Genomic DNA, 115,343 nt, shown 5'->3' on the forward strand with positions numbered 1-115,343 from the left:
ACGAAGCATTCTTTATCGGCGCTTTGGTGGAAGGGGTGGGGCGATGTCTCCCACGGTCTGTACTGCGGCTAACAGTCAGAAGCCAGCTTGAGGTCCCACCCACCCCTTCGAGTCCTACCATACAAGCGAGCCTGATCGCGAAGGGGTCAGTCCAGTCGATACATCTCTGTGATCAGACAGCGCGGATCACATGCTTGATCTCCTGAAACGCCGCCAACCCCCACGGCCCCAACTCGCGGCCGACACTGCTCTGCTTGTAACCGCCCCACGCCGTCTGCGGGAAGATCACTTGCGGCGCGTTGAGCCACACCAGCCCGGCCTGCAAAGCGTTGGCCACCCGTTCGGCGGCCTCGGCGTTACGCGTCACCACACTGGCGACCAGGCCGAATTGACTGTCGTTGGCCAAGGCGATCGCCTCGGCTTCGCTGCTGAAACTGCGCACGCACAACACCGGGCCGAAAATCTCTTCGCACCACAGCGCACTGTCGAGGGGCACTTCGGTGAACACCGTCGGCTGCAAAAAAAAGCCGCGCGGCAGGTGCGCCGGACGATTGCCACCGCATACCAGTTTGGCTCCGGCGCTGAGGCCGCGATCAATGTGTCCGAGCACGCGCTGGTATTGCGCCTGATTGACCAGCGCGCCCATTTCCACATCCGCCTCGAACGGGTCGGCTACGCGAATCGCTTGCGCACGCTGTTGCAAACGCTCGAGGAATTCATCGGCCAGTTCATCGGCGACCAGCACGCGGCTGGTGGCCGAGCACATCTGCCCGGCATTGAAGAAACCGCCGCCACAGGCCAGCTCGACGGCCAGTTCCAGATCAGCGTCGTCGAGCACCAGCAGCGAAGACTTGCCGCCCAGCTCAAGGCTTACACCCTTGACCGTTTCCGCCGCGCGCTGCATGACCTGCACGCCGACGGCGTTGCTGCCGGTGAAGGAGATCTTGGCGATGCGCGGGTCCGCCGACAGCGGCGCGCCCACGGCCAGGCCGGTGCCGCAGACCAGATTGAACACACCCTCGGGCAGGCCGGATTCGGCGATGATCGCCGCCAGTTCCAGCTCCGGCAACGGCGTGACTTCCGAGGGTTTGAGCACCACGCAGCAGCCGGCCGCCAGCGCCGGGGCGAGTTTCCAGGCCGTGGTGACCATGGGGAAATTCCACGGCACGATCAGCCCGACCACACCGCACGGCTCGCGGCGCAGACGCGCGCGGAAGTCGTCGCTGGGCAGCGGCACATTCGTGTCGAGCTGTGCGTCGAGGCCTTCGGCAAGTTCGGCGTAATACTCGAAGGTCGCGATGACATCGTCGACGTCGATCGCCGCTTCGAACAGCGGTTTGCCGTTGTTGCTCGATTGCAGGTTCATCAGGTGCTCGCGACCGTTGCGCACGCCGTTGGCGATGTTGCGCAGGACCACAGCGCGCTCGGCACCCGTGGTTTTCGACCAGTCCTTGAATGCCGCAGCCGCTGCGGTCACCGCGTGCTCGACCGCCAGTTCATCACCGCCGTTGACCGTGGTCAGCAGCGCTTCGGTGGCCGGGTTGATCACCCGTAAATGCTCGCGGCCGGCCGACCACCGGCCGTTGATGTAGAGGCCGTCGAGTGTGGTTGGGAAATTGATCATTGGGCCACCGCCTGCATCCACTGGTTCTGGTCGATTACGATGACGGTCGGACCTTGGCGGTCGGTAGCGGCACGCAGCGCACTGCGCAATTGCGCTATCGAGCTGATCGCTTCGGCGGCGCAACCGAGGGCTTTGGCCACACCGATGAAGTCCGGGGTGTAGATGTCGACACCGACCGGCTCGATGGCGCGGTTGACCATGTATTTCTTGATCTCTTCGTAGCCCTGGTTATTCCACAGCAGCACGATCACCGGCGTGCGTGCTTCGACGGCGCTGGCCAGTTCCGGCAGAGTGAATTGCAGGCCGCCGTCGCCGATCAGGCAGACCACTGGCGGGCGGACGCCTTTCTCTAACGGCCCACCGAGCCAGGCGCCAATGGCCGCCGGCAAGGCGTAACCGAGGGTGCCGTATCCGGTCGACGAGTTGAACCAGCGTCGCGGGCGCTCGGGATTGAAGGTGAGGTTGCCGGTGTACACCGGTTGCGTCGAATCGCCGACGAACACCGCGTCAGGCAACTCCTGCAGCACGGTTTCAAGGAAACGCGTCTGCGCCAGGGTCGCGGTGTCCCAGCTCGCCGCCAGCTCATCACGCAGACGCGCTGCGCGTACTTGCCCCCAATCGTTGCGGCGCTCGGCCAACGCTTTGTGCGACAAGGCGCTGAGCAGGGCCTGCGCGGCGTTGCGCGAGTCGGCAACCAGCGCGACGTGCGGCGGATAGTTGCGCACGGTCTGATCGGCGTCGATGTCGATACGCAGCAACTTGCCAGGAATCTCGAAACCGCCAGCGAAGGTCACGTCGTAATCGGTCTCGGCCAGTTCGGTGCCGATCGCCAGCACCACATCGGCATCGGCGACCAGTGCGCGGGTGGCGACCAGGCTTTGCGTCGAGCCGATCAACAGTGGATGCGTGGAAGGCAGCAGGCCTTTGGCATTGATGGTCAGCGCCACCGGTGCATCGAGCAGTTCGGCCAGCTCGCTGAGTTCGGCAGCGGCGTCGATGGCGCCGCCACCGGCAAGGATCAATGGCCGTTGCGCAGTCGCGAGCAGCTCGGTCATGCGGCTGACGGCGGCCGGCGCGGCACCGGCGCGGTCGATGCGCACCGGCAGGCTGGCGAGCAGTTCGTCGGCGTCCTCGACCAGCACGTCCAGCGGGATTTCGATGTGTACCGGACGCGGCCGGCCGGCCTGGAACAAGGCGAATGCGCGGGCCAGCACGCCGGGCAATTCCGACGCCGACATCAAGGTGTGAGAGAACGCAGCAACGCCAGCGACCAGTGCGCTCTGGTTCGGCAATTCGTGCAGCTTGCCGCGCCCGCCGCCCAACTGACTGCGGCTCTGCACGCTGGAGATCACCAGCATCGGGATCGAGTCGGCGTAGGCCTGGCCCATCGCCGTGGTGATGTTGGTCATGCCTGGGCCGGTGATGATGAAACACACACCCGGTTGGCCGCTGGTGCGTGCATAACCGTCGGCCATGAAACCGGCGCCCTGCTCATGCCGAGGCGTGACATGGTTGATGCTCGAGCGGGCCAGCCCGCGATACAGCTCCACGGTATGCACCCCGGGAATGCCGAACACCTGCTCGACCCCGTAACCTTCGAGTAACTTGACCAATACTTCGCCACACGTCGCCATGTCGATTGCCCTTCTGTCAGCTAAAAATACAGATCCCCTGTGGGAGCGAGCCTGCTCGCGAAAGCGCTGGATCAGCCAACATCAATGCTGAATGCGAAACAGCTTTCGCGAGCAGGCTCGCTCCCACATGGCCTGAACATGGGCTCATTGAACGGTCGGCCCGCTGGCGGCAACAATCGATTAAAAGTCATACTAGCCATGTCCTTACGTCATACCTTGGATCCCCATGAAACGACTGCCTCCCCTGCCCGCGCTGCATACGTTTCTGATCACGGCGCAGTGCTGCAACTTCACCCGCGCCGCCGAGCAGTTGCACATCACTCAGGGGGCGGTGAGCCGGCAGATCGCCGGGCTGGAAGATCATCTGGGGTATGAGTTGTTCATCCGTCTGGCCCGAGGGCTGGAGTTGACGGCTGAAGGGCGCGAGTGGCTGCCACGGGTTGAAAAGGTTTTCGCCATGATTAGCGAAGCCAACGAACAGATCGGCCTCAAGCGCGAGACCCTGCAACTGAAAGCGCCGAGTTGCGTAATGCGCTGGCTGGTACCGCGCTTGTTGCAGTGGCAAAAGGAACGCCCGGACGTGCCGGTGAAACTCACCACCACGCTAGCCCATGGCGTGGATTTTCAGCGTGAGCCTTTTGATGCCGCGGTGATCTACGGAGCACCGCCGGACAACTCGGCGACCGCTCTGCACCTGTTCGATGAACAACTGACACCGGTGTGCTCGCCAACGCTGTTGAAAGGCCCGCCGGCACTGTCGACGCCTGCGGATCTGCAGCAGCATTTATTACTGCACCCGACTCCCGACACCCATGACTGGACGGTGTGGCTGACGGCGGCGCAGCTTGCGTTGAACAACGTCAACGACGGGCAGCATTTCGAGACGCTGGATCAGGCGATGTCGATGGCCTCGCACGGCACGGGAGTGGCGATCGGCGACTGGTCGCTGATTGGTGATGACTTGCGTGCCGGGCGATTGGTGATGCCGTTCGAGTTGAAGGTCAAGACGGGGCTGGCGTATTACGTGGTGCTGCCTGCCGCAGCGGTGCCGTCGCCGCCGTTGGAAGAGCTGATGCTTTGGCTGGTTGAGCAGGCGCATTTGCGGTGAAGCCTTTTCCCTCACCCTAACCCTCTCCCAGAGGGAGAGGGGACTGACCGTGTTGTTTGATCCACCTGCGCCGACCTGCAACAGCGAGTCGAACTCAGGCCTGGAAAAGCATGAAGATCGCCTCCCTTCCCCCTCGCCCCCTCTGGGGGAGAGGGCTGGGGTGAGGGGGAAAAGATCTGAAGCCAGACCAGTCTCTCAGCGTCACCTCAGTCAATAACCCACAGTAAACCGCTGACGCACATGCTTCGGCGTTTCCACTTCATCGATCAACGCAATCGCATAATCGGCAAAGCTGATCCAGCTGCGCCCTTCGCTGCTCACCAGCAAATGATCCTTGCCGACACGAAATGTCCCCGTGCGCTCCCCTTCAACAAACTCCGCCGATGGCGACAGGAACGTCCAGTCCAGATCGTGCTCCTCACGCAATGCTTCAAGAAACGCCGCCCCGGCGCTGGCTTCAGCTTTGTACTCAGCCGGAAATCCCTCGCTGTCGATCACCCGCGTGTCATCCGGCAATAACAGCGAACCAGCACCGCCGACTACCAGCAAGCGTTTCACCCCAGCGTTTTTCACCGGCCCGACAATCGCCGCCGCTGGGACCGTGGCGAAGTGCGCGGCAGTGATCACCGCATCGTGACCGGCCACTGCGTCCTGCAGCGCCGCCGTATCGAGCACATCAACATTCTTGCTTACCACACCGGCACGGCTGCCGATCTTCGAAGTATCGCGGGCGATGGCGGTAACGCTGTGCCCACGACGCAGGGCTTCTTCCAGCAATTGGCTACCGGCACGGCCGGTGGCACCGATGATTGCGATCTTGCTCATGATGTTCTCCAGTTGGCTTGAGAGTGCTGCGTATGCGGATCCGGCTTACCAGGCCATTTCGCCTTTGGCGACTTTGGCGCTGAGCTCCAGCGAGCTTTCTTCGCCGAGCGACGGGTAGCGTTTCTTCATCGCCGCGATCAGTGCTGCGGAATCCTTGGCCTTGGCGGTTTCGGCATCGAATGCCTTGATGTAGTCGGCGGTGAACTTGACGCTGGCCAGCGAACGGCTGCTGTCGCCCAGGTAGTGGCCCGGTATTACCGTGGCCGGTTTCAGGCTTTCGATCGCATGCAGCGTGTCGAGCCAGTCGGCGTGGGATTGCGCGGTCTGGGTGTCGGCCATCCACACATGAATGTTCTCGGCGACCACTACGCCGCCGACCACCGCTTTCAACGATGGAATCCAGACGAAGCTGCGATCCGGTTGTTTGCCTTGCAGGCCGATCACCTGCAACTTCTGCCCTTCGAGCATCAGACCGTCACCCTTGAGCACGTCCGGCACGATGGTTTTCGCTGGAACATCGGCGCCCATTTTCGGCCCCCAGAAAGCCAGTTTGCCGGCGACGGTCTGGTTGATGTGATCGACAGTCGGCTGCGAGGCCAGCACCTTGGCATTCGGGAAGGCCTGGGTCAGGGTGTCGAGGCCGAAGTAGTAATCCGGGTCGCCATGGCTGATGTAGATCGTGGTCAGTTGCTTGCCACTGGTGCGGATCTTGTCCACCACCTGTTGCGCCTGGGATTTACCGAACTGTGCGTCGACGAGAATCGCTTCTTTCTCGCCGCTGACCAGCACCGAGGTCACCGGGAAAATCGCCTCGGTGCCGGGATTGTAGACATCGAGGGTCAGGTTGGCTGCCGCTGCATGCGCGGCGAAACCGAGGGCTGCGGCGGCGAGTACAACGCGTTTGAGTGTGGTGAAGCCGATCATCTGTTGCTCCGCTGTGCGAATGCCGTTGCTGGCGATGGAACAGAGCTTAGTTGCCTGACTCAGTGCAAAAAATGCGATGCTGGGACATAGTTTGTTTCTGAAAGCGGGCAAATCATGGATCGGCTACAAGCAATGCGGGTGTTCGTCAGTGTGGTCGACCTGGGCAGCCAGTCGGCGGCGGCCGATCACCTGGACCTGTCGCGGCCGGTGGTGTCGCGTTACCTGGCGGAGCTGGAAGACTGGGTCGGCGCGCGCCTGATGCACCGCACCACACGCAAGTTGAGCCTGACCGCCGCCGGCAACGAGATCTTGCCGCGTTGCCGGCAAATGCTTGAACTGTCGAGCGACATGCAGGCCGCCGTCAGCGAACCCGACGCCGCGCCGCGCGGGCTGTTGCGGATCAGCGTCAGCACCTCGTTTGGTCAGGCGCAACTGGCCGACGCGATGGCCGTGTACGTCAAACGTTATCCGGGGGTGAGCATTGATCTGCAAATGCTCGATCGCACGGTGAATCTGGTGGATGAGCGCATCGACCTGGCGATTCGCACCAGCAACGATCTCGATCCCAACCTGATCGCCCGCCGCCTGACCGTGTGTCGTTCGGTGGTCTGCGCAGCGCCAGCTTATCTGCAGGAGCACCTGGCGCCTGTGCGGGTTGAAGAGCTGAGCCGGCACAACTGCCTGACCCATTCGTATTTCGGCAAAAGCCTGTGGCATTTCGAAGAGGATGGCGAAGCGGTTTCGGTGCCGGTGCAGGGCAACATCAGCGCCAACGAGGCCAGCACCCTGTTGCGCGCGACACTGGCTGGCGCCGGGGTGGCGATGCTGCCGACCTATCAGGCCGGGGTGCATATCCACAGCGGCGAACTGGTGCGCCTGCTGCCCGATGCCGAACCACGACAAATGAACATCTATGCCGTGTATGCCTCACGCAAGCACATGCCAGCGGCACTGCGCAGCCTGCTGGATTTTCTCGTGGAACGCTTCCCCGAAAATCCGCAATGGGACATTGGCTTGTAAAACCCGATTGCCTGTGTGGGAGCGAGCCTGCTCGCGAAAAGGCCGGTTGTTTCAACATCGATGTTGCCTATACCACCGCTTTCGCGAGCAGGCCCGCTCCCACGGGTGTTCATCAGTGCTCTGAATGACAAGGTACAAACCCAGGCGCACTCGCTGGCAACTCCGCGCCGCTGACCTATGCTGAAACTAGTACCGCAGGGTATGTCGTTCAGAGGTCGTCGCCATGAACATCAAAACAAGAAGATATTTCGCGATTTTCATCACCTGCGCCGCCACGCTGGCGCTGTACGGCACCGCGGCCTGGCGGGTCGAGCAGTTGCGTCAGTTGCCGCGCGAGTACGCAAGCTGCAATTACGAGCGCTGTATTCCGCATAATGCGACGCTCAATGCATTGCGCTGATTAGAGCGCTGAAATTCGCCCCTTGTGGGAGCGAGCCGGCTCGCGAAAGCGGTGTGTCAGTCATCGAAAATGGTGACTGATGTACCGTTTTCGCGAGCAGGCTCGCTCCCACAGTGTATTTGGGGGTGTCAGTAGGATTACTGCTCGGCCTTCAGCCGATCACGGAAGGCTTTCGGGGATATCCCCACCCGGCGCCGGAACAGGCGTGTGAAGTTGGTCGGGTCGGAAAAACCCAACAGTTCCGACATTTCGTAAATGGTCATGCTGGTGTAGGTCAGCAAGCGCTTGGCCTCGAGCAACTGGCGCTCGTGCATGATCTGCAACGCCGGCTGCCCCGCGAGTTCGCGACAAGTGCCGTTAAGGTGCGAGACGGAAATGCCCAGGCGATGGGCCAGGTCCTCGACCTTCACGTGCTGGCGATAGGTTTCCTCGACCAACTGAATAAAGCCATTGAGGTATTCGCGCTGACGCTGCGGCCGTTGACTGGCTTTGTGGCGCACGATCGCCTGGCGACTGACCCAGACCATGATCACGCTGACCAGCGAATGCATGAGCATTTCCCGCGCCGGTTGATGGCCGTTGTACTCGGCCTGCAATGCACTGAACAGACTGTTGAGATAATCGCCGTCTGCGCCCGCCGGGTAATGCTCGGCGCTGGCCAGCGCATGCACCGAATCGCCCAGTTGCGCCTGCAAGTGGTTGATCAGCGGTGTGGCGAGGGTAACGATGAAGCCCTCGACGTCCTCGGAAAACCGAAAGCCATGCACCGACAGTGGTGGCAGGACCTGGATCGCCGGGGTTTGCAATTGCGTGCGCTGGCCTTCGATTTCAAGCTCTGCCTGACCTTTGAAAACGAACAGCAACTGGCACAGATCGGCATGGCGATGGGGTTTGATTTCCCATTCGTGTTCGCGACTGCGTGAGGAAATGGTTTCACAGTGCAGCAAGTCAGGGGTCGGCCAGTCCAGGCTTTCACCGTAGAGCTTGAACACGGGAATCGAAGGCAGCTCAGGCTTGTTCATCACTTCAATCCAGGCCTCGGGGTAGTGGGCGATAATCGCACCGATTGGCAGAATGTACAGGTATCGGCTCAGTTTTCACCTTCAATTGACGGACCCGCAAGGGAAAAATGCAAGCACTCGATCCATAAAAAACCCTCACCGGCGTTTGCCGCGTGACGCTTGCGAGCCATAAAAACAATGAAAACGCTAAAAACCCAAATCGCGATCATCGGCGCCGGCCCGTCCGGTTTGCTCCTCGGCCAGTTGCTGCACAACGCTGGCATCGACACCCTTATCCTCGAACGGCAGACGCCCGATTATGTGCTCGGGCGTATCCGCGCCGGCGTGCTTGAACAAGGCATGGTAGAGCTGTTGCGCCAAGCCGGCGTGAGTCAGCGCATGGATGCCGAGGGGCTGGTCCATGGCGGTTTCGAACTGGCTCTCGACGGACGCCAGGTGCACATCGACCTGCACGCTTTGACTGGCGGCAAGACCGTGATGATCTACGGCCAGACCGAAGTCACTCGCGACCTGATGGCCGCTCGTCGGGAGGCCGGCGCGCCGACGATTTATCAGGCGAGCAATGTCGTTCCGCACGGCATGAAAAGCGACGAAGCGTTCGTCACTTTTGAAAAGGATGGCGAAACCTGGCGGGTCGATTGCGATTACATCGCCGGTTGCGACGGTTTCCACGGTGTCGCCCGTCAGTCGATTCCGGCCGATTGCCTGAAGATCTTCGAGCGGGTTTATCCGTTCGGCTGGCTGGGTATTCTTGCCGATACCCCGCCGGTGCACGACGAGCTGGTTTACGCCCGTCACGAACGTGGTTTTGCTTTGTGCAGCATGCGTTCGCAAACCCGCACACGCTATTACGTGCAGGTACCGGCTGATGACAACGTCGAGGACTGGAGCGACGAGCGCTTCTGGGACGAATTGAAAAGCCGCTTGCCCAGCGCACTGGCGGAGAAACTGGTCACCGGGCCGTCGATCGAAAAAAGCATCGCGCCGCTGCGCAGTTTTGTCGTCGAACCGATGCAGTACGGGCGCATGTTCCTCGTCGGCGATGCTGCACACATCGTCCCGCCCACCGGCGCCAAGGGTTTGAACCTGGCGGCCAGCGATGTCAGCACGCTGTTCAATATTTTGCTGAAGGTTTACCGCGACGGGCGCACCGACTTGCTGGAGAAGTACTCAGAAGTCTGCCTGCGCAGGGTGTGGAAGGCCGAGCGTTTTTCCTGGTGGATGACTTCGATGCTGCACCGCTTCGACGATCACGACGCGTTCAACCAGCGCATCAGCGCCGCGGAACTGGACTACTTCGTCGACTCGGAAGCCGGGCGCAAAACCATTGCAGAAAATTACGTCGGGCTTGCGTACGAGGCTATCGAATAGCTTCCTACCGACTTACACTGGCGAGCATTCCCGCTCGCCATGTCCTTGCGGGTCCATCACTGCCCGCAGGTTTTCCGTGACCACTCTGAACCCGCCTGAAATACCCAAACCGGCCATTCGCAGCGTGCTGGTCGCCTTGATGATGGCGATCTTCCTCGGTGCGCTCGACCAGACCATCGTCGCCGTGTCGATGCCGGCCATCTCCGCGCAATTCAAGGACGTCAGCCTGCTGGCCTGGGTGATTTCCGGTTACATGGTGGCGATGACCGTGGCGGTGCCGATCTACGGCAAGCTCGGCGATCTGTACGGGCGGCGCAAACTGATGCTGTTCGGCATGGGCCTGTTCACCCTGGCTTCGCTATTCTGCGGCATGGCACAGAGCATGGAGCAACTGGTGCTGGCGCGCATTCTTCAGGGCATTGGCGCCGGCGGGATGATTTCGGTGAGTCAGGCGATCATCGGCGACATCGTGCCGCCGCGTGAACGGGGTCGTTATCAGGGCTATTTCAGCAGCATGTATGCGGTGGCCAGCGTTGCCGGTCCGGTGCTCGGTGGCTACATGACCGAATACCTGTCATGGCGCTGGGTGTTTCTGATCAACCTGCCGCTGGGCCTCGGCGCCTGGTGGGTCGCCCGGCGCAATCTGCGCGGTTTGCCTATCCCACAGCGCAAACCGGTGATCGACTACCTCGGTACGGTGCTGATGATCATCGGTCTGACCGCCCTGCTGCTCGGGATCACCGAGGTCGGCCAGGGGCATTCGTGGCGCAGCAGCGAAGTGCTCGGTCTGCTCGCTTGTGCGGTGCTGGTGCTGGCCGCGTTTGTCTGGCATGAACGGCGCGCGCGTGAGCCGTTGCTGCCGATGCACCTGTTCGCCAACCGCAGCGCCCTGCTGTGCTGGTGCACGATTTTCTTTACGAGCTTCCAGGCCATTTCGCTGATCGTGCTGATGCCGCTGCGTTTTCAAACTGTCACCGGTGCGGGCGCCGACAGCGCCGCGCTGCACTTGCTGCCGCTGGCGATGGGGCTGCCGATCGGCGCGTATTTCGCCGGCCGCCGCACCTCGATCACCGGCCGCTACAAACCGCAGATCCTCACCGGAGCGATATTGATGCCGATCTCGATTCTCGGCATGGCGTTCAGCCCACCGGAAGCGACGCTGCTCAGCGGCGTGTTCATGTTGCTCAGCGGCATTGCCGGTGGCATGCAGTTTCCGACCTCGCTGGTCGGCACGCAGAATTCGGTGGAACAACGCGACATCGGCGTGGCCACCAGCACCACCAACCTGTTCCGCTCCCTCGGCGGCGCGGTGGGGGTGGCGTTGATGTCGGCGTTGCTGCTGGCGCTGTTGCAGCACTCGAGTTTCGCCCACCTGGCAAGCAGTTCACTGCTCAGCGAGGGGCATTCGGGCAACGTCCTGCTCGATGGCCTCAACGCTGCGCCGGGGGATGCGCAGCATGCCTTGCGCGCAGAGCTGTTGGTGACGTTCCGGCATTTGCTGTGGGTGAGTACCGCAGTGTCGTTGCTTGGGCTCGCGGCAGCGATTGCCATGCCGAACAACCTGTTGCGCGGCCGGGAGCACGGCGCAAAATAACCGCCTGCCCTACCAAACCTGTGGGAGCGAGCCTGCTCGCGAAGACGTCGTGTCAGGCGACATCAGAGTGAATGACACACCGCTTTCGCGAGCAGGCTCGCTCCCACAAGGGGGGCCGGTGTTTCGGTCAGGGGCTGTAGTAACCCACCGCGACGAGGAAATGCCCGACCTTTTTCAGATAGGCGTGTTTGTCCTCGATCTTGCCGGTTACCGGGTTTTTCCAGCGATATTCGTATTCGCCCTCATCCTGCTTGCCGATCAGCGCCAGAATAGGTTCACCCACCGGTTTGCCTTCCGGATCCTTGACCTTGGCGAAATCGGTGTTGATCAGCCGCAGGTTGGTGCCATGCGCCACGTAGCGCCGGGTCTTGAGGTCAACCACGAACACATACAGGTCATCCTGCAGGTAGCCGCCCTTGAGCGAATTGACGGCGGTGAGCGTACCCTTCTCGTCCTTACCAAGGTCCGTCGCGGCTTTATCCAGCAGTGCCTTGGCCTGCTCCGCCGAAGCGCGCGGCAGGTAATACCCGACCGCGAGAATTCGCTGACCGACGCGCTGGTAAAACACGTGCTTGCGCTCGACCTTGCCGTCGGCCCAGTTCTGCCAACGGTATTCGGCCTGCTGGATGCCGTTGCCTTCCGGTACTTTCAGAGCGTCCTTGAAGGCTTTCTGCAAATCCGGACCAAGCACTTCGCTGACATCGCGCCCGATCAGTGCCGCAGAGGGTCCGCCGCTGGCCAGCATCACGCCCTTGGTATCGACCACGAAGACGTAGCGATCCTTGTCGACGAACTCACCCTGCCGGCTGAAGGCGGCGAACGCCTTGTCGCCGTTGTCGTGGTAATAAGCCAGGGCTTTTTCCAGCAGCGCGACGGCGGCCTGACTGTCATCCTTGCCATCGGTCGCGGCGCTGGCCTGGCCGAAACCGGCCAATAGCATCACGCCAAGCCAGGCTACTTTGTGCAAAAAACCCATAGCGCATCCCTCGTTCTTGTTGGTGTTTCAAGAGCGTAGACGGCCTGGGCTGATGTAGGGACATTCAGAGGGTTTCTGAACATTACGCAGTCGCTGTGGCGAGGCATGCCCCGCCACAGTGAACCGACCGTCAAGGTCGCGCGTTGATCTGCTGTTGCAGGTTCTGGATCTGCGCCTGCAGGGTGTTGAGGTTGCGCGTCATCTGCGCGCGGAAGGCGTCGAACTCCGCGGTGTTGCCGCCCCCCTGCGGCGCTGTCGGGCGGTTGTCCTGCTCGCTTTTGAGCACGACGATTTCCTGCTCGAGCCGATCGATGGCGGCGCTCGGGTTGCCCTGCTTCTTCAGCGCCACGATATCGGCGCCGAGGCTCTTGAACTGCGCATCGAACGCTTTCAATTCCGCGTCGAGCTTGCTGGTGTCAGCCGGTGTGCTTTTCAGCGTGGACAGTTCCGTGCTCAAGGTTTTCACCTGCGCCTGCAACTGGCTGTTGGCGTTCTGCAGTTCGCTGGTCTGCGCGGTCATCTGCGCCAGACGCTTGTCCAGATCGCTGGCCTGCCCGGCGACGCCTTGCTGCTGTTTGCTCTGATCGAGCAACTTGCCTTCCAGTTGCTTGATCTGCAGCTTCAGCGCTTCGCTGTCGCTGCTGACGTTGGACTGGCTGGCCACCACCTTGCCGGAAATGTCCTGCAGGCGCCCGGCCGCTTCTTCGCTGATCCGCGCAAAACTTTCCTGGGTTGCGACCAGTTGCTGCTCCATCAACGAGATTTGCTGAAAGCTCCACCAGGCCAGACCGATAAAGGCAAAGAACAATGCGCCGACCAAGGCCCACAAAGGCCCGGTGCTGGCTGCCTTGACCTTGACCACCGGCGGCGTGCGCGAGTGCACGGAGGTGCGCGCGGTGGTCGGGATGTCATCGTCATCGAAAGGGTCGGCGCGCAGGCTGGGCACGTTATCGAAATCGTCGTCGTGAGCATCGTTACGCATGGACATTGAGGCAACCTTTGAGAAACGCGGTGATGGCTAAATGCTGCGAAGTATAACCGCCGCAGCCGCAGGCATTGACCCCCATCCGGGGGCGCGGTTCATTGCCGGCCGACCGAATGGTTTCAGCGAATGTCCTGAGCCTTCCACCAGGCGCAGAACTCGTCGAGGGCCGACCACAGGCTGACTTTCGGATCGTAGTCCAGATAATGCCGGGCGCGGCTGATGTCGAGGGTGAAATTTTTGTTCATCACTTGCATGCCCAGCCGCGACAGCGTCGGCTCCGGACGCCCCGGCCAGAGTTTGCAGGCGCCTTCGTTGAGCGCGGCAACGCTGTAGGCCAGTGCGTAGGAGCGATACTTGCGCACCTGCGGCACGTCCATGTTGCGCATCACATAATTGACCACGTCCCACAGCGGCACTGGCGCGCCGTTGCTGATGTTGTAGGCCTTGCCCAGCGCCGAACCCGCGGCCAGCAAACTGCTGAGCATGGCTTCGTTGAGGTTGTGCACGCTGGTGAAATCGACCTTGTTCAGGCCATTGCCGATGATCGCCAGACGGCCCTTGCGCTGCATGTTGAGCAGGCGCGGAAAGATGCTCATGTCACCGGCCCCGGTGACGAAGCGCGGGCGCAACGCGATGGTTTCCAAGCCGAATTCCTGAGCGCCGAAGACCTTCTGCTCGGCCAGGTATTTGGTCGCCGCGTAAGGATGCCGAAAGCGCTTGGGCACTTGTTCTTCGGTCAGACCGAGATGATCGCGGCCATCGAAATAGATGGATGGCGACGACAGGTGCACCAAGCGTCGCACGCGCTGCTTGAGGCAGGCCTCGACGATATTTTCGGTGACCTGCACGTTGCCCTGATGGAAATCCTGATAACGCCCCCACACCCCGACCGCACCGGCGCAATGCACCACCGCTTCGACATCCGCACACAGCTCGCGGGCCACTTCGGCATCGGTCAGATCGCCGGGCACGAACTCGGCGCCACGGCGCACCAGATGCTCGACGCTCTCGGCCCGGCGCCCGTTGACGCGCACCTCAAGGCCTTGCTCCAGGGCGAAACGCGCAAAGCGTCCGCCAATGAAGCCGCTCGCGCCGGTAACCAAAATCTTCATCAAAAACTCCACGAATACAGCTGCAAGCTACAAGCCATTAGCTGCAAGTTAAAACGCTGCGCTTGTCGCTTGCAGCTTGACGCTCGCAGCTGCTGTTAAGCCACTAGCCATTGCTTTGACGAGCGCAGTAATTGCTCGGTGAGCAGGTTGAGCAATTGCCCGCCATTGCGCCAATGATGCCAGTACAACGGCACGTCGATCGGTTTATCTGGCAACAACTCGCGCAATACGCCGCTGCGCAACTGTTCGCGCACCTGTAACTCCGGCACCAGCCCCCAGCCGATTCCGGCCTCGGCCAAGCGAATGAAACCTTCCGAAGACGGACACAAATGGTGTTCGAAACCGCCATCGACGCCCAGCGATGCGAGATAGCGATGCTGCAGAAAATCGTCCGGGCCGAACACCAGTGCCGGCGTACGTGGCAGTTGTTCGGCGCGCACACCCTGAGGAAAATGCCGTTCGATGAACGCCGGGCTGGCCAACGCGCGATAACGCATCGCCCCGAGCAAAACACTGCGCGCGCCGGCCACCGGTCGCTCGCTGGCGCAAAGGCACGCCGCCACTTCGCCGGCGCGCATGCGTTTGAGGCCGACCGTCTGGTCTTCAACGATCAGGTCGAGCAGCAACTGCTGTTCAGCGCAGAAATCGCCCACCGCTTGACCCCACCAGGTGGCGAGACTGTCGGCGTTCAGCGCGATGCGCAGACGATCCGGCAGCCCCTCTTCGTCCAGCGCCGGGACGACGCTCTGCAAGTCGCGCTCCAGCAAACGCACCTGCTGCACATGGTTGAGCAGGCGTCGGCCGATCTCTGTCGGCGCCGGCGGTGTGCCACGAATCAGCACCGGCTGACCGACGCGCGCTTCGAGCAGTTTGATCCGCTGCGAAATCGCCGATTGCGACAAACCCAGCACCTGCGCGGCCCGTTCGAAGCCGGCCTGTTCCACCACCGCGGCCAAGGCAGACAGCAATTTATAGTCGAACATCAGTTTTCCTAATGAGCGATCAGCAATATTGGTTTTTCTTATACAACGCCCCACCGGAGAATAGCCAGCAAGCACTTTATGACGCGGAGTAAACGTTATGTGGCAAAGCTATGTGAACGGCCTGCTGGTGGCCCTCGGCCTGATCATGGCGATCGGTACGCAGAACGCCTTCGTATTGGCGCAGAGCCTGCGCCGTGAACATCATTTGCCGGTCGCCGCGCTGTGCGTGGCCTGCGATGCGCTGTTGGTGGCGGCCGGAGTGTTCGGCCTGGCGACGATTCTGGCGCAGAACCCGACGCTGTTGGCGATCGCCCGGTGGGGCGGCGCGACGTTTCTGATCTGGTATGGCAGCCAGGCGTTGCGCCGGGCCTGCTCCAAGCAAAGCCTGGATCAAGGCGCAAACCAGACCGTGCGTTCGTTGCGCGCCGTGATGCTCAGTGCGCTGGCGGTGACCCTGCTCAATCCGCATGTTTATCTGGATACGGTTCTGTTGATCGGCTCACTCGGCGCCCAGCAATCGGTGCCGGGGGCTTATGTGGTGGGTGCGGCGAGCGCTTCGCTGCTGTGGTTTTTCACCCTGGCGCTTGGCGCGGCGTGGCTGGCACCGTGGCTGGCTCGGCCGAGTACCTGGCGGATTCTCGATCTGGTGGTAGCGCTGATGATGTTCACCGTGGCCGGGCAACTCATCCTGGCTTCCTGAATATTCGAAAACGCTCTGGAACCTCTATCCCACACAGTTGTTGCGTGGTTATGCCGCAACCCCGGTGCTATGATCCAGACCCTGCGCCGCAAAGAGTAAAAACTCGCCGGTGCATTTCTGGCCGCCCGTGATCGGCCTTGCGCTCACCGCAACAGACCTGATTAGGAGAATCATCATGGCTTTCGAATTGCCGCCGCTGCCTTACCCACACGATGCCCTGCAGCCGCACATTTCCAAGGAAACCCTGGAATACCACCACGACAAGCACCACAACACCTATGTCGTGAACCTGAACAACCTGGTGCCAGGCACCGAGTTCGAAGGCAAGACCCTGGAAGAAATCGTCAAGACTTCCTCGGGCGGTATCTTCAACAACGCCGCTCAGGTCTGGAACCACACTTTCTACTGGAACTGCCTGGCACCTAACGCTGGCGGTCAACCAACCGGCGCGCTGGCTGAAGCCATCAACGCAGCCTTCGGTTCGTTCGACAAGTTCAAGGAAGAGTTCAGCAAAACCTCGATCGGCACCTTCGGTTCCGGCTGGGGCTGGCTGGTGAAAAAGGCTGACGGTTCCCTGGCCCTGGCCAGCACCATCGGCGCCGGCAACCCGATCACCAGCGGCGACACCCCGCTGCTGACCTGCGACGTTTGGGAACACGCTTACTACATCGACTACCGCAACCTGCGTCCGAAGTACGTTGAAGCGTTCTGGAACCTGGTCAACTGGAAGTTCGTGGCCGAGCAGTTCGAAGGCAAAACCTTCACCGCTTAAGCTGCACGCCAGACAAGAAACCCGGCTATTGCCGGGTTTTTTTATGCCCGCCCATAGCGCTTTTCTCACACTCAAAGCAGCTTTGCGCCGTTGGTCGGCAGCGCACGGGCGGCTACCCTTGCACAGCGCAAAAAATATCGCGCGCAGGCTCAAGTTGAGGGCTGCCGCTACCGACACAGTTAATTCAGAGCTAATACTCCAAATGGCAGCATTCTGGTCAAGGCACGGGTGAATCTTCCTGAGCCCGATTGTCCCTTTGACTGCCACCCCGGTATTGCCAATACTCATGGCAACTTGACGCTACCCGCACGGAACAAGGAATACCCCTTTGAAGCTGGAACTCAAGAACAGCTTGTCGGTGAAGTTGCTCCGGGTCGTGCTCCTGTCGGCATTGATCGTCGGTGTGGTCTTGAGCTGTGCGCAAATCGTCTTCGATGCCTACAAGACTCGTCAGGCGGTGGCCGGCGACGCCGAGCGCATCCTCGACATGTTCCGCGACCCGTCGACTCAGGCTGTCTACAGCCTGGACCGGGAAATGGGCATGCAGGTGATCGAAGGCCTGTTCCAGGACGATGCGGTGCGCCAAGCGTCGATCGGCCATCCCAATGAAGCCATGCTCGCGCAGAAATCCCGCGAGTTGCAGCACTCCAACAGCCGCTGGCTGACCGACCTGATCCTCGGCCAGGAACGTACTTTCACCACCCAACTGGTCGGACGCGGGCCTTACAGCGAGTATTACGGTGACCTGAGCATTACCCTCGACACCGCCACCTACGGCGAAGGTTTCATCGTCAGCTCGGTGATCATCTTCATTTCCGGAGTCCTGCGGGCGCTGGCCATGGGCCTGGTGCTGTACCTGGTCTATCACTGGCTGCTGACCAAGCCGCTGTCGCGAATCATCGAGCACCTCACCGAGATCAACCCGGATCGCCCCAGCGAACATAAAATCCCGCTGCTCAAAGGTCACGAGAAAAACGAGCTGGGCATCTGGATCAACACCGCCAACCAGTTGCTGGAATCAATCGAACGCAACACCCACCTGCGTCACGAAGCGGAAAACAGCCTGCTGCGCATGGCTCAGTACGATTTCCTTACCGGCCTGCCGAATCGCCAGCAATTGCAGCAGCAGCTCGACAAGATTCTGGTCGACGCCGGCAAGCTGCAACGCCGGGTCGCGGTGTTGTGCGTGGGGCTGGATGACTTCAAAGGCATCAACGAGCAGTTCAGCTACCAGACCGGCGACCAGTTGCTGCTGGCCCTGGCCGACCGCTTGCGCGCCCACAGCGGTCGCCTCGGCGCCCTCGCCCGCCTTGGCGGTGACCAGTTCGCGCTGGTCCAGGCCGATATCGAACAGCCCTACGAAGCGGCGGAGCTGGCGCAAAGCATCCTCGACGATCTGGAGGCGCCGTTCGCCCTTGATCACCAGGAGATCCGCCTGCGCGCGACCATCGGCATCACCCTGTTCCCGGAGGATGGCGACAGCACCGAGAAGCTGTTGCAGAAAGCCGAGCAGACCATGACCCTGGCCAAGACTCGCTCGCGCAACCGCTACCAGTTCTACATCGCCAGCGTCGACAGCGAGATGCGTCGCCGTCGCGAGCTGGAAAAAGACCTGCGCGATGCGCTGATCCGCGATCAGTTCTACCTCGTCTATCAGCCGCAGATCAGCTATCGCGATCATCGCGTGGTTGGTGTTGAAGCATTGATTCGCTGGCAACATCCCGAACACGGTCTGGTGCCGCCGGACCTGTTCATTCCGCTGGCCGAGCAGAACGGTACGATCATCGCCATTGGCGAGTGGGTGCTGGATCAGGCCTGCAAGCAGCTGCGCGACTGGCACGATCAGGGTTTTGCCGATCTGCGCATGGCGGTCAATCTGTCGACAGTGCAGTTGCACCACGCCGAGCTGCCGCGGGTGGTGAACAACCTGCTGCAGATGTACCGCTTGCCGCCGCGCAGCCTGGAGCTGGAAGTCACCGAAACCGGCCTGATGGAAGACATCAGCACCGCCGCCCAGCATCTACTTAGCCTGCGCCGCTCCGGAGCGTTGATCGCCATTGACGACTTCGGCACCGGTTATTCATCGCTGAGTTATCTGAAAAGCCTGCCGCTGGACAAGATCAAGATCGACAAGAGCTTCGTCCAGGACCTGCTTGATGACGACGACGATGCGACCATCGTTCGCGCGATCATCCAGTTGGGCAAGAGTCTCGGCATGCAGGTGATCGCCGAGGGAGTGGAAACCGCCGAGCAGGAGACCTACATCATCTCCGAAGGCTGCCACGAAGGTCAGGGTTATCACTACAGCAAACCGCTGCCGGCCCGCGAGTTGAGCGCTTACCTCAAGCAGGCGCAACGCAGCAACGCCGCCATTCTGTGAAATGCCGTGAACGCGGCGCCTCTCGCCGATCAGGATCGTGCGCTTGATCCAGCGCACCCATGTTGTAAATAAGAAATATTTCCAGCCACAACCCTTTACACATAATGCGAAAGATTTGCATTATGTCGCAGTTTTGCGCGCCTCCGGCGCCAGTCCACTCAACTACCGAAGCAGGATGTTCGCCATGATTCGTATGCCTCTGGCTACCGCCAGTCTGCTGGCCATCGCTATTTCCCTCGCCGGTTGCGGCGAAGGCAAGGACAAAGAAAAAGCCTCCGAAATGACGCCGGCTTCCAGCAGCGCTGCTCCAGCCCCTGCCGCTACGCCTGCGCCTGCTGCCGGTAAAGTCGACGATGCTGCCGCCAAGGCTGTGGTCGCGCACTACGCCGACATGGTCTTCGCCGTCTACAGCGATGCCGAATCCACCGCGAAAACCTTGCAGAGCGCAGTCGACGCGTTCCTCGCCAAGCCGAACGCCGACACCCTGAAAGCCGCCAAGGCTGCCTGGGTCGCCGCACGCGTTCCGTACCTGCAAAGTGAAGTGTTCCGCTTCGGCAACACCATCATCGACGATTGGGAAGGTCAGGTTAACGCCTGGCCGCTGGACGAAGGTCTGATCGACTACGTCGACAAATCCTACGAGCACGCCTTGGGTAACCCGGGCGCCACCGCCAACATCATCGCCAATACCGAAGTTCAGGTTGGCGAAGACAAGGTCGACGTCAAGGACATCACCGCCGAGAAACTCGCCAGCCTCAACGAGCTGGGCGGTTCCGAGGCCAACGTCGCCACCGGCTACCACGCCATCGAATTCCTGCTGTGGGGCCAGGACCTCAACGGCACCGGCCCGGGTGCTGGCAACCGTCCGGCCTCCGATTATCTGGAAGGCGCCGGCGCCACTGGCGGTCACAACGACCGTCGCCGTGCCTACCTGAAAGCCGTCACCGAGCTGCTAGTCAACGATCTGGAAGAAATGGTCGGCAACTGGAAGCCAAACGTGGCCGACAACTACCGCGCCACACTGGAAGCCGAGCCGGGTGAATCGGGTCTGCGCAAAATGTTGTTCGGTATGGGCAGCCTGTCCCTCGGCGAACTGGCCGGCGAGCGCATGAAAGTTTCCCTGGAAGCCAACTCCCCGGAAGACGAGCAGGATTGCTTCAGCGACAACACCCACTACTCGCATTTCTACGATGCCAAAGGCGTGCGTAACGTTTACCTGGGCGAGTACACCCGCGTTGACGGCACCAAGCTGACCGGCGCCAGCCTGTCGTCGCTGGTGGCCAAGGCTGATCCGGCTGCCGACACCGCACTGAAAGCCGATCTGGCCGCAACCGAAGCGAAGATCCAGGTCATGGTCGACCACGCCAACAAGGGTGAGCACTACGACCAGTTGATCGCCGCTGGCAATACCGCAGGCAACCAGATCGTTCGTGACGCCATTGCCGCGCTGGTCAAGCAGACCGGTTCGATCGAAGCGGCTGCCGGCAAACTGGGCATCAGCGACCTGAACCCGGACAACGCCGATCACGAGTTCTGATCAACGCGTGTGCTTCAAAAAAAGGCGACCTTCGGGGTCGCCTTTTTCATGCCTGCTTCACACAAAACCTGCTCTCGATATCAAGTGCACCACAACCTGTGGGAGCGAGCCTGCTCGCGAAGGCATCATCCGGCGCAACATTTTCAGCGCGTCGGGCGCAGCTTTCGCGAGCAGGCTCGCTCCCACAGGGTTTTGCATCGGCTTTCCGGCTTGTGCTGTATCAAGCAAACGATAATTCCTCTTATTCAAACTCCCCGGCCCTGTTAGACTTTGCGCCTTTGTTTTCGCCCGTCTGCAGGATGTCTGATGCCCTCGCTGCCTCTTCGCTTGTCCGCACTGTTGCTGGCCCTGGGCCTGAGTGCCTGCGATGACGCCCCGCGTTTCACCCAGGCCGAGCCCGGTGAGGCGCGTTCGGGTGGCGCGGCGACGGTGCGCAAGAGCGATCAGAACGCGTTTTCCCTGCCGTCGGCCAACCTGCCGCCGTCGCGCCGGGTGGATTTCAGCGTCGGCAACAGCTTCTTTCGCAGCCCGTGGGTGATTGCACCGTCGACCACCACCGCGCGCGACGGCCTCGGCCCGTTGTTCAATACCAACGCCTGCCAGAACTGCCACATCAAGGACGGTCGCGGCCATCCACCGGCGCCGGACGCAACCAATGCCGTGTCGATGCTGGTCAGGCTGTCGATTGCCGATGCGCCGCAATACGCCAAAGTCATCGAACAGCTTGGCGTGGTGCCGGAACCGGTCTACGGAGGCCAGTTTCAGGACATGGCCGTGCCCGGCGTCGCGCCGGAAGGCAAGGTGCGCGTCGACTACACACCGGTGCCGGTGCGGTTCGCGGATGGCACTGAGGTCGAGCTGCGCAAACCAATCCTGCAGATTACCCAACTGGGCTACGGTCCGATGCACCCGGACACACGGTTTTCTGCGCGGGTGGCGCCGCCGATGATTGGCCTGGGTCTGCTGGAAGCGATCCCCGAAGAGGCGATTCTCGCCAACGCCGCCGCACAAGCCAAAGACAACCAGGGCATCAACGGCCGGCCGAACCGGGTCTGGGACGATGAACTGCAGAAAACCGTCATCGGCCGTTTCGGCTGGAAAGCCGGGCAACCGAACCTCAATCAACAGAATGTTCACGCGTTTTCCGGTGACATGGGCCTGACCACCAGCCTGCGTCCCTTCGATGACTGCACCGAGGCGCAAACCACCTGCAAGCAGGCACCTAACGGCAACGGCCCGGATGGCGAACCGGAAGTCAGCGACAACATTCTGCGCCTGGTGCTGTTCTATAGCCGCAACCTCGCGGTGCCGGCGCGACGCGGCGTCAACGACGCCGAGGTGCTGGCGGGCAAGAATCTGTTTTTCCAGGCCGGTTGCCAGTCGTGCCATACGTCCAAATACACCACCGCCGCCAACGCCGCCGAACCGGAACTGGCCAGTCAGGTGATTCGGCCGTACAGCGATCTGCTGCTGCACGACATGGGCGATGGTCTGGCGGACAATCGCAGCGAATTCCAGGCCTCCGGCCGCGACTGGCGCACTCCGCCGTTGTGGGGCATCGGCCTGACGCAAGCGGTCAGCGGCCACACCCAGTTTTTGCATGACGGTCGCGCGCGCAATCTGCTTGAAGCCGTGCTCTGGCACGGCGGCGAAGCGCAAGCCGCGCAGCAACAGGTTTTGTCTTTCAATGCCGAGCAGCGTGCTGCGTTGCTAGCATTTTTGAACTCACTTTAAATACTGAAAAAAGAATCGGGAGCCCGACATGTTCCGTCCCAAGCTACTGTTCACCAGCCTCGCCGCGCTCGCCCTCGGCGCCTGCTCACCGCAGGACCCGCAAGCGGTCACGTCGGCAGCCATTGCCAAATCGGTGATCCTGCCGACCTATACCCGCTGGGTCGAAGCCGACAAGCAACTGGCGGTCAGCGCCCTCGCCTACTGCCAGGGCAAAGAAACCCTGGAAACCGCACGCGCCGATTTCCTTCATGCGCAAAAGGCCTGGGCCGAGCTGCAACCATTGCTGATCGGCCCGCTGGCCGAGGGCAACCGTTCGTGGCAGGTGCAGTTCTGGCCGGACAAGAAGAACCTCGTGGGCCGTCAGGTCGAGCAACTGGTCGTTGCCCAGCCGCAGATCGACGCCGCGGCACTGGCCAAATCGAGTGTGGTGGTTCAAGGCCTGTCGGCCTACGAATACATCCTCTTCGATGCCAAGCCTGATGTCGCCAATGCCGAGCAGAAAGCCAAATACTGCCCGCTCCTGATTGCTATCGGCGAACGCCAGAAGCAACTGGCCGAAGAGATTCTGCAAGGCTGGAACACCACCGACGGCATGCTCGCGCAGATGAGCAAATTCCCGAATCAGCGTTATGCCGACTCCCACGAAGCGATCGCCGATCTGCTGCGCGTGCAGGTCACCGCACTGGACACGCTGAAGAAAAAGCTCGGCACGCCGATGGGCCGCCAGAGCAAGGGCGTGCCACAGCCGTTCCAGGCTGATGCGTGGCGCAGCCAGTCATCGATGACCGCACTGCAAGCCAGCCTTGCAGCGGCCAAAACCGTCTGGGAAGGCGTCGACAACAAAGGCCTGCGCGGTCTGTTGCCAGCCGAGCAGAAGCCGTTGGCCGACAAGATCGACGCCGCCTACGCCGCCTCGCTGAAACTGTTCGACAGCACCCAGCGCTCGCTCGGCGAAATGCTTGAAGACGACGCCGGTCGCCAGCAACTGAACGACATCTACGACAGCCTCAACGTCGTCCATCGCCTGCACGAAGGCGAGCTGGCCAAGGCGCTGGGCATTCAACTGGGCTTCAACGCCAACGACGGTGACTGATGAGGGCAAGTGCCATGCTGCGACGCCAGGCTCTGACTTTAGGTAGTGTGCTGCTGGGAGCAGTGACGCTGGGCGGCTGGACGCTGTTCAAACGCAAGGATCAGAGCCCGCTGCTGTTGTCGGCGCGCGATGACACCGACGGCAGGCATTACGCCGTCGGTTATCGGCTCGACGGTACGCGGGTGTTCGCCACGCAGGTCGGCCAGCGCTGCCATGACATCATCAACCACCCGACGCAGCCGATCGCGCTGTTCGTGGCCCGGCGCCCGGGCACCGAAAGTTACCTGATCGACCTGCGCGACGGTAGCTTGCTGCAAACCGTGGCGTCACAGCCGAACCGGCATTTCTACGGGCATGCCGTGGTGCACAAGGATGGCGAGTATCTGTACGCCACCGAGAACGACACCACCGACCCGGGTCGTGGCTTGCTCGGTGTGTACAAGTTCGAAGGCGCGCGGCTGGTGCATAGCGGCGAGATTTCCACGCATGGCCTCGGCCCGCATCAGGTGTCATGGATGCCCGACGGTGAGACCCTGGTGGTGGCCAACGGCGGGATTCGCACCGAGGCGGAAAGCCGCGTCGAGATGAACCTCAACGCCATGGAGCCGAGCCTGGTGCTGATGCAGCGCGACGGTACTTTGCTGAGCAAGGAAACCCTCGCCCAGCAGATGAACAGCGTGCGTCACCTGGGCATCGCCAGTGACGGCACCATCGTCGCCGGTCAGCAGTTCATGGGCGCCTCCCATGAGCGCTCGGAGCTGTTGGCGATCAAGCGTCCGGGGCAGCCGTTCGTCGCATTCCCGGTGCCGGAACACCAGCTGCAAGCGATGGGGCATTACACCGCCAGCGTCGCGGTGCACAGCGAATTACGGCTGGTCGCGCTGACCGCGCCTCGGGGCAATCGTTTTTTCATCTGGGATCTGGACAGCGGCGAAGTGCGCCTCGACGCGCCGTTGCCCGATTGCGCCGGCGTCGGTGCGGTGCAGGACGGTTTTGTCGTGACCTCAGGTCAAGGCCGTTGCCGTTACTACGATTGCCGTCAGGCTGAGCTGCTGGCCAAACCGCTGGAATTGCCCGCAGGGCTCTGGGACAACCATCTGCATCTGATGGCATAAGCCGCGCGCGGTAGTGCCTGACAGCACCCCGAGGGCGAGCGTCATTTCATGGCGCTCGCCCTTTTCATCACCTGTAATAACTGCCAGTTGGAATACCCCTTGTACTCGGAGTAATGTGCCCGCCTGTCTCACCTGATTTATCCAAGGAACTGGAAATATGCTGCGTCGCCGCATGCTGATCATGTTGGGTGTTGTTTTGCTGATCGTCCTGGTGCTGGGCGGCTACAAAGCCTTTTCGATCTACACGATGATCCAGGGCTTCTCCAAGCCGAAACCGCCGATCAGCGTCGCCGTGGCCAGGGCCAGCGAACAGCCATGGCAGATGCGTCTGCCGACGGTCGGCACGCTCAAGGCGCTGCAAGGTGTCGAGCTGAGCCTGGAAGTCGCCGGCACGGTGACCGAACTCAAGTTCGAATCGGGGCAGAAGGTCAAGGCCGGGCAGCCGCTGCTGCAACTCGACAGCGCCGTCGAAACCGCGCTGCTGGAAACCGCCAAGGCCGATCTCGGCCTGGCACAACTGGATTTCGGCCGCGGCAGCCAACTGGTCGACAGCCGCGCCATCTCCAAAGGCGAGTACGACCGGCTCTCGGCCGTGCTGCAAAAGAACAAGGCCACGGTCAATCAACTCAACGCTTCGCTGGCGAAGAAACGCATTCTCGCGCCGTTCAGCGGCACCATCGGCATCCGTCAGGTCGACGTCGGTGACTACCTCGCCAGCGGCACAAAAATCGCAACATTGCAGAATCTGAGCAGCCTCTACGCCGACTTCTATCTGCCTGAGCAATCGGTGCCGAAACTGGCCATCGGTCAGCCGGTCCAGATCACCGTCGCTGCCTATCCGAAGCAGAACTTCGCCGGCAAGATCAGCGCGATCAACCCGATCGTCGAAAGCAGCACGCGCAACATTCTGGTCCGCGCGACCCTGGCCAATCCCGACGGCAAGTTGCTGCCGGGCATGTTCGCCAGCCTCGACGTGCTGCTGCCGGAGCCGCAGAAACATATCGTGGTGCCGGAAAGTGCGATCACTTACACCCTCTACGGCAACTCGGTGTACGTGGTCGGGCAGAAGAAAGCCGAGGACGGCAGCGTCGAAAAAGACGACCAAGGCCAACCAGTGCTGATCGCCGAACGCCGTTTCATCGAAACCGGTGAGCGCCGCGATGGCCTGGTGATGATCAACAAGGGCGTGCAGAGCGGCGAACAAGTGGTGACGGCCGGCCAGATCAAACTGGACAACGGTGCACACATCGCCATCAGCGACGACAAGACCCTCGGCGAGCAGAACAGTCCGCCTCGCGCCGACTGATCAAGGAATCCCCATGGCTTTTACCGACCCGTTCATCCGCCGCCCGGTGCTCGCCACCGTGGTCAGCCTGTTGATTGTGCTGCTCGGCTTCCAGGCCTGGAGCAAGCTGCCGCTGCGCCAGTACCCGCAAATGGAAAACGCGCTGATCACCGTGACCACCGCCTACCCCGGGGCCAACGCCGAAACCATTCAGGGCTACATTACCCAGCCGATGCAGCAAAGCCTGGCGAGTGCCGAGGGCATCGACTACATGACCTCGGTCAGTCGGCAGAACTTCTCGGTGATTTCCATCTATGCGCGGATCGGCGCCAACACCGACCGCCTGTTCACCGAGTTGCTGGCCAAGGCCAACGAGGTGAAAAACAAGCTGCCGCAGGACGCCGAAGACCCGGTGCTGAGCAAGGAATCCGCCGATGCCTCGGCGCTGATGTACATCAGCTTCTTCAGCAAGGACCTGAGCAACCCGCAGATCACCGACTACCTGTCACGGGTGATCCAGCCAAAACTGGCGACGCTGCCGGGCATGGCCGAAGCAGAGATTCTCGGCAACCAGGTGTTCGCCATGCGCCTGTGGCTCGACCCGGTGAAACTCGCCGGTTTCGGTCTCAGCGCCGCTGACGTGACCAACGCGGTGCGCCAGTACAACTTTCTCTCCGCCGCCGGCGAAGTGAAAGGCGAGTACACCGTGACCAGCATCAACGCCAACACCGAGCTGAAGTCCGCCGAAGCCTTTGCGGCGATTCCGCTCAAGGTCGACGGCGACAGCCGCGTATTGCTTAGCGATGTCGCACGGGTGGAGATGGGCGCGGAAAACTACGACTCGATCAGCTCGTTCGGCGGCACGCCATCGGTGTACATCGGCATCAAGGCCACACCGGGCGCCAACCCGCTGGACGTGATCAAGGAAGTACGCAAGCTGATGCCGGAACTCGAAGCCCAGCTGCCGCCGAACCTGAAAAGCGAAATCGCCTACGACGCCACGCTGTTCATTCAGGCCTCGATCGACGAAGTGGTGAAAACCCTGTTCGAAGCGGTGCTGATCGTCATCGTCGTGGTGTTCCTGTTCCTCGGTGCGCTGCGCTCGGTGGTGATCCCGGTGGTGACCATTCCGCTGTCGATGATCGGCGTGATGTTCTTCATGCAGATGATGGGTTATTCGATGAACCTGCTGACGCTGCTGGCGATGGTCCTCGCCATCGGCCTGGTGGTGGACGATGCGATTGTCGTGGTGGAAAACATCCATCGCCACATCGAGGAAGGCAAGACACCGTTCGATGCTGCACTGGAGGGCGCCCGCGAAATCGCCATGCCGGTGGTGTCGATGACCATCACCCTGGCGGCGGTGTATGCACCGATTGGCTTTCTCACCGGCCTGACCGGCGCGCTGTTCAAGGAGTTCGCCCTGACGCTGGCCGGTGCAGTGGTGATTTCCGGGGTCGTGGCTCTGACGCTGTCGCCGATGATGTGCGCGTTCCTGCTGCGACATGACCAGAACCCCAGCGGCCTCGCCCATCGTCTCGACCGGGTCTTCGACAGCCTCAAACGTCGCTATCAGAGCATGCTGCATGGCACGCTGAACACGCGGCCAGTGGTGCTGGTGTTTGCGGTGATCGTGCTGTGCCTGATTCCGGTATTCCTCAAGTTCACCAAGTCGGAACTGGCCCCGGATGAGGACCAGGGCATCATTTTCATGATGGCCAGCGCGCCGCAGCCGACCAACCTCGATTACCTGAGCACCTACACCGACGAATTCATCACGATCTTCAAGGAATTCCCCGAGTACTACTCTTCGTTCCAGATTAACGGCTACAACGGTGTGCAGGCGGGGATCGGCGGTTTCCTGCTAAAGCCGTGGAACGAGCGCAGCCGCACGCAGATGGAAATCCTGCCGGAAGTGCAAGGCAAACTCGAAAGCATTCCGGGTTTGCAGATCTTCGGTTTCAACCTGCCCTCCCTGCCCGGCACCGGCGAAGGGTTGCCGTTCGAATTCGTGGTCAACACCGCCAACGATTACGAGCTGCTGCTGCAAGTCGCCGACCGGATCAAGAAACGTGCGATGGAGTCGGGCAAGTTCGCCTTTGTCGATCTCGATCTGGCCTTCGACAAACCGGAAGTGGTGGTCGATATCGACCGCGCCAAGGCGGCGCAGATGGGCGTGTCGATGCAGGACCTCGGCGGCACGCTGGCAACGTTGCTAGGCGAGGCGGAAATCAACCGTTTCACCATCGAGGGCCGCAGCTACAAAGTGATCGCGCAGGTCGAACGGCCCTACCGCGACAACCCGGACTGGTTGAACAACTACTACGTGAAAAATACCCAGGGCGAACTGTTGCCACTGTCGACCCTGATCAAGGTCAGCGATCGCGCGCGGCCGCGCCAGCTCAACCAGTTCCAGCAACTCAATGCGGCGAAGATTTCCGGTTTCCCGCTGGTGAGCATGGGTGAAGCCATCGACACCGTGTTGCAGATTGCGCGCGAGGAAGCACCCGCCGGGTTTGCCTTTGACTATGGCGGCGCCTCCCGGCAATTCGTCCAGGAAGGCAGCGCCTTGTGGGTCACCTTTGCCCTGGCGCTGGCGATCATCTTTCTGGTGCTGGCGGCGCAATTCGAAAGCTTCCGCGATCCGTTGGTGATTCTGGTAACGGTGCCGCTGTCGATCTGCGGGGCGCTGATCCCGCTGTTCCTCGGCTGGTCAAGCATGAACATCTACACCCAGGTCGGGCTGGTGACGCTGATCGGCCTGATCAGCAAACACGGGATCCTGATCGTCGAGTTCGCCAACCAGCTGCGCAAGGACAAAGGCCTGACCGCCCGCGAAGCGGTCGAAGAAGCCGCGGCGATTCGCTTGCGCCCGGTATTGATGACCACGGCGGCGATGGTGTTCGGCATGGTGCCGCTGATTTTCGCAACGGGAGCGGGAGCAGTCAGCCGCTTCGATATCGGCATGGTGATTGCCACGGGCATGTCCATCGGCACACTGTTCACGTTGTTTGTGTTGCCGTGCGTTTATACCCTGCTGGCGAAACCCGATCCCAAGTAGTACACATCTCCCCTGTGGGAGCGAGCCTGCTCGCGAAGGTGTGTCAGTCGCCATCAATGCGACTGAGCCACCGCATTCGCGAGCAGGCTCGCTCCTACAGGGGTCCGCATTGATCGTTCCCACGCGCAGCAAAGGAATGCAGCCCGGGACGCTCTGCGTCCCATTGGAACGCGGAGCATCCCTTGAGGCACTCCCACGCAGAGCGCGAGAATGATTAACGTGTGAACCGATCAAGCCGGGCAAAAAAAAGGCCCCGCATCTGCGAGGCCTTTTACGTGGGCATCAATTTCAACTGGCTGGCCTCATTCCTTGAGAAAGCCCGAACATGAACAACAGCAAATCATGATCCGGCTGGGTCGCCACGGAGGCTTTCGCCACCCGTGGCAGTGTGCAATGAGCGTCCGTCGTGGACGCTCCGATGACCTGCATGCGTGGCTGCTCCCAGGCAGCCACCGCTAATGAAGCGACTGCCAAGGCTCCGACCAGAAACAAACCTCGTGCAATTTCGAGTTTCATCGCTATAAACCTTTGATAGCGCTGCCAAACGCCGTCTCATAAAAATAGACGAGTTTTTTCCAGTCAGCATCGCGGAACGACGAATGGCGACGCAGTTGCTTCATGTCGTGCTGTGCGGCGCGATAGGCGGTCAGGCGCTGGCGACATTTTTCCAGATCGATCAGTGCCACTTCGACCTTGGCCGACTCGCCTTCACCGGTCACCCGCACGAATACGTGCTTGATGTAGATGCAGCTGTGCTGCCAACGGCCCTTGTGCATGCGCGCGAGGTTTTCCGCCAGATCCTTGAGCACGCGATCAAAGACCACATCGCCACATTGATCACGACCGCCGGCAGCGGCCAGCCAGTGTTCCAGTTCCTGGAAACCGTCCAGGGACTTGGTCACCAACAGCGCGCGCCATTTGTGCTGCGGATCAGGCTGGGCGCCACAGAAAACGATTTGCGGCACACGTACACCGAGCTTGCTCACGCCAGTCAGCGCATCGAGCTCGCGCAATACGGTCGGGCGACCGAACGGGTGCAACCAGCTGCGATAGATGTGTCCGGTCTGGCGCTTGGCGTACAGCAACTGGCCGTCACGACCGACGATGCGCTGCACACCACTTTCACCACCGCGGCGCACGTTGGGTTCTTCAACCCATTCGCCACGCTGGGCCCAGTAATAATCGAAACCATCTTGCGAATCGACGTTCGCTTCAACTGCTGCTTGCACTGCCATCCCTTACCTCTTGCGTAATACGTAAACCCGCCACATCGCATAGAGCGGTATAAAGTCCAGTTGTTCCTGAATGCGGAAACCGGCCTGTTCAAATTCTTTCTCGATCGTCGCCGCCGGAATCAGAAAACGATTCTGGTAATCACGATTCGGCCGGTCCAGCTCGGCGCGCTTGCGCTTCCAGGCCTTGAAATTGCCGTCTACCCACAATGAAACAATCACGCTGTCGCGGCTCACGCGCTCGAATTCGCGCAGAATCACCTGACGATGCTCGGACTCACCGATGTGGTGCAGCAGACGCATGCAGAAGATGCTGTCGACCGAGTTGTCCGGCAAGGCAATGTCGAACGCCGAGGTGTGCAGCGGTTGTACACGCTTGACCACGTCGGCCGGCTGCCCTTGCATTGCCGTCTTGATCATCGACTCGGAGTTGTCCGCGCCGATGATCACCCGGTTGGGTTTTTCCGCGAGCATGGGCCAGAAACGCCCGGCGCCGCAGGGCAAATCCAGCACCAGACCGGGATCGCCCGCCAGCGACAAGGCCTTGCGCGCCAACTGCTCATCGCGCCAATGCGACAGGCGGCGGCCTAAGCTTTCCTTGTGCTTGCGAAGATATCTCTGCGCGTGCTGGTCGTCATACTTCTCGGAAAAATCGAGCTTGATCGGGTCGGCCATGATCTGGACTCCTGAATGTCTGATGACGCCACCTTAGTCAGCGGCGTGTCAGCGTCAGGTCGTCCAATTGTGAAAAAAATGTCAGGTAAACCGGCAAAGTATTACAACGTTATACAGGAATCAGACAGGTTGGCGGGAGTACTCTGTCGCGACTATTTGCCTGCGTTAACGCCAAGATCTACCTCGAATCGGCAGCCATTGGGTTCCATCGTGCTCAAGCTGACGGTCCAGCCCTGGTTTTCACAGATGCGCTGCACCAGCGACAAGCCAAGCCCGAGGCCATCGCCGCGTTTTTCACTGCCGCGCACGAACGGTTCGAACATGGCTTCGCGTTTTTCCTCGGGGATACCTACGCCCGAATCCTCGACGATAAAGCCGTGGGCGGTCAGGGTCAGGCGAATGAAACCTTCCTCGGTGTAATGCAGGGCATTGCGCAGCAAATTGCCCATCACCGCGTTGAGTAACGTCGCGTTGTACCGGGTCTCCGCCGGGTTGCCCGGCTCGAACATCAGCGTCAGGCCCTTGCGCTCGATCGGCTCGCGCCACAGGCACAACAGGCTTTGCGCCACTTGCATGAGATCATGCTGCGGCGCTGCTCCGCTCTCTTCGTTTTGCGCGCGTGCGAGCATCAGGAACGTTTGCACCAGCTCGCGCATTTCCTCGCTGGCCCGGGCAATGCGCTCGACTTGCGAGCGACCGCGCTGATCGATGCCCGGATTCTCCAGCAGCAGCTCGCAGGAACTGGCCAGCACCATCAACGGCGTGCGCAATTCATGACTGACGTCGCTGGTGAACAAGCGTTCGCGGGTCAATGCCTGACGCAAGCGTCCCAGCGTGGCATCGAACGCCACCGCCAGTTCACCGACTTCATCCGCCGCATAATCCGGTGCCAGCGGCGGTGCCAACCCGAGCAACTGATCGCGATGACGGACCTGCCTCGCCAGCCGTACCACCGGCGCCATCACCTTGCGCGCAAGGACCCAGCCGAGGAACACCGCCAGTGCCAGGCTGAGCACAAAGCCCACCAGCACCACCGCAAACAGCACGCGCTCGCGCTCTTCGAAATCACTTTGATCCTGCAGCAGTACATAGCGGCGACCGTCGACGATTTCGACCATCGCGTGATACGACAGCTGCTCGCGGAACACTTCATGAAAACCGGCATCGAGATGGCGCAGATCCTTGGGCAGATCGAAATCGCCCGGCCCGCCACTGAAATAGAACAGTTGATCCGGTTCAGGACGGTGGCTCCAGTCGGAAACGTTGTCCATCAACAGCAAACGTTGGAGGTCGCCGCCGAGTCCCGCCGAAATCAGTTTTTCCTCGACCAGATGCACGGTCGCGACAATGCCCATGGCAAACGCGCCGGCCACCAGTGCGCTCATCAAGGCAAAGGCAATGATGATCCGCTGCGAAAGGCTTTGCTTGAACTCCATTACACGTCGGCCAAGCGGTAACCCACCCCGTGCACGGTGTGCAGCAGTGGCTTGGCGAACGGCTTGTCGATCACCTGACGCAACTGGTGCACGTGGCTGCGCAGACTGTCGCTGTCTGGGCAGTCATCGCCCCACAGCGCTTCTTCGAGAATTTCCCGGCGCAACACATGCGGGCTTTTCTGCATCAGCACCGCCAGCAGCTTCAGGCCGACCGGGTTGAGTTTGAGCAGTTTGCCGTCGCGGGTCACTTCCAGGGTGTCGAGGTCATAGCTCAGATCGGCGACCTGCAAGGCGCGGCGGCCACCACCCTGAGCGCGACGCATCACGGCTTCGACCCGTGCCGCGAGTTCGGACAGGGCAAACGGTTTGATCAGGTAATCGTCGGCACCCGACTTGAAGCCCTGCAAGCGGTCGTCCAGTTGGTCACGCGCGGTAAGCATGATCACCGGCGTGTCGCGCCGCGCATCTTCGCGCAGGCGTTTGCACAGGGTGTATCCATCGATCCCCGGCAACATGATATCGAGGACGATCAGGTCGTAATGCTCGGTGGCAGCCAGATGCAGGCCCGACAGACCGTCCTGCGCGCAATCGACGGTGTAGCCCTTGAGGCCCAGGTAATCGGCCAGATTGGCCAGGATGTCGCGGTTGTCTTCGACCAGCAGAATTCGCATGGGCACCTCCTCCGAACGGGGTTACGGCCGTCTTGGCCCGCGCAGCTTACGGCCAAGTGTGGCTCACGGCTAGGCATGTGTCGGGTTGTTTGGCGATAAAAATGCTGATGCTGCCCGCCAACGTTTTTTTCACTTTCGATTTACGAATCGGCAACGCCCGTGCGCGCAGACTCCGCGCGATTACGCTTGCCCGAACACTCTTGCCGACCAAGGAATTGCCCATGGCGTTGACTTCTGCCCGTCCCGTTTCGCGGCCGCTGAACTTGTGGTTATGCCTGGGCATACCCGCCGTTGCAGCGATCATTCTGGTGTTGCTCGAACTGACCGACCTGGACATGGATCTGGCCCGATTGTTCTATGACCCGGTCGCCGGCGACTTCATCGGACGGCACAGCTACTTTCTCGAAGACATCCTGCACGACCGCGCCAAACAGGTGGTCATCGCCTTCTCGGTGTTCGCGATCCTCGGTTTCATCGGCGCGTTTTTCCTCGCCCGACTCAAACCGTTCAAACGTGAGCTGGGCTGCCTGGTGCTGTCGCTGGGCCTGGCCACTTCATTCGTCACCCCGGTCAAAGCCGTGACGGCGGTGCAATGCCCGTGGAGCCTGGAACAATTCGGTGGGCACGAAACGTACAGCAAACTGATGGAACACCGCCCACCGACCGACAAGCCGGGCCGTTGCTGGCCGGGCGGGCATGCGGCGACAGGTTTTACCTTGTTCGCGCTGTTCTTTGTCCTGCGTGATCGTCGCCCACGGCTGGCGCGGCAGGCATTTATCTTCGCCTTTGCGCTGGGTTCGGTGTTTTCGATCAGCCGGATGATGCAGGGCGCGCACTTCTTCTCGCACAACGTGTGGACGGCAATATTCTGCTGGCTGATTTGCCTGGGGGCTTATTACTGGGTGCTGTATCGCCCGGCGGGCAAGGCTGCGGCGGTTGCAAACCCACACCCGATCAACGCCTGAAACAAGGAACCCGTGGGAGCGAGCCTGCTCGCGAATGGTCGGGTCAACTGGTTTCCATGTCGGATGACAAACCGCTTTCGCGAGCAGGCTCGCTCCCACAATGGGTTTCAGTGAACTTCGAGATTTTGGCAATAAAAAACCCCGCCTGCTTTCACAGGCGGGGTTTTTCGTTACGGGGGTAAGGCTGGCTTACATCATGCCGCCCATGCCGCCCATGCCGCCCATGTCTGGCATACCGCCGCCAGCCGAGCCTTCTTTCTTCGGTGCGTCAGCAACAGCTGCTTCGGTGGTCAGGATCAGACCGCCGATCGAGGCTGCGGCTTGCAGAGCCGAACGGGTTACCTTGGTTGGGTCCAGGATGCCCATTTCGATCATGTCGCCGTATTCGCCGGAAGCAGCGTTGTAACCGAAGTTACCCTTGCCGTTCTTCACTTCGTTGACGACGACGCTTGGCTCGTCACCGGAGTTGGCAGCGATCTGACGCAGCGGCGCTTCAACAGCGCGACGCAGCACAGCGATACCGACGTTCTGGTCAGCGTTGTCGCCGGTCAGTTCGGTCAGGGCTTCCAGAGCACGGATCAGCGCTACGCCACCGCCAGGTACCACGCCTTCTTCAACGGCTGCACGGGTTGCGTGCAGGGCGTCTTCAACGCGGGCCTTCTTCTCTTTCATTTCGACTTCGGAACCAGCGCCAACCTTGATCACTGCAACGCCGCCGGACAGCTTGGCGAGACGCTCTTGCAGTTTTTCACGGTCGTAGTCCGAGGAAGTTTCGGCAACCTGGGCACGGATCTGAGCGATACGGCCTTCGATGTCTGCCTGCACGCCAGCACCGTCAACGATGATGGTGTTTTCTTTGGACAGGGTCACACGCTTGGCGTTACCCAGGTGCTCCAGGGTGGTGCTTTCCAGGCTCAGACCGATCTCTTCGGAGATCACGGTACCGCCGGTCAGAACAGCGATGTCCTGCAGCATGGCCTTGCGACGATCGCCGAAGCCTGGTGCCTTGACGGCAGCGACTTTAACGATACCGCGCATGTTGTTCACCACCAGAGTCGCCAGGGCTTCGCCTTCAACGTCTTCGGCAACGATCAGCAGCGGACGGCCGGCTTTTGCCACAGCTTCCAGCACTGGCAGCATTTCGCGGATGTTCGAGATCTTTTTGTCGACCAGCAGGATCAGCGGGCCGTCGAGCTCGGCAACCATGGTGTCCGGCTTGTTGACGAAGTACGGCGACAGGTAGCCACGGTCGAACTGCATGCCTTCTACAACCGACAGTTCGTTTTCCAGGCCCGAGCCTTCTTCAACGGTGATCACACCTTCTTTTCCGACTTTTTCCATGGCTTCGGCAATGATGTCGCCGATGGAGTTGTCGGAGTTGGCGGAGATGGTGCCGACCTGAGCGATGGCTTTGAAATCAGCGCATGGCTTGGACAGGGCCTTCAGCTCTTTGACAATGGCGATGGTCGCCTTGTCGATGCCGCGTTTCAGGTCCATCGGGTTCATGCCGGCAGCGACGGCTTTCAGGCCTTCGTTGACGATCGACTGAGCCAGAACGGTCGCAGTGGTAGTACCGTCACCGGCGTCATCGTTGGCACGGGAGGCAACGTCTTTGACCAGCTGCGCGCCCATGTTTTCGAAGCGATCTTCGAGTTCGATTTCTTTGGCGACGGACACGCCGTCCTTGGTGATGGTCGGAGCGCCGAAGCTCTTCTCGAGGATCACGTTACGGCCTTTCGGGCCCAGGGTCGCTTTTACCGCGTCAGCCAGAACGTTGACGCCTTTGAGCATCTTGGAGCGGGCGGCATCGCCGAACTTAACTTCTTTAGCAGCCATGATCGATATTCCTTAAATACTTTGTAGTAACGGGAAAATGAACGGGAGTATCAGCCTTCGATAACCGCGAGGATTTCGTTCTCGCTCATTACCAGCAGGTCTTCGCCATCGACTTTCACAGTGTTGCTGCCGGAGTAAGGACCGAACACAACCTTGTCGCCTTCCTTCACGGACAGTGCACGCACTTCGCCGTTTTCCAGAGCTTTGCCCGGGCCTACAGCGAGAATCACACCGTGGTTGGCTTTTTCAGCAGCCGAACCTGGCAGGACGATACCGCCAGCGGTTTTCTTTTCTTCTTCGCTGCGACGGATGACGACGCGGTCATGCAGAGGACGAAGCTTCATTGTCGATCTCTCCTAATTGTGGTTTTCATCGGCCGGTGTAGTCCCGGCGGGTTTAACAAATCCGGCCTGTGCCGGGTGCGGCTCGTCGAGCGAACCGCGCAAGTCTGTCCGGTGTAATCACCGGAAACCTTTCGGTGACCGATACATAGGGGCGTACAAGCTGATTACAAGGGCTGGGGTAAAAAAAATTTTGACGCCGTCCAGCGATTTGGCCCCAAAACGAGCACGGCACCCGAAGGTGCCGTGTCGATGCTGAGGTTACTTGTGGTCGCGATGCTCGAACTCGCCTTCGATCACGTTTGGCTCGCGGCCCAACGGCTCGCGCGGTGCCGGACCGCCACGGGGTTGCAGGTCATCGGCGAAGGCGCGCTGGCGCATGGCCTGGTCTTCGGCACGCTGACGCATTTTGTTCGCCAGCAGACGCCGGGTGAACGGCAGCAACATGACCAGACCGACCACGTCGCTGATAAAGCCTGGAATGATCAACAGACCGCCGGCCAGCGCCAGCATCAAACCTTCGAGCATGGTCTGCGCTGGCAGTTCGCCGCGGTTCAGACTTTCACGGGCACGCAGGGCCGTGGCGAGGCCGGCGATGCGCAGCACGAACACGCCGAACATCGAGCCGACGATAATCAGCAGCAGGGCCGGGAAGAACCCGATCGCCCCTGCCACTTTGACGAATACGAACAGCTCCAGCACTGGAAACAGCAGAAAGAGCAACAGAAAAGGGCGCATCAAATTGTCCTCAACGCAAGAAATGCCTTGCAGTAAGCCTTAGATGACGTCGCCCTTGCGTGAATTCAACCTTAACAATCCGCTTTTTTTGCCCAGACCTCGGCGTGAGCCAATGAAACCAGGGCTTCGCGTACTTGTGTCGGCGTATTGCAAGGGCTTGGAAAGCCTAGCCAGTACAACGCCTGACCGATGCGCAGGTGCATGCCCTCGCTGTCGATCCCGGCCAGTTGCGCCGGCACGCTGTTCGGCAAACCGGCGAGCTCGACGTAATGGGCGATGGCCTTGGCGTGGTCGCTGTTCATGTGCTCGACCATGCTGATTTCAGCCTTGCCGGCGAACGGATTGGCCAGGGTCAACTGATCGATCCAGTGAATCGCACCGAAACCGCCGATATAGCGGTGACGCACCGGGTTGAGCACCCAGAAGTCGAAATCGTGAGCCTTGTGATAATTCTGCGAATCCGGGAAGTAGCGGTAGTAACGCTCAGCGGCGGCTTCGATGGCGACAGCGTCTTCGAGCTTTTGCGCTTCGGCCAGATAAGTAAGACGCCCCACCGCTTGTACGTCATCGGCCTCGCGCTCGCCGACCAGCATCGAGCACTTCGGGTCTTTTTGCAGGTTGTGGGTGTGCTGGGCGATGCGGCTGATCAGGATCAGCGGTCGGCCCTGCTCGTCCAGGCAATACGGGACCACGGAGCCGAACGGAAAACCGGGCATCGACTTGGAGTGGGTCGAGAGCACTCCACGGTATTCCTTGAGAAGCAATTCTCGGGCATTCTTCGCCACTTCAACGCTCAATTTATGACTCCTTGAATAGAATCCGTCGAAAAAACGGACAGGCGCGCGAAAACAGGTTTCGGCCACGCCATCGGGCAATGCTCCTGCGCAACCCGGTCACGGCCGGGGCGAAACGGGAGCCGCCAAGAATAAAAACCATCAGACCAGCAATCGGGGCACGCGCATGCAACTCAACGACAAAGTAATCATTATCACCGGCGGTTGCCAGGGTTTGGGCCGCTCCATGGCCGAGTACCTCGCCGGCAAAGGCGCGAAGCTCGCGCTGGTCGACCTGAATCAGGAAAAACTCGACGACGCCGTCGCCGCGTGCAAAGCCAAGGGCGTCGAGGCGCGCAGCTACCTGTGCAACGTCGCCAATGAAGAACAGGTCGAGCACATGGTCGCTCAGGTTGCCGCTGATTTTGGCGCGATTCACGGCCTGATCAACAACGCCGGAATACTGCGTGACGGCCTGTTGCTGAAGGTCAAGGACGGCGAAATGAGCAAAATGAGCCTGGCGCAGTGGCAGGCAGTGATCGATGTCAACCTGACCGGCGTGTTCCTCTGCACTCGTGAGGTAGCGGCGAAAATGGTCGAGCTGAAGAACAGCGGCGCGATCATCAATATTTCGTCGATCTCCCGCGCCGGCAACGTCGGCCAGACCAACTATTCCGCGGCCAAGGCCGGTGTTGCGGCGGCGACGGTGACCTGGGCCAAGGAGCTGGCGCGCTACGGCATTCGCGTGGCCGGCATTGCGCCGGGCTTCATCGAAACTGAAATGACCTTGGGCATGAAACCCGAAGCGCTGGAGAAAATGACCTCGGGCATCCCGCTCAAGCGCATGGGCAAACCGGAGGAGATTGCCCATTCGGCGGCGTACATCTTCGAGAACGACTACTACACCGGACGGATTCTGGAGATGGATGGCGGGTTGCGGATCTGATTGCCAACACAACACAACACAACTGTGGGAGCGAGCCTGCTCGCGAAAGCGGTGGGTCAGCCAACATCTTCGTTGACTGACACTCCCTCTTCGCGAGCAGGCTCGCTCCCACATTTTCATCCAGCGTTTATTCAATCGTCGCTGATGGTGATATTCGGCATCGCCGGCGTCGCCGCTTCCTGCAACACGATCCGCGCGCCGACGTGGCGGGCCAGTTCCTGGTAGACCATGGCGATCTGGCTGTCCGGTTCGGCGATCACTGTCGGCTTGCCGCCATCGGCCTGTTCGCGAATCAGCATCGACAGCGGCAGCGAGGCCAGCAGTTCCACGCCGTACTGGGTGGCAAGCTTCTCGCCACCGCCCTCACCGAACAGATGCTCGGCATGCCCGCAGTTCGAGCAGATGTGCACGGCCATGTTTTCCACCACGCCCAGTACCGGAATGTTGACCTTACGGAACATTTCCACGCCTTTGCGCGCGTCGAGCAGGGCCAGGTCCTGTGGCGTGGTGACGATCACTGCGCCCGCCACCGGGACTTTCTGCGCCAGGGTCAGTTGGATGTCGCCAGTGCCTGGCGGCATGTCGATGACCAGATAATCCAGATCGCCCCACGCAGTTTGCGTGACCAGTTGCAGCAGCGCGCCGGAGACCATCGGCCCGCGCCAGACCATCGGCGTGTTGTCATCGGTGAGGAACGCCATCGACATGACTTCGACACCGTGGGCCTTGAGCGGCACGAACCATTTCTGGTCCTTGACCTCCGGGCGGGTACGCTCGGGAATGCCGAACATGATGCCCTGGCTCGGGCCGTAGATATCGGCGTCGAGAATCCCCACTTTGGCGCCTTCGCGAGCCAGTGCGAGAGCGAGGTTGGCAGCGGTGGTCGACTTGCCCACGCCGCCCTTGCCCGAAGCCACGGCGACCACGTTCTTGACGTTGGCCAGCCCCGGAATCTGCGCCTGGGCCTTGTGCGCGGCGATCACGCTGTTGACCTCGACGCGAGCGGTGACTACGCCGTCGAGATTTTCGATGGCCAGTTGCAGCAATTGCGCCCAACCACTTTTGAACAGACCGGCGGCGTAGCCGATTTCCAGCTGCACGTTGACGCGGTCACCGATGATCTCGATGTTTTTTACGCAACCGGCGCTGACCGGATCCTGGTTCAGGTAAGGGTCGGTGTATTGGCTGAGGACGGCTTCCACCGCTGCGCGAGTGACGGCGCTCATGGGCAACTCCGATAACAAGACTGGAAAAGATGGCGGCTATCCTACCCCTTCTATCCTCCGGACGGCATGCCCGGCAACGATTTGCAGGGGTGAAATATCTTGTCCGGCGCTTTATAGTGGCCGACCTCCGTTTCATCAAGTAGCGAAGCCCTACATGTCCGAGCCACGCAAGATCCTCGTCACCAGCGCCCTGCCCTACGCCAATGGTTCGATCCACCTTGGCCACATGCTGGAATACATCCAGACCGATATGTGGGTGCGCTTCCAGAAGCATCGCGGCAACCAATGCATCTATGTCTGCGCCGACGACGCCCACGGTTCGGCGATCATGCTGCGCGCGGAAAAGGAAGGCATCACCCCGGAACAACTGATCGCCAACGTGCAGGCTGAACACAGCGCCGACTTTGCCGATTTCCTGGTTGATTTCGACAACTTCCACTCCACTCACGCCGAAGAAAACCGTGAGCTGTCGAGCCAGATCTACCTCAAGCTGCGTGACGCCGGGCATATCGCCCAGCGCTCGATCACCCAGTATTTCGACCCGGAAAAGAAAATGTTCCTGGCCGACCGCTTCATCAAGGGCACCTGCCCGAAATGCGGCACCGAAGACCAGTACGGCGACAACTGCGAAAAATGCGGCGCGACCTACGCCCCGACCGACCTGAAGGATCCGAAGTCGGCAATCTCCGGCGCCACCCCGGTGCTCAAGGATTCCCAGCATTTCTTCTTCAAGCTGCCGGACTTCCAGGACATGCTGCAGGCCTGGACCCGCAGCGGCACCCTGCAGGACGCTGTCGCCAACAAGCTTTCCGAATGGCTCGACGCCGGCCTGCAACAGTGGGACATCTCCCGCGATGCGCCGTACTTCGGCTTCGAGATTCCGGGCGAGCCGGGCAAGTATTTCTACGTGTGGCTGGATGCGCCGATCGGCTACATGGCCAGCTTCAAGAACCTTTGCAACCGTACGCCGGAGCTGGACTTCGACGCGTTCTGGGGCAAGGATTCGACCGCCGAGCTGTACCATTTCATCGGCAAGGACATCGTCAATTTCCACGCGCTGTTCTGGCCAGCGATGCTCGAAGGCGCGGGTTTCCGCAAGCCGACCGCGATCAACGTACACGGTTACCTGACCGTCAACGGCCAGAAGATGTCCAAGTCGCGCGGCACCTTCATCAAGGCGCGTACGTATCTGGATCACCTGTCGCCGGAATACCTGCGCTACTACTACGCGGCGAAACTGGGCCGTGGCGTCGACGACCTCGACCTCAACCTCGAAGACTTCGTGCAGAAGGTCAACTCCGATCTGGTCGGCAAAGTAGTCAACATCGCCAGCCGTTGCGCCGGTTTTATCCACAAGGGCAACGCCGGTCTGCTGGTCGACAACAATGCCGCGCCGGAGCTGACCGAGGCCTTTCTCGCTGCCGCGCCGAGCATTGCCGACGCCTATGAAGCGCGCGACTTTGCCCGTGCCATGCGCGAAACCATGGCCCTGGCCGACCGCGCCAACGCGTGGATCGCTGACAAGGCACCGTGGTCGCTGAACAAGCAGGAAGGCAAGCAGGATGAAGTCCAGGCGATCTGCGCCACCGGCATCAACCTGTTCCGCCAACTGGTGATCTTCCTCAAACCGGTGCTGCCGCTGCTGGCCGCCGATGCCGAGGCGTTCCTCAACGTCGCGCCGCTGACCTGGAACGACCACACCACGCTGCTGGCCAACCATCAGCTCAACGAATTCAAACCGTTGATGACGCGTATCGACCCGGTAAAAGTGCAAGCCATGACCGATGCCTCCAAAGAAGACCTCACCGCCAGCCAGACCGACACGGGCGCAGCCGCGCCGGCCGGCAATGGCGAACTGGCCAAGGATCCGCTGTCGCCGGAAATCGATTTCGACGCGTTCGCCGCCATCGATCTGCGCGTGGCGCTGATCGTCAAGGCTGAGCACGTTGAGGGCGCCGACAAGCTGCTGCGCCTGACCCTCGATATCGGCGACGAGCAACGTAACGTGTTCTCCGGCATCAAGAGCGCTTACCCGGACCCGTCGAAACTCGACGGTCGCCTGACCATGATGATCGCCAACCTCAAGCCGCGGAAAATGAAGTTCGGCATCTCCGAGGGCATGGTGATGGCGGCAGGTCCCGGTGGTGAAGAGATCTACCTGCTGAGCCCGGACAGCGGCGCCAAGCCGGGTCAACGTATCAAGTAAGACAGTGCGGTAAATCGATCCCACCGGCGTGCGCTGCATGCCGGTGGGATTTTTCATATACGGCCGGATAAGGCCTAACCTAAACAGACACCCGCCCGTTTCGCTGGCAGAACCATGACTGAATTCGTGCTAACGCTGATCAGTGCCGCGCTGCTCAACAACTTCGTGTTGCACTGGCCGCTGGGCGTCGATCCGCTGTTGGCGGGCAGCCGTCGCCAAGTGCATGCGTTGGGGCTGGCGACGCTGTGTCTGATGGTGATCGTTGGCGTTATCGGCTACGCAATCTGGCATTGGCTGCTGGTGCCGCTGCAACTTCAGGCCCTGCGTCTGTTCGTGTTTCTGCCGATGAGCGTTTTGCTGATTGCACCGCTGCTCAAAGGCCTGGCGCGTGGGTTGCCGAACCTTCCCTTCGACGGTTTATGGCCGCTGTTGCTGGGCAATGCCGGCGTTCTCGGCCTCGCGCTGATCAACGCGCAAAACGATCAGGGCCTGCTTCACGCAATGGCGCTGAGCCTGGGCGCCGGGTTGGGATTCTGGCTGGTGCTGAGCCTGTTCAGCGACCTGCGTGAACGCACGGCTGACAACGACATTCCCCTGCCCTTTCGCGGCTTGCCGATCGATCTGCTCGGCGCCGGACTGATCGCAGTGATTTTTCTCGGATTCAGTGGACTGATCAAAACATGAGTCTGATTCAACGCATCGATGCCCTCCTTCCGCAGACCCAGTGCGGCAAGTGCGGTCATCCCGGATGCAAACCTTATGCGCAAGGCATCGCCGCGGGCGAGCCGATCAACAAGTGCCCGCCGGGTGGCGAGGAAACCATCGCCGCGCTGGCCGAGCTGTTGAAAGTGCCGGTGCTGGAACTGGACGTCAGCCGCGGCTCGGCGCCGGCGCAGGTAGCGTTCATTCGCGAAGCCGAGTGCATCGGCTGCACCAAGTGCATTCAGGCTTGTCCAGTCGACGCGATTGTCGGCGCGGCGAAACTGATGCACACCGTCCTGATCGACGAGTGCACCGGTTGCGACCTGTGCGTCGCGCCGTGCCCGGTGGACTGCATCGAAATGCACCCGCTGCCGCCCGAGACGTTGCCGGTGGTGGGCGGGCTGGCCTTCAGCCTCGACGAGCAACGCGCACGCGCCGCCAAACGCGATCACGCACGGCAACGCTTCGAGCGGCGCAACGAACGCCTGCGCCGCGAAGAACAGCAGAAACAGGCTGAACGTGAGGCTCGGGCAAAGCGACCGGCACAAGCGCAAGTGAGCACCACTGACCCGGTGCAGGCCGCCCTTGAACGGGTGCGAGCGCAAAAAGCGGCGAACGCAGACGCGGCCGTGAAGAAAGCCAAAGTCGATGTCGCGATGAGCCGCGCGCAACTGCACAAATCGCTGAAAGCCTTCGGCCATCCACCAACCTTCGAGCAGCAGGCGCAATTGACCGTTTTGCAGCGCCAGTTCGAAGCGGCTGAACAGGTGCTGGCGCATCTGGAGAATAGCGCCGTCCCCGCAGCGCCCCCACCGCCCCCCGCAACAGACGCCGACCTGAAGCGGGCCAAGATCCAGCTGGCGATGTGTCGTGCCGAATACGGCAAGCTCGAACGTAACGCCGACACGCCCGCCGAGATTCTTGAAGAGGCTCGCGCGCGACTGCAAGCTGCCGAGCGCCAGGTAAACGAACATGCCGCCCCTTGAGGCAGCCGACGATCGCCTGCAACAGGCGATGAGAACCGTGCTGCTGGCCACGGTGCCAGGGCTGCTGACACTGTTCTGGTTTTATGGCTGGGGCATGTTGATCAACCTGATGCTGGCGGTTGGCACCGCGCTGACTGTCGAAGCGGGCGTTGCGCAACTGCGCCGGCAGCCCCTGCGGCCAGCGCTGCGCGACGCCAGCGCGCTGGTCAGCGCAATATTGCTGGCGGCGGCATTGCCTGCCTATGGCCCTTGGTGGCTGACGGTGATCGCAATGGGCGCGGGCTTGCTGTTCGGCAAGCACGTGTATGGCGGCACAGGAAAAAACCCGTTCAATCCGGCGATGCTCGGCTTTGCATTGGTGATGATCATGTTCCCGCGCGCGATGACGCAGTGGCCGGCACATGGTCTGGAGCTGGCGGCAACCTTGCAACAGATATCTGGCTCGGGTCAGGCGCCGGACGCCTGGGCACAGGCGACCGCGCTGGACACGCTACGCACCAACACCAGCCTGACCATGGACGAACTGTTCGCCAGCCATACGGCGTTCGGGCACTTTGGTGGTCGCGCTGCCGAGTGGGTGAATCTGGCGTTTCTGGCCGGTGGCGTGTTTTTGCTGCAACGGCGGGTGTTTAGCTGGCACGCACCGTTGGGCATGCTCGCCAGTCTGTTGGTGATCAGCCTGCTGTGCTGGAACGGCTCGGGATCGGATTCGCAGGGTTCACCGCTGTTTCATCTGCTCAGCGGCGCGACCATGCTCGGCGCGTTCTTCATTGTCACTGAGCCAGTCTCCGGCGCCAAAAGCGCACTGGCCCGTTTGCTCTTCGGCGCTGGGGTCGGGTTGCTGACATACGTGATCCGCACGTGGGGCGGCTACCCGGACGGGCTGGCCTTTGCGGTGTTGCTGATGAACCTCTGCGTGCCAGCGCTTGAGCGAATCGATGCGCGTCGACAGATCAAGGTGAACCCGTGAATCGCCGGGTGAGCGCAATGATCGTGCTGCTGGTGGCCATCAGCGGTATCGCCGCGACTTACCTGCTGGCGCGAGCGAGCGCGCCGGAGATCGCCGCCGCCCAGCACTTGCTCGACAGCCGCAAATGGCTCGATATGCTGGCGCCCGAGAGCTACGACAATCAGCCGCTGCGGCAACCACTGAGCTTGATCGATACCCGACTGGAACACAGCCAGTTGAGCGCAGGTTATCGCGCGACGCTGAATGGCAAGTCCGCGGCGATACTGTTGCGCAGTCAGACTCAGGGCTATGTGGGCGTGATCGAATTATTGATCGTCATCGAGCCGAATGGCAGATTGCTCGCGGTGAAAACCCTGGAACAGCGCGAAACACCGGGACTTGGCGGGCATCTGGCGGACCGGCCGAATGCCTGGCTGCAGGCGTTTGCCGGCAAATCGAGCGATGCCGGTTGGGCGCTGAAGAGGGATGCAGGACAGTTCGATCAGATCGCCGGAGCGACCATTACGTCTCGCGCAGTGATCAATGCGGTGCATGACGCCCTGCGTTACTTTGATGAACACCGCGCCGCACTATTGGGGAGCGGAACATGAAACCGTCGTCAGACCTCGCTCATTGCATGATGCTGACATTGCTGCTGGGCAGCAGCGGTTCACTGGCTGGCGCGATCGGCATTCTGCTGATGTTCAGCGTTGTCGTGGGCCTGTACGGCCTGTGCATGCGCGCGTTACGCCCGCAATTGACGGAGACTGGCAGACTGTTTGCGAGTGTATTGCTAGCGGCAACGCTCAGCAGCTGCGCCGACCTGTTTACGCAACGCTGGTTTCTGTCGTGGCAGCACGCTTTCGGCCTGTATGCCAGCGTGATCGCCTTGCAATGTGTAGTGCTCGAATACCATGGTTTCTGGCGCATGGCGCTGGCCGAGCGCGGCAGACTCTGCGCTCTGTCAGGCGGATTGCTGTTGCTGCTGGGCATCCTGCGCGAAGTTGCGGGGAGCGGCGGTCTCGGCCGCAGCCCCTCGGACACCTGGCAAGGTATCGTCCTGTTCAGCGGGGGACTGCCACTGATCAGTCTGGTTCCAGGCGCTTTTATTATGTTGGCGCTGCTGCTGGCGGCGCGTCAGGCACTGGTTCGCCCGAAATTGAATTCAAAGGAAATGCATCGACCATGAATGCCGCAAAACGTCTGGAGATTTTCCGCCGTCTGCACGAAGACAATCCCGAGCCAAAAACCGAATTGGCCTATTCATCGCCATTCGAGCTGTTGATCGCAGTGATTCTATCGGCACAGTCGACGGACGTTGGCGTCAACAAGGCCACGGCAAAGCTGTTCCCGGTGGCGAATACACCGGCCGCGATCCATGCCTTGGGCGTTGAAGGCCTGTCCGAATACATCAAGACCATCGGCCTCTACAACAGCAAGGCGAAAAACGTTATCGAAACCTGCCGCCTGCTGGTCGAACGCCACGGCGGCGAGGTACCGCAAACCCGTGAAGAACTGGAAGCCTTGCCCGGCGTGGGCCGCAAAACCGCCAACGTGGTGCTAAACACGGCATTCAGGCAACTGACCATGGCGGTCGACACGCATATTTTTCGGGTCAGCAACCGCACCGGCATTGCGCCGGGCAAGAACGTGGTTGAAGTAGAAATGAAACTGATGAAGTTTGTGCCCAAGGAGTTTTTGCTCGACTCCCACCATTGGCTGATTCTGCACGGACGTTATGTGTGTCTGTCGCGCAAGCCGCGCTGCGGCAGTTGCCGGATAGAGGACCTGTGTGAGTACAAGGCGAAAACTTCGGACGATTGAGCGGCTATTGGGAAAATTGATAAGCCGATTGAAAAAAACTTTTTTACCCGCCACCGGAATATCGATATAAGGAGCGCCAAAGGCAATCTTGGCCGGGAGCTAACCTTATGAGCGACGACAAAGTACCCGTGGATGAAGACGACGATTTTATTCCCGTTGAGTCCGACGATAGTGAGCCCGTGGTCGAAGTTGCAAAGACCAACCTGAGCAAGCGCCGCACCATCGATAACCTGCTTGAGGAGCGCCGACTGCAAAGGCAGTTGGCTGATTACGATTTTGATCTTTGATACCTGAAAGCCTCCCGAACCGGAGGCTTTTTACTGTCTGCCATTCACTGAATCCGGCCAGCCCATGACCTGTCAGCTTTCGAAATGTCAGACCAGACCATTTCTCTGCGCCAGTTCGATCAGATCGACCAGCGAGCGCGCATTGAGCTTCAATAACAAGCGCGTCTTGTAGGTGCTCACGGTCTTGTTGCTCAAGAACATGCCGTCGGCAATTTCCTTGTTGGTCTTGCCGCGCGCCAACTGCTGCAACACCATCATTTCCCGGCCGGACAGACGATCCACCATGTCCGCTTCGCTGGCATTGCCCAGACTGGTACGCACGGTATGCAATGCCTGATTGGGGAAATAGCTGTAGCCGGACAACACGGCCTTGATTGCACTGAGCAATTCGGTCAGGTCCTGCTGTTTGCAGACGTAACCGGCTGCACCCGACTGCATGCAGCGCATCGAAAAATGCCCGGGCGCCTGGGAAGTCAGCACCAGTACTTTGATCGGCATCGCCGTTGAAGTCAGGCGAGCGATAACTTCCAGACCGTCAAGTTTGGGTATTCCGATATCCAGAATGACAATATCCGGCATTTGTTCTCGAGCAAGTTGTAACGCATCCACACCGTTATCGGTCTCTGCGATGACTTCGTAGCCATGACGTTCCATCAGCATACGCACCGCAAGACGAATGACAGGATGATCATCCACGATCAGCACTTTATTCATGGGCAAGTCCAGTTTCGCTGTTCGAATTTTTAGAGCACGCACAATATCCCAGTCACTTGCTCCATGGCATGCCAAGGTTGACATGCACTTGCATCGAGAGACATACCCTACAGTCATCGCGGATTAATCCTACAAAAAATCGCCTACCTCCTGAACGTCCGACGCTTTCCACTGTTCCGCTGACGGCTACGTTTGATCTTCAACCTTGTTGCAGGGTACTTCCAGCACTGTCGAGCGCTGCGGCAATAGCAAAAATGCCTGCGCCCCAACGGTGCTTGCAGGCGTTGAACCGAAAACTGCGAACTCACGGTTCAATGATTGGAAACACTGGGAAATACCTGTCGCCCTGCCAGGCAGGAAACCTTGAACACCCTAAACACTTGAAACAAGATATTTATACCCAAGCTAGTGGATTTTCTATAAATATAAGTACTCGCCGCGCAACTAAAACAACTTAGCCAATCAATCACGACCATGACAAAAATCAAATCAAAGAGTACAAAGATGATTAAACTCAAGAATAAAATTGCCAACCCGATGACAGTAATAGCCATATTCGCCGCAATATCCGAAACATCGGCAGCCGTATCACTGCCATTCCTGGACAACAAAGACAGGGAAATATATGTATGGTTTCTAATAAGCTTTCCATTCTACTTGCTGTTTCTATTCTTTATCACCTTGAACTTCAATTATCGCTCCCTCTATTCACCTTCAGACTTTGATAAAGACAAGAACTTTCTTAAAGTCATAGAAACCAACGAACGCGACAACAAGCGAAACGCACCGCCCCCCGAAGCTTGTGATCAAGGTGCATTCGGTCTATCGAGTTGTGTCCTGCCCGGCGAGTCGGGCGGTGTCGAGCGTAAAGACTCGTGCAAAGTCCACAATGCAGCCGATCCGCCAACGGATAGCGTTCCGAAACCCAGTCAGATCGTTCAGCACAATATCCAGTTGCCGGCGTGGGTCAGTCATCTGCATCTGATCGATGCGCGGGATGTCGATGCGACGAAGGAACTGGCGACGATTGTGCACAACATACGCAACCTTGATCGCAAAACGGCGCGAGTGATCGTGTTCCTTTCCAATCACGTGTCGGATGTGTTGCTGACGCAACATGCGCTGTTGTCAGCCAGGCAAGTGAAGAAAGGTTCCGGCAAAACGCCATGCATCGTCTACAACCTCTGCTCACAAGCAGTGACGCTGTTGGGAAGAGTCTGAACATGAGGCATTGCCAAGCGCGAGGATCCGGAACATTGCCCGGCCCAAGCAGACAACCATTGATGCAAAAAAGGGCGACCCTGTCTCAAAGACAAGGCCGCCCTTTTCATTGCGCGTCAGAGTGCAAGACTCAGAACAGCTTGCGACCCTTGTTGGCAGCAATGCGCATGCGCAGCGCGTTGAGCTTGATGAAGCCCGCCGCGTCGGCCTGGTTGTAAGCGCCGCCGTCTTCTTCGAAGGTCGCGATGTTGGAATCGAACAGCGAATCGTCGGACTTGCGGCCAGTGACAATCACGTTGCCTTTGTACAACTTCAGGCGCACAACGCCGTTCACATTGACCTGCGACGCGTCGATCATCTGCTGCAGCATCAGACGCTCCGGGCTCCACCAGTAACCGGTGTAGATCAGGCTGGCGTATTTCGGCATCAACTCGTCTTTGAGGTGAGCGACTTCGCGGTCCAGGGTAATTGACTCGATGGCGCGGTGCGCGCGCAGCATGATGGTGCCGCCCGGGGTTTCATAGCAGCCACGGGACTTCATGCCGACATAACGGTTTTCGACAATGTCGAGACGGCCGATACCGTGAGCACCACCGATCTTGTTCAGCGTCGCCAGCACGGTGGCCGGAGTCATTTCAACGCCGTCCAGCGCAACGATGTCGCCGTTACGGTAGGTCAGTTCCAGGTATTGCGCTTTGTCAGGAGCGTTCTCCGGGGAGACGGTCCATTTCCACATGTCTTCTTCGTGCTCGGTCCAGGTGTCTTCCAGCACGCCGCCTTCATAGGAGATGTGCAGCAGGTTGGCGTCCATCGAGTACGGGGATTTTTTCTTGCCGTGACGCTCGATCGGGATCGCGTGCTTCTCGGCGTAGTCCATCAGTTTCTCGCGCGACAGCAAGTCCCACTCGCGCCAAGGGGCAATCACTTTCACGCCTGGCTTGAGTGCGTAGGCGCCCAGTTCGAAACGCACCTGGTCGTTGCCCTTGCCGGTCGCACCATGGGAAATGGCGTCAGCGCCGGTTTCGTTGGCGATTTCGATCAGACGCTTGGCGATCAGCGGACGTGCGATGGAAGTACCCAGCAGGTACTCGCCTTCGTAAACGGTGTTGGCGCGGAACATCGGAAAGACGAAATCGCGCACGAACTCTTCGCGCAGGTCGTCGATGTAGATTTCTTTGACGCCCATGGCCTGGGCCTTGGCGCGGGCCGGCTCGACCTCTTCGCCTTGACCGAGATCGGCGGTGAAGGTCACCACTTCACAGTTATAAGTATCCTGCAGCCACTTGAGGATCACCGAAGTGTCCAGGCCGCCGGAATACGCCAGAACGACCTTGTTTACGTCCGCCATGCCATCACTCCACGGGGTTCTACGGAAAGCCGGGGAGTCTACCGCTCAAACGCGATAATTTACAGAGGCGCGACAGCTTAAGACGACAAAGCGACAGAATCTGTCGAGAGCGCGACGATGACCGGCGAGTCAGGAAGTCGCTGCAGCCGCGGCTGGCGTACTCGCTTGCGGCGCTGGAGCGGGGGCCGTCGTGGGTGCGACGCGCGCCAGTTTTACGTTGACGCGACGGTTCTTCGCACGGTTGGCTTTGTTGGTGTTCGGCACGATCGGATACTGCTCGCCGTGGAAACGCACCGTGATCTGCGACTCCTGAATGCCATTGGCCTTGAAGAAGTCGACCACCGCCAGCGCTCGGCGGCGCGACAGCTCACGATTGGTCAGGCGATTGCCGCTGTTGTCCGAGTGCCCGTCGAGTTCGATGTGGTTCACCGTCGGATCAGCCTTCATGTATTCGAGCATCACTTGCAGTTTGGCTTTGGCCGCCGGGTCGAGGTCAACGCCTTCGCCCGGGAAGCCGATCTGCGATTGCTTGATCTGGTCAAAATTCTGCGGCAGCAACTTCGCCACACAGGTCTGGTAATCGTTGAAGGCCTTGCTGAACTTGACCGGCAGCAGGCGCACTTCCGAGACCCGGCCATCACCCGATGCGCGGCGCACGACCGGACTGCGACCGTCCAGCAGCCCGCTGATCAGCCCGCCAGCCTGCGACTGCGAACTGTTGAACAGGACATTGCCGCTGCCCAGCCGCACGCTGCCCAGATTGATGTCGCCACGTCCCGGCTGCCAGGGTGCAGCGGCCGCCAGCAAGGTCGCTGAACCGCCGCCGAGCATGGCGTTGTAGGCGTTGAGGCGAAAAATCGCCTGCTCGCCGGCCTTGCGCACGAACTCGCCCGAGCCGAAATCGGTGATCGGCTGGGTCAGACGACACTCGAACTTGTCGCCGGCGACCGTCCACTCAATGTTCTCCAGACGGGTCTGGTAGGTCAGCGCCATCGCGGGAAGGCTGGCAAACACACTGAGCAAGGCTAAATAACGCTGGCGCACGGGAGGCTCCATTGGCTTGTGAAACACAAACACCGATTCACACAATGTTTACGGCATACCTTCGGGATATCGGACGCTTGTGGCAAAACTTGATAGCGGGTGCCTGCAAGAGTCTTTTCCGGTAGCATTCGCCTCAGTTTGACCCGCCTGGAAGCCCCTCATGTCCGACCGCCTGACCCTGCTGCGTCCCGACGACTGGCACATTCATCTTCGCGATGGTGCCGTGTTGACCAATACCGTTGCCGATGTGGCTCGCACCTTCGGGCGCGCGATCATCATGCCCAACCTGGTGCCACCGGTGCGCAACGCCGCTGAAGCCGACGGCTATCGTCAGCGCATTCTCGCTGCCCGCCCGGCCGGCAGTCAGTTCGAGCCGTTGATGGTGCTGTACCTCACCGACCGCACCCAACCGGAAGAAATCCGTCAGGCCAAGGCCAGCGGTTTTGTGTACGCCGCCAAGCTGTACCCGGCCGGCGCGACCACCAACTCCGATTCCGGCGTGACCAGCATCGACAAGATTTTCCCGGCGCTGGAAGCCATGGCCGACGTCGGCATGCCGCTGTTGATCCACGGTGAAGTCACCCGTGGCGACGTCGATGTGTTCGACCGCGAAAAGATCTTCATCGACGAACATATGCGCCGCGTGGTCGAGCGTTTCCCGACGCTGAAGGTAGTGTTCGAACACATCACCACCGGCGACGCCGTGCAGTTCGTCAACGAGGCTTCGGCCAACGTCGGCGCGACCATCACCGCCCATCACCTGTTGTACAACCGCAACCACATGCTGGTGGGCGGGATTCGGCCGCACTTCTATTGCCTGCCGATCCTCAAGCGCAATACGCATCAGGAAGCCTTGCTCGACGCCGCCACCAGCGGCAGCGCGAAGTTCTTCCTCGGCACCGACTCGGCGCCGCACGCCCAGCACGCCAAGGAAGCCGCCTGCGGCTGCGCCGGCTGCTACACCGCGTATGCCGCCATCGAGATGTACGCCGAAGCGTTCGAACAACGTAACGCGCTGGACAAGCTTGAAGCCTTCGCCAGCCTCAACGGCCCGCGCTTCTACGGCCTGCCGACGAACACCGATCGCATCACCCTGGTTCGTGAAGAATGGACCGCCCCGACCAGCCTGCCTTTCGGCGAGCTGACCGTTATCCCGCTGCGCGCCGGTGAAAAACTGCGCTGGCGCCTGCTGGAGGAACACGCGTGAGTGAAGAGCATTTCGACGACGAGCTGGACGGTCAAAATGGCGGCGGCGGTTCTCGCCATCCGATGGCAGCACGTTTTCGCGGCTACCTGCCGGTTGTCGTCGACGTAGAAACCGGTGGCTTCAATGCGGCCACCGATGCCTTGCTGGAGATTGCCGCGACCACCATCGCCATGGATGAAAAGGGTTTCGTCTACCCGGATCACACTTACTTCTTCCGCGTCGAGCCCTTCGAGGGCGCCAATGTCGAAGCAGCGGCGCTGGAGTTCACCGGGATCAAACTCGATCATCCGCTGCGCATGGCCGTCAGCGAAGAAACCGCACTGACCGACATTTTCCGCGGTATTCGCAAGGCATTGAAGGCCAACGGCTGCAAGCGGGCGATTCTGGTTGGGCATAACAGCAGTTTCGACCTGGGCTTCCTCAACGCGGCAGTTGCGCGCCTGGACATGAAGCGCAACCCGTTCCACCCGTTCTCCAGCTTCGACACCGCGACGCTGGCTGGTCTGGCGTACGGTCAAACCGTGCTGGCCAAAGCCTGTCAGGCCGCCGGCATCGATTTTGATGGCCGCGAGGCGCACTCGGCGCGTTACGACACCGAGAAAACCGCTGAGCTGTTCTGCGGCATCGTCAACCGCTGGAAGCAGATGGGCGGCTGGGAAGATTTCGACGACTGATCGTCATCGATCAAATCCCGCGCATGAAAAAACCGGCCACGTGGGCCGGTTTTTTTGTACCTCGACGTTGCGCCTTACAGGGCAGCAGCGTTCTCGGTCAGGTAAGCCGCAACGCCTTCTGGCGAAGCGTTCATGCCTTTGTCGCCTTTCTTCCAGTTGGCCGGGCAGACTTCGCCGTGCTCTTCGTGGAATTGCAGTGCGTCGACCAGACGGATCAGCTCTTCCATGTTACGGCCCAGCGGCAGGTCGTTGATGATCTGCGAGCGAACAACGCCCTTGTCGTCGATCAGGAACGCGCCACGGAACGCCACGCCGCCTTCCGACTCAACGTCGTAGGCCTTGGCAATGTCGTGCTTCATGTCGGCAGCCATGGTGTATTTCACCTGGCCGATGCCGCCATTGTTGACCGGGGTGTTGCGCCAGGCGTTGTGGGTGAAGTGCGAGTCGATCGACACAGCGATCACTTCAACGTTGCGAGCCTTGAAGTCAGCCATGCGGTTGTCCAGAGCGATCAGCTCGGACGGGCAGACGAAGGTGAAGTCCAGCGGGTAGAAGAACACCAGGCCGTATTTGCCTTTGATGGCCGAGGACAGGGTGAAGCTGTCGACGATCTCGCCATTGCCGAGTACGGCCGGGACGGTGAAGTCAGGGGCTTGTTTGCCTACGAGTACGCTCATTGATATCTCCTGGTGTAAAGACTTGAAGTTCAGGGTCCGGGCCAGCCTGCCACCCTCAGGCGACAGCCCTGTGACACGAACCCTCTTCGCAAGGGACGACCATCATACACTGCGTTTTTGGCCTGTCCTCAACGGATTTTCCACGTCGGCTGTCCGTCTGGCATTTATAGGGACAGGCAAACGGCGCTCAAACACCGTTCGTCAGTCATGAGCCAAATAAGCTCGAAAGCTGCCGGAAAGCACTTTGACAATCATTCTCGTTAACATTAAGATCCATCGCAATTGAGTCACAACCAGCGACGGTTCTTACTTATGTATGTTTGCCTCTGCACTGGCGTCACCGACGGACAGATCCGCGAAGCGATCTATGAAGGTTGCTGCAGCTACAAAGAAGTTCGCCAGGCGACCGGCGTCGCCAGCCAATGCGGCAAATGTGCGTGCCTTGCCAAGGAAGTGGTCCGCGAAACCCTGACCAAGCTGCAAACCGCTCAGGCCGCGATTCCCTTCCCTGCAGAATTTACTGCCGCCTGATCAGCCCAATTTCAAAGAACCGGACTTATGTCCGGTTTTTTTATGCCTGAAAATCAATCGCTTAGCATCAAGACGCGGAACACAAACATTCTTATTCCGATTAATTTTCATATATTATTCAATAACTTAGGTTTGACACTTATAAGTGTGAAGCTCAAACTCCGCCTTATATACCGCGATTACAGGGCAGGACTCCGATCATGAAAGGCGACATTACCGTCATCCAGCATCTCAACAAGATCCTCGCCAATGAGCTGGTCGCGATCAATCAGTACTTTCTGCATGCGCGCATGTACGAAGATTGGGGTCTGAACAAGCTCGGCAAGCACGAATACAAAGAATCCATCGACGAGATGAAGCACGCGGACAAGCTGATCAAGCGCATCCTGTTTCTCGAAGGCCTGCCGAACGTGCAGGACCTGGGCAAGCTGCACATCGGCGAGCACACCCGTGAAATGCTCGAGTGCGATCTGCGTATCGAGAAGACCGGCCACGCCGACCTGAAAGCCGCCATCGCTCATTGCGAAACCGTTGCCGACTTCGGCAGCCGTGAACTCCTCGAAGACATTCTCGAGTCCGAGGAAGAACACATCGACTGGCTGGAAACCCAACTGGGCCTGATCGACAAGATCGGTCTGGAGAATTACCTGCAATCGCAGATGGGCGAAGAGTAAGTCAGCGCCCGCTGAACGCCAGACACTAAAAAGCCCCGCCCTCTTTTGAGGTGCGGGGCTTTTTATTGCCTGGACTTCGGTCAGTGCCGAAGTCCCTGTGGGAGCGAGCCTGCTCGCGAAGGCGCTGGATCAGTCAATACTTAAACAACTGACAGAACGCTATCGCGAGCTGGCTCACACCTACAGAAAAGCGCTTAGGCTTCGGACTTGTTCGCCGCAGCAGCTTCGACCGCCGACTTGATGGTGCTTTTCAGCGAACCGTCTGCTGCCATCTCGGTCATGATGTCGCTGCCGCCGATCAGCTCACCGCCGACCCACAGTTGCGGGAAAGTCGGCCAGTTGGCGTACTTCGGCAGGTTGGCGCGGATTTCCGGGTTCTGCAGGATGTCCACGTACGCAAACTTTTCGCCACAGGCCATGACAGCCTGCGCAGCTTTTGCGGAGAAGCCGCACTGCGGGGCATTCGGCGAGCCTTTCATGTAAAGCAGAATGGTGTTGTTGGCAATCTGCTCTTTAATCGTTTCGATGATATCCATGGAGCACCTCGGCTGAACTTTCCGACTCATGGGTCGGCACGGTGGCGCATTGTAACGGAATCCCGAGCGCGCTGCTCGGTCTCCCCGACAGACACATGCTCAAGCCGCCACCACCGTCACCGGCACACCATTGAGCGCCGCGTTGCCGGACAACTCATCGAGCTGGCACTCATCGGTCAGGTCGTTGGCACTCGAACCCGGCTGGCCACTGGCGATCGCCATCTGCACGCCCGGTCGCGCATGGCCCCAACCGTGCGGCAGGCTGACCACCCCTTGCATCATGTCCTCGCTGCCCAGCACCTCCACCTCGATCTGCCCGACCCGCGAACTGACACGTACTCGCTGGCCGTCACTGAGGCCTCGGCTGGCGAGATCGGCCGGATGCATCAGCAACTGATGACGCGGCTTGCCCTTCACCAGACGATGGTAGTTGTGCATCCACGAATTGTTACTGCGCACGTGACGGCGGCCGATCATCAGCAGTTGATCGATGGCGGGCGCCTGCAATGCGGCGAAGCGTTGAAGATCGGCGAGTATTTCCGCAGGCGCGGCCTGTATGCGCTGATTCGGGGTTTTCAGGCGTGCGGTCAGGTTGGGCTTCAGAGCACCGAGATCAAGCCCGTGCGGATGATCGAACAGCGTCGCCAGCGACAGTTTGTGTTCGGATCCGTCGCCGTAAAGGCCCATGCGCAAGCCCATGTCGATCATCTTCGACGGCGCCATGGTCGGTTTCAGTTCTTTGCCGGTCTGCGCCGCGAACGCTTTGGCGAGGCCGACGAAGATTTCCCAGTCGTGCAGCGCGCCTTCCGGTTTGCCGAGGATTGCGCGATTGAAGCGGGTGACATTGCGCACCGCAAACAGATTGAAGGTGGTGTCGTAGTGATCGTTTTCCAGCGCCGAAGTCGACGGCAGGATCAGGTCGGCGTAGCGCGTGGTTTCGTTGATGTACAGGTCGATGCTGAGCATGAACTCCAGCCCGTCCAGCGCCTGCTCCAGTTGCCGTCCGTTCGGCGTCGACAGCACCGGATTGCCAGCCACGGTAATCAACGCGCGGATCTGCCCTTCGCCTTCGGTGAGCATTTCCTCGGCCAGCGCCGACACCGGCAGCTCGCCACCGTATTCGGGCCGGCCCGAAACGCGACTCTGCCATTTGTTGAAATGCCCGCCCGAGGTCGAGGCCACCAGGTCAACAGCAGGTTCGGTGCACAACGCACCGCCGACGCGGTCGAGGTTGCCGGTGACCAGATTGATCAACTGCACGAGCCAATGGCACAGCGTGCCGAACGCCTGGGTCGAAACGCCCATGCGTCCGTAGCACACCGCACTCGGCGCGGCAGCGAAATCGCGCGCCAGTTGGCGGATCTGCTCGGCCGGAACGGCGCATAACGGGCTCATCGCCTGCGCAGTAAACGTCGCCACCGCAGCGCGCACCTCGTCGAGGCCATCGACCGGCAGATGACTGTCGCGGGTCAGACCTTCGCTGAACAGGGTATTGAGCACACCGAACAACAGCGCGGCATCGCCGCCCGGGCGAACGAACAGATGCTGATCCGCAATCGCTGCTGTTTCGCTGCGGCGCGGATCGACCACTACCACTTTGCCGCCACGCGTCTGAATCGCTTTGAGACGCTTCTCGACATCCGGCACGGTCATGATGCTGCCATTGGAAGCCAGCGGATTACCGCCCAGGATCAACATGAAATCGGTGTGATCGATGTCAGGAATCGGCAGCAGCAAGCCGTGGCCGTACATCAGGTAACTGCTCAGGTGATGGGGCAACTGATCAACTGACGTCGCCGAGTAGCGATTACGGGTTTTCAGCAAGCCGAGAAAATAGTTGCTGTGGGTCATCAGCCCATAGTTATGCACGCTCGGGTTGCCCTGATAGACCGCCACGGCGTTTTGCCCATGATGCTCCTGAATCGCCGCCAGCTTCGACGCCACCAATGCAAACGCCTCATCCCAGCCGATCGGCAGCCACTCGCTACCGACCCGCCGCATCGGTTGGCGCAGGCGATCAGGGTCGTTCTGGATATCTTGCAATGCCACCGCTTTGGGGCAGATGTGGCCGCGACTGAAGGTGTCGAGGGCATCGCCCCTGATCGAGGTGATCGCGACCTGGCCATCGGTTTCAGTGGTCTCGATGGTCAGGCCACAGATGGCTTCACACAGGTGGCAGGCACGGTGATGGAGAGTCTTGGTCATGGCCAGTCTCTGTCTTGTTCGGGGCGGGCGATCGCGCCCGCGGGAACAAAACTATGGCCCCGGCAGGACCACGGCGCCAGCGACGTTCGTCTTGTGAATCGGGGCGTATCAGGCGGGCCGATAGCGCCGCGTCGTCAGTTCGACGGCAACTGGGGTGGCGGCGCCAGCTGGATTTCCTGAATGGTTTCGATCTGCTCGTGGGCGACGTGTACGCCGGTCAGTTCGCCGATCAGCCGCCAGTGCTCGTCGAGCCCGGCGCTGATGGTCGCCATGCGATCGATCATGTGGCGACCCGCCGTCTTCACCACTTCGTCTTCACTGCGCAGCAGTTCGAACGACATCGAGGTGACCGAGGCGGTGAGGTGGGTCAAGGAGCGAGCCGTGTGGCCCAGCAGTTCCATTAACAGTTGTTCTTTCGATTCCATGCGGAGGCTTCCTGCGTCGCTCGAATGTTATTTATAACCCAGCACTTTGCTTTAGCAAATGTTTCAACCCGGCCATCCGACCAAGAGAATCCGCCGCCACCCCGTGCGAAACCGACCAAAGCCATGCCGTGTGCGGCGCGGCGCATTGCCAAGCGCGGCGGGCCCAGTGTACAAAGAGGCTCGCTGCTGCCCTGAACCCGGCTTCAAATGCGCGACTGCGATGCGCAGTGCGCCCTTCGATTCCCGCGTAAACCGTAGCCTATTGGCGTAACGCGACATTTAATGTCAATATCGCGCCTTCCCCTATTCCGTCGCCCCGTGCGGCTTACGCCGCAGGTCTCGCCCGTTGTTCCGATAAACAAGGCTTTGAGCATCTGCGGTTGGTAGCAAAAAGGTAGTCAATGATGAGCGCAAGGCACTTTCTCTCCCTGATGGATTGCACGCCCGAAGAGCTGGTCAGCGTGATCCGTCGAGGCGTTGAGCTCAAGGACCTGCGTAAGCGCGGCGTACTGTTCGAGCCTCTGAAAAACCGCGTGCTGGGCATGATTTTCGAAAAGTCCTCGACCCGCACCCGCATCTCCTTCGAGGCCGGGATGATCCAGCTCGGCGGCCAGGCGATCTTCCTCTCGCCGCGCGACACCCAACTGGGCCGTGGCGAGCCGATCGGCGACTGCGCCATCGTCATGTCGAGCATGCTCGATGCGGTGATGATCCGCACCTTCGCCCACAGCACCCTGACCGAATTCGCCGCCAACTCACGCGTGCCGGTGATCAACGGCCTGTCCGACGACCTGCACCCGTGCCAGTTGCTGGCCGACATGCAAACCTTCCTCGAACACCGCGGCTCGATCCAGGGCAAGACCGTGGCGTGGATTGGCGACGGCAACAACATGTGCAACAGCTATATAGAAGCGGCGATCCAGTTCGACTTCCAGTTGCGCGTTGCCTGCCCGCAGGGTTATGAACCGAATCCCGAGTTCGTCGCCCGTGCCGGTGACCGTGTGACCATCGTCCGCGATCCGCAGGATGCCGTGCGTGGCGCCCATCTGGTGAGCACCGATGTCTGGACTTCGATGGGTCAGGAAGAGGAAACTGCCAAACGCCTCAAGCTTTTCGCGCCGTTTCAGGTCAACCGTGCGCTGCTCGACCTCGCCGCCGAGGACGTGCTGTTCATGCATTGCCTGCCGGCGCACCGCGGCGAAGAAATCAGTCTCGACCTGCTTGATGACCCGCGCTCCGTTGCCTGGGATCAGGCAGAAAACCGTCTCCACGCACAGAAGGCCCTGCTCGAGTTCCTCGTCGAACCGGCATATCACCACGCATGAGTCATGAATTACTGCTGAACCTGCGCAACCTCGCTTGCGGCTATCAAGATCAACGTGTGGTGCAGAACCTCAATCTGCACCTCAACGCCGGCGACATCGGTTGCCTGCTCGGCTCGTCCGGCTGCGGCAAGACCACCACGCTGCGCGCCATCGCCGGTTTCGAGCCGGTGCATGAAGGCGAAATCACCCTCGGTGGCGAAACCCTGTCCAGCGCCGGGTTCACCCTGGCGCCGGAGAAACGCCGGATCGGCATGGTGTTCCAGGATTACGCGCTGTTTCCGCACCTGAGCGTGGCCGACAACATCGCTTTCGGCATTCGCAAGCACCCGAACAAGCAACGCGTCACCGAAGAGCTGCTGGAGCTGGTCAACCTGAAAAACCTCGGCAAGCGCTTCCCGCACGAATTGTCCGGCGGTCAGCAACAGCGCGTCGCCCTCGCCCGCGCCCTAGCCCCGGAGCCGCAATTGCTGCTGCTCGATGAGCCGTTTTCCAACCTGGATGGCGAACTGCGCCGCAAGCTCAGCCATGAGGTGCGCGACATCCTCAAGGCGCGTGGCACCAGCGCAATTCTGGTGACCCACGATCAGGAAGAAGCCTTCGCCGTCAGTGATCATGTCGGCGTATTCAAGGAAGGTCGGCTGGAACAATGGGACACGCCGTACAACCTTTACCACGAGCCAGCGACGCCTTATGTGGCCAGTTTCATCGGTCAGGGTTATTTCATTCGCGGGCAACTCGCCAGCCCGGAGTCGGTGCAGACCGAACTCGGTGAACTGCGCGGCAACCGCGCTTACACTTGGCCAATCGGCGGTGCGGTGGATGTATTGCTGCGTCCGGACGACATTGTCTACGCGCCAGACAGCGCACTGAAGGCGCGGATTGTCGGCAAGACCTTCCTCGGTGCTTCGACGCTGTATCGCCTGCAGTTACCGACCGGTGCGCAGCTGGAATCGATTTTCCCCAGCCATGCGGACCATCAGGTCGGTGCCGATGTGGGGATTCGGGTAGTGGCCGAGCATCTGGTGCTGTTTCAGGCATCCGGCAGCACGGCGGCGCAGATTCCGGCAGTGGAAAACGGCGTTCGCCGGCACAGCACAGCCCTCTGATCAGACCGGGTAAAAATGTGGGAGCGAGCCTGCTCGCGAAAGCGGTGTATCAGTCAAAGATGCTCTGACTGGCCTACCGTATTCGCGAGCAGGCTCGCTCCCACAGTCTGTTTTGTATCAGCCTAAAATCAGTGTTCCACTCGCCACCAGCGTCGCATTGCCGCCGATCTTCACCCGCTCACCTTCCAGTCGACAGAACAACTCCCCGCCTCGCGCCGAGCGCTGGCAAGCGCTCAGGCTTGATTTGCCCAGACGCTTCGACCAATACGGAATCAGGCTGCAGTGGGTCGATCCGGTGACCGGATCTTCATTGATGCCAATCGCCGGGGCGAAATAGCGTGAGACGAAATCATGCTGGTTGCCGCGCGCGGTAACGATCGCGCCCAGCCACGGCAGCTTCGCCAGCGCCGCCATGTCCGGCGTGCAATCAAGCACCGCCTGCTCCGATTCCAGCACCACGAACAGTTCGTTGGAGCCGAGCACATCAACCGCTTCGACACCCAATGCGCGCTCTACGTCCAGTGTCACGCCAATCTCGCTCGGCACAATCGTCGGGAAATCCAGCCACAACCGATCGCCCTCACGGCTGACGCTCAGCGGCCCGGATTTGCAGATGAAGTCGATACGCTCAGCGGTTTCACCGTAGATCTCGAACAGCACATAAGCGCTGGCCAGCGTCGCGTGCCCGCACAGTGGCACTTCGGTGGTCGGGGTGAACCAGCGGATATGCCAAGCCTGGCCTTCGCGCACCAGAAACGCGGTTTCCGCCAGATTGTGCTCGGCGGCGATCTTCTGCATCAACTCGTCGGCGAGCCACGCATCGAGCCGATAGACCATGGCCGGGTTGCCACTAAATGGCCGGTCACTGAACGCGTCGACCTGATGAAACGCAAGCTGCATAACCTTCTCCTTTAAGTCAGTCGGCACAGCATGCGACCACGCGGCGGGCGGCGCCAGTGACAGAACCGGCGATTTTCTTTCATACAGTGCCGAGGCACTTCATGGCCGGCCGATGTCGGCGAATTTTGCTTGGGTATGTTCGGCAAGCACTGCCGGCGCCAGCTCGACCTCCAGCCCACGGCGCCCGGCGCTGACATAGATAGTGGCAAAGCCCTGCGCCGAATTATCGATAAACGTGCGCAGGCGCTTCTTCTGCCCCAGCGGACTGATGCCGCCCAATAGATAACCGGTAGAGCGCTGCGCCGCTGTCGGGTCAGCCATTTCGACTTTTTTCACGCCCGCCGCGTGCGCCAGACCTTTGAGATCAAGGCTTCCGACGACCGGCACCACCGCCACCAGCAATTCGCCTTTTTCGCTCGCCGCCAGCAGCGTCTTGAATACCTGCGCCGGCTCAAGCGCCAGTTTCTCTGCGGCTTCGAGCCCGTACGAAGCGGCTTTGGGGTCATGTTCGTAACTGTGCACGCGATGTTCGGCACGAACTTTTTTCAACAAGTCCAACGCAGGGGTCATGGCAGCTCCGGCTCGGCAATCACAGAAAAAACCTGGACCGGATTTTAGGCGATCAGCCTGTAAAAGGCTCTAGTCCACGCCGCGATTCCCGCGACCTGCAGCGAATTCAAGCGAACCAGACGACGCTTGCGGCAATGGATCATTCACCGCACGAATAGTTTTATTGTGACCAGTAGTTCACTTTCGACCTTTGACAGGTTTGTTTCTTGTCTATATTTTTTCGAAACTGAATAATGTAAGAATTATCGATATTGCAGTACCCGGGGACGGAATGGGGATTCCTAACCGGCGGATATCGCGCCTTGCCCTGTTGGCAGCGCGCCAGACAACAACAAAAACCGAGGTATTCAATGACCACTGCTTTACCGCAACCATCACTTTCCGGCCAATGCCTGGCCGAATTTCTCGGCACCGCCCTGCTGATCTTCTTTGGCACCGGTTGTGTTGCCGCGCTCAAAGTCGCGGGCGCCAGCTTCGGCCTCTGGGAAATCAGCATCATCTGGGGCGTCGGCGTAAGCATGGCGATCTACCTGACTGCCGGGGTTTCCGGCGCGCATTTGAACCCGGCCGTGAGCATCGCCCTGGCGGTTTTCGCCGATTTCGAAAAGCGCAAACTGCCGTTCTATATTCTTTCGCAGATCGCCGGCGCCTTCTGTGGCGCGCTGCTGGTCTACACGCTGTACAGCAATCTGTTCTTCGATTTCGAACAAACTCACCAAATGGTTCGCGGTTCGGCCGCCAGCCTTGAATTGGCCTCGGTGTTCTCGACGTTCCCGAATCCGGCACTGTCGACCGCTCAGGCGTTTCTGGTCGAGATGATCATCACCGCGATCCTGATGGGCGTGATCATGGCCCTGACCGACGACAACAACGGCCTGCAGCGCGGCCCGATGGCGCCGCTGCTGATCGGCTTGCTGATCGCCGTGATCGGCAGCTCGATGGGGCCGCTGACCGGTTTTGCGATGAACCCGGCGCGCGATTTCGGTCCGAAACTGATGACTTTCTTCACTGGCTGGGGTGAAATTTCCTTCACTGGCGGCCGTGACATTCCGTATTTCCTGATTCCGATTTTTGCACCGATTGTCGGTGCCTGCCTCGGCGCTGCCGGGTACCGTGGGCTCATCGCCCGCCACCTGACCGGCGCCACACCTGCTACAAAGGATGCAGAACCGGCCATTGACGGCAAACCCAGAACGTCCTGAAACAGTCGGCGCCGGCTCCTGCCCGTCCGAGCCGGCGCCACGGCCCACTCTCCCTTATTTCGTCCAAGGCAATCGACATGACCGACATTCAGAACAAGAACTACATCATTGCCCTCGATCAGGGTACGACCAGCTCGCGCGCGATCATTTTCGACCGCGATGCGAACGTGGTCTGCACCGCGCAGCGCGAGTTCGTCCAGCACTACCCGCAGGCCGGTTGGGTCGAACACGATCCGATGGAAATCTTCGCCACCCAGAGCGCGGTGATGGTCGAAGCGCTGGCCCAGGCGGGTCTGCATCACGATCAGGTGGCCGCCATCGGTATTACCAACCAGCGTGAAACCACCGTTGTCTGGGACAAGACCACCGGTCGTCCGGTGTACAACGCCATCGTCTGGCAGTGCCGCCGCAGCACCGAGATCTGCCAGCAGCTCAAGCGTGATGGGCACGAAGACTACATCCGCGACACCACCGGCCTGGTCACCGACCCGTACTTCTCCGGCACCAAACTGAAGTGGATTCTCGACAACGTCGAAGGCAGCCGCGAGCGTGCGCGCAACGGCGAGCTGCTGTTCGGCACCGTCGATAGCTGGCTGATCTGGAAATTCACCGGCGGCAAGGTGCACGTCACCGACTACACCAACGCCTCGCGCACCATGCTCTTCAACATCCATTCGCTGGAATGGGATTCGAAGATGCTGGAAATTCTCGACATCCCGCGCGAAATGCTCCCGGAAGTCAAAGCCTCGTCGGAAATCTACGGTCGCACCAAGAGTGGCATCGCCATTGGCGGCATCGCCGGCGACCAGCAGGCAGCGCTGTTCGGGCAGATGTGCGTCGAGCCGGGCCAGGCGAAAAACACCTACGGCACCGGCTGCTTCCTGCTGATGAACACCGGCGACAAGGCGGTGAAATCTCAGCACGGCATGCTCACCACCATCGCTTGCGGCCCACGCGGCGAAGTGGCTTACGCACTGGAAGGGGCAGTGTTCAACGGCGGTTCGACCGTGCAGTGGCTGCGTGACGAACTGAAAATCGTCAACGACGCCCACGACACCGAATACTTCGCCAACAAGGTCAAGGACAGCAACGGCGTCTATCTGGTACCGGCCTTCACCGGTCTCGGCGCGCCGTACTGGGACCCGTATGCCCGTGGCGCGCTGTTCGGCCTGACCCGCGGCGTGCGCGTGGATCACATCATCCGCGCCGCGCTGGAATCGATCGCCTACCAGACCCGCGACGTACTCGACGCCATGCAACAGGACTCCGGCGAACGCCTCAAGGCGCTGCGTGTGGATGGCGGCGCGGTGGCGAACAATTTCCTCATGCAATTCCAGGCTGACATCCTCGGCACCCAGGTCGAGCGCCCGCAAATGCGCGAAACCACCGCTCTTGGCGCGGCGTATTTGGCCGGCCTGGCGTGTGGTTTCTGGGGCAGCCTGGAGGAACTGCGCGGCAAAGCGGTAATCGAGCGCGAGTTCGAACCGAGCCTGGACGAAGCGGCGAAAGAGAAGCTCTACAAAGGCTGGAAAAAAGCCGTCAGCCGTACCCGTGACTGGGCGCGTGAGGACGCTGAATAAGCCAAGGTTCAGTTACAGACAGGCATCAAACTGGTCGGGAGCGGATTCCTGCGTCATCATGGGCAAATTTTGCTTGGCAGCCCAAAGGAAGCCCCATGAATCTGCCTCCCCGTCAGCAGCAAATCCTCGAGCTGGTCCGCGAACGCGGCTATGTGAGCATCGAGGAAATGGCCACGCTGTTCGTTGTTACCCCGCAAACCATTCGCCGCGATATCAATCAGCTCGCGGAAGCCAATCTGCTGCGTCGCTACCACGGCGGCGCGGCGTACGATTCCAGTGTCGAAAACACCGCCTATGCGATGCGCGCCGATCAGATGCGCGATGAAAAGCAACGCATCGGTGAAGCCATCGCCGCGCAGATCCCCGATCACGCCTCACTGTTCATCAACATCGGCACCACCACCGAATCGATTGCCCGCGCCCTGCTCAACCACAGCCATCTGAAAATCATCACCAACAATTTGCATGTGGCTTCGATGCTCAGTGCCAAGGATGATTTCGACGTGCTGCTGACCGGTGGCAATGTGCGGCGCGACGGCGGCGTGGTCGGTCAGGCAAGCGTGGATTTCATCAATCAGTTCAAGGTCGATTTCGCCCTCGTCGGGATCAGCGGCATCGACGAGGATGGCAGCCTGCTCGACTTCGATTATCAGGAAGTGCGGGTATCGCAGGCGATTATTGCCAACGCGCGCCAGGTGATTCTGGCAGCTGACTCAAGCAAGTTCGGGCGCAATGCGATGATCCGGCTGGGGCCGATCAGCCTGATCGATTGCCTGGTAACCGATCAGCAACCGGTGCCGGCGCTGGCGCAGTTGTTGAGTCAGCACAAGATTCGCCTGGAAGTCGTCTGATCCCTCTTCCGCGCTGGCGGTACTGACGCCTTCGCGAGCAGGCTCGCTCCCACCTTTGGAATGCATTTCAAATTGTGGGAGCGAGCCTGCTCGCGAAGAGGCCCCTACAAGCAGCACACCTCTGGCGCTTTTGCGCGCATCCCATGTTCGATAATTTTCCTTTCCCCGCCCTTCGATGAGTTTTTTCAATCGAACGCGACTGGCTGTGCGCGTATTTATGGGCTACCATTTTCGCAAATGAACATTCATGTTCGATTTCAAATATAGAAACCAAAAAAGCCCGAGGCCAGCCAATGTCCACCTCTACCTTGCGAACGCCCCCAATCTCCGAGATCTACGATATCGCCGTCATTGGTGGCGGGATCAACGGCGTCGGGATCGCTGCGGATGCCGCCGGTCGCGGGCTTTCGGTGTTCCTTTGCGAAAAAGACGACCTGGCCAGCCACACCTCATCGGCCAGCAGCAAGCTGATCCACGGTGGCCTGCGCTATCTCGAACATTACGAATTCCGTCTGGTGCGTGAAGCGCTGGCCGAACGCGAGGTGCTGCTGGCCAAGGCGCCGCACATCGTCAAGCCGATGCGCTTCGTGTTGCCGCACCGCCCGCACCTGCGCCCGGCGTGGATGATCCGTGCTGGCCTGTTCCTGTATGACAACCTCGGCAAGCGCGAAAAACTGCCAGGCTCGAAAAGCCTGAAGTTCGGCGCCGACAGCGCGCTGAAAAGCGAGATCAAGAAAGGCTTCGAGTATTCCGATTGCTGGGTAGACGATGCCCGCCTCGTGGTGCTGAACGCCATGGCCGCCCGTGAAAAAGGCGCTCATGTACACACCCAGACCCGTTGCGTCAGCGCCCGTCGCACCAAAGGCTTGTGGCATCTGCACCTGGAACGCGCTGACGGCAGCCTGTTTTCGATCACTGCCAAAGCCTTGGTCAACGCGGCCGGTCCGTGGGTCGCCAAGTTCATTCGCGACGATCTGAAAATGGAATCGCCGTATGGCATCCGCCTGATTCAGGGCAGCCACATCATCGTGCCGAAGCTGTACGAAGGCGAGCATGCGCACATTCTGCAAAACGAAGATCAGCGCATCGTTTTCACTATTCCGTACCTGAACCACTTCACGCTGATCGGCACCACCGACCGCGAGTACACCGGTGACCCGGCCAAAGTGGCGATCACCGAAGCTGAAACCGACTATCTGCTGAAAGTGGTCAACGAACATTTCAAGAAACAGCTCAGCCGCGACGACATCCAGCACAGCTACTCGGGCGTACGTCCGTTGTGCAACGACGAATCGGATAATCCATCGGCGGTGACCCGCGACTACACCTTGGCGCTGTCGGGCAACGCGCAGGAAGCCCCATTGCTCTCGGTGTTCGGCGGCAAGTTGACCACCTACCGCAAGCTCGCCGAGTCGGCGATGGCGCAGTTGATGCCGTTCTTCACCCAGATGCGCCCAAGCTGGACCGCCACGGCGACACTGCCCGGCGGCGAAGACATGACCACCCCGCAGGCACTCAGCACGCTGATCCGCGACAAGTTCGATTTCGTCCCGACAGAAATCGCTCGTCGCTGGTCCGTCACCTACGGCAGCCGCACCTGGCGCATGCTCGAAGGTGTGGAAAGTCTGGCTGACATGGGCGAACACATCGGCGGCGGGCTCTACACCCGCGAAGTCGATTATCTGTGCAGCGAAGAGTGGGCGACCACCGCGCACGACATTCTGTGGCGTCGCACCAAGCTCGGGTTGTTCACTACGGCGGACGAGCAGCAGAAGCTGGCGACGTATCTGGGCAAGGTTGAGCAGAACCGCAAGATCGAAGCGGCGTGATGTAAGCGACGCTTGAACGAAAGCCCCTGAATCGAGAGATTCAGGGGCTGTTTGTTTTGTGGGCCCTGCAAAATCTGATGGGGTCAGTCAGATCTTTCCCCCCTCACCCCAACCCTCCCGAAACGTCGGACCGCCCCCAAGGGGTAGAAGGGGAAGGGAGCCGATCGCGGGCTTCTTCAAATCCTGAGTTCGGCTCGGCATCCCAAGTCGGCGTAGATAGCCCAAACAACGCGGTCAACCCCCTCTCCCTCTGGGAGAGGGTTAGGGTGAGGGGCTTTCAGGTCGGCATCACCGAGACAGGTGAAGCAACAGAAAATCAATGAACGCCCGCGACTTGTGCGGCAGGTGCGCTGTGTTGGGAAACACTACATTGATCGACTGTGATGGCAGCGAATAGCCAGGTAGCAGACGCACCAGACGCCCGGAGGCAATATCGTCTTCGACCACCCATGCCGGCAGTACCGAAGCACCCAGCGATGACAAGGTCATCGAACGGATCGCTGTCGAGGAATTCGACTCGAAGTGACTGGTACCGTTGACCTCCACGCTTCGCCCTTGCGCGTCGCGCAACGTCCACTGCGTCGGCGCCTGAAGATTGCTGTTGGCAATCCACGGCAGGTGGTTCAGGTCTTGCGGTTCTGCTACCGGATGGCGGGCGAGAAACGCCTCGGTTGCCACCAGAACAATTTCGTAGTCCGCCAACTTGCGACACTTGAACGCCGAGTCCGCCAGATTACCCAGACGTACCACCAGATCGAGTTTTTCTGCGACCAGGTCATTCAACGAAGAATTAAAGTTGTAGCACAGTCGAATCTCCGGATAGCGCTCGGAAAACAACGGTATCAACGGCAGGATAAACTTCTCGCCGTACTCGCTGGTTGAACTAATCCGTAACTTTCCCGATACCCGGTTATTACCCTTCAATACATTGTCAAAGGCATTGTCGATATCCGCGACAATACCCTTGAACTCTTCATAAAAGTCCTGCCCTATCTCCGTCAGGGCTATGTTGCGGGTATTGCGGATCAGCAACGTCGCCGACAGGACTTCCTCAAGTGCCTTGACATGCAGGCTGGCCATGGCTTTGCTGATGCTGAGGTAATTCGCAGCCTTGGTATAAGAACCAAAATCGACCACCGCGAGAAACGTCTGAACCCGATTAAGGTGAGAGTGCATAACGTGTTGGCTCACTGTTAAATCCTGTCAAACATTGTTTTAAGCATAGTCGTATCGACACTTCGAGTCCACCGCCTCTATCCTGCGCGGCAAAGAGGATATGCAATGAACTATCGCTACAAGATCGCGCTGATCTTTCTGATCGGCTTCTTTATTGACTGTATAAACATATTCATGTCGGCGGTAGCCCTGCCAAGTATATCGGCAACTTTGCAGGTCAGTACTTCATCGGTGGCATGGGTCGCCAATGCTTATATCCTTGGCCTGACCCTGATTATTCCAGTCAGCACCTGGCTGGCCGGACGTTTTGGCAGCCGCGGGATTCTCACGGCGTCGATGCTGGTGTTCACAGGTTCGGTGTGGATGTGCGGGCTGTCGGACAGCTTCCACGAACTGGTTGTCTGGCGCTTCCTGCAGGGAATAGGCGGCGGGTTGTTGATTCCGGTCGGGCAGGCTTTGACCTTCAATCTGTTTCAGGGTGAACAGCGGGCAAAAATTTCCACACTGGTGATGGCCGTCGCACTGATTGCCCCGGCCATCTCACCGACTGTTGGCGGCATTATTGTCGACAGCAGCTCCTGGCGCTGGGTGTTCTACAGCAACATTCCGTTCTCGCTGATCGCCGCCGGGCTGTCGTGGTTCTGGATCAAGGAAAGCAAACCGGCCAGCCTGCCCCGCCCGGACATCAAAGGCCTGTTGCTGGTCAGCGCCGCACTCGCCAGCCTGCTGATGGGCATGTCGCTGTACGGTGGCGATTACCCGGCGCTGGTCGCGCTGATCTGCGTCGCGGCCGGTCTGCTGTTCATCGCGCTGTACCTGCTGCACTACCGCCGCTGCAGCAATGCGATCATTGAATTGAGCCTGCTCAAAAGCAAAAAGCTCAGCACCTCGATCCTCATCTATTACGCGATTCCCGGTGTGTTCACCGGGGTCAATCTGATGAGCATTTTCTTCCTGCAGGACACCCTGCATTTCAGCGCCCGCCTGACCGGCATGTTCATGATTGTCTATGCCATCGGCGCGTTCATCGCCATGACGATTTGCGGCCGGGTCTACAACAGCATCGGCGCCAGGTGTCTGTTCACCTCAGGAATGCTGCTGCACAGCGCCGGTATCGCCACGCTGATACTGGTCAACGACCCGGCGGACCTGTGGGTGATTGTCATCGCTTACAGCTTGATGGGCATTGGCGGCGGCATCGGTGCCAACACTGCGCAAACCACCTCGCTGATGGACTTTGCCGGCGCTGATACGCACAAGGCCAGCGTGATCTGGAACATCAACCGGCAGATGTCGTTCAGCCTGGGTGCCGCGTTGTTTCTGATGATTTTCAACGTGCTGCTCAAGCAATTCGAAATCACCGCGGCCTATCACGCCACCTTCGCACTGGCGGCACTGATCGGGCTGTTCCCGCTTTTTCAAATGAGCCAATTGAATCCTCCAAAGGAATGCCATGAACAACAACCTGGTTGAACAAGCCCGCCACAGCATTCACCGCGTGCACGAACTGATTCAGCAGGTTTTCACCGATGCCGACGGCACGGGTGAAGCCGCTCTCGAACCGCTGATGGCTGTGTTTGCCGAACATTTCAGCATGGTCACCACTTCAGCCGCCGTCATTGGCCGCGAGCAGGTCGCGCAGTTGTTCAGCGGTGCGGTCGGCGCCCGTAAAGGTCTGGAGATTGTGATCGAGGATCTGCACACGGTATGGCAGGAAGGCACGACCGTGGCGCTGCGCTACAAGGAAACCCATCGACTCCATCAGTTGGAAACGTCCCGCGTCTCGGTGGCTATCGTGCGTCTCCACCACCATGACGTTCGATGGCTGTACCTGCACGAAACACCGATCAGCGTGGAACAGCCGGCATGAAGTACACCGTCACCCAGTGCCGCATGTTGTCGCCGTCCATCAAGGAAATCACCGTTCAAGGGCCAGCACATCAGCCCGACACGCCGCATGGCGGTGCGCATTTCAAATGGTTGATTCCCGCTCTGGACGAGTGGCGCCATTACTCGACCGTGCACATCGACGCGGCCGACGAGGGCCGATTGACCTTCGCCATCCGTCTTGCGCCGGATACCGTCAGCAGTTCGTACATTCGCAACCTGAGTGTCGGCGACGGCGTCGAGCTGGAGGGCCCGTTCAATACCTTTGATTATCCACTCGACGCCGAGCAGGGTCGCGACATCGCCATTGCCGGCGGCATCGGCATCACGCCGCTGACCGGCATCCTGCGCCACTTGTCCTCGCTCAAGCGCACGCCACTGCTGCATTACTTTGCCAAGAGCCGCGACGACGCCGCCTATGTCGAACTTCTGCAAACGCAACTGCAGGAACGCCTGCAACTGCACCTGTCAGGCAGTCGGCCAACAATCAGTCAGGTGCTGGCTGACCTCACCCCGCAAGACCGACTGTATGTCTGCGGCCCGGCCGCGATGCTCAGTGAAGTCCTCACTCATGCCCAAACCGCCGGGTTGCCGCGCGAACGCGTTTATCTGGAAGTGTTCAACGTAGCAGCGGACAGCGACGCCCAAGGCTGCGTGATCGAGGCCGCTGATTCCGGCATGAGCATCCACGTCGGCCCGCAGCAGTCGCTGCTTGAAGCTCTCGAAGCCGCCGGCCTCGACCCGCTCTATGACTGCCGGCGCGGCGAGTGCGGCGTGTGTGCGCTGGACGTACTGGAAGGCGAAGTCGAGCACCGCGATTTCATCATGAGCGAACAGGAAGCGGCTTGCAGCGCACGGATCTACCCCTGCGTTTCGCGAGCGAAAAGCCCTCGCCTGAAGCTGGCAATCTGAAGAGGACACTGCGTTGGACAATTACTTCAATGGCAGAGAAGTGCATAAATCCCTGTTCCTCGATCAGGCGCTTTTCGAACAGGAACAGCAGCGCGTGTTCGCCGCGAGCTGGTGTTACCTGGGCCACGACAGCCTGATCCCCGAAACCGGCGACTATTTCACCACCACCCTGGCCGCGCAGCCGCTGGCGATGGTGCGGCAGAAGAACGGCGCAATCGTCGTGCTGCACAACCGCTGCCCGCACAAAGGCGTGAAAGTCCTCGCTGAAGCGCGCGGCAACGTTGGCCGCTTCATGCGCTGTCCGTACCACGCCTGGACATTCAAGACTGACGGCGAACTGCTGAGCATTCCGGTGAAAAAGGAATACGACGACTGCGACCTCAGCAGTTGTGCCGCGCACAAAGGCATGCGTCCCGTGACGGCGGTGCACAACTATCGCGGCTTCGTGTTTGTCCGTCTGACGGAAGAGGGCATCGGCTTCGAGGCGTTTTTCGGTGAGTCGCTGTCGACGCTGGACAACATGGTCATGCGGTCGCCGCAAGGCCAATTGAAGATCATCGGCCAGCCGCTGCTGCATCGCCATCGCTGCAACTGGAAGATGGTCGTCGACAATCAGACTGATACCTGCCACCCGATGATCGCCCACGAGTCTTCGGCCGGCGAAGCGATACGTCTGTGGCAGGAAACCGGCGATCAGGGCAAGCCGCCGATGGCGGTCGAGTTGTTCTCGCCATTCATGGCGTCTTACGATTTTTTCGCCGGCATGGGCATTCGCGTCTGGCCCAACGGGCACGGACACACCGGCGTCAGCAATTCGATTCACAAGGCTTACACCGACATTCCCGGTTACTGGGAGGCGATGGTCGAAAGCTACGGTGAAGAGCAGGCCCGGGCGATCCTCGACGACACTCGCCACAACACCGTGTATTTCCCCAACCTGATGGTCAAGGGACCGATCCAGACGCTGCGCGTGATCAAACCGGTCAACGCCCGCGAAACCATCGTTGAATCGTGGATTTTCGAGCTGCAGGGCGCGCCCGTGCAGTTGCTGGAAAGAACCGTGCAGTACAACAACCTGATCAACTCGCCATGCTCGATGGTCGCCCACGACGACGTGGAAATGTACGAACGGGCCATGGAAGGCCTGAGCAGCGACGCCAACGACTGGGTCAACGTCGCCCGCCTGTTCAGCCCGAATGAATCCTATGCGCAGACCCACGTGGTGTCCGGCACCAGCGAAATGGCCATGCGTAATTTCTATAACAGTTGGCAGCACTTGATGCAGGACGACCATGCAACCCGATCAATCTAATCACCGCGCCATCGAGCAATTGATCGAGACCGAGTTGCACTTGCTCGACCAGCAGGATTTCGACGCCTGGCAACAACTGCTCAGTGATGATTACCACTACTGGATCCCGATGACTCGCGAGCAACGCAGCCCGCTGCACGAATCGTCGCTGGTGTATGAAGACCGCTTCCTGACCACGCTGCGAATCAACCGGCTGGCCAATGCGCGCAACTTTTCCCAGCAGCCCAGGAGCCGCAGCCTGCATATCGCCCAGCGCCCGCGCATCACGCTTGAGCAAGCTTCGCCAAGCGCCTTCGCCAGCTCCAACATGCTCTATTGCGAGGCTCGCGGCGACAGCGAATGGCACTACCCGGTCACCGTCGAATATCAACTGGTCAACCTCGATGGCTGCTGGAAAATCCAGGGCAAGAAAATCCTCTTGCTCAACCCCGCGCGTGCCCTCGAAAGCCTGCAACTCATCATCTGATCGATCGAGAATTTTCTTTTGAACGCTATCCCCAACGGCTGCAAACAGGCGCCCACCTGCCTGTCTTTTCCCTACGTCGATCTGCTGTATGACTACGGTCAGTTTCTGCGCAACGCCCACAGCGCCGTCGGCTGCCTGCCACCGCACAGCGCTGAAAAACACATCGGCATTGTCGGCGCCGGCTTGACCGGGCTGGTGGCGGCTTATGAATTGCTGCGTGCCGGCGCACGCCGCGTGACCCTGTTCGAAGCTGAAGAACAGCACGTCGGTGGACGCTTTCTGACTCAGTGCTTTGATCCGGCTCATCCGCAATTCATCGCGGAAATGGGTGCCATGCGGTTTCCTCCGAGCGAAGTCGGACTGTTCCATTACTTGCAGCGCTTCGGCATTGAGACCACCGAAGCGTTTCCCGATCCGGGCGTAGTCGACACTGAAATCCATTACCGTGACCAAACCCATCACTGGGCGGCGATGCAGGCACCGCCGGCGCTGTTCAGCACCGTGCATCAAGGCTGGAACGCGTTTCTCAGTCAAGGCGTCACCCTTGACGACGGCACCTGTCTAGCCCCGCCCCTGCTGCTGACAGAACTGCTGAAACAGCACAACTACGCCGAGGTGCGACCGGAATGGCAACGCTATCTGGATTGCTTCGGCGACAGCTCGTTCTATTCGGCAATGGTGCGCATCTTCACCGGCATTAATCCTCCCGGTGGCAAGCCGTGGCGCAAACCCGAAGACTTCCACTTGTTCGGCTCGCTGGGCATTGGTTCGGGCGGTTTTCAATCGGTGTACCGCGCTTCATTCACGGAAATCCTGCGCTTGGTGGTCAATGCGCTGGAGGTCAATCAGCGCTTGGTGCCCAACGGAATTTCAAGCCTGACCGATCGGATTGCCGACACCTCGTTCAATGGCATTGCGCTGCGCGACATGATCTGCCGCACACGCATCGAATCGATCAACAAAGGCGCGAACGGCGAGATTCTGCTGGCCGGCAGCAACGGCGAAACCTATGCCTGCGACCGGGTGATCACCACCACCACGACCCGCGCCCTGCAGGTAAACCTCAAACTCACGCAGAATCAGGCATTCGTGAACCGCGATGTCGCGCGGGCGATCAATGAAACGCACATGGTCGGCTCGTCCAAGCTGTTCATCCTGACCAGGGACAAGTTCTGGCTCAAGCACGGTTTGCCACAGAACATCCAGACCGACACCCTGGTCAAGGGCGTGTACTGCCTCGACTACGCGCCACACGACCCTGACGCCTGGGGCGTGGTACTGATCAGTTACACCTGGGAAGACGACTCGCACAAAATGGTGTCGATGAAGAACAAGGTGCAACGCTGCCTGCGACTCGTCGATGAGCTGGCGATGAGCGCACCGGAATTTGCCAGCCACCTGCTCCCGCTCGACGGTGACTACCAGCGCTACGTGCTGGAGTACGACTGGCTGACCGACCCACATGCACTGGGCGCCTTCAAACTGAATTTTCCCGGCGACGACATCTACTCGGAGCGCCTGTTCTATCAATTCCGCACCGCACTCGATCCGCAGCAGGATACCGGTTTGTATCTGGCCGGTTGCGGCGCCTCGTTCACCGGTGGCTGGGCGGAGGGCGCGATCCAAACCGCGCTCAATGGTGCCTGTGCAGTGATCAGCAGTCTGGGCGGTGATCTGATTGCGGGTAACCCGCTCGACGACTTGCACTCGCAGTACCGCTACTGCTGACCCAACTCCTTCCAGCGTCGAGAACCCTCCATGTACAGCCAGCTTTCCATTGAACAGCTCGTCAACGGATTTCGCAGTGGCCAACACTGCCCGAACACCTGGCAGCGCGCCCTGCGCGAGCGCCATGTGCACTTGCAACACCTGAACAGTTTCATCACCTTCGACCCGACGGCGCTCACCCGCGCCGCTGATACCGGCAGCGCACTGTATGGCCTGCCGGTGTCGTTCAAGGACAACATCAACGTCAGCGGCCTGCCGACCACCGCCGGTACGCCCGGGCTGGCCGACTATGTCCCGCAGGCCGATGCCGGCATCGTCGAGCGCTTCCGGCAACTGGGCGCGCAGATCATGGGCAAGAACAACATGCACGAACTGTCGTTCGGCGTGACCTCGGCCAACCATACCCACGGTGCCGTGAGCAACCCGGTCAACCAACGCCACAGTGCCGGCGGCAGCAGTGGCGGTTGTGCTGCGGCGGTCGCTGCCGGACTGGTGGCGTGCGCGGTCGGCACCGACACCGGCGGGTCGGTGCGCATACCGGCGGCGTTCTGCGGCATCGTCGGTTATCGCCCCACCACCGGCGTTTATCCGGTCGACGGCATCGTCCCGGTGTCGCAAACCAAAGACACCCCGGGCCTGCTGACCCGCACCGTGGAGGATTGCCAGTTCGTTCACGCACAATTGACCGGTAGTTTTCATCAGCCTGAAACCCGGCCGTTGCGCATCGGCATCCCGGAGGGTTTTCTCTGGACCGATCTCGCCGACAACGTGCAGCGCGATTGCCGCGCAGCCATCGATACCCTCGCCGAGCACGGTGCGATCATCGTGCCGGTCGATGATGCCGTGATTGGCGAGATCAACGAGAGCATTCAGTTTCCGTTGCCGATCTTTGAATTTTTCATCGATTTTCCACGGTTTCTGATGAAAGGAGGCCGCGGCGAGCAGTTCCTCGACATCCTCGCGCAGATCCGCGATCCGGCGATCAAGAAAATCCTCACCGCCCAATTGGAAAGCCCTGCGATTTCATACACCGACTACGTGCAGGCACTGATGAGCAAACTGCGTCTGGAACAGCAATACCGCGCCCTTTTCACTCGTCATCGACTGGATCTGCTGGCCTACCCGACCGTCACTTGCAGTGCACCGCTGCTCAGCGATTGCCCGAATGAAGGCCACTTCGAAACCTTCGTGCGCAATACCGACCCGGCGAGCAACCTGGCGGCGCCGAGCATCAGTGTTCCGGTGGCGGCGGCAGGTGCGTTGCCGGTGGGCCTGTCGTTCGATGCGCTCCCAGGCCAGGACGACTTTTTACTGGCGAACGTGCGGTATCTGATGCGCCTGCTACAGAGCGGTTAAACCACGATCCCTATGGGAGCGAGCCTGCTCGCGAAAGCGTCGTGCCAGTCAACCCTCACTTCGTCTGCCACACCGCCTTCGCGAGCAGGCTCGCTCCCACAGGGGATGTGTGTTGATGCGTTCATAACCCTTCAATTTGCGGGCCCTGCCATGCGTGTCACTTCAATGTCTTCCACACCCGCTGCCGAACGCACGCCCTCGATCATTGGCGGCGCCATGATCATCGGTGGCACCATCGTCGGGGCGGGCATGTTCTCGCTGCCGGTGATCATGTCCGGGCTGTGGTTCTACGGCTCGGTCGCCGTGCTGCTGTTTGCCTGGTTCTGCACCTTGCACTCCGGGCTGATGATTCTTGAGGCCAACCTCAATTACCGCGAAGGCTCGAGTTTTTCCACGATCACCCGCGATCTGCTCGGTCGTGGCTGGAGCCGCTTGAATGGCTTGAGCATCGTGTTTGTGCTGTACACGCTGACCTACGCTTATATTTCCGCCAGTGGATCGGTCATTCATCACACCGCGCAAACGATGGGTGTCGAGTTTTCATCACGCGCCGGTGGCCTGCTGTTCACCCTGATGGTGGCGTTCATCATCTGGCTCAGCACGACCGCAGTGAGCCGCATGACCACGCTGGTGTTCGGAGCAAAGATTCTCGCGTTTTTTCTGACCTTCGGCGGTTTGCTGGGGCATGTGCAAAGCACTACGCTGCTCGATCTGACCAGCGCCGAAAGTCATTACTGGCCTTATCTGCTGGTCACGCTGCCCTTTTGCCTGACCTCGTTCGGTTTCCACGGCAACGTGCCCAGCCTGATGAAACACTACGGCAAGGATCCGCAGCGTATCCGTGCCTGTCTGGTCAGCGGCACGCTGGTCGCACTGCTGCTGTACCTGGTGTGGATGCTGTGCAGCATGGGCAACATTCCCCGGGATGCGTTCAAGGACATCGCCCAGCGCGGCGGCAATATCGATGTGCTGATCAACGCATTGGGCTCCCGGCTCGACAGCGCCAACATTGATCTGCTGCTGACGTTTTTCTCCAACTTCGCCGTGGCCTGCTCGTTTCTCGGGGTAACCCTCGGTCTGTTCGATTATCTGGCCGATGTGCTGGGGTTTGACGACAGCCCCGGCGGTCGCTTGCAAACCGCCATCGCGACGTTTGCACCGCCGATGTTCTGCGCTTTTATCTGGTCGGAAGGTTTTCTGCACGCCATCGGTTTCGCCGGACTGGCCGCTACCTTGTGGGCGGTCATCACCCCGGCGCTGCTGGCACGCGCATCACGCAAACGCTTCGGTAGCCCACGCTATCGGGTGTGGGGCGGTACGCCGATGATCGCGCTGGTGCTGTCGTTCGGGGGGATATGCGCGCTATCGCATCTTCTGTTTGTATTCGGGTGGCTGCCTGTGTGGCGGTAAGGCGTGGCGTTCGGTTTTCCGAACGAGACTCTTTGGTCGATTCGGTAAACCGGATCAGTCCTTCACAAAAAAACCATCACAAAACTTTAATAACGTTATAAAACAGCCAGTTAACCATCGGCGACTGCTCTGGCACGACTCATGCTCTACACTCTCTCGACGAATGCCCGCTGAGCCAACACTTCAGGAGCCGTCAGGCATTCGAAGCACAAAAGGGCCGACAAACTGGCTCCATAAAAAAAACAATGTCGAGGAAAATTTGATGCGCATCGTTCCCCATATCCTGGGCGCAGCCATTGCTGTAGCTCTGATCAGCACGCCAGTTTTCGCCGCCGAACTCACCGGCACCCTGAAGAAAATCAACGATTCGGGCACCATCACGCTCGCTCACCGCGACAGCTCAATTCCGTTTTCCTACATTGCAGATGCTTCTGGCAAACCAGTGGGTTACTCCCACGACATTCAGGTGGCGATCGTTGAAGCCCTGAAAAAAGACCTGAACAAGCCAGACCTGCAGGTCAAGTACAACCTGGTGACCTCGCAAACCCGTATCCCGCTGATCCAGAACGGCACCGCGGACATCGAGTGTGGTTCCACCACCAACAACACCGAACGCGCCCAGCAGGTCGACTTCACCGTCAACATCTTCGAAATCGGCACCCGTCTGCTGGTCAAGAAAGACAAGGAAGGCAAGCCGTCCTATAACGACTTCGCTGACCTCAAGGGCAAAAACGTCGTGACCACCGCTGGCACCACGTCCGAGCGCATCATCAAAGCGATGAACGCTGACAAGCAGATGGGCATGAACATCATCTCCGCCAAAGACCACGGCGAGTCCTTCAACATGCTCGAAAGCGGCCGCGCCGTTGCCTTCATGATGGACGACGCCCTGCTGGCCGGTGAAGAAGCCAAGGCCAAGAAGCCGACTGACTGGGTCATCACCGGTACCCCGCAATCCTTCGAAGCCTATGCCTGCATGGTTCGCAAAGGCGACGCGCCGTTCAAGAAAGCCGTCGATGACGCCATTGTCGGCCTGTACAAGTCTGGCGAGATCAACAAGATCTACAGCAAGTGGTTCGAAAGCCCGATCCCGCCAAAAGGCCTGAACCTGAACTTCCCGATGAGCGACAAGGTAAAGGATCTGATCGCCAACCCGAGCGACAAGCCTGCGCCTGACGTGAAAATCTGATTCCTGACTAACCTTATCGTCTGAGGGAGCGACCTCCCTCAGACGTCTGTTACTGCCTGCTGGCTTTGCTGTGGAACACTCGACCTGGCGGTTTTCGAGCCGATCGTGTGTGCCTGACGTTCAACGTCAGGTGGGAAAGGATTTTCCCCAAGCGGGTGCTTGTACATCGATCGATTTCGAGGGGAGACCCTAATGAATTACAACTGGGACTGGGGCGTGTTCTTCAAGTCCACTGGCGTTGGCAGCGAGACCTATCTCGACTGGTACATCGCCGGTCTGGGCTGGACCATCGGCATCGCTGTCGTGGCATGGATCATCGCTCTGCTGCTGGGCTCCATTCTGGGGGTCATGCGCACTGTGCCAAACCGCATCGTAGCGGGCATCGCGACCTGCTACGTCGAGCTGTTTCGTAACGTGCCGCTGCTGGTTCAGCTGTTCATCTGGTACTTTCTGGTGCCCGACTTGCTGCCGCAGAACCTGCAGGACTGGTACAAGCAAGACCTCAACCCGACCACCTCGGCGTACCTGAGCGTTGTCGTGTGCCTGGGTCTGTTCACCGCTGCCCGTGTCTGCGAGCAGGTGCGCACCGGTATCCAGGCGCTGCCACGCGGCCAGGAAGCCGCCGCCCGCGCGATGGGTTTCAAGCTGCCGCAGATCTACTGGAACGTGCTGCTGCCGCAGGCGTACCGGATCATCATTCCGCCGCTCACCTCGGAATTCCTCAACGTCTTCAAGAACTCCTCCGTGGCGTCCCTGATCGGCTTGATGGAACTGCTGGCGCAAACCAAACAGACCGCCGAGTTCTCGGCCAACCTGTTTGAAGCCTTCACCCTGGCCACGCTGATCTACTTCACCCTGAACATGAGCCTGATGTTGCTGATGCGCATGGTCGAGAAGAAAGTCGCCGTGCCCGGCCTGATCTCCGTGGGGGGTAAATAATGGACTTCGATTTCAGCGGCATCATCCCCGCGATCCCGGGCCTGTGGAACGGCATGGTCATGACCTTGCAGTTGATGGTCATGGGCGTGATCGGCGGCATCGTGCTCGGCACGATCCTGGCGCTGATGCGCCTGTCGTCAAGCAAACTGCTGTCGAACATTGCCGGCGCGTACGTCAACTATTTCCGTTCGATCCCGCTGCTGCTGGTGATCACCTGGTTCTACCTGGCGGTGCCGTTCGTGCTGCGCTGGATCACCGGCGAAGACACGCCGATCGGTGCATTCACCTCGTGCGTCGTGGCCTTCATGATGTTCGAAGCGGCGTATTTCTGTGAAATCGTCCGGGCCGGCGTGCAGTCGATACCCAAAGGCCAGATGGCCGCCGCGCAAGCGATGGGCATGACCTACGGCCAGACCATGCGCCTGATCATCCTGCCCCAGGCGTTCCGCAAGATGACGCCGTTGCTGCTGCAACAGAGCATCATCCTGTTCCAGGACACCTCGCTGGTCTACACCGTGGGCCTGGTCGACTTCCTCAACTCCGCGCGCTCGAACGGCGACATCATCGGCCGTTCCAACGAGTTCCTGATCTTCGCCGGTGTCGTCTACTTCATCATCAGCTTTTCCGCCTCGCTGCTGGTCAAGCGTCTGCAAAAAAGGTTCGCCGTATGATCTCTATCAAGAACATCAACAAGTGGTATGGGGACTTCCAGGTGCTGACTGATTGCAGCACCGAGGTCAAGAAAGGCGAAGTGATCGTGGTCTGCGGCCCGTCGGGCTCGGGCAAATCGACGCTGATCAAGTGCGTCAACGCACTGGAGCCGTTCCAGAAAGGCGATATCGTCGTCGACGGCACGTCGATTGCCGACCCGAAGACCAACCTGCCGAAACTGCGCTCGCGCGTGGGCATGGTGTTCCAGCATTTCGAATTGTTCCCGCACCTGACCATCACCGAAAACCTGACCATCGCGCAGATCAAGGTGCTGGGTCGCAGCAAGGAAGAGGCGACCAAAAAAGGTCTGCAACTGCTTGAGCGTGTCGGCCTCTCGGCACATGCCCACAAGCATCCGGGGCAGTTGTCCGGTGGCCAGCAGCAGCGTGTGGCGATTGCCCGTGCGCTGGCGATGGACCCGATCGTCATGCTGTTCGACGAACCGACCTCGGCGCTCGACCCGGAAATGGTCAACGAAGTGCTCGACGTGATGGTGCAACTGGCCCACGAAGGCATGACCATGATGTGCGTGACCCACGAAATGGGCTTCGCCCGTAAAGTGGCCGACCGCGTGATCTTCATGGACGCCGGCAAGATCATCGAAGACTGCCCGAAAGAGGAATTCTTCGGCGACATCAGCGCCCGCTCCGAACGCGCACAGCACTTCCTCGAGAAAATCCTGCAGCATTAAAAAGCGTCGCTCTCCAACTGTGGGAGCGAGCCTGCTCGCGAATGCGATCTGTCAGACGATGACGATGTGAATGACACAGCGCTTTTGCGAGCAGGCTCGCTCCCACAAGGGGCGGCAGCGCCTCTGAAACAAGTGTGGTGGTTGACCCAAGGCAACTGTGATGAAATGCGACCCCAATCTTTATCGCGCAGCGCCGCCATCACTTGCCGTGAAGCCCCGTCTGATTCGTCATTTGTTCCTGCCGCCGCTGGTCATCGCCTTGATGATCGGTCTGGGTTTCATCGGCTTCTGGACCAGTGAGCATTTCGGTATCCGCAGCCTCGGCGAGAATGGCCAGCGTCAGCTGGAACTGCATGCCCGCGCGGTCGAAAGCGAGATCAGCAAATACACCTACCTGCCCAGCCTGCTCGAACTGGAAACCAGTGTTTCGCAGTTGCTGGCCGACCCGACCCCGGAAACCCGGCGTACGGTCAACGATTACCTTGAAGGCCTGAACCGGCGCAGCCGCAGTCGGGCCATCTACGTCATGGACACCACCGGCCGCGTCATGGCTACCAGCAACTGGCGCGATGTCGACAGTTACCTCGGTGAAGACCTGTCCTTTCGCGCCTACTTCCAGAAAGCCGTGCGCGGCGAACCGGGGCGCTTCTACGGCATCGGCAGCACCAGCGGCGAGCCCGGTTATTACCTCGCCCACGGCCTCGAAGAGCACGGCAAGATCATCGGTGTCGCGGTGGTCAAAGTGCGCCTGGAAGCCATGGAAGAGCGCTGGCAGCGTGCACGTCTGGAAGCGTTTGTCAGCGACGAAAACGGCATCATCATTCTCTCCAGCGATCCGGCTCGACGCCTCAAGTCGGTGATCCCGCTGAGCGACGAGGTCAAAGAGAAACTGGCGCGCAGCCTGCAGTATTACTGGTTCCCGCTCAACGAACTGCAACCGCTGGCCCGCGAGACGCTGGAGGAAGGTGTGGAAAAACTCACCTTCCCGGCCAACAGCGAAGTGCAATCCGACGAAGACGACATCAGTTATCTGGCGCAGACCCGGCCGCTGAGCGACACACCGTGGAATTTCACCCTGCTCACGCCGCTGCAGGACCTGCGCCGTGAAGCGATCAACCAAGGCATTCTGGTCGCTGTGGCGTTCGCCTTTCTCGCCTTCCTGCTGATTGCCTGGAACGAGCGGCGCAAAGTCATCGCCACCCGCCTCGCCGCCCGCGAAGCCTTGCAGGAAGCCAACAATCAACTCGAGCGTCGGATTACCGAACGCACCACCGATCTGCGCGCCAGCAACGAACGGCTGAAAAGCCAGATCCGCGAACGCCGTCAGGCCGAAGAGACCTTGCGCCGCGCCCAGGATGAACTGGTGCAGGCCGGTAAACTCGCCGCCATCGGCCAGATGTCGACGAGCATCGCCCACGAACTGAACCAGCCGCTGGCGGCGATGCGTACGCTATCCGGCAACACCGTGCGCTTCCTTGAGCGCGGGCAACTGGATGTCGCCAGCACCAACCTCAAGACCATCAATGACTTGATCGATCGCATGGGCCGCATCACCGCCAGCCTGCGTTCGTTCGCCCGGCGAGGCGACAACCAAGGCCAGGCCAGCCTTGGCAAAGCTGTCGAGGCGGCGCTGCAATTGCTCGGCGCGCGCCTGGAGCATTCGCCACTACAGATTCATCGGCAATTCAGCGACGTGCAGTTGCACATCGATCAGACCCGTCTGGAGCAGATTCTGGTCAACCTGATCGGCAACGCCCTCGACGCCATGCACGCGCAAGCGCAGCCCGAGCTGTGGCTGGAAGGCGAAGAATTCGACGGCAAATACCGCCTGCGCGTGCGCGACAACGGCCATGGCATCGACGCCGAAGCGCGCAAGCATCTGTTCGAACCGTTTTTCACCACCAAGCCCGGCGCGCAAGGCCTGGGCCTGGGCCTGACACTTTCTGCGAGCCTCGCGGCCGCCACCGGCGGGCATCTGGGTGTCGAACACCCGGCCAGCGGTGGTACTACTTTCGTCCTCAGTTTACCGTTGGTAAGCCCTACTCCTGCCGAGCCAATATGAATAACGATCTCAGTGTGCTGATCGTCGAAGACGACCCCCATGTGCTGCTCGGCTGCCAACAGGCGCTGACCCTGGAAGACATTCCCTGCATCGGCGTCGGCAGTGCCGAAGAAGCGCTGGAGCAGGTCGGCGACAATTTTGCCGGCATCGTCATCAGCGACATCCGCCTGCCGGGCATCGATGGCCTGGAACTGCTGACCCGCCTCAAGGCCCGCGATCGCAGCTTGCCGGTGGTGTTGATCACCGGCCATGGCGACATTTCCATGGCCGTGGGTGCGATGCAAAAAGGCGCCTATGACTTCATGGAAAAACCGTTCTCGCCGGAGCGTCTGGTCGATGTCGCGCGGCGAGCGCTGGAACAACGCGGCCTCGCCCGCGAAGTGTCGTCGCTGCGTCGACAACTGGCCGAACGCGACTCGCTGGAAGGACGGATCATCGGCCGCTCGCCCGCCATGCAGAACCTGCGCGAGCTGATCGCCAACGTCGCCGACACCTCGGCCAACGTGTTGATCGAGGGCGAAACCGGCACTGGCAAGGAACTGGTCGCGCGCTGCCTGCACGATTTCAGTCGCCGCCACAGCAAACAGTTCGTCGCGCTGAACTGCGGCGGCCTGCCGGAAAATCTGTTTGAAAGCGAGATCTTCGGTCACGAGGCCAACGCCTTTACCGGCGCCGGCAAGCGTCGCATCGGCAAGATCGAACACGCCGACGGCGGCACGCTGTTCCTCGACGAAGTGGAAAGCATGCCGTTGCCCCTGCAGATCAAACTGCTGCGTGTGCTCCAGGAACGCACCCTCGAACGCCTCGGCTCGAACCAGAGCGTGGCCGTGGATTGCCGGGTGATCGCGGCGACCAAATCCGACCTCGACGCTTCGAGCAAGGCCGGCGAATTTCGCAGCGACTTGTACTACCGCCTCAACGTCGTGACCCTGGAACTGCCGCCGCTGCGCGAACGCCGCGAAGACATCCTGCAATTGTTCGAACACTTCACCCAGCAATCGGCGCTGCGCTTCGACCGCGCCTTGCCAGAGCTGGACAACCAGACCCTGTCGAACCTGATGAGCCACGACTGGCCGGGCAACGTGCGCGAACTGCGCAACGTCGCCGAACGCTTCGCCCTCGGCTTGCCGGCGTTCAAGAAGTCCGGCGCCAACAGCGGCCAGGGCCTGGCCTTTGCCGAAGCGGTGGAAGCCTTCGAACGCAACTTGCTCAGCGACGCCCTGCAACGCAGCGGCGGCAACCTGACCCAGGCGAGCCTGGAGCTGGGCATGGCCAAGACCACGCTGTTCGACAAAGTGAAAAAGTACGGGCTGAGCCACTGATGGACCTGATTCTCAAAGCCGCGATCGGCGCCGCCGTGGTGCTGATCCTCGCGGCGCTCTCCAAGACCAAAAATTATTACATCGCAGGATTGGTGCCGCTGTTCCCGACCTTTGCGCTGATCGCGCATTACATCGTCGGCAAGGGGCGCTCGGTTGAGGATCTGAAAACCACCATCGTGTTCGGGATGTGGTCGATCATTCCGTACTTCGTTTATCTGGCGACGTTGTATGTGATGGTGGACCGGATGCGGCTGGAGGCTTCGCTGGCCGTGGCGGCGGTGGCGTGGTTGATGGCGGCGACTGTTTTGGTGAGCGTTTGGGTGCGTATTCACAGTTAAGATCAAAAGCCACCTAAAGCACATCCCCACCCGCCACCGGCTCAACCCGCGCCCAATGCGACGTGTCCTCACGATGCGCCTGCAAATACGGCAGCACCGCCGCCAGCAACGGTTCCTTGAACGCCTCCTGAAAGCGATGCGCCAGCCCCGGAATCAGCTTCAACTGACTGCCCTGAATGTGCGCCGCCAGATGCACGCCATGCATCACCGGCAGCAGCGGGTCCGCCGTGCCATGCACCACCAGCGTCGGCACGCGCAACTGGTTGAGCAGCGCCACCCGGCTCGGTTCGGCGAGGATCGCCATGATCTGCCGCTTCACCCCTTCTGGATTGAACGCCCGGTCATAGGACGCCGCGGCCTGTTGCAGCAGGGCTTGACGATCATCGGTAACGTTGGGGCTGCCCAGCGCCGCGAGCAAATCCGCTTGTTGCTCCAGCGCCACCTGACGATTCGGTGCGCCGCGGCGCGACAGCAACTGCACCAGTGCCGCGCTCGGTGCCGGCAACCCTTCGGCACCGGACGTGCTCATGATCAACGTCAGGCTCTCGACTCGCTGCGGCGCCATCGCTGCCACATGCTGAGCAATCATCCCGCCCATGCTCGCGCCGAGTACGTGGAATTGCTGAACCTGCAAGGCGTCCATCAAACCCAGCGCGTCGTCGGCCATGTCAGTCAGGCTGTACGGGGCCGAAACCGGCAAACCGAGTTTGTAGCGCAGCACTTCAAAGGTCAGGTTGGCTTCAACCGGCGCCTGACGCCAGGTCGACAAACCGACATCGCGATTGTCATAGCGAATCACTCGAAAGCCCTGCTGACACAGCGCGACCACCACCTCATCCGGCCAGTGGATCAACTGCCCGCCCAGGCCCATCACCAGCAGCAGCGCCGGGTCCGAGGCACGGCCGATGCTCTGATAGGCGATGCTCACCTGCGGCAGATCAGCCCGCTCGGTCGGGACATTGACATCGCAACGCCCTGCCGCCGCCGCTGAAGCGCCGAATAAAAGCGCGGCCAAAATGGCCGCGACAGAAAAAAAATGCTTACCCATGAAAAACACCGAAACGCAGAACCCCAGTAAGCCGCGAGTCTGATGATGTTTGTTCAAGCGCGCTGCCACAGTTCGATGACAGTTTGATGAAGAGTGCCGAGCGGTCATCCAGCCGGTGCAAACAATATCCATGTACCGCCTGGGTCCGGCGTGAACTCTTTTTAATGAACCGCACAGGAGCGGATGTCCCGCTCTCCCTCGCGAGTCACCCGCCATGCTCGACCCCCTCACCCTCAATTTGCCGCCTTCGCCCCCAGAGTCGTTCGCAACGACCCTGGCACTGCCTCCAACCATCGACGAAAGCGCGTTGTCACAGGCCAATCAGCGCTGGCGCGACAGCAGCAATGGCTTGCGCGAATTGCTCGCAAGCAGTCCCGCACTGCGCGATACGATCAACGCATCGCTGCGACAACAGCTGCAGCTGGACGGCGAAAAAACCGGATTCGGCTTCACTGCCAGCCAAACGCAGGCTGAGCATTTCGTCAGCCTTACCGATGCCTGCGCGTTTGTCGTTCAGCATCCAGCAGCGGATTTCTCACTTGACCAGCGCTGCCATGTCATCGGTGTGATGCCCGGTCATGCTCTGTACGCACTGAGGCCGTCGCAACTGCTGGAAAAGCTCAAGCCGCTCGACCTGCAGAGCGCCCACGCCACACGCTGGGCCGAATTCTGGGAAGCACGTGCGCCGGGCACTCCGGTTTCACGACGCACGCGCGCCACCGCCCTTTATCGAACGCATTTCGAAGCAAGCGCTGACGCCGCTTACGCCAGCAAAATCATCGACGCCGAAGAGCTCGACCTGCTTCGGAAAATCGTCGATTCAGATTCCACGCCACTGACGTTCAAAGATCAGCCCGTTCACCTGGAAAAACCGGCTCTGGTGCTGAGCAACCACAGCAAAGTCAAACTTCCGGGAGCTTGGGTGATCCGCGCGGGTGACCTCGTAACAGCACGAACGCTGCTCTACCTGCCCTGCCGCCCCCTATGTATTCAGGCGTTCGACAATCGAGCAGATATGCAAACGTGGCTGGCCGGCGAGGTGCAGATTCCCACCGGTTTGCCACGCGAGATCCTGCGCTTCGATTACCGCGCAGCGACAGACCCGATGATCACCGGCGCCAGCGATCTGTTCGCCGACCGGCAACAGGCGCAAATCAGTGCGTTGCGCAATACCAACCGGGGCAAGCCCGGGTTGCGTGAACACGGTGCGCAGGCGCTGCTGCATGTCGAGCTGATTGACCATCAACGCAGCACAACGAACATCGTCGCAGCGCCGGCCAGGGCGGCCATTGCCCCGGATACGCTGGCGAGTGACGTCCCGTTGTTTGGCAGCCTGTCCGCTGGCATTCCGCTCGCCGTAAGGCATGCCGCGCTCAAGCGCGAGCGCGAGGCACTCGAACACCTGCTGGCCAACGACCGCGACGGCGCCCGATTTCGACAATGTCAGGAAGCACTGAGCGCCCTGGAAATTGCCGAGCAAGCCTGCGAGACCGCCTGCACCTCATTGCTCGACGACTCCCCTCCCCCCGCCACGACGCTCACTGCGATTTATCAGGCTCACAAAAATGGCTTGTATGCCGAGGCGAAGCTGCAATCCTTGCTGGGGCAAGTCGACAGCGCTGAACACGAGCTGCTCAAAGCCGTGCTGGACAACCCCGTGGCGGGCACACGCGATGCAGATCTGGTCGCGGCCAGCCTGACCCTGTCGCTCCGTGAAACCCTCGACGCCACCACCACGGTGCAGCGCGAAACGCTCAAGGGCGCACTGGTGTTCACCCGGCAAGCAGCACTGAAGGACAGCGCGTCCGACACGAGCGTGCTGCTTTACTGCCCTGGCAACAGCGGTGGCCTGCAGCGCTTCAGCGATCGCCGGGCATTGGCGCTCGCCCTGTTGAAAGTTGACGATCAGGACAGCGAATCCGCGTTGCAACTTAGCGCCATTACCACGGACCCGCTGCAGCATTGTCTCAACGCGCTGATCGCCGATTGCGAAACGCAAGCAATCAGGCTGCGCGCCAAACCCGAGCACGCCGATGCACTGGCAATTTTCCGTCAGGATTGCATGGCTGCCATGCAGGTCCCGGTCAGCGCGGCCAGAGGCCTGATGTTTGCGCATGTGCAGGAGCAGGAGCGCAGCGGTGCACTCGCCACTCATCTGCCGGGCTGGCTGGTGCGTCTGCAGAAAAGCGAGCGGATCGCGCTCAAACAAAACGTCCAGGCGTACATCGAGGCAATGCGTAAAAGTCATGCGCTGATGACGTTGGCGCTGGAACCGCGCGACGACTTCACCCGCAAACATCTGCACGCGCGCCTGCGCAAGGATTTCGCCATCGAAGGCTCTTTTTCCGTGCAGGTCGAATTGCCTGATTCGACCACAACCGAAACGTTGGTGGAGTCCAGCCCCGCCGGCCCCCGCCGTAATACCGTCATCGTGCCGGGCGCCACGCGCAGCCGGATGGCCCTTGAAGACCTTGCCCAACTGAATATCGACAACGTTCAATCCGTGCTCAATGACGCCCTGTCGCAGCGCCTGATTTTCATGCGCCTGGACGTCAATGCCGCGCGCCGAAAGGATCGCAGCCGCCTGCTCAACGGCATCAATCTGAGCTATCTGCGCAAAGTCCTGCCAGAGCTGGACCTGCCCAAGGCCTATGAGCGCAGGATCCATGAAGCCTTCCATGGCGCACCAGGCGAGGCGCTGTTCGTCAGGCAGCATCGACGCGAAAGCCTGATCGAACCGTGGCGCCTGCTGCTGAAAATCCAGTGTGACAACGCGCGGGCACAGAAACACCTCAATCGAGATGAAGCTGAGGTGGTGGACATCGCGATCGATGCCAATACCGCAGACGCCTGGCTCGCCAAGGGCAAGCGCATCGTGTTGTTGCCGGTTTCGCTTAAAACCGGCGGCAAAGACACTCCGCGTGAAGGCCCCGTCACCTTGTCCGGCGTGACTTTCATTGAAGAGCAGATCAGCGGCACTACCGTGCTGTACCTGCCGGACAGTCCTGATCAGCGTTTTTTCCGCCGCTACGACAGTCTCGAGTCAGCGCGCAAAGGGCTGTTCAGATTGTGTGCGAGTGACCATTGGATTGAATACCTTGCAGGCAAGGCCCTGCACGGCGATGTCCGCGCTCATGTCAGCCGCATCGGTCAGGCAGTGAAGAAAAACTTCGACGCCATTATCGACATTGGCCCCCGCTGGCCGGCGAGCACTTCGCTCGCCGCGCACCTGCTCGACGCGCACAAGGGGCGTTTGATCGAAGCTCATCGCGGCAGCTCACGCTCCAACGATGAACTGTTCTTCGAACGCTACGCACTGAAGGGGCCACGCGCGTTCAACTACATAAAAATGGCGCTGGGCATGGTGCCTTTCGTCGGCACCGTCGTGGCGCTGTACGACGCCTGGACGGCCGCCAATCAGGCCGTGGCAGCTTTCTTACGCGGTGATGTGGCGGATGGCCTGGCGGAAATCGAGACAATGTTTCTCTCGTTGATCGACGCGTTCATGGACCTGCTCCCGGGCGAAGCGCTGGCTTCGACTCTCTCGCGCACCACCCGCGCGCTGACACGTACGCGCCAGCTGCATACGCTGCTGGGCAACGTCGCGGCTTTGCATGGCAAAACGCAGCGGCAGGCCCGGCATGTGCTCGCCCGTTTCCAGGGTTACGACTACGAACGACCGCTGTCGCTGGCCGGAATCGAGCCAGCCAGTCACGGTCTCTACCGTGGCGTTTACCGGCATGCCGACGGTGATTTCATCCAGCGTCAGGGGCGCATCTATCAGGTGGAACTGGGCACGGGCTCGCGCAACTGGCGCCTGTTCGGCAATTCGCGCAAGACCTACAAACAGCCGATCACGCTGGATGAAACCGGCCAGTGGGATACCTGGTACGGCGTGTACGGCACCACCAGCACGGATGGCTTGCGTGGCGGAGGCAACGTCGCCGGGCATCTGGCCGACGCGTTGGACCCTTACTGGCCACCGGTGATTCGCCAGCGCTTGCCACGCTGGTGGGCAGAGCGCACGTTTCGACGGCATCAGCAGCTGGAACGCGAGACTGAACGCCTGGCCAATGTCATCGACAGCAAGATCGAGGCGCACAAGACGGCGATACTGGCTTTCCAGAACGCCAGCCCCGCCCAGCAGCGCGTTTTGCTGCCTGCAGCCGAAGCCGCATGCCTTGAAGATATCCGCCTGTCAGTTCAACGCTATGAGGCCCTGGCTGAGTTGAAACCGCTCACCAGCGGCAATAAGCAAGCCTCCGTCAACCGAGTGCAAAGCTCTCTTGCTCAACGACTGACTTCGCGATACGCCATGCGCTCGGGTCAAGTGTCCGCAGCGTCTGTCCTGGTCCTGGAAGACGTCATGCGGCTGAGCAGGACAGTGAACGCTTTGCCTCCAGGCGCCCGGACGCGGCGAATGGCAATGTTTGCTCAGATTCGCGAATTGCAGCTGGACTACGTGAAAAAGTTCGAGGAACTGGAGGACCTCAGGACCAAAGTCAATCAGTGGAATGAACGCATCAGCTTGAAATCCGACAAGGCCACTCAGTTCGGCATTGTCGAGCTTATCAACAGCCAACATAGCGACGCACGTCTGCTCTATCACAAAACCTACATGCGCCTGGATCTGGTCAAGAATTACAGCTATGACAATGACGTTTCCTGGATGTACTTCCGCGAGCGCACAGACGAACTCTGGAAGCAGACCAGACAGGCCGCGACCACCCAGAACGACCTGCCAAACATTCAAACCACTGCGCAGAATCGCAGCCGCATGCTTGAGCAGTGTCTGGATGTCTATACCCGCTTCCGACGGCAGATGACCATCTGGAGGACTGCCTATCCAGAGCATTTTCATCAGGACACCCTCGAACCCTTGCTTGATGGCCTGGAGCAGATGGCCGGTCGTGCCCGCCGAGGCGTCATCGATCCACCGGCGCCGAAAACACCCGGCCAGCCTGCTCAACGGGTTTTCACCACCGAGGACGGCAACCTGCTGTACGGCACGGAACGCTTCGACACGAAGTCGCAGCGGCGGATTTATGAACGCAAGCTCAGAGAGGGTGAAGTGCAGATCTGGGAGCAAGGTGCCGACGGCCGCTCGCGCCAGATCGGCCCACAGGCGCAACCGCCCCAGCCACCACCGGTAAGCCTCGCGGCTCTGGTCAGTGATGCCCGGCAGCGTCTGGACAGGATTCCTGCCTACCGGGCCAGCGTGCACAGCAATGCCGACCGGGGCATGCTGCCGATCGATCTGCAACACATGATGGACTCCCAGGCCAGTGAGTTGAACGCCCGCGCCGACCGCATCGCCGGCAGATCTGCGCAGCATCCGCTGATCCAGCGGTTGCGCGATCAGGCCGCCGAGCTGAGCGTTTCCGGGCGCACCCTGCGCACCGAACGTTCGTTGACCAGCCAGAAGCCCACCGATGGCATGCTCGATGACTTGATCGGTCAAGGCGTCGTGGAAATACGCCGAGAGCAGCCGATCAAATTGCTCGGCAGGCGTGCAGGCGATCCGGACTACATGCAGGAATACGAGGTCTGGAACATCACGCGCGAGCCCGAGCAGTTGCTGTGGTACGCGCACTTTCACTACCGCGATGCGACACCGGTGTTCGACAGCTTTGAAACCGCGCATTTGAAATTGCCGCAGCACCGATTCCTGACCCATGCCGATGATGCGACGCTGCCCTATTCGAAAATTGGCAAACAATCGGTTGTCCTTGGGCATTTCGAGCGGGTTTGAACCCCAACGCCCGATCTTGCTCGCAGCCAGTAATGACCGTGAGCAAGATCGACTGGCGCTGACTTCGAAGTGCTCCGTTGTCGACAAGCGAATCATCATGAGACAAACTCAACAGCTATCTATTTATCACAAGTTTTTCTCATGGAGCCACACGGGTGCTTGAAATCCGCCACTTGAAGACGCTTCACGCTTTGCGTGATGCCGACAGCCTGGTCGATGCCGCCGACCGCCTGCACCTGACGCAGTCGGCGTTATCGCATCAGTTCAAGGAGCTCGAAGAACGCCTGGGCATGGCGCTGTTCGTGCGCAAGACCAAGCCGGTGCGTTTCACCAGCGCCGGTTTGCGCTTGCTGCAACTGGCCGATGCGACCTTGCCGCTGCTGCGCGCCGCCGAGCGCGACATTGGCCGTCTGGCCGGTGGCACGGCCGGGCGCCTGCACATGGCGATCGAATGCCACAGTTGCTTTCAATGGCTGATGCCGACCATCGATCAGTTCCGCGATGCCTGGCCCGAGGTTGAACTTGATCTGGCCTCGGGCTTCTCTTTCGCGCCACTGCCAGCGCTGGCCCGCGGCGATCTGGATCTGGTGGTGACCTCCGACCCGCTGGACATTGCCGGCATCACCTATGTGCCGCTGTTCACCTACGAGGCCATGCTCGCGGTGGCCAATCAGCATGCGCTGGCGAGCAAGCCGTACATCGTCCCGGAAGACTTGCTCAGCGAAACCTTGATCACTTATCCGGTGGAACGTGATCGCCTCGACATCTTCACGCGGTTTCTCGAACCGGCCGATATCGAACCGGCGCAGGTGCGCACCTCGGAACTGACGGTGATGATGATGCAACTGGTTGCCAGCGGCCGCGGCGTCTGCGGCATGCCGCACTGGGCGCTGCATGAATACAGTTCGCGCGGGTATGTGAAGGGCAAGCGGCTCGGCGAGAAGGGGCTATTTGCTACGTTGTATGCAGCGATTCGCACCGACATGCTTGATGCGCCGTATATGCGTGATTTCCTGCTGACGGCGAAAGACACTTCGTTCTCGACGCTGGATGGGGTCAGTGCCGTGCGCTAAACCGCTGCACAACGCCAATCCCCGTGGGAGCGAGCCTGCTCGCGAATGCATTCGTTCAGCCACCTGCAGCGGTGAATGACACAGCGCTTTCGCGAGCAGGCTCGCTCCCACAGGGGATCAGTGTGAGTCAGATCGATCGTTCCCACGCTCCGCGTGGGAATGCAGCCCGGGACGCTCCGCGTTCCTTCTGAAGCCGAACGCAGAGCGTCCGTCGAGGCATTCCCACGCAGAGCATGGGAACGATCATCTGCGCGGCTCAGATTTCACGCCACATATGGATCTTGTCGAAGTAGTCTTCGCCGACGCGTACGGCCAGCGGTTCGAGGCCGTACTGGATAAAGCCGCAGCGCTGGTAGAGGTTGAATGCCGCATCGTTGCCGGCGGTGACCGTGAGCTGCAGAAGTTTCAGCGCCGGATGCTTCTGCGCTTCGTCGATCGCCGCTTGCACCAGCGCCATACCCAGGCCGTGCTGGCGAAAGTCGCCCGACACGTACATGCCGAACAGCGTCGCTTTGTGCCGGGCTTTTTCCCTTGGTTCGAAGGCGAGGCCGACGATCCCCGCCAGCGAACTGTCCTCGAACGCCCCCAAGACCACATCGAGCTTGCTGGTCAGGCGCCCTTCCCACCAGCTCAACGGCATCACCGCGCGCTCGCGCACGCTTGAAGTGAACGCTTGCGGGTGGCGGTCGTAGGCTTCGAGCATCAGTTCGCGATAAGCCAGCGCATGGCTGGCGTCCAGCCGTTCGATCCACATGTTCAGGCCGTCCTGCGTTGCTCAAGCATCAGGCGCACGGCCAGACCGCCGAGCACGAACCCCATCACATAACGTTGCAGCGACAGCCACGTCGGATTGCGCACAAACCACGCAGCAATGCCCGCGGCAAACAACGCGATCAGCAGATTGACACTGAAGCTGACGCTGATCTGGGTCAGGCCGAGAACGATGCTCTGCGCGAACACCGAGCCGTACTCTGGGCTGATGAATTGCGGAAACACCGACAGGTAGAACACGGCGATTTTCGGGTTCAGCGCACTGGTGAGAAAACCCATGGTGATCAGTTTGCGCGACGAGTCCGCCGGCAGTTGCTGCGCCTCGAACGGCGAACGCGCGCCGGGCTTCACCGCTTGCCAGGCCAGCCACAGCAGGTACAGGGCACCCGCCCACTTCAACACTTCATAGGCCATCGGCACCGCAAGAAATACCGCAGTCAAACCCGCCGCTGCCGCAAACATATGCACGAAAAATCCACCGACCACGCCAAGCAACGACGTCACACCGGCGCGGCGCCCCTGACAGATCGACCGCGAAATCAGATAAATCATGTTCGGCCCCGGCGTCAGCACCATGAGCAATGCAGCGGCGGCAAAAATCAGCAAGTCGTGGAGCGGGATCATGGCAGTGTCCCTTGCGTGAATGATCAGGCGAGTGCAGTCAGTGAACGGCGATAAAACGGCAGGATCCGGTCGCGTGTCAATGGCGCCAGTTCGACCGCAGGATCAGTGGCCGGATCGATCCAGATCACTTCTTCGATTTCCGCCGCCGGGCAGACGGCGCAATCGATGGTCAGTTGAAAGATCTGCGCATGCACAACGAAGCCCGGCTCGTTGGCGGCTGGAGCGGAAAACTGACTGAGGAAAATCGCCTGGGCCGGATCGATCTGCAACCCTAACTCTTCTTCCAGTTCACGGGCCAGTGCGTGCACCGGCAATTCATCGGCTTCGATCTTTCCGCCAGGTTGCATGAACGCCGTGGTGCCGCGCTTGCGCACCAGCAAGGTCTGGCCTTGAATGTTGAGCAACAGCGCAGCGGCGATATGAATGGTCGACATAGAAAATCCCTGGCGCAAAAGCGCCAAGGATCACATGGTTGCTAGCGGTAGGCCAAGCCAACGCTTTCAGCTCGCTTCCTGAAAATCCAGCTCCGGCGGCTGGCGACGGAAACCGCCAGTAAGCACGGCCAGGTACATCACGCCAATCGCCAGCCAGCTCAGGCCCAGGTACACCGCGAGGTGATCGAGGCTGACCATCAGCCAGACATCGGCAACCAGCCCGATGAACGGGAACAGCAGGAACAGCACGAATTCACGCGGTCCCTTTTTCTCGCCACCGATCCAGTAGTGAAAAATCACCGACAGGTTGACCAGGCTGAACGCCAGAAACGCGCCGAAGTTGATGAACGAGGTCGAAGTGGTCACGTCGAGTTTCAGCGCCAGCAACGCCACCGCGGCGCACAGCAGAATGCTGTTGACCGGTGTGCCGAAGCGCGCGTGCAGCGTGCCGAAAAACGATTTCGGCAGCACGCCGTCGCGGCCCATTGCAAACAGCAGGCGCGAGCCGCTGGCCTGCGCCGCCAAGCCTGACGCGAACTGGCCGACGATCAGGCCGATGAGGAAGATCGACACGAACAGGTCGCCACCAATGTTGCGCGCAATTTCATAAGCCGCCGAGTCGACACTGTCGAACTGGAACGACGGATGCGCCCTCTGCACGAAGTATGAGACGCCGACGAAGATCAGCCCGCCAATCAAGGTAATCAGCATGATTGCCCGCGGAATGGTGCGGCGCGGGTCGCGGGTTTCTTCGGTCAAGGTGCTGACCGCATCGAAACCGAGGAACGAATAACAGGCGATTGCCGCGCCGCTCATGATCAACGGCATCTGCAAGTCGCCATTGAAGAACGGCTCGATCGACCACAACGGCGTGTTCGCATCGCCGCCGATGTAGTGCACACACAGTGCGACGAAAGCGATCAGCACCAGAAACTGCACCAGCATCAGCAGAGCGTTGATGCCGTTGGCCAGTTTCAGGCCGATGATGTTGATCGCACTGGTGATGCCGATAAAGGCCAGCACCCACAACCATTGCGGGATCGACGGGAACGCCGAGGCCAGATACGCCGCGCCGATCAACCAGATCGCCATCGGCAGAAACAGGTAATCGAGCAACACCGCCCAACCAGCAATGAAACCGAGCTTGGGGCTGATCGCCTTGCGCACATAGCTGTAGGCGGAACCGGCGACCGGGAACGCGGCGGCCATACGGCCGTAACTCATCGCGGTGAAAAACATTGCCACGAGCGCGGCCAGATAGGCCGCCGGGACCAGTCCAGCGGTGGTCTGAGCGAGAATACCGAAGGTGCCGAGGACGATGATCGGTGTCATGTAGGCGATGCCGAACAGCACCACCGCCCCCAGTGAAAGGGTGCGTTGCAAACGAGCCATGGGCGACTTACTCCGAATTATTGGTTTTATGGCAGAGCCGGGTTCGGCGAAAATTTCGGGTGTGGCTGATTATTGTTGTTGTTGATCGTTCCCACGCTCTGCGTGGGAACGCCTCATTGGACGCTCCGCGTCCGCTCTTGGGACGCAGAGCGTCCCGGGCTGCATTCCCACGCAGAGCGTGGGAACGATCGGGAGTAACGGGTCAAGGGATCAGCAGTTCACGCAAGCCAGAAGCGTGTTCCAGCACCTCCCCCGGCAACTTCAAACGCTGATCATCCAGATAACGATAATCCCTGCGCGCCACCTGCAACTGCGCAAAATCCAGCTCAACACGGAACTGCCCTTCGTCACGTCCAGCCTCGAACAGCAGCGTCCCGAGCGGATCGACCAGCGCGCTGCCGCCGGCAAACACCAGACCGTCATCCCCGGTCTCGACGCGATTGACCATCAGCGCGAACGCCTGATTCTCCTGAGCTCGGGCCATGATCGCGGTGCGGTGGGTCGGGCCGTACGGGTCCATGTTGCCGTTGGTCACGATCAACAGGTCAGCGCCCAGTTGCGCCAGGGCGCGGGCCGATTCCGGGAATTCGATGTCGTAGCAGATCAGCAGACCGATGCGCACGCCATTCCACATGCAGGTCGCGTAACGGTCGCCGGGCGCAAACACGCCGCGATCCGAGGCCCATAGATGGGTCTTGCGGTATTTCAGGGCGATGCCTTCAGGGGTGAGCAACAGCGTGGTGTTGTAGAAGCGTCCCTCGTCGTTCTCGGCCATGCCGATCACCACGGCAATATTGCGTTCGCGCACCGCCGCCAGTACGGCGCTGACGCTCGGGCCGTCGACGGGTTCGGCGATTTGCGCCACGGTCTCGCGGTTCGGGAAGCCCATCAGGTGGGTTTCCGGGAACACGAGCAATTGCGTGTCGGCGGCGCAGGCCGCGATGGCTGCCAAGGCACGTTGCAGGTTGTACGCCGTGTCGTTATCACGGCCCGCCAGTTGGGCGAGTTCGACTTTCATGAATATTCCTTGTTATCGCCGCGGGCGGTGAAAGATTGCCCGGCCTCTGTCTGTGGGCCAGTATGCGCAGCAAGCAACCGGCCAGGGAATCACGCAGCCGGGGTAACCCGATAGGGGTAGATCGATGACACTTTCGTTGAATGACATCACCTGGCACCGCGCCGTCGGGCAACTGATCGATGCGCTCGACAAGCCGAACTTCTGGGCGCAACTGGTGCGTCTGCTGGAACAGTACGTGGCGTTCGATAGCTGGGTGGTGCTGCTGTTCAGTGCCGATCAGCGTCCGCAAGTCTTCGCTGAGAGTCCGGGCGAAGATGGCAGCCCGGATCCTCTGTTCCAGGATTATCTGCGTGGTCTGTACCTGCTTGATCCGTTTTACATCGCCTGTCGCGAGCAATCGCGCACCGGTCTGTATCGCCTGTGGGAAGTGGCACCGGAGCATTTCGAGCAGACCGAGTATTACCAGCGATACTTTCGTCTGAATGTGGTCGCCGATGAAATCCAGTTCAATTGCCAACTCCAGGGCGAGCGCACGCTGTGCCTGTCGCTGGGCAGTGAAAAACCTTTCACTGGTGAACAGATTGCGCTGCTGTCTTTGATTCAACCCTGGGTGCTGGGATTGTTGCGCCAGCGCCTGCCGTACGAGATCAACGAAACCGTGGCGCTCGCTGCCGCGCCGGCCCCAGCCGATTGGCGGGTGCAACTGGAAGCCTCGGTGCAGCAACTCAAAGGCGCGCAGCTGACCGCCCGCGAACTGGATGTCGGGCGCTTGATGCTCAGCGGTTGCTCCAGTAAAGAAATCGCCCGTAAGCTGGAAATCTCCGTGGAAACCGTGAAAGTCCATAAGAAACACATGTACAGCAAGCTCGGGATCAAGTCCCAATCCGAGCTGTTTTCGATTTTTCTGCAAGCACAGAACGCCTGAAACGGCGCGATTTACGCTTTTTTGTGGGAGCGAGCCTGCTCGCGAAGAGGCCATCACTTCCAACATTCATGTTGGCTGATCCACCGTCTTCGCGAGCAGGCTCGCTCCCACAAGAGATTGCGGCGCTGATTATTTTGAGTCCGAACCCAAGGAAACCGTATGAGCCTGTCCCTGCTGAGCCGCTACGCCTTCTTTGCCGTCTGCGTGGTGTTCACCCTCGCCAGCCTGCCCTTTCTCGAACATGACTGGCTGTGGCCGATCACTGCCATCACGGGCGTGTTGAGCCTGATCGGTCTGTTCGACCTGCTGCAGAGCCCGCACGCGGTGCGACGCAATTATCCGATTCTGGGCAACATCCGTTATCTGGTCGAAGGCATCCGCCCGGAGATCCGCCAGTACCTGCTGGAATCCGACAGCGACGCCCTGCCCTTCTCCCGCGCCCAGCGTTCGCTGGTGTATTCGCGAGCAAAAAACGAAACTGCCGACAAACCGTTCGGCACGCTGATCGATGTCTATCAATCGGGTTTCGAATTCATCGGCCACTCGATGCGTCCGGCGCCACTCAGCGACCCGAGCAGTTTTCGCGTCACCGTTGGCGGCCCGCAGTGCAGCCAGCCGTACTCGGCCTCGGTGTTCAATATCTCGGCGATGAGCTTCGGCTCACTCAGCGCCAACGCGATTCGCGCGCTGAACCAGGGCGCGAAACTCGGCAACTTTGCCCACGACACTGGCGAAGGCAGCATCAGCCCGTATCACCGCGAACACGGCGGCGACCTGACCTGGGAACTGGGCAGCGGCTACTTCGGCTGCCGCACCAGCGACGGCCGTTTCGACCCGGAGCGCTTCGCCGTTCAGGCGCAGAACCCGCAAGTGCGAATGATCGAAATCAAGATGAGCCAAGGCGCCAAACCCGGCCACGGCGGCATCCTGCCCAAGCACAAGGTCACCCGGGAAATCGCCGACACGCGCGGCATCCTGATGGGCGAAGACTGCGTCTCACCGTCACGCCACAGCGCGTTTTCCACACCGCTGGAAATGATGCATTTCATCCAGCAACTGCGTGAACTGTCCGGCGGCAAACCGGTGGGCTTCAAGTTCTGCCTCGGCCATCCGTGGGAATTCATGGGCATCGCCAAGGCCATGCTGGAAACCGGGATTCTCCCGGACTTCATCGTCGTCGACGGCAAGGAAGGCGGCACCGGCGCCGCGCCAGTGGAGTTCACCGACCACATTGGTGTGCCGATGCGTGAAGGCCTGCTGTTTGTGCACAACACCCTGGTCGGCCTCAACCTGCGTGACAAGATCAAACTCGGTGCCAGTGGCAAGATCGTCAGCGCCTTCGACATCGCCAGCGTGCTGGCCATCGGCGCCGACTGGGCCAACGCCGCGCGCGGCTTCATGTTCGCCATCGGCTGCATCCAGTCGCAGAGCTGCCACACCAACAAATGCCCGACCGGCGTCGCTACGCAGGACGCGCTGCGCCAACGCGCGCTGGTGGTGCCGGACAAGGCCCAGCGCGTGTTCAACTTTCACCGCAACACGCTCAAAGCGCTGGCGGAAATGCTGGCGGCGGCTGGGCTGGAACATCCGTCGCAACTCTCGGCCAAGCACTTGGTGCGACGCATGTCGGCGACCGAAATCAAGCTGTTCTCGCAGTTGCATGTGTTTTTGAAACCGGGGGAATTGCTCACGGGCGAAGTGAATGGCGAGTTCTATTCGCGGATGTGGCAGATGGCGCGGGCGGACAGTTTTGAGCCGCAGGAAGTGGCGGCGGCGTAACCGCAAAGCGCCAATTCGAACGATGGATTGGCGCTGCGTATTCATTTACCTCACGCGGCCGTTGCGCCGTCCATGATCGTCACTGGCCTGATGACGGTTTTCTTTACGCTGGTGTTTGGATAAACACTCACCAGCGTGTCAGGAGACGTTAACCAGCCGGGTTTCGCCGAGGAATATTTTATGATCGTGGCGACGCCTTCGCTGGACTGGAAATAAAGCTTCCAGGCTCGTCCCGAACGGTCGTACTTCATGAAAGCGAAACCCAGCAGCCTCGAGTCCGCCTGACCGCTTGCGTCCACGCGCAGACCATAGTCGGGATATTCCATCGACGCACTGAGGCCCAGACCATGTTCATGCCTGGCCAGGTCGTTGTACTGCGCGAGTTCTTTTCCACCCTCGACATGCCTTACCCGTAAGCGACTGGCATCCATCTGGTCCACCACCAACGAGCAACCACTGAAGCCTGGCGTAAACAGGTGATCCGGCTCGCCCCATTTGGGGTGTAACGGGATATCAACGTAGCCTCCTTGAGCAGCCCAATAGCCCACCACGGCATTCGACGGTTCGGGGAGCTTGTCGATTTGCGTATCATGGATTTTCAGCGCATTGAATTCAGACCTGACCGAACTGGCAGGCTGAACGCGTTCCATGACAAAAACGAAGCTTGCACCACCTTCCTTGTTGGCTAGTTGTGCAGCAATCTCGGCGCTGTAGTTGACTCGGCCCGGCTGCAGCAATTCCGTTGCAACCGGGAATCGGCTCAATTGTGAGGTCGCCAAGGCCTCGTGGATGCTGGTGCTTTGGAGCGAGTAATGCGTCAGCGAAGGCTTTCCCCAATCGTACCCAAGATGCTTGATCCGACTGGCTGGAACAACCTCGATGACCGGCTCCCACAAACCGTTGGGCAGCCGCTCGCGCACAAATGCTGTTTCGAGATTCAAAGGATTATTGGCGGTAAACACGACCTGGTTCGCCAGACTGGCGCTTTCGTCGATGACCGCGCCTGCCGGAACGTCTGCCGCCTCTGCAGGGAGGTCGCCGCCGCGCAATGACACCGGTTGCCATTGGTCTGGCGCCACTTGCCAGAGCCGGCTGCCATGGGCCCGACCGGTTGCTCGATCAACAATGACGACATCCGTGAAATCTGTGTTCAGGGAAAAATCGTTGCTGATCCTGTAATAAGCCTGTTGGCCGGTCGCATCAATGTTGCGAATGTAAAAACTCTGGCCATCGATACTTCGGAAAATGCCTTTGGCATTGGCTTCAAGACCGACAACGACCGAAGGTTTGATGGCGAAAGTGCGCATATCGTTGTTGCCAAAGCCGCCGATTCCAGAGGGCCGAAAGTCGCCTGGAACGCCATACAGCTGATGGGTCAGGGGGCTATAGGGATACCAGTCAGCGCCTTTCAATACGCCCACGCTTTCATAACTGTGTGCCCCCACCTGGAAAGTACCCAGCGCTGCCGGTCCGTGTTGTTTGCTCACGCCAATCAGCAGGTCGTACCCCAATACAGCGTCTCGAAATCTTTCCAGTTGCTGCAAGCCTTTCAAGCCCAGGTACTTGACTCCCATAACCAGAAGTTTGCCTCCCGCCACGACTGCAGTGAGCGGGTTGAGTTCGCTGATGACGAACACCCCGATGACCCTTGCCGCCTTGAGCCCCCGACTGAGCGCCGAAGCACTCCTGCCGACAACCTGCGTCAGCTTTGCGACAGTCGAAGTACCGGCAGTAACGAAGCCCAGTACATCGAAAAACAGATCCACTGCACCGTCGAAATAGTTGCCGTTGACGAAGTTGGTGATCGCTGATTTGAACGGGATCAGGTCAACGACGAAATTGATAACCTTCTGCACGACCGCGTTCTCGCGGTCTTGCGTAGTCTGGCCCTTGGCTGCATTCAGGATGTCTTCGCTGTCCAGATCAAGATGTTCAACGAATGCCTGGGCAATCAACTCGGTTCGTTCGCTGGAATAACTGGCGGGCACCGAAGAGCCGTTCGCGGTTTGTGCCAGCAACTTCTCGGCGCTGGCCTCGTCAGCCAGCTTGAAAGACTCGATGGTGTATTTGATGCTCGGAACGGATGGGCTGGTGCGCTCGGTCGCTTCCGCTGGGTCATGGGTGCTGGTGTGGATAACCCCCTTCTTCAGGTCGATTTCATACAGCTTCGATTCGTGGCCCAGGTCAACCTTCACCCTCAGCATGCGGTCTGTGGCTATCAGATTTCGGCCGAACAGGTGCAGACTCAGACGATAGGTCTTGAACTGGTAAAACGAGACGCGACCGTATTCGAGATTTTTTCTGTCCTCCAGCGGCAACTCGGCTATCAGATGTTTGACAAACAGCCGCGCGCCCTGCTTCAGGTTGCCGATAGCGTTTTCGAATTGCGTCTGGAAGGCGTCTGCCACGCCAAGTTCCAGCGGTGCATTGATCTGGTCAAGCAGCGGCAGCAAGCGCGGATCGCGGGTCGTCCATCGATAGTAGGGCGGCCCACCCATCATGGCGATGTCGAGCAGCGAATATCGGCCGTTGAGGGTCGGGTACAAGAAGTGCCCGTCGCCTCCGGCGACCTTGGGCTGCTCCAGGAGGCGCTCTTCAAACGGTATGTCGCCTTTGAACTTTTTCTTCAGTCTGTTCAGCGCGATGACCGTGCGGCTTGGCAACTCGCTGTTCAACAGAATCGAAGTATTGAGGCGATCGGTCAGTTGCAGGTTGAAGTGTGTCTTGGCACTTTCCAGTTCATCACGGGTGTAATGTTCATTGTGCTTCTTTTGCACCACGCCGCTGACTACGCCCCAATCTGCCAGCGCGGCGACCTGGACGTCGTGAACAACTTGCGAATCGATCCGCACAGCACTTTGCGCACTGGCCATGACTTGTGCGAACGTCATGTGGGCGACTTTCCCGGGTGTATGTGCCTCGATCGTGCGCGCCGCGACGGTCAGGTTGAACCACGCCGTGGTGCCGTATTTCAAGTCAGGGGGCAATTTCTCGATGAGAAACTCGGGCGCCTTGCGAACCAGCAACAGGGCGGCGGTCAATCCGGCCAGTCTGCGGCTGCTCAAATGCGCCTTGATCAAGTAATCCGCCAGACGCTCGAATACTTGCAACGCGGGTTTGCCCCAGAGTTCCTCTCCAGCCAGATCGAAACCGGCAACTTTGCTGCTTGACGGTTGATCAATATCGCCCTGATGCAGACTCAAATGGATGCCGGCCATTGCATACTCGCTGGCGCTGACCTGCGTGGCAATGCCGTTCAAGCGTGTCTGAATGGCAAGTCCCAAAGCCTGCCCACGAGTACTGTTGATCAGGCTAGCCAATGCCGTGGGCGGATCCTTCAGCGCCTCATCCGAGAGCCGCACGTCCACGTCCAGATAGTCCAGCACTCCAGCACCCGGCATTGAAACCAGATCCAGGCTATCCAGATAAACACTGGTGGCGTTCAAGACTTCTTTTTGTTGCGCAGCCGTCAACGGAATCGGCCAGGACAACGCCCCGGCAAAGTCACCAAATGGATGGGGATTGATTTTCTCAAGTTCAAGACTGGCTACAACGTGTTCGACCGGATCTTTCTCGGACGTCGATACTTCATCAACTACTTTCATATTGAATTCTGGCACTTGATCTTCCCGAAAGGAAATAAAATTGAATCCAAAGTAAGCACTAGCGCCAGCCAAAACATGAAGCAGAGAAGTATTACCGATCAAACAAAAGCAGCCTCACTGGAAACCAATCAAATACACACTACAGAAAATCATTACGCAATAAATGTAGCCAACAATATATTGTTCACATCCAGCTTTATCCTACTCGCAGTAAAACCGGCACCCGACATCAAAATCCGCGACAAAGGGATAATTGACAAGCTGCTTCTTGAAATTACCAGCGAACCCCCTTCAATTACTGCAACAACAAAAAAAGGTCGCTTCCTGCAACAATATCCACCTCACTTTGACCGGTAGACATTACTGCAGGCAACGACCTTTTCCGATGACCTCGCGCTTTAAAACTTACGACGCGGAACGCACGGCACCTCGCGACAGATTATTCGGTTGCAACTTGAACACATGAAACAACACCGTCAGTAGCACCAGAAACGCCGGCCCCACATACAGCGCCACGCGCGTGTCCGGAAAGTACGCCATCAGACCGACGACCAATACCAGAAACGCCAGCGCGAAGTACGAGCTGACCGGGTACAGCCACATCCTGTACTTGAGGCCGGCGCGTTCGCTGGCGCTCAGGCCTTTGCGGAATTTCAGCTGGGCCAGCAGGATCATCACCCAAGTCCAGATTGCACCGAAGGTCGCGATCGAGGTGACCCAGACGAAGACTTTTTCCGGTACCAGATAATTAAGCATTACACCCAGCAGCAATACCGCAATCGACAACAGCAGCGCACGACGTGGAACGCCATTGGCCGAGGTCTTGGCAAAACCGGCCGGGGCCTGGCCGTTCTGCGCCAGGCTATAGAGCATGCGCCCGGTGCTGAAGATGCCACCATTGCACGATGACAGCGCGGCGGTGATCACCACGAAGTTGATGATGCCTGCGGCGGTCTTGATGCCCAGCCGCTCAAACGTCATCACGAACGGGCTGCCCTGAGTGCCGATTTCATTCCACGGGTAGATCGACAGAATCACGAACAGCGCGCCGACGTAGAACAGCAGGATCCGCCAGAACACCGAGCCGATCGCATCGGGGATAGTCTTCTGCGGGTTCTTCGCTTCGCCGGCGGTGAGGCCGATCATCTCGACCCCGAGGTAGGCGAACATGACCATTTGCAGCGACATCAGCACACCGGTCACGCCGTTGGGCATGAAACCACCATGCGCCCACAGGTTGGAAATACCCAGCGCCACGCCATCGTTACCGAAGCCGAACGCGATGATGCCGACGCCGCCGATGACCATCGCGATGATCGTGACGATCTTGATCAGAGCGAACCAGAACTCGAACTCACCAAAGGCCTTGACCGCAATCAGGTTGATCGAGCCCATGCTGATCAGCGCCGCCAGCGCCCAGATCCAGCGCGGCACATCGGGAAACCAGATGCCCATGTAAACCGCCACTGCGGTGATTTCTGCCACGCAGGTCACCAGCCACAGGAACCAATAGTTCCAGCCGGTGAGGAAACCGGCCAGCGGGCCAAGATAGTCCTGGGCGTAGCGGCTGAACGAACCGGCCACCGGGTTGTGCACCGCCATCTCGCCAAGGGCGCGCATGATCACCAGGATCGCCAGACCGCCAAGAATGTAGGACAGCATGATCGCCGGGCCGGCCATTTCGATAGCCTTGGCCGAGCCAAGAAACAACCCGACGCCGATACAGGCACCAAGCGCCATCAGGCGGATATGCCGTTCGCCGAGTTCACGTTTGAGCGGACCGCCCTGAGCGGTATCGCCGTGCGGCAGAGGATTGCCAACTGGCATAGGGGTACAACCTCGTCTTGTTATTGGATAAGACCACCGGGTTTCGAAGCGTCGGCCGATAGGCCTTGGCTGGGCAGGAAACCGCGTCGGCTTCGTGGGCAGACGCGTCTTGCAGGGCAACCTGAAAGATCAGCGGGACGTCAGTATAAAAACCTCGAAGCAGGTCTTTTCACTCTATAAATCACTGGATTCAGCGAGAGTTCTCGCATTAAGTCGATAGACCGAGCCGATCAACTGGGTCACGTAGGAAAACTCGCCAATCTTTAGCAGCGTCGAGTATTGCACGGCATTGGTGCAGGGTCATGCCCGAATGTCACCAACATCTGTCGCCTGACCGCTCTATTGCGCCGCTCGGCACTGTTGTGGCGAGACAACCGTTACGTCTCGCTGTAACGCAGGGCAGCGCGGGCAAACTTCCTCGTCACAGCCATGAACACGTGATTCAGCGTTGTTCAGAAATCAGCAGCGCCCTGCCAGCGACATTTTCTTCGCCAGCGCCAACCACCGTCTAAGCTTCAGACAAGTCCGATCAATCTGCGTGTATGGATCAATCGACTATGGGCGCTTTGTGGCAAACCGATTCGAGTAAAACCGTGGTTCCGACTGAACGTATGGATCAAGCGCCTGTTCCTGAAAAACCCCGTCGCAACCGGCACGGGGGGAAGGCTTTCTGGTTATTGCTGCTGATCATCGCGATCGTAGTGGGGCTGGCTGCGTCCAGAGAAATGCGCACCTCGCGTTTCCAGGCACGCGAACTCAGCCAGTACGCGGCTTCGCTGACTTACACATTGGAGCCGGGGCCGAGCGAAGCGATTCGTTATCCGGGCAACGGACCATTCGACCTGCGTCTGGGGTACAGCTCGCTGGATGAATTCCTGCCGCGCTTGCTCAAGCGCAATTACGTCATTACCGAGCAAACACGTTTTTCGCCGGCATTGCTGAGCTACACCGACAAAGGCCTGTTCGTGCCCTATTCGGAAAAGATTCAGGCTGGCTTGTCGATCACCGATTGCCGCGCCGCGCCGCTGTACCGCTACAACTATCCGCAACAGCTGTATGCCGATTTCGCCGCCATTCCGCCGGTGGTGGTCAACAGCCTGTTGTTCATCGAAAACCGTTTTCTGCTCGACCCCAAGCAACCGCTGGCCAACCCCGCCGTGGACTGGCCGCGTTTCGGCATGGCCGCGTGGTCGCAGATAGCGAAGCTGTTGCACCTGCCGGGGCAATCGGCCGGCGGCAGCACGCTGGCGACGCAACTGGAAAAGTACCGACACTCGCCGGAAGGTCTTACCGCATCCGGCGCGGAGAAACTGCGGCAGATGTTTTCCGCCAGCGTGCGCGCTTATCAAGACGGGCCGCAGACCCTGGGGGCACGGCAGAACATCGTGCGCGACTACCTCAACAGTGTGCCGCTGTCGGCGGTGCCGGGGCATGGCGAGGTGCATGGCATGGCCGAAGGCTTGCGGGTCTGGTATGGCAGTGATTTCGCCAAGGCCAACGAGCAACTGAACAGCCCGGCCACCGACCCGCAGACCATGGCCGGCAAAGGCCTGGCCCTGCGCGAAATGCTCTCGTTGATGATCGCCCAGCGCCGCCCGTCGTATTACCTGACCAAGGGCCGCGAAGATCTCGCCAGCCTCACCGACAGTCATCTGCGCCTGCTCAAACAGAACGGCGTGATCGACAACGCGCTCGCCGATGCCGCGCTGGCGAGCACCGTGTCGTACCGCGACTGGCAAACCCAACCGACGATCCAGCCGATCGAAACCAACAAGGGCATCAGTGCCGCCCGCAGCCGTCTGGCGAGCATGCTCGATCGGCCGCTCTACGACCTCGACCGCCTCGACCTCTCCGCCACCAGCACCCTGCAGGGCGACCTGCAGACCCAGGCCACGGCGTACCTGAAAAAACTCGCCGACCCAGCCTATGCCGCCGAAATCGGCCTGCTCGGCGAACGCCTGCTGACGCCAACCAGCACCACGCAAGTGCGCTACAGCTTCACTTTGTTCGAACTGACCGCGGACGGCTCACGGGTACGGGTGCAGACCGACAGCACTGATCAACCCTTCGACATCAACGAAGGCAGCAAACTGGAGCTGGGCTCGACCGCAAAAATGCGCGTGCTGACCACCTACCTGCAAATCATCGCCGAGCTGCACGACAAGTACGGCGCGATGAGCGCGACCGAGCTGAAGAAAGTCGAGGTGCCCGATCAGGACCGGCTGAGCCGCTGGGTCATCGATTACCTGATGCAGAACAAGGACCACGATCTGTCGAAACTGCTCGCCGCCGCACTGGACCGCAAATATTCGGCGAGCCCCGGCGAGGCGTTTTTCACCGGTGGCGGTTTGCATACGTTTCACAACTTTCGCAAAGAGGACAACGGCCGCCTGCCGACCCTGCGCGATTCTCTTCGCGAATCGATCAACCTGCCGTTCATTCGGTTGATGCGCGACATCGTCCGTTACACCACCTATTCCGGGCCGAACGCTGAATTGCTCAAGGATGATCGTGACCCGCGTCGTCAGGAATATCTGGCCAGTTTTGCCGATCGCGAAGGCACTTCATTCCTGCTCAAGTTCTGGAAGAAGTACCGGAACAAGGACACCCAGGCGCGTCTCGACACGTTTCTCGACAGCATGCGCCCGACACCGATCCGCATGGCCGCCGTGCATCGCTACCTGCTGCCCGAGGCCAGTCAGGAAGATTTCAACCGCTTCGTGCGCTCGCACCTCAAGGGCACCAAACTCAATGAAAAACTGACCGACGACCGCTTGATCCGCCTCTACGATGCCTATGGCCCCGGCAGTTACGACCTGCCCGACCAGGGCTTCATCGCTAAAGTGCATCCACTGGATTTGTGGATGATCGGCTACCTGCTGCACCACCCGGACGCGACATTCAGCGAGATCGTCAAGGCCAGCCATTTCGAGCGCCAGGAAGTCTACAGCTGGTTGTTCAAGAGCCGGCACAAGGGCGCGCGCGACAGCCGCATCCGCACCATGCTGGAAATCGAAGCGTTCCTCGATATTCACCAGCGCTGGCAAAAAGTCGGCTACCCGTTCGATCACCTGGTGCCGTCGCTGGCCACCGCCATCGGCAGTTCCGGCGACCGCCCCGCCGCGCTCGCCGAGTTGATCGGGACCATCCTCAACGACGGTGTACGCATGCCGACGCTGCGCATCGACAGCCTGCATTTCGCCGCCGGCACGCCTTACGAAACCAAAGTGGTCAACGACCCGCACGTCGGCAAGCGGGTGATGCCCGTGGAAGTCGCCCGCGCCATGCGCGAGGCGCTGTCGCAAGTGGTCGATGCCGGTACGGCAAAACGTGTTTCCGGCAGTTTCAAACTCGCCGATGGCACGCCGCTGGCCATGGGTGGCAAGACCGGTACCGGCGACAACCGCATTGCGGCCATCGGCTCGGGCGGGCGGATCATCAGTTCGAAGTCGATCAACCGCACCGCGACCTTCGTGTTCTACATCGGTGACCACCATTTCGGCACCCTCACCGCCTTCGTTCCCGGGCGCTCGGCGGAGAACTTCAAATTCACCTCGGCCCTGCCCACACAGGTGCTCAAGGGCATGGCGCCGATTCTGACGCCGTACCTTCAACCAGGCAGCGACTCGCAATGCCAGCCGCCACAGATCGCGAGCGTGGCCCTTGACGACACGCCGCGTCCTGCAGCGAGGTAAACAATCGTGTCGGGAGTATCTCCATCGGGGTGAGGTTTTTCCCCGACGGCGGGTGGTACTCCGGTATTTTTCAGATTCGAATTTTCGTCGCATCTGCCCGACCGGGCGCCCTTTGCCACCTGATCTTTGAACTTTTGTTTTGTCCCGCCGTGGGTAGGCTGATCACTCCTCAACAATCAAGGATGATTGGCCATGTCTCCCGCTCCCCTGCCTGCCGAACAACCAGACAAAGGCCGGCACTACGAATTCATCAAGTCTGCCGTCAACGACAGCTTCAAAAACGCGACCGTCAGCCGCGCCCGCGCCTTGACCAACGTATCCCTGGAGCCCCAGCCCTGGTACACCTCCGCACCCGCCGCCTACCTGAAAAAACTTGCCGCCGCCAATCTAAAAGCGTGGAACTCGCAGAACCGGGTCGATCATCTGCTGGCGAAAACCGACCTGTATGCCTTCGCCGAACCGCTGCTCAAGGCAAGGATCAAGGCCGTTCATGGCATCGAACCGGACGTGAAAACCACGTATCTGCGCCTTTATCTGCCTGCAGAAACGCCCTGGTACGCAATCAATCTGTCCGAGGGCATCGTCACCCGAACGGTGTCGCTGCTCGATGCCGCACTGCACAACTTCGCCAGCAGCGAAACAGCCGGGCCTGACTCGGATTACATCAGCCAGCCCGATGCACGGGGTCTGTTCGATGTCTTGCCGATCAAAAGCGCGATGCCCATCAGCGACTTTCAAAAACTGTGTCGCGATCTGGACCTCGGCGCGCAATACAAAAAGCATCTGGAAAGCTACCTGCTGCCCGGCGAACCGCTGGCCGAAAGCGTTCTGCAATACAAGGTCAGCCAGAGTCAGCAGGATGCCCTCGGGGCCGCTGCGCAACTGGCGCTGATCAAGGACGACATTGCCTACGACGCGTACAAGATGATCCTCAGCCTGAGCGAAAACAAACCGCTGCTGATGCTCAACGGTCGCTCGCTGGCGTACGCCGACCTGTCGCTGCTCGACACCGCGCTGACCGGGATCCTGCTGCTGCCCCACGCACAATCGGACAGCCGCGGCGTTCGTCGCCTGATCGTCTACATCCCGCACGACCCGGATCACCCGCTCAAGGAGTACACCTCGCTGAAAGCCTTTCGCGTGGAACTGACCCGGCAACTTCGCGAAGACCGCTTCAGCGAGGCGACGCAACAGACCTACCGGCAGTTCTTCAGCCAGTTCGTCGATCAGCAACAGCGCGGGCACTTTTTTGCTGAACTGGAACAACGCCTGTTCATCACCCGCTATCACCCGCCTGTCGGCACGACCGACCCACGCCCGGCGTGGCGCAAGGATGCCGTAGACAATCCCGACCTGCGGTTCAAGCGGCTGAGAGTGCACGGCGAATACTGGCGCCATGCCTATCAGCAAAAGCTCAACAAGATTCTCAACGACGCCCGGGAAATCGCCGTGTCCACCGCCGACGCCGACAGCAAGGCGCGCTGGGTCTGGTGGGACAACTTCAAGAAGATCCTCTCCGACATTTTCAACGTCGCCCTGTTGATCGCCACGCCATTTGTGCCGGGTCTTGGCGAGCTGATGATGGCCTACACCGCATATCAACTGACCACCGACGTCATCGAAGGCATTGTCGATCTCGCCGAGGGCCTCTGGCAGGAAGCCGGCGAGCATGTCATCAGCGTGGTGACCAATGTCATAGAACTGGCCGCGTTTGGCGCCGGAGCGCAAATCGCCGGGGCGTTCAAGGTCAAGCTGTCGCCGCTGGTTGATGGCATGAAGCCGGTGCGGTTACCGGATGGCAAGGCGTCGCTGTGGCATCCCGATCTTGGCCCCTACGAGCAAAAGAAACTGACGCTGGATGCGGCGTCAAAACCCGACCCGCAGGGCCTGCACGAGCATGGCGGCACGCGCATTCTGCCGCTGGACGGCAAGCTTTTCAGTGTCGAAAAAGCATCATCGCGTCCCGAAATCAAAAGCTACCGGGTCAAACATCCCGAGCGCGCCAATGCCTACAAACCGCTGCTGGAACACAACGAGCACGGTGCCTGGCGGCATGAGGCCGAAGATCCTGCAGACTGGCACGACAGCGCGTTGATGCCGCGCCTGGGTCACCGTGCCGAGCGTTTTACGCCCACGCAACTGGAGCAGATCCGCATCAGCAGCGGCACCGGCCACGATCACTTGCGCCGGATGCACAGCGAGAGCAGCCCGCCGCCGCCATTGCTGACCGACAGTCTGACGCGTTTTGCAGCCTACGATGATGCGCAACTCGCCAGTGCCAACATCCGCGCTGGCAAGCCGATCGCGGCCGAGTCGGACTGGTTCGAACCGATCGCCACCAGCCTGCCGGGCTGGCCATACGAGCGAGCGTTGAAAGTGCAGTACGAACACCTCGACGGCTACTCGCGCCAATACGGCAACCCGAGCGCCAGCGCCGCCGACACCCTGAGCATCAGCCAGTCCGAGCTTAATGCCGGATTGTTGCCGGAACGGCTGCTGAGCTTTCTCGACGAGGGTCAGATACGCACACTGTTGGGCCGAGAAGTGCCTGCAGCCGAGCGGGTGCAAGCGCTGCGTGATGTGCTGGCCGATGCCGTCGACAAACGTCGCAGCGATGTGTCCAGGCGCCTCTATCAAGCGGCCGACCGCACCGGCGAGCCCGATCTGCAGGTGGTCCGCAAGACCTTCCCCGAGCTGCCACTGCCGCTGGGCGAAAAGCTGCTCGATCAGGCCAGCGCCAGCGAACGGCAGCGCACCCTCAACGAACAGCGCTTGCCGCTGCGTCTGAAGAATCAGGCGCGGGAGCTGGATTTCGAAGCCAGAACCAGCCGTGCCTACGAAGGGTTCTACCGTGACGATCAATTGAGCGCCGACAGCGAACGCCTCGCGCTCGGCACGCTGCGGCTGCACACCGACGCCTTTGCCGACCTGCGCATCGAGGTCCGCGACGGCACCTTTGACGGGCCCTTGCGTTGCAGCGTCGGAGCCGAGGATGCCGGCACGACCCGACGCCTCGTCAGAGACGAACATGGGCGTTACGAAGTGCTCGACGCCGACAGCCGGTCGCTGCATGCCGCGGACGAGTTCCATGAGGCAATATTGCGCGCCCTGCCTGACGAAACACGGGCGAACGTCGGCTACCGACGCGGTCAGGGCGCTGCGTTGAAAGTCTGGCTGATGGAGTTGGCGGCTGCGCCTGCCGAGCGTCGCACGGTCCTCGCCGAACCGCCGATTCGCCCGGTGGCGAGCCTCGAAACCGAAACCCTGGTGCGTGGCTGGCCGAGGTTCATGCGGCGCTCGACAGCCGAGGAAAGAATCCGCGACCTGTATCCGGCTATGTCGGAAAGAGAAGCCATCACCTTCGTTGAAGCATTGGCGCGCCGGGGCGAGCCGCAGGAAGCCATCGCACGGCTGGAGCAGGAGCGCGACGACCTGCAAACCGAATTGGCCGCCTGGCGTGACAGTTATCCCGCCGGGGAAGACGCCGAAGCGGGATCCAGGTACTTGTCCTCGGATTATCTGTACGAAGGCGGCGCGTTCGTCCTGGATCGCCTGACCGAATGCTTCGAGCGCCGCGGCGAAATCTTTGGCGAGCGTAGTGCCCATCCTGACCAAGGCTATACGCTCGATTTGTCTTCGGAACTGATGGGCCATGATGTGGAGCGCTGGTGGCGTGACCTGCTCAAACGGCCAAAAATGAAGCCATACATCGATAACATCACCGCGCTCAGGCTGGACAGGGCGCGCCTTTCGCCAGATCCGAGTGCGTTGCTGATCAGCTTTCCCAAGCTGCGCCAACTGAGCGCACGGCAGTGTCAATTGCAGTCACTGCCGGACAGTCTCGGCGTGATGCGCCCGTTGCAGGCTCTGGATCTGGCCGATAACAACATCAAACTGACGAGCGAGTCGCAGCAACAGCTTGGCAAGCTCACGCAATTGCGCACGTTGAATCTGAACGGCAATCCACTGGACCTGCCTCCGGATGTCGGCGCGATGGACCACTTGACCGAATTGAGCCTGGCCAACACCCGTATCGAGGCCTGGCCCGAGGGTCTGTTCCGGGTTGGCGCCGTGGACAAGCAACGACCGCAAAGCTTCATGCTGGACATGCGCGGCACGCGCGTCAGGACGTTGCCCGAGGTCACGTCCGGCTCTGCGCAGGCGCGCCTCCTCAGTCGCGCGCGCTTCGACACGTCGCGCCTGAGCAACGAAGATCATGCGCGGCTTGGCCGCTATCGCGAGTCTGTCGGCCTGGCGCTGGTGCAGGATTATTTCCCCGCTGCCGACGACGAGCTCAGCTACTGGCGTTCGCTTCCCCAACAACCGGACCTGTTCAGCCCGTCAGCCGCCATGCTCAAGTACCGCGAAGAGTCCTGGCACGACTTGATGGCAGAACCCGATTCCGGCGGTTTTTTCAGTGTGATTCGCAAGCTGCGGGAAAGCACTGATTACCGTACCGACGCCGGCCGCAGCCGATTGACGCAACGGGTCTGGGAAATGGTCGATGCGCTGGCGGTGGACGCGAGACTGCGCGAAACGCTGTTCCGACAGATCGCGACGCCCGACGACTGCAGCGCTTTCGGTGCACAGCTGTTCAATTCGCTGGGAATGAAGGTGCGGGTGTCCAAGGCCTATGGCGACTCGACATCGCCCGCCATTCTGGAAGACACACTGGTGCGCCTGGCCCGTGGTGCCTCGCGATTGAACAGAGTCGCCGACGAAGCCGCTTTCGAATGCCAGGCGCAAACGTTGTTGAATCTTGAGGACCCCGGCAATCCCGCACCGGACGAAGTCGCCGTGCACATGGCGTTCGAAACGGGGCTGGCTCAGCGCTTGCAACTGCCCTGGCAATCGGAAGGCATGCCTTATCAGGCACGCTCGGCTGTGACCCAGGAGAAGCTCGACTTGGCTTTTGCCATGATCACCCAGGCTGAGCAGGCCGATGGACTGGTCAACGCCATGCTCGATTTGTATCCCGACAATTTCTGGAAGGACTTTTTGCAAAACACCTACCCGGACCAGTACGCGAGCAACGCTGCTGTATTCGATCCCAAGGTGGCCCTGCTCGACGAATTGCGCGAGGCCAAGGCTGAATGGGCCAACCCGCACGAACAGACCAATGTGCACACGCTCACCCGCAGGATCGAACGCCTGGCAGAGCAGTTGAACATTGCCGATGCGCCAGATCTGTTTGACGACGCGCCAATGAGCGTCGCTCGTTACGAAGCGCTGTTGAACGGCATCGGTCATCAGCGCAACGAACTGTCGCGAAAGCTGACCCGCGAAGCGCTGGCCAGAGCCGGCCTCTGACCGCGGTTGTTGTACCCGGCCTGCCTGTGCAGGCCGGGCGGGCGGCTTAATCGACCTCCGAATCCCAGATCACAGCGACGTTGCCTTGGTAGGGACGGCCTTTGGCGTTGTCGATCAGCCAGTCAGTCCAGTCCTTGCTTATTTCGAAGTGCAGCGTGCCGGGGCGACGATCGACATAAAAACCCGGTTGAAACACGGGGCTGGTTTCACGGCTCAACGGGTAACGTCTGACCGCTTGACCGGCACTATCGGTCAAACCGTTGGGCAAGCTGACGCTGACATCGACGCCTCCAGCGAAACCGGATTCACGATCAACAATGGCGCAGCCCGAGCCCACGCCCAGTTCATGTTCGCACTCCAGCCGCATCGTGAATTTCGACGAGGCGGACAAATGGAACGTCTGATCGCGGTAAAGCCGTACTGGCTTGCGCCCGCTGTCCAGCCAACTGCGCCAGCCGCCCTGGGGCTCCAGCACAATGTGGTTACCGCCGGGCGGGATGTCGACCTTCAGGGTGTGCTGCACGTCGAGCACAAAATCCAGCGTCAGGCTGGGATCCTCCGCCCGCATCAGCGGCCCCATGTCAAAATCTGCGCCGGGCCCGAGCGTGTAAGTCAGTGAGCCGACATAGCGACCGGAGGCCATGCCCAGTGGATTGGGCGTGAGCATTTCATAGGCGAAATCCAGCGTGTCGAACGACAATCCGGGAATGTGATAGGCCGGGACCTTGGCACACATGGACTGGAAAGGAGTCTTCCAGAAAAACCGGAAGGTTTCCGGGCCATGTTCGGCTCTGCCGCTGTAAGTGCACGGCCCCGGTACGCCGTTCACCCAACTGTTCGTCGTCCACAGACGGCCATGGGCTTCAAGCGGTGTGCTGCCACCGGCCAGGCGCATGGCCGGGTGGCTAAGGACATAGTTGGAGC

Annotated in this window: 95 protein-coding genes (1 of these 95 running past the window's edge); 57 read left to right on the forward strand and 38 right to left on the reverse strand. The window is 60.1% G+C overall.

All coding sequences use genetic code 11. The features are described from left to right. Window positions 1–172 precede the first annotated feature (172 nt). Both ACGSLL_RS13420 and ACGSLL_RS13425 read right to left on the reverse strand, forming a co-directional pair. Entirely contained in the window at window positions 173–1,624 is a 1,452-nt protein-coding gene (locus tag ACGSLL_RS13420; protein ID WP_394506510.1) for an aldehyde dehydrogenase family protein, read from the reverse strand. Continuing rightward, window positions 1,621–3,258: a 5-guanidino-2-oxopentanoate decarboxylase gene (locus ACGSLL_RS13425; protein ID WP_394506512.1), complete on the reverse strand. Its 1,638-nt coding sequence runs from the start codon at window positions 3,256–3,258 to the stop codon at window positions 1,621–1,623. Before ACGSLL_RS13425 ends, ACGSLL_RS13420 begins: the two co-directional genes overlap by 4 nt. A gap of 226 nt (window positions 3,259–3,484) precedes the next feature. Between ACGSLL_RS13425 and ACGSLL_RS13430 the strand changes: the two genes are divergently transcribed. After that, a complete protein-coding gene (locus ACGSLL_RS13430; protein WP_394506514.1) occupies window positions 3,485–4,366 on the forward strand; it encodes a LysR substrate-binding domain-containing protein in 882 nt (293 codons plus the stop codon). Window positions 4,367–4,576: 210 nt separating this feature from the next. Here the strand turns inward: ACGSLL_RS13430 and ACGSLL_RS13435 are convergent, their stop codons facing one another. Beyond that, complete coding sequence (locus ACGSLL_RS13435) at window positions 4,577–5,191, reverse strand: NAD(P)-dependent oxidoreductase (RefSeq protein WP_394506516.1); 615 nt, start codon at window positions 5,189–5,191, stop codon at window positions 4,577–4,579. A 45-nt stretch (window positions 5,192–5,236) separates the two neighbouring features. Further along, window positions 5,237–6,115 carry an MBL fold metallo-hydrolase gene (locus tag ACGSLL_RS13440; protein ID WP_394506518.1) on the reverse strand — a complete coding sequence of 293 codons (879 nt, stop codon included), beginning with the start codon at window positions 6,113–6,115 and terminating at the stop codon, window positions 5,237–5,239. Between the two features lie 114 nt (window positions 6,116–6,229). Here ACGSLL_RS13440 and ACGSLL_RS13445 point away from each other — a divergent pair, with 114 nt between their 5' ends. Together ACGSLL_RS13445 and ACGSLL_RS13450 are read left to right on the forward strand one after the other, a co-directional pair. Then, window positions 6,230–7,135 (forward strand): LysR family transcriptional regulator, encoded by a 906-nt coding sequence (locus tag ACGSLL_RS13445; RefSeq protein WP_394506520.1) that lies wholly within the window; start codon window positions 6,230–6,232, stop codon window positions 7,133–7,135. Window positions 7,136–7,358: 223 nt separating this feature from the next. Further along, window positions 7,359–7,535 carry a hypothetical protein gene (locus tag ACGSLL_RS13450; RefSeq protein ID WP_203419290.1) on the forward strand — a complete coding sequence of 59 codons (177 nt, stop codon included), beginning with the start codon at window positions 7,359–7,361 and terminating at the stop codon, window positions 7,533–7,535. Window positions 7,536–7,672: 137 nt separating this feature from the next. Here ACGSLL_RS13450 and ACGSLL_RS13455 read toward each other — a convergent pair whose 3' ends face one another. Further along, window positions 7,673–8,557 (reverse strand): helix-turn-helix domain-containing protein, encoded by an 885-nt coding sequence (locus ACGSLL_RS13455; protein WP_258448167.1) that lies wholly within the window; start codon window positions 8,555–8,557, stop codon window positions 7,673–7,675. A 177-nt stretch (window positions 8,558–8,734) separates the two neighbouring features. Between ACGSLL_RS13455 and pobA the strand changes: the two genes are divergently transcribed. Further along, the gene (pobA, locus tag ACGSLL_RS13460) at window positions 8,735–9,928 is read left to right on the forward strand and encodes a 4-hydroxybenzoate 3-monooxygenase (protein ID WP_394506523.1); all 1,194 of its coding nucleotides are present in this window, start codon (window positions 8,735–8,737) and stop codon (window positions 9,926–9,928) included. A 76-nt stretch (window positions 9,929–10,004) separates the two neighbouring features. After that, window positions 10,005–11,522: an MDR family MFS transporter gene (locus tag ACGSLL_RS13465; RefSeq protein WP_394506525.1), complete on the forward strand. Its 1,518-nt coding sequence runs from the start codon at window positions 10,005–10,007 to the stop codon at window positions 11,520–11,522. 127 nt (window positions 11,523–11,649) lie between these two features. Here the strand turns inward: ACGSLL_RS13465 and ACGSLL_RS13470 are convergent, their stop codons facing one another. From ACGSLL_RS13470 to ACGSLL_RS13485, 4 genes are all read right to left on the reverse strand, one after another. Beyond that, on the reverse strand, window positions 11,650–12,498 hold the full coding sequence (locus tag ACGSLL_RS13470) for a cache domain-containing protein (protein ID WP_394506527.1): 849 nt from the start codon (window positions 12,496–12,498) through the stop codon (window positions 11,650–11,652). Between the two features lie 130 nt (window positions 12,499–12,628). Next, the gene (locus ACGSLL_RS13475) at window positions 12,629–13,486 is read right to left on the reverse strand and encodes an ATPase (RefSeq protein WP_394506529.1); all 858 of its coding nucleotides are present in this window, start codon (window positions 13,484–13,486) and stop codon (window positions 12,629–12,631) included. Window positions 13,487–13,602: 116 nt separating this feature from the next. Then, window positions 13,603–14,595 (reverse strand): NAD-dependent epimerase/dehydratase family protein, encoded by a 993-nt coding sequence (locus tag ACGSLL_RS13480; protein WP_394506531.1) that lies wholly within the window; start codon window positions 14,593–14,595, stop codon window positions 13,603–13,605. A 95-nt stretch (window positions 14,596–14,690) separates the two neighbouring features. After that, window positions 14,691–15,578 (reverse strand): LysR family transcriptional regulator ArgP, encoded by an 888-nt coding sequence (locus ACGSLL_RS13485; protein ID WP_394506533.1) that lies wholly within the window; start codon window positions 15,576–15,578, stop codon window positions 14,691–14,693. A 97-nt stretch (window positions 15,579–15,675) separates the two neighbouring features. On the opposite strand from ACGSLL_RS13485, the gene ACGSLL_RS13490 reads away from it, so the two are divergent. The 9 genes from ACGSLL_RS13490 to ACGSLL_RS13530 all read left to right on the forward strand — a co-directional run bounded on the left by ACGSLL_RS13490 (window position 15,676) and on the right by ACGSLL_RS13530 (window position 29,255). After that, window positions 15,676–16,278 carry a LysE/ArgO family amino acid transporter gene (locus ACGSLL_RS13490; protein ID WP_394506535.1) on the forward strand — a complete coding sequence of 201 codons (603 nt, stop codon included), beginning with the start codon at window positions 15,676–15,678 and terminating at the stop codon, window positions 16,276–16,278. A gap of 175 nt (window positions 16,279–16,453) precedes the next feature. Further along, window positions 16,454–17,050, forward strand: a complete 597-nt coding sequence (locus ACGSLL_RS13495; protein WP_394506537.1) for a superoxide dismutase — start codon at window positions 16,454–16,456, stop codon at window positions 17,048–17,050. A gap of 328 nt (window positions 17,051–17,378) precedes the next feature. Then, window positions 17,379–19,430: a putative bifunctional diguanylate cyclase/phosphodiesterase gene (locus ACGSLL_RS13500; RefSeq protein ID WP_394506539.1), complete on the forward strand. Its 2,052-nt coding sequence runs from the start codon at window positions 17,379–17,381 to the stop codon at window positions 19,428–19,430. 184 nt (window positions 19,431–19,614) lie between these two features. Further along, window positions 19,615–20,967, forward strand: coding sequence for an imelysin family protein (locus tag ACGSLL_RS13505; RefSeq protein WP_394506541.1), 1,353 nt, complete (start codon window positions 19,615–19,617; stop codon window positions 20,965–20,967). Between the two features lie 306 nt (window positions 20,968–21,273). Further along, complete coding sequence (locus tag ACGSLL_RS13510; RefSeq protein WP_394506543.1) at window positions 21,274–22,701, forward strand: di-heme oxidoreductase family protein; 1,428 nt, start codon at window positions 21,274–21,276, stop codon at window positions 22,699–22,701. 28 nt (window positions 22,702–22,729) lie between these two features. Continuing rightward, the gene (locus tag ACGSLL_RS13515; protein WP_394506545.1) at window positions 22,730–23,794 is read left to right on the forward strand and encodes an imelysin family protein; all 1,065 of its coding nucleotides are present in this window, start codon (window positions 22,730–22,732) and stop codon (window positions 23,792–23,794) included. 14 nt (window positions 23,795–23,808) lie between these two features. Continuing rightward, window positions 23,809–24,909, forward strand: coding sequence for a DUF1513 domain-containing protein (locus ACGSLL_RS13520; protein ID WP_394506547.1), 1,101 nt, complete (start codon window positions 23,809–23,811; stop codon window positions 24,907–24,909). Window positions 24,910–25,066: 157 nt separating this feature from the next. Further along, the gene (locus tag ACGSLL_RS13525) at window positions 25,067–26,215 is read left to right on the forward strand and encodes an efflux RND transporter periplasmic adaptor subunit (protein WP_394506549.1); all 1,149 of its coding nucleotides are present in this window, start codon (window positions 25,067–25,069) and stop codon (window positions 26,213–26,215) included. 13 nt (window positions 26,216–26,228) lie between these two features. Next, window positions 26,229–29,255, forward strand: coding sequence for a multidrug efflux RND transporter permease subunit (locus ACGSLL_RS13530; protein WP_394506551.1), 3,027 nt, complete (start codon window positions 26,229–26,231; stop codon window positions 29,253–29,255). Window positions 29,256–29,543: 288 nt separating this feature from the next. Here the strand turns inward: ACGSLL_RS13530 and ACGSLL_RS13535 are convergent, their stop codons facing one another. From ACGSLL_RS13535 to colR, 5 genes are all read right to left on the reverse strand, one after another. After that, entirely contained in the window at window positions 29,544–29,771 is a 228-nt protein-coding gene (locus ACGSLL_RS13535; protein ID WP_394506553.1) for a hypothetical protein, read from the reverse strand. Between the two features lie 2 nt (window positions 29,772–29,773). Beyond that, window positions 29,774–30,490 (reverse strand): lipopolysaccharide kinase InaA family protein, encoded by a 717-nt coding sequence (locus ACGSLL_RS13540; protein ID WP_394506555.1) that lies wholly within the window; start codon window positions 30,488–30,490, stop codon window positions 29,774–29,776. Between the two features lie 3 nt (window positions 30,491–30,493). Next, entirely contained in the window at window positions 30,494–31,162 is a 669-nt protein-coding gene (locus ACGSLL_RS13545; RefSeq protein ID WP_208939947.1) for a class I SAM-dependent methyltransferase, read from the reverse strand. Window positions 31,163–31,314: 152 nt separating this feature from the next. Then, window positions 31,315–32,598 carry a sensor histidine kinase gene (locus ACGSLL_RS13550; protein ID WP_394506558.1) on the reverse strand — a complete coding sequence of 428 codons (1,284 nt, stop codon included), beginning with the start codon at window positions 32,596–32,598 and terminating at the stop codon, window positions 31,315–31,317. Next, on the reverse strand, window positions 32,598–33,269 hold the full coding sequence (gene colR, locus ACGSLL_RS13555; RefSeq protein ID WP_064119015.1) for a two-component system response regulator ColR: 672 nt from the start codon (window positions 33,267–33,269) through the stop codon (window positions 32,598–32,600). Before colR ends, ACGSLL_RS13550 begins: the two co-directional genes overlap by 1 nt. 221 nt (window positions 33,270–33,490) lie before the next feature. On the opposite strand from colR, the gene ACGSLL_RS13560 reads away from it, so the two are divergent. Beyond that, window positions 33,491–34,234: a phosphatase PAP2 family protein gene (locus ACGSLL_RS13560; RefSeq protein ID WP_394506560.1), complete on the forward strand. Its 744-nt coding sequence runs from the start codon at window positions 33,491–33,493 to the stop codon at window positions 34,232–34,234. Window positions 34,235–34,423: 189 nt separating this feature from the next. On the opposite strand, the gene groL is transcribed toward ACGSLL_RS13560, so the two are convergent. The 4 genes from groL to ACGSLL_RS13580 all read right to left on the reverse strand — a co-directional run bounded on the left by groL (window position 34,424) and on the right by ACGSLL_RS13580 (window position 37,946). After that, a complete protein-coding gene (gene groL, locus ACGSLL_RS13565) occupies window positions 34,424–36,070 on the reverse strand; it encodes a chaperonin GroEL (protein WP_090285825.1) in 1,647 nt (548 codons plus the stop codon). Window positions 36,071–36,120: 50 nt separating this feature from the next. Next, window positions 36,121–36,414 carry a co-chaperone GroES gene (locus tag ACGSLL_RS13570; protein ID WP_007916610.1) on the reverse strand — a complete coding sequence of 98 codons (294 nt, stop codon included), beginning with the start codon at window positions 36,412–36,414 and terminating at the stop codon, window positions 36,121–36,123. A 258-nt stretch (window positions 36,415–36,672) separates the two neighbouring features. Continuing rightward, a complete protein-coding gene (locus tag ACGSLL_RS13575; protein ID WP_090285827.1) occupies window positions 36,673–37,149 on the reverse strand; it encodes an FxsA family protein in 477 nt (158 codons plus the stop codon). A gap of 71 nt (window positions 37,150–37,220) precedes the next feature. Beyond that, on the reverse strand, window positions 37,221–37,946 hold the full coding sequence (locus ACGSLL_RS13580; RefSeq protein WP_394506564.1) for a HugZ family pyridoxamine 5'-phosphate oxidase: 726 nt from the start codon (window positions 37,944–37,946) through the stop codon (window positions 37,221–37,223). Window positions 37,947–38,109: 163 nt separating this feature from the next. Here ACGSLL_RS13580 and ACGSLL_RS13585 point away from each other — a divergent pair, with 163 nt between their 5' ends. After that, the gene (locus ACGSLL_RS13585) at window positions 38,110–38,868 is read left to right on the forward strand and encodes an SDR family oxidoreductase (protein ID WP_394506566.1); all 759 of its coding nucleotides are present in this window, start codon (window positions 38,110–38,112) and stop codon (window positions 38,866–38,868) included. 131 nt (window positions 38,869–38,999) lie between these two features. Here the strand turns inward: ACGSLL_RS13585 and apbC are convergent, their stop codons facing one another. After that, window positions 39,000–40,094: an iron-sulfur cluster carrier protein ApbC gene (apbC, locus tag ACGSLL_RS13590; RefSeq protein ID WP_394506568.1), complete on the reverse strand. Its 1,095-nt coding sequence runs from the start codon at window positions 40,092–40,094 to the stop codon at window positions 39,000–39,002. Between the two features lie 154 nt (window positions 40,095–40,248). Between apbC and metG the strand changes: the two genes are divergently transcribed. From metG to ACGSLL_RS13630, 8 genes are all read left to right on the forward strand, one after another. Further along, on the forward strand, window positions 40,249–42,300 hold the full coding sequence (gene metG, locus ACGSLL_RS13595) for a methionine--tRNA ligase (RefSeq protein ID WP_394506570.1): 2,052 nt from the start codon (window positions 40,249–40,251) through the stop codon (window positions 42,298–42,300). A gap of 114 nt (window positions 42,301–42,414) precedes the next feature. Continuing rightward, the gene (locus ACGSLL_RS13600) at window positions 42,415–42,984 is read left to right on the forward strand and encodes an electron transport complex protein RnfA (protein WP_394506572.1); all 570 of its coding nucleotides are present in this window, start codon (window positions 42,415–42,417) and stop codon (window positions 42,982–42,984) included. Beyond that, entirely contained in the window at window positions 42,981–43,988 is a 1,008-nt protein-coding gene (rsxB, locus tag ACGSLL_RS13605) for an electron transport complex subunit RsxB (RefSeq protein ID WP_394506574.1), read from the forward strand. The genes ACGSLL_RS13600 and rsxB overlap by 4 nt, the downstream gene beginning before the upstream one ends. Continuing rightward, on the forward strand, window positions 43,975–44,958 hold the full coding sequence (locus tag ACGSLL_RS13610) for an RnfABCDGE type electron transport complex subunit D (protein ID WP_394506576.1): 984 nt from the start codon (window positions 43,975–43,977) through the stop codon (window positions 44,956–44,958). The genes rsxB and ACGSLL_RS13610 overlap by 14 nt, the downstream gene beginning before the upstream one ends. Continuing rightward, entirely contained in the window at window positions 44,955–45,548 is a 594-nt protein-coding gene (locus ACGSLL_RS13615) for an RnfABCDGE type electron transport complex subunit G (RefSeq protein WP_394506578.1), read from the forward strand. Before ACGSLL_RS13610 ends, ACGSLL_RS13615 begins: the two co-directional genes overlap by 4 nt. Continuing rightward, entirely contained in the window at window positions 45,545–46,126 is a 582-nt protein-coding gene (locus ACGSLL_RS13620; RefSeq protein ID WP_394506580.1) for an Rnf-Nqr domain containing protein, read from the forward strand. The genes ACGSLL_RS13615 and ACGSLL_RS13620 overlap by 4 nt, the downstream gene beginning before the upstream one ends. After that, a complete protein-coding gene (gene nth / locus ACGSLL_RS13625) occupies window positions 46,123–46,761 on the forward strand; it encodes an endonuclease III (protein WP_394506582.1) in 639 nt (212 codons plus the stop codon). The genes ACGSLL_RS13620 and nth overlap by 4 nt, the downstream gene beginning before the upstream one ends. A 107-nt stretch (window positions 46,762–46,868) precedes the next feature. After that, window positions 46,869–47,048 (forward strand): PA3496 family putative envelope integrity protein, encoded by a 180-nt coding sequence (locus tag ACGSLL_RS13630; RefSeq protein WP_394506584.1) that lies wholly within the window; start codon window positions 46,869–46,871, stop codon window positions 47,046–47,048. An 87-nt stretch (window positions 47,049–47,135) separates the two neighbouring features. On the opposite strand, the gene ACGSLL_RS13635 is transcribed toward ACGSLL_RS13630, so the two are convergent. Beyond that, a complete protein-coding gene (locus ACGSLL_RS13635) occupies window positions 47,136–47,762 on the reverse strand; it encodes a response regulator transcription factor (RefSeq protein WP_007916656.1) in 627 nt (208 codons plus the stop codon). Between the two features lie 504 nt (window positions 47,763–48,266). Between ACGSLL_RS13635 and ACGSLL_RS13640 the strand changes: the two genes are divergently transcribed. Further along, the gene (locus tag ACGSLL_RS13640) at window positions 48,267–48,983 is read left to right on the forward strand and encodes a hypothetical protein (RefSeq protein ID WP_394506586.1); all 717 of its coding nucleotides are present in this window, start codon (window positions 48,267–48,269) and stop codon (window positions 48,981–48,983) included. 130 nt (window positions 48,984–49,113) lie between these two features. Here the strand turns inward: ACGSLL_RS13640 and ACGSLL_RS13645 are convergent, their stop codons facing one another. Together ACGSLL_RS13645 and ACGSLL_RS13650 are read right to left on the reverse strand one after the other, a co-directional pair. Next, window positions 49,114–50,331 (reverse strand): argininosuccinate synthase, encoded by a 1,218-nt coding sequence (locus ACGSLL_RS13645; RefSeq protein WP_007916658.1) that lies wholly within the window; start codon window positions 50,329–50,331, stop codon window positions 49,114–49,116. A 129-nt stretch (window positions 50,332–50,460) separates the two neighbouring features. Further along, a complete protein-coding gene (locus ACGSLL_RS13650) occupies window positions 50,461–51,375 on the reverse strand; it encodes a flagellar protein MotY (RefSeq protein WP_394506589.1) in 915 nt (304 codons plus the stop codon). A 160-nt stretch (window positions 51,376–51,535) separates the two neighbouring features. Here ACGSLL_RS13650 and pyrC point away from each other — a divergent pair, with 160 nt between their 5' ends. Then, window positions 51,536–52,582 carry a dihydroorotase gene (gene pyrC / locus ACGSLL_RS13655; RefSeq protein ID WP_090285858.1) on the forward strand — a complete coding sequence of 349 codons (1,047 nt, stop codon included), beginning with the start codon at window positions 51,536–51,538 and terminating at the stop codon, window positions 52,580–52,582. Continuing rightward, window positions 52,579–53,256, forward strand: a complete 678-nt coding sequence (gene rnt / locus ACGSLL_RS13660; protein ID WP_090285860.1) for a ribonuclease T — start codon at window positions 52,579–52,581, stop codon at window positions 53,254–53,256. Before pyrC ends, rnt begins: the two co-directional genes overlap by 4 nt. A gap of 74 nt (window positions 53,257–53,330) precedes the next feature. On the opposite strand, the gene ACGSLL_RS13665 is transcribed toward rnt, so the two are convergent. After that, on the reverse strand, window positions 53,331–53,933 hold the full coding sequence (locus tag ACGSLL_RS13665) for a peroxiredoxin (RefSeq protein ID WP_003227723.1): 603 nt from the start codon (window positions 53,931–53,933) through the stop codon (window positions 53,331–53,333). Between the two features lie 312 nt (window positions 53,934–54,245). On the opposite strand from ACGSLL_RS13665, the gene ACGSLL_RS13670 reads away from it, so the two are divergent. Beyond that, window positions 54,246–54,464: a bacterioferritin-associated ferredoxin gene (locus ACGSLL_RS13670; protein WP_394506593.1), complete on the forward strand. Its 219-nt coding sequence runs from the start codon at window positions 54,246–54,248 to the stop codon at window positions 54,462–54,464. Between the two features lie 200 nt (window positions 54,465–54,664). Continuing rightward, window positions 54,665–55,138: a bacterioferritin gene (gene bfr, locus ACGSLL_RS13675; protein WP_039758367.1), complete on the forward strand. Its 474-nt coding sequence runs from the start codon at window positions 54,665–54,667 to the stop codon at window positions 55,136–55,138. A 194-nt stretch (window positions 55,139–55,332) separates the two neighbouring features. Here the strand turns inward: bfr and grxD are convergent, their stop codons facing one another. The 3 genes from grxD to ACGSLL_RS13690 form a co-directional block, all read right to left on the reverse strand. Beyond that, complete coding sequence (gene grxD, locus ACGSLL_RS13680; protein WP_394506595.1) at window positions 55,333–55,674, reverse strand: Grx4 family monothiol glutaredoxin; 342 nt, start codon at window positions 55,672–55,674, stop codon at window positions 55,333–55,335. 99 nt (window positions 55,675–55,773) lie between these two features. Then, window positions 55,774–57,879 (reverse strand): molybdopterin oxidoreductase family protein, encoded by a 2,106-nt coding sequence (locus ACGSLL_RS13685; protein ID WP_394506597.1) that lies wholly within the window; start codon window positions 57,877–57,879, stop codon window positions 55,774–55,776. 134 nt (window positions 57,880–58,013) lie between these two features. Then, window positions 58,014–58,304, reverse strand: a complete 291-nt coding sequence (locus tag ACGSLL_RS13690; protein WP_090285872.1) for a hypothetical protein — start codon at window positions 58,302–58,304, stop codon at window positions 58,014–58,016. Between the two features lie 404 nt (window positions 58,305–58,708). Between ACGSLL_RS13690 and argF the strand changes: the two genes are divergently transcribed. Then, the gene (argF, locus tag ACGSLL_RS13695) at window positions 58,709–59,629 is read left to right on the forward strand and encodes an ornithine carbamoyltransferase (protein ID WP_093098769.1); all 921 of its coding nucleotides are present in this window, start codon (window positions 58,709–58,711) and stop codon (window positions 59,627–59,629) included. Then, complete coding sequence (locus ACGSLL_RS13700) at window positions 59,626–60,735, forward strand: ABC transporter ATP-binding protein (RefSeq protein WP_394506600.1); 1,110 nt, start codon at window positions 59,626–59,628, stop codon at window positions 60,733–60,735. Before argF ends, ACGSLL_RS13700 begins: the two co-directional genes overlap by 4 nt. Window positions 60,736–60,852: 117 nt before the next feature. Here the strand turns inward: ACGSLL_RS13700 and ACGSLL_RS13705 are convergent, their stop codons facing one another. Together ACGSLL_RS13705 and ybaK are read right to left on the reverse strand one after the other, a co-directional pair. Next, window positions 60,853–61,635, reverse strand: a complete 783-nt coding sequence (locus tag ACGSLL_RS13705; RefSeq protein WP_394506602.1) for a PhzF family phenazine biosynthesis protein — start codon at window positions 61,633–61,635, stop codon at window positions 60,853–60,855. A 99-nt stretch (window positions 61,636–61,734) separates the two neighbouring features. Further along, on the reverse strand, window positions 61,735–62,205 hold the full coding sequence (ybaK, locus tag ACGSLL_RS13710; protein ID WP_394506604.1) for a Cys-tRNA(Pro) deacylase: 471 nt from the start codon (window positions 62,203–62,205) through the stop codon (window positions 61,735–61,737). Between the two features lie 350 nt (window positions 62,206–62,555). On the opposite strand from ybaK, the gene ACGSLL_RS13715 reads away from it, so the two are divergent. From ACGSLL_RS13715 to glpD, 4 genes are all read left to right on the forward strand, one after another. Then, a complete protein-coding gene (locus ACGSLL_RS13715) occupies window positions 62,556–63,407 on the forward strand; it encodes an MIP/aquaporin family protein (protein ID WP_394506607.1) in 852 nt (283 codons plus the stop codon). A gap of 77 nt (window positions 63,408–63,484) precedes the next feature. Further along, window positions 63,485–64,987 (forward strand): glycerol kinase GlpK, encoded by a 1,503-nt coding sequence (gene glpK / locus ACGSLL_RS13720; RefSeq protein WP_126366033.1) that lies wholly within the window; start codon window positions 63,485–63,487, stop codon window positions 64,985–64,987. A gap of 95 nt (window positions 64,988–65,082) precedes the next feature. Further along, window positions 65,083–65,838, forward strand: coding sequence for a DeoR/GlpR family transcriptional regulator (locus tag ACGSLL_RS13725; RefSeq protein WP_007953179.1), 756 nt, complete (start codon window positions 65,083–65,085; stop codon window positions 65,836–65,838). A gap of 293 nt (window positions 65,839–66,131) precedes the next feature. Next, on the forward strand, window positions 66,132–67,667 hold the full coding sequence (gene glpD, locus ACGSLL_RS13730; protein WP_394506610.1) for a glycerol-3-phosphate dehydrogenase: 1,536 nt from the start codon (window positions 66,132–66,134) through the stop codon (window positions 67,665–67,667). A gap of 288 nt (window positions 67,668–67,955) precedes the next feature. Here the strand turns inward: glpD and ACGSLL_RS13735 are convergent, their stop codons facing one another. Next, the gene (locus tag ACGSLL_RS13735) at window positions 67,956–68,843 is read right to left on the reverse strand and encodes a LysR family transcriptional regulator (RefSeq protein WP_394506885.1); all 888 of its coding nucleotides are present in this window, start codon (window positions 68,841–68,843) and stop codon (window positions 67,956–67,958) included. 105 nt (window positions 68,844–68,948) lie between these two features. Between ACGSLL_RS13735 and ACGSLL_RS13740 the strand changes: the two genes are divergently transcribed. The 15 genes from ACGSLL_RS13740 to ACGSLL_RS13810 all read left to right on the forward strand — a co-directional run bounded on the left by ACGSLL_RS13740 (window position 68,949) and on the right by ACGSLL_RS13810 (window position 85,166). Next, window positions 68,949–70,316 (forward strand): MFS transporter, encoded by a 1,368-nt coding sequence (locus ACGSLL_RS13740; RefSeq protein ID WP_394506612.1) that lies wholly within the window; start codon window positions 68,949–68,951, stop codon window positions 70,314–70,316. Then, a complete protein-coding gene (locus ACGSLL_RS13745; protein WP_394506614.1) occupies window positions 70,297–70,713 on the forward strand; it encodes a DUF4440 domain-containing protein in 417 nt (138 codons plus the stop codon). The genes ACGSLL_RS13740 and ACGSLL_RS13745 overlap by 20 nt, the downstream gene beginning before the upstream one ends. Next, complete coding sequence (locus ACGSLL_RS13750; RefSeq protein ID WP_394506616.1) at window positions 70,710–71,642, forward strand: flavin reductase family protein; 933 nt, start codon at window positions 70,710–70,712, stop codon at window positions 71,640–71,642. Before ACGSLL_RS13745 ends, ACGSLL_RS13750 begins: the two co-directional genes overlap by 4 nt. 13 nt (window positions 71,643–71,655) lie before the next feature. After that, complete coding sequence (locus ACGSLL_RS13755; protein ID WP_394506618.1) at window positions 71,656–72,954, forward strand: Rieske 2Fe-2S domain-containing protein; 1,299 nt, start codon at window positions 71,656–71,658, stop codon at window positions 72,952–72,954. Further along, window positions 72,935–73,420, forward strand: a complete 486-nt coding sequence (locus ACGSLL_RS13760) for an aromatic-ring-hydroxylating dioxygenase subunit beta (RefSeq protein ID WP_394506620.1) — start codon at window positions 72,935–72,937, stop codon at window positions 73,418–73,420. Before ACGSLL_RS13755 ends, ACGSLL_RS13760 begins: the two co-directional genes overlap by 20 nt. A gap of 18 nt (window positions 73,421–73,438) precedes the next feature. Beyond that, window positions 73,439–75,148, forward strand: coding sequence for an NAD(P)/FAD-dependent oxidoreductase (locus tag ACGSLL_RS13765; RefSeq protein WP_394506622.1), 1,710 nt, complete (start codon window positions 73,439–73,441; stop codon window positions 75,146–75,148). Window positions 75,149–75,178: 30 nt separating this feature from the next. Beyond that, a complete protein-coding gene (locus ACGSLL_RS13770) occupies window positions 75,179–76,504 on the forward strand; it encodes an amidase family protein (RefSeq protein ID WP_394506624.1) in 1,326 nt (441 codons plus the stop codon). A gap of 150 nt (window positions 76,505–76,654) precedes the next feature. Next, a complete protein-coding gene (gene mtr / locus ACGSLL_RS13775; RefSeq protein ID WP_394506626.1) occupies window positions 76,655–77,914 on the forward strand; it encodes a tryptophan permease in 1,260 nt (419 codons plus the stop codon). 262 nt (window positions 77,915–78,176) lie between these two features. Continuing rightward, a complete protein-coding gene (locus ACGSLL_RS13780) occupies window positions 78,177–79,103 on the forward strand; it encodes a glutamate/aspartate ABC transporter substrate-binding protein (protein WP_394506628.1) in 927 nt (308 codons plus the stop codon). Window positions 79,104–79,295: 192 nt separating this feature from the next. Next, window positions 79,296–80,042: an amino acid ABC transporter permease gene (locus tag ACGSLL_RS13785; protein WP_090285893.1), complete on the forward strand. Its 747-nt coding sequence runs from the start codon at window positions 79,296–79,298 to the stop codon at window positions 80,040–80,042. After that, entirely contained in the window at window positions 80,042–80,713 is a 672-nt protein-coding gene (locus tag ACGSLL_RS13790; protein WP_039758394.1) for an amino acid ABC transporter permease, read from the forward strand. The genes ACGSLL_RS13785 and ACGSLL_RS13790 overlap by 1 nt, the downstream gene beginning before the upstream one ends. Beyond that, window positions 80,710–81,444 carry an amino acid ABC transporter ATP-binding protein gene (locus ACGSLL_RS13795; protein WP_007916729.1) on the forward strand — a complete coding sequence of 245 codons (735 nt, stop codon included), beginning with the start codon at window positions 80,710–80,712 and terminating at the stop codon, window positions 81,442–81,444. The genes ACGSLL_RS13790 and ACGSLL_RS13795 overlap by 4 nt, the downstream gene beginning before the upstream one ends. A gap of 160 nt (window positions 81,445–81,604) precedes the next feature. Continuing rightward, entirely contained in the window at window positions 81,605–83,506 is a 1,902-nt protein-coding gene (gene aauS, locus ACGSLL_RS13800) for a two-component sensor histidine kinase AauS (RefSeq protein ID WP_394506631.1), read from the forward strand. Further along, window positions 83,503–84,828 (forward strand): two-component response regulator AauR, encoded by a 1,326-nt coding sequence (gene aauR / locus ACGSLL_RS13805; protein WP_394506633.1) that lies wholly within the window; start codon window positions 83,503–83,505, stop codon window positions 84,826–84,828. The genes aauS and aauR overlap by 4 nt, the downstream gene beginning before the upstream one ends. 8 nt (window positions 84,829–84,836) lie before the next feature. After that, on the forward strand, window positions 84,837–85,166 hold the full coding sequence (locus ACGSLL_RS13810; protein WP_394506886.1) for a GlpM family protein: 330 nt from the start codon (window positions 84,837–84,839) through the stop codon (window positions 85,164–85,166). A gap of 13 nt (window positions 85,167–85,179) precedes the next feature. On the opposite strand, the gene ACGSLL_RS13815 is transcribed toward ACGSLL_RS13810, so the two are convergent. Beyond that, the gene (locus ACGSLL_RS13815) at window positions 85,180–86,214 is read right to left on the reverse strand and encodes an alpha/beta fold hydrolase (RefSeq protein WP_394506635.1); all 1,035 of its coding nucleotides are present in this window, start codon (window positions 86,212–86,214) and stop codon (window positions 85,180–85,182) included. Between the two features lie 214 nt (window positions 86,215–86,428). Here ACGSLL_RS13815 and ACGSLL_RS13820 point away from each other — a divergent pair, with 214 nt between their 5' ends. Beyond that, a complete protein-coding gene (locus ACGSLL_RS13820) occupies window positions 86,429–91,966 on the forward strand; it encodes a dermonecrotic toxin domain-containing protein (RefSeq protein WP_394506637.1) in 5,538 nt (1,845 codons plus the stop codon). Window positions 91,967–92,121: 155 nt separating this feature from the next. Next, window positions 92,122–93,039, forward strand: coding sequence for a transcriptional regulator MetR (gene metR, locus ACGSLL_RS13825; RefSeq protein WP_090285902.1), 918 nt, complete (start codon window positions 92,122–92,124; stop codon window positions 93,037–93,039). A gap of 256 nt (window positions 93,040–93,295) precedes the next feature. On the opposite strand, the gene ACGSLL_RS13830 is transcribed toward metR, so the two are convergent. The 5 genes from ACGSLL_RS13830 to ACGSLL_RS13850 all read right to left on the reverse strand — a co-directional run bounded on the left by ACGSLL_RS13830 (window position 93,296) and on the right by ACGSLL_RS13850 (window position 97,278). Beyond that, window positions 93,296–93,793: a GNAT family N-acetyltransferase gene (locus ACGSLL_RS13830; RefSeq protein WP_394506640.1), complete on the reverse strand. Its 498-nt coding sequence runs from the start codon at window positions 93,791–93,793 to the stop codon at window positions 93,296–93,298. A gap of 2 nt (window positions 93,794–93,795) precedes the next feature. Next, complete coding sequence (locus tag ACGSLL_RS13835; RefSeq protein WP_394506642.1) at window positions 93,796–94,434, reverse strand: LysE family translocator; 639 nt, start codon at window positions 94,432–94,434, stop codon at window positions 93,796–93,798. A gap of 23 nt (window positions 94,435–94,457) precedes the next feature. Beyond that, a complete protein-coding gene (locus tag ACGSLL_RS13840) occupies window positions 94,458–94,868 on the reverse strand; it encodes an NUDIX hydrolase (protein ID WP_394506644.1) in 411 nt (136 codons plus the stop codon). Between the two features lie 66 nt (window positions 94,869–94,934). Next, window positions 94,935–96,260: an APC family permease gene (locus tag ACGSLL_RS13845; RefSeq protein WP_394506646.1), complete on the reverse strand. Its 1,326-nt coding sequence runs from the start codon at window positions 96,258–96,260 to the stop codon at window positions 94,935–94,937. Between the two features lie 202 nt (window positions 96,261–96,462). Continuing rightward, complete coding sequence (locus ACGSLL_RS13850) at window positions 96,463–97,278, reverse strand: carbon-nitrogen hydrolase family protein (RefSeq protein ID WP_394506648.1); 816 nt, start codon at window positions 97,276–97,278, stop codon at window positions 96,463–96,465. Between the two features lie 124 nt (window positions 97,279–97,402). Here ACGSLL_RS13850 and ACGSLL_RS13855 point away from each other — a divergent pair, with 124 nt between their 5' ends. Further along, window positions 97,403–98,203: a helix-turn-helix transcriptional regulator gene (locus ACGSLL_RS13855; RefSeq protein WP_394506650.1), complete on the forward strand. Its 801-nt coding sequence runs from the start codon at window positions 97,403–97,405 to the stop codon at window positions 98,201–98,203. A 159-nt stretch (window positions 98,204–98,362) separates the two neighbouring features. Next, window positions 98,363–99,982: an FMN-binding glutamate synthase family protein gene (locus ACGSLL_RS13860; RefSeq protein WP_394506652.1), complete on the forward strand. Its 1,620-nt coding sequence runs from the start codon at window positions 98,363–98,365 to the stop codon at window positions 99,980–99,982. Between the two features lie 50 nt (window positions 99,983–100,032). Here ACGSLL_RS13860 and ACGSLL_RS13865 read toward each other — a convergent pair whose 3' ends face one another. Continuing rightward, window positions 100,033–103,587: a hypothetical protein gene (locus ACGSLL_RS13865; protein ID WP_394506654.1), complete on the reverse strand. Its 3,555-nt coding sequence runs from the start codon at window positions 103,585–103,587 to the stop codon at window positions 100,033–100,035. Window positions 103,588–103,602: 15 nt separating this feature from the next. On the opposite strand from ACGSLL_RS13865, the gene ACGSLL_RS13870 reads away from it, so the two are divergent. Further along, window positions 103,603–103,944, forward strand: a complete 342-nt coding sequence (locus ACGSLL_RS13870; RefSeq protein ID WP_394506656.1) for a hypothetical protein — start codon at window positions 103,603–103,605, stop codon at window positions 103,942–103,944. Between the two features lie 48 nt (window positions 103,945–103,992). Here ACGSLL_RS13870 and ACGSLL_RS13875 read toward each other — a convergent pair whose 3' ends face one another. Beyond that, window positions 103,993–105,414: an amino acid permease gene (locus ACGSLL_RS13875; RefSeq protein WP_394506658.1), complete on the reverse strand. Its 1,422-nt coding sequence runs from the start codon at window positions 105,412–105,414 to the stop codon at window positions 103,993–103,995. A gap of 557 nt (window positions 105,415–105,971) precedes the next feature. Between ACGSLL_RS13875 and ACGSLL_RS13880 the strand changes: the two genes are divergently transcribed. Both ACGSLL_RS13880 and ACGSLL_RS13885 read left to right on the forward strand, forming a co-directional pair. After that, complete coding sequence (locus ACGSLL_RS13880) at window positions 105,972–109,109, forward strand: transglycosylase domain-containing protein (RefSeq protein ID WP_394506660.1); 3,138 nt, start codon at window positions 105,972–105,974, stop codon at window positions 109,107–109,109. Between the two features lie 192 nt (window positions 109,110–109,301). After that, entirely contained in the window at window positions 109,302–114,419 is a 5,118-nt protein-coding gene (locus ACGSLL_RS13885) for a dermonecrotic toxin domain-containing protein (protein ID WP_394506662.1), read from the forward strand. A 46-nt stretch (window positions 114,420–114,465) separates the two neighbouring features. On the opposite strand, the gene ACGSLL_RS13890 is transcribed toward ACGSLL_RS13885, so the two are convergent. Continuing rightward, window positions 114,466–115,343 carry the 3' portion of a hypothetical protein gene (locus tag ACGSLL_RS13890; RefSeq protein WP_394506664.1) on the reverse strand. It continues 349 nt past the right edge of the window, so 878 of the gene's 1,227 nt are visible here — the last part of the coding sequence; its start codon lies beyond the right edge, outside the window — the gene reads right to left on this strand; the stop codon is at window positions 114,466–114,468.

The organism is Pseudomonas retamae, assembly GCF_043496865.1.
Taxonomy (GTDB): Bacteria; Pseudomonadota; Gammaproteobacteria; order Pseudomonadales; family Pseudomonadaceae; genus Aquipseudomonas; species Aquipseudomonas retamae.

Bases quoted from the DNA above. Each gene is read 5' to 3' on its own strand.
- ACGSLL_RS13670 (WP_394506593.1), top strand. From the start codon at position 54,246: ATGTATGTTTGCCTCTGCACTGGCGTCACCGACGGACAGATCCGCGAA.
- pyrC (WP_090285858.1), top strand. From the start codon at position 51,536: ATGTCCGACCGCCTGACCCTGCTGCGTCCCGACGACTGGCACATTCAT.
- ACGSLL_RS13875 (WP_394506658.1), bottom strand. From the start codon at position 105,414: ATGCCAGTTGGCAATCCTCTGCCGCACGGCGATACCGCTCAGGGCGGT.
- ACGSLL_RS13545 (WP_208939947.1), bottom strand. From the start codon at position 31,162: ATGGCCGACCCGATCAAGCTCGATTTTTCCGAGAAGTATGACGACCAG.
- ACGSLL_RS13455 (WP_258448167.1), bottom strand. From the start codon at position 8,557: ATGAACAAGCCTGAGCTGCCTTCGATTCCCGTGTTCAAGCTCTACGGT.
- ACGSLL_RS13575 (WP_090285827.1), bottom strand. From the start codon at position 37,149: ATGCGCCCTTTTCTGTTGCTCTTTCTGCTGTTTCCAGTGCTGGAGCTG.
- ACGSLL_RS13850 (WP_394506648.1), bottom strand. From the start codon at position 97,278: ATGAAAGTCGAACTCGCCCAACTGGCGGGCCGTGATAACGACACGGCG.
- ACGSLL_RS13425 (WP_394506512.1), bottom strand. From the start codon at position 3,258: ATGGCGACGTGTGGCGAAGTATTGGTCAAGTTACTCGAAGGTTACGGG.
- ACGSLL_RS13865 (WP_394506654.1), bottom strand. From the start codon at position 103,587: ATGAAAGTAGTTGATGAAGTATCGACGTCCGAGAAAGATCCGGTCGAA.
- ACGSLL_RS13525 (WP_394506549.1), top strand. From the start codon at position 25,067: ATGCTGCGTCGCCGCATGCTGATCATGTTGGGTGTTGTTTTGCTGATC.
- bfr (WP_039758367.1), top strand. From the start codon at position 54,665: ATGAAAGGCGACATTACCGTCATCCAGCATCTCAACAAGATCCTCGCC.
- ACGSLL_RS13610 (WP_394506576.1), top strand. From the start codon at position 43,975: ATGCCGCCCCTTGAGGCAGCCGACGATCGCCTGCAACAGGCGATGAGA.
- ACGSLL_RS13630 (WP_394506584.1), top strand. From the start codon at position 46,869: ATGAGCGACGACAAAGTACCCGTGGATGAAGACGACGATTTTATTCCC.
- ACGSLL_RS13690 (WP_090285872.1), bottom strand. From the start codon at position 58,304: ATGGAATCGAAAGAACAACTGTTAATGGAACTGCTGGGCCACACGGCT.
- glpK (WP_126366033.1), top strand. From the start codon at position 63,485: ATGACCGACATTCAGAACAAGAACTACATCATTGCCCTCGATCAGGGT.
- groL (WP_090285825.1), bottom strand. From the start codon at position 36,070: ATGGCTGCTAAAGAAGTTAAGTTCGGCGATGCCGCCCGCTCCAAGATG.
- ACGSLL_RS13745 (WP_394506614.1), top strand. From the start codon at position 70,297: ATGAACAACAACCTGGTTGAACAAGCCCGCCACAGCATTCACCGCGTG.
- ACGSLL_RS13840 (WP_394506644.1), bottom strand. From the start codon at position 94,868: ATGTCGACCATTCATATCGCCGCTGCGCTGTTGCTCAACATTCAAGGC.
- aauS (WP_394506631.1), top strand. From the start codon at position 81,605: ATGAAATGCGACCCCAATCTTTATCGCGCAGCGCCGCCATCACTTGCC.
- ACGSLL_RS13725 (WP_007953179.1), top strand. From the start codon at position 65,083: ATGAATCTGCCTCCCCGTCAGCAGCAAATCCTCGAGCTGGTCCGCGAA.
- ACGSLL_RS13470 (WP_394506527.1), bottom strand. From the start codon at position 12,498: ATGGGTTTTTTGCACAAAGTAGCCTGGCTTGGCGTGATGCTATTGGCC.
- ACGSLL_RS13420 (WP_394506510.1), bottom strand. From the start codon at position 1,624: ATGATCAATTTCCCAACCACACTCGACGGCCTCTACATCAACGGCCGG.
- grxD (WP_394506595.1), bottom strand. From the start codon at position 55,674: ATGGATATCATCGAAACGATTAAAGAGCAGATTGCCAACAACACCATT.
- nth (WP_394506582.1), top strand. From the start codon at position 46,123: ATGAATGCCGCAAAACGTCTGGAGATTTTCCGCCGTCTGCACGAAGAC.
- ACGSLL_RS13510 (WP_394506543.1), top strand. From the start codon at position 21,274: ATGCCCTCGCTGCCTCTTCGCTTGTCCGCACTGTTGCTGGCCCTGGGC.
- colR (WP_064119015.1), bottom strand. From the start codon at position 33,269: ATGCGAATTCTGCTGGTCGAAGACAACCGCGACATCCTGGCCAATCTG.
- ACGSLL_RS13735 (WP_394506885.1), bottom strand. From the start codon at position 68,843: ATGCACTCTCACCTTAATCGGGTTCAGACGTTTCTCGCGGTGGTCGAT.
- ACGSLL_RS13440 (WP_394506518.1), bottom strand. From the start codon at position 6,115: ATGATCGGCTTCACCACACTCAAACGCGTTGTACTCGCCGCCGCAGCC.
- ACGSLL_RS13480 (WP_394506531.1), bottom strand. From the start codon at position 14,595: ATGAAGATTTTGGTTACCGGCGCGAGCGGCTTCATTGGCGGACGCTTT.
- ACGSLL_RS13530 (WP_394506551.1), top strand. From the start codon at position 26,229: ATGGCTTTTACCGACCCGTTCATCCGCCGCCCGGTGCTCGCCACCGTG.
- ACGSLL_RS13770 (WP_394506624.1), top strand. From the start codon at position 75,179: ATGTACAGCCAGCTTTCCATTGAACAGCTCGTCAACGGATTTCGCAGT.
- ACGSLL_RS13640 (WP_394506586.1), top strand. From the start codon at position 48,267: ATGATTAAACTCAAGAATAAAATTGCCAACCCGATGACAGTAATAGCC.
- ACGSLL_RS13435 (WP_394506516.1), bottom strand. From the start codon at position 5,191: ATGAGCAAGATCGCAATCATCGGTGCCACCGGCCGTGCCGGTAGCCAA.
- ACGSLL_RS13835 (WP_394506642.1), bottom strand. From the start codon at position 94,434: ATGATCCCGCTCCACGACTTGCTGATTTTTGCCGCCGCTGCATTGCTC.
- ACGSLL_RS13475 (WP_394506529.1), bottom strand. From the start codon at position 13,486: ATGTCCATGCGTAACGATGCTCACGACGACGATTTCGATAACGTGCCC.
- ACGSLL_RS13845 (WP_394506646.1), bottom strand. From the start codon at position 96,260: ATGGCTCGTTTGCAACGCACCCTTTCACTGGGGGCGGTGGTGCTGTTC.
- ACGSLL_RS13635 (WP_007916656.1), bottom strand. From the start codon at position 47,762: ATGAATAAAGTGCTGATCGTGGATGATCATCCTGTCATTCGTCTTGCG.
- ACGSLL_RS13880 (WP_394506660.1), top strand. From the start codon at position 105,972: ATGGGCGCTTTGTGGCAAACCGATTCGAGTAAAACCGTGGTTCCGACT.
- ACGSLL_RS13715 (WP_394506607.1), top strand. From the start codon at position 62,556: ATGACCACTGCTTTACCGCAACCATCACTTTCCGGCCAATGCCTGGCC.
- ACGSLL_RS13740 (WP_394506612.1), top strand. From the start codon at position 68,949: ATGAACTATCGCTACAAGATCGCGCTGATCTTTCTGATCGGCTTCTTT.
- argF (WP_093098769.1), top strand. From the start codon at position 58,709: ATGAGCGCAAGGCACTTTCTCTCCCTGATGGATTGCACGCCCGAAGAG.
- ACGSLL_RS13515 (WP_394506545.1), top strand. From the start codon at position 22,730: ATGTTCCGTCCCAAGCTACTGTTCACCAGCCTCGCCGCGCTCGCCCTC.
- ACGSLL_RS13570 (WP_007916610.1), bottom strand. From the start codon at position 36,414: ATGAAGCTTCGTCCTCTGCATGACCGCGTCGTCATCCGTCGCAGCGAA.
- aauR (WP_394506633.1), top strand. From the start codon at position 83,503: ATGAATAACGATCTCAGTGTGCTGATCGTCGAAGACGACCCCCATGTG.
- ACGSLL_RS13785 (WP_090285893.1), top strand. From the start codon at position 79,296: ATGAATTACAACTGGGACTGGGGCGTGTTCTTCAAGTCCACTGGCGTT.
- ACGSLL_RS13505 (WP_394506541.1), top strand. From the start codon at position 19,615: ATGATTCGTATGCCTCTGGCTACCGCCAGTCTGCTGGCCATCGCTATT.
- glpD (WP_394506610.1), top strand. From the start codon at position 66,132: ATGTCCACCTCTACCTTGCGAACGCCCCCAATCTCCGAGATCTACGAT.
- mtr (WP_394506626.1), top strand. From the start codon at position 76,655: ATGCGTGTCACTTCAATGTCTTCCACACCCGCTGCCGAACGCACGCCC.
- ACGSLL_RS13600 (WP_394506572.1), top strand. From the start codon at position 42,415: ATGACTGAATTCGTGCTAACGCTGATCAGTGCCGCGCTGCTCAACAAC.
- ACGSLL_RS13885 (WP_394506662.1), top strand. From the start codon at position 109,302: ATGTCTCCCGCTCCCCTGCCTGCCGAACAACCAGACAAAGGCCGGCAC.
- ACGSLL_RS13705 (WP_394506602.1), bottom strand. From the start codon at position 61,635: ATGCAGCTTGCGTTTCATCAGGTCGACGCGTTCAGTGACCGGCCATTT.
- ACGSLL_RS13795 (WP_007916729.1), top strand. From the start codon at position 80,710: ATGATCTCTATCAAGAACATCAACAAGTGGTATGGGGACTTCCAGGTG.
- ACGSLL_RS13760 (WP_394506620.1), top strand. From the start codon at position 72,935: ATGCAACCCGATCAATCTAATCACCGCGCCATCGAGCAATTGATCGAG.
- ACGSLL_RS13540 (WP_394506555.1), bottom strand. From the start codon at position 30,490: ATGGCAGTGCAAGCAGCAGTTGAAGCGAACGTCGATTCGCAAGATGGT.
- rsxB (WP_394506574.1), top strand. From the start codon at position 42,981: ATGAGTCTGATTCAACGCATCGATGCCCTCCTTCCGCAGACCCAGTGC.
- ACGSLL_RS13445 (WP_394506520.1), top strand. From the start codon at position 6,230: ATGGATCGGCTACAAGCAATGCGGGTGTTCGTCAGTGTGGTCGACCTG.
- ACGSLL_RS13780 (WP_394506628.1), top strand. From the start codon at position 78,177: ATGCGCATCGTTCCCCATATCCTGGGCGCAGCCATTGCTGTAGCTCTG.
- ACGSLL_RS13860 (WP_394506652.1), top strand. From the start codon at position 98,363: ATGAGCCTGTCCCTGCTGAGCCGCTACGCCTTCTTTGCCGTCTGCGTG.
- ACGSLL_RS13790 (WP_039758394.1), top strand. From the start codon at position 80,042: ATGGACTTCGATTTCAGCGGCATCATCCCCGCGATCCCGGGCCTGTGG.
- ACGSLL_RS13485 (WP_394506533.1), bottom strand. From the start codon at position 15,578: ATGTTCGACTATAAATTGCTGTCTGCCTTGGCCGCGGTGGTGGAACAG.
- ACGSLL_RS13535 (WP_394506553.1), bottom strand. From the start codon at position 29,771: ATGAAACTCGAAATTGCACGAGGTTTGTTTCTGGTCGGAGCCTTGGCA.
- ACGSLL_RS13550 (WP_394506558.1), bottom strand. From the start codon at position 32,598: ATGGAGTTCAAGCAAAGCCTTTCGCAGCGGATCATCATTGCCTTTGCC.
- ACGSLL_RS13750 (WP_394506616.1), top strand. From the start codon at position 70,710: ATGAAGTACACCGTCACCCAGTGCCGCATGTTGTCGCCGTCCATCAAG.
- ACGSLL_RS13620 (WP_394506580.1), top strand. From the start codon at position 45,545: ATGAAACCGTCGTCAGACCTCGCTCATTGCATGATGCTGACATTGCTG.
- ACGSLL_RS13665 (WP_003227723.1), bottom strand. From the start codon at position 53,933: ATGAGCGTACTCGTAGGCAAACAAGCCCCTGACTTCACCGTCCCGGCC.
- ACGSLL_RS13490 (WP_394506535.1), top strand. From the start codon at position 15,676: ATGTGGCAAAGCTATGTGAACGGCCTGCTGGTGGCCCTCGGCCTGATC.
- ACGSLL_RS13495 (WP_394506537.1), top strand. From the start codon at position 16,454: ATGGCTTTCGAATTGCCGCCGCTGCCTTACCCACACGATGCCCTGCAG.
- pobA (WP_394506523.1), top strand. From the start codon at position 8,735: ATGAAAACGCTAAAAACCCAAATCGCGATCATCGGCGCCGGCCCGTCC.
- ACGSLL_RS13520 (WP_394506547.1), top strand. From the start codon at position 23,809: ATGCTGCGACGCCAGGCTCTGACTTTAGGTAGTGTGCTGCTGGGAGCA.
- ACGSLL_RS13450 (WP_203419290.1), top strand. From the start codon at position 7,359: ATGAACATCAAAACAAGAAGATATTTCGCGATTTTCATCACCTGCGCC.
- ACGSLL_RS13430 (WP_394506514.1), top strand. From the start codon at position 3,485: ATGAAACGACTGCCTCCCCTGCCCGCGCTGCATACGTTTCTGATCACG.
- ACGSLL_RS13855 (WP_394506650.1), top strand. From the start codon at position 97,403: ATGACACTTTCGTTGAATGACATCACCTGGCACCGCGCCGTCGGGCAA.
- ACGSLL_RS13685 (WP_394506597.1), bottom strand. From the start codon at position 57,879: ATGACCAAGACTCTCCATCACCGTGCCTGCCACCTGTGTGAAGCCATC.
- ybaK (WP_394506604.1), bottom strand. From the start codon at position 62,205: ATGACCCCTGCGTTGGACTTGTTGAAAAAAGTTCGTGCCGAACATCGC.
- ACGSLL_RS13645 (WP_007916658.1), bottom strand. From the start codon at position 50,331: ATGGCGGACGTAAACAAGGTCGTTCTGGCGTATTCCGGCGGCCTGGAC.
- ACGSLL_RS13815 (WP_394506635.1), bottom strand. From the start codon at position 86,214: ATGGGTAAGCATTTTTTTTCTGTCGCGGCCATTTTGGCCGCGCTTTTA.
- metG (WP_394506570.1), top strand. From the start codon at position 40,249: ATGTCCGAGCCACGCAAGATCCTCGTCACCAGCGCCCTGCCCTACGCC.
- ACGSLL_RS13585 (WP_394506566.1), top strand. From the start codon at position 38,110: ATGCAACTCAACGACAAAGTAATCATTATCACCGGCGGTTGCCAGGGT.
- ACGSLL_RS13560 (WP_394506560.1), top strand. From the start codon at position 33,491: ATGGCGTTGACTTCTGCCCGTCCCGTTTCGCGGCCGCTGAACTTGTGG.
- apbC (WP_394506568.1), bottom strand. From the start codon at position 40,094: ATGAGCGCCGTCACTCGCGCAGCGGTGGAAGCCGTCCTCAGCCAATAC.
- ACGSLL_RS13820 (WP_394506637.1), top strand. From the start codon at position 86,429: ATGCTCGACCCCCTCACCCTCAATTTGCCGCCTTCGCCCCCAGAGTCG.
- ACGSLL_RS13700 (WP_394506600.1), top strand. From the start codon at position 59,626: ATGAGTCATGAATTACTGCTGAACCTGCGCAACCTCGCTTGCGGCTAT.
- ACGSLL_RS13830 (WP_394506640.1), bottom strand. From the start codon at position 93,793: ATGTGGATCGAACGGCTGGACGCCAGCCATGCGCTGGCTTATCGCGAA.